This is a genomic window from Pirellulales bacterium (genome assembly GCA_019636345.1).
Lineage (GTDB): Bacteria > Planctomycetota > Planctomycetia > Pirellulales > Lacipirellulaceae.
In genome coordinates, this window is sequence record JAHBXQ010000003.1 from 518,615 (window position 1) to 633,957 (window position 115,343).

At 66.6% G+C, this 115,343-nt stretch carries 87 protein-coding genes (2 of these 87 running past the window's edge); 41 read left to right on the forward strand and 46 right to left on the reverse strand.

The genetic code is table 11. From position 1 onward, the window contains the following. The 4 genes from KF688_09930 to KF688_09945 form a co-directional block, all read right to left on the reverse strand. Window positions 1–1,100: the 5' portion of a cytochrome b N-terminal domain-containing protein gene (locus KF688_09930; protein MBX3425985.1), read on the reverse strand. The gene continues 850 nt to the left of window position 1, outside the view; only the first 1,100 of its 1,950 coding nucleotides appear in the window; the start codon lies at window positions 1,098–1,100; the stop codon falls past the left edge of the window. Between the two features lie 74 nt (window positions 1,101–1,174). Next, window positions 1,175–1,741 carry a Rieske 2Fe-2S domain-containing protein gene (locus KF688_09935; GenBank protein MBX3425986.1) on the reverse strand — a complete coding sequence of 189 codons (567 nt, stop codon included), beginning with the start codon at window positions 1,739–1,741 and terminating at the stop codon, window positions 1,175–1,177. Window positions 1,742–1,880: 139 nt separating this feature from the next. Further along, window positions 1,881–2,864 (reverse strand): bifunctional oligoribonuclease/PAP phosphatase NrnA, encoded by a 984-nt coding sequence (locus KF688_09940; GenBank protein ID MBX3425987.1) that lies wholly within the window; start codon window positions 2,862–2,864, stop codon window positions 1,881–1,883. A 136-nt stretch (window positions 2,865–3,000) separates the two neighbouring features. Next, complete coding sequence (locus KF688_09945) at window positions 3,001–4,155, reverse strand: bifunctional riboflavin kinase/FAD synthetase (protein MBX3425988.1); 1,155 nt, start codon at window positions 4,153–4,155, stop codon at window positions 3,001–3,003. 68 nt (window positions 4,156–4,223) lie between these two features. On the opposite strand from KF688_09945, the gene KF688_09950 reads away from it, so the two are divergent. Beyond that, entirely contained in the window at window positions 4,224–5,804 is a 1,581-nt protein-coding gene (locus KF688_09950; GenBank protein MBX3425989.1) for a Ppx/GppA family phosphatase, read from the forward strand. Window positions 5,805–5,833: 29 nt separating this feature from the next. On the opposite strand, the gene KF688_09955 is transcribed toward KF688_09950, so the two are convergent. From KF688_09955 to KF688_09975, 5 genes are all read right to left on the reverse strand, one after another. Then, a complete protein-coding gene (locus tag KF688_09955; GenBank protein ID MBX3425990.1) occupies window positions 5,834–6,721 on the reverse strand; it encodes an NAD(P)H-hydrate dehydratase in 888 nt (295 codons plus the stop codon). Between the two features lie 16 nt (window positions 6,722–6,737). Next, window positions 6,738–7,514 carry a nickel pincer cofactor biosynthesis protein LarB gene (gene larB, locus KF688_09960; GenBank protein ID MBX3425991.1) on the reverse strand — a complete coding sequence of 259 codons (777 nt, stop codon included), beginning with the start codon at window positions 7,512–7,514 and terminating at the stop codon, window positions 6,738–6,740. A gap of 135 nt (window positions 7,515–7,649) precedes the next feature. Continuing rightward, a complete protein-coding gene (locus tag KF688_09965; GenBank protein MBX3425992.1) occupies window positions 7,650–8,474 on the reverse strand; it encodes an AAA family ATPase in 825 nt (274 codons plus the stop codon). Window positions 8,475–8,549: 75 nt separating this feature from the next. Next, window positions 8,550–9,500, reverse strand: a complete 951-nt coding sequence (locus KF688_09970) for a hypothetical protein (protein MBX3425993.1) — start codon at window positions 9,498–9,500, stop codon at window positions 8,550–8,552. A gap of 51 nt (window positions 9,501–9,551) precedes the next feature. Continuing rightward, a complete protein-coding gene (locus KF688_09975) occupies window positions 9,552–10,577 on the reverse strand; it encodes a hypothetical protein (GenBank protein MBX3425994.1) in 1,026 nt (341 codons plus the stop codon). A gap of 518 nt (window positions 10,578–11,095) precedes the next feature. Between KF688_09975 and KF688_09980 the strand changes: the two genes are divergently transcribed. Continuing rightward, window positions 11,096–11,905, forward strand: a complete 810-nt coding sequence (locus KF688_09980; GenBank protein ID MBX3425995.1) for an AAA family ATPase — start codon at window positions 11,096–11,098, stop codon at window positions 11,903–11,905. 102 nt (window positions 11,906–12,007) lie between these two features. Here the strand turns inward: KF688_09980 and KF688_09985 are convergent, their stop codons facing one another. Next, window positions 12,008–13,651: a hypothetical protein gene (locus KF688_09985; GenBank protein MBX3425996.1), complete on the reverse strand. Its 1,644-nt coding sequence runs from the start codon at window positions 13,649–13,651 to the stop codon at window positions 12,008–12,010. A 130-nt stretch (window positions 13,652–13,781) separates the two neighbouring features. Beyond that, the gene (locus KF688_09990; GenBank protein MBX3425997.1) at window positions 13,782–15,248 is read right to left on the reverse strand and encodes a phosphodiester glycosidase family protein; all 1,467 of its coding nucleotides are present in this window, start codon (window positions 15,246–15,248) and stop codon (window positions 13,782–13,784) included. A 306-nt stretch (window positions 15,249–15,554) separates the two neighbouring features. Between KF688_09990 and KF688_09995 the strand changes: the two genes are divergently transcribed. Continuing rightward, window positions 15,555–15,992: a DoxX family protein gene (locus KF688_09995; GenBank protein MBX3425998.1), complete on the forward strand. Its 438-nt coding sequence runs from the start codon at window positions 15,555–15,557 to the stop codon at window positions 15,990–15,992. Window positions 15,993–16,255: 263 nt separating this feature from the next. Here KF688_09995 and KF688_10000 read toward each other — a convergent pair whose 3' ends face one another. Beyond that, on the reverse strand, window positions 16,256–20,263 hold the full coding sequence (locus KF688_10000) for a hypothetical protein (protein MBX3425999.1): 4,008 nt from the start codon (window positions 20,261–20,263) through the stop codon (window positions 16,256–16,258). Window positions 20,264–20,754: 491 nt separating this feature from the next. On the opposite strand from KF688_10000, the gene KF688_10005 reads away from it, so the two are divergent. The 3 genes from KF688_10005 to KF688_10015 all read left to right on the forward strand — a co-directional run bounded on the left by KF688_10005 (window position 20,755) and on the right by KF688_10015 (window position 24,677). Beyond that, the gene (locus KF688_10005; GenBank protein ID MBX3426000.1) at window positions 20,755–21,768 is read left to right on the forward strand and encodes an NAD-dependent epimerase/dehydratase family protein; all 1,014 of its coding nucleotides are present in this window, start codon (window positions 20,755–20,757) and stop codon (window positions 21,766–21,768) included. A gap of 156 nt (window positions 21,769–21,924) precedes the next feature. Next, window positions 21,925–23,241 (forward strand): ATP-dependent 6-phosphofructokinase, encoded by a 1,317-nt coding sequence (locus KF688_10010; GenBank protein ID MBX3426001.1) that lies wholly within the window; start codon window positions 21,925–21,927, stop codon window positions 23,239–23,241. A gap of 158 nt (window positions 23,242–23,399) precedes the next feature. After that, window positions 23,400–24,677, forward strand: coding sequence for an MFS transporter (locus tag KF688_10015; GenBank protein MBX3426002.1), 1,278 nt, complete (start codon window positions 23,400–23,402; stop codon window positions 24,675–24,677). Window positions 24,678–24,710: 33 nt separating this feature from the next. On the opposite strand, the gene KF688_10020 is transcribed toward KF688_10015, so the two are convergent. Further along, entirely contained in the window at window positions 24,711–24,989 is a 279-nt protein-coding gene (locus KF688_10020; protein MBX3426003.1) for a hypothetical protein, read from the reverse strand. A 239-nt stretch (window positions 24,990–25,228) separates the two neighbouring features. Between KF688_10020 and KF688_10025 the strand changes: the two genes are divergently transcribed. Beyond that, window positions 25,229–26,224, forward strand: coding sequence for a DUF1559 domain-containing protein (locus tag KF688_10025; protein MBX3426004.1), 996 nt, complete (start codon window positions 25,229–25,231; stop codon window positions 26,222–26,224). Window positions 26,225–26,262: 38 nt separating this feature from the next. Beyond that, a complete protein-coding gene (locus KF688_10030) occupies window positions 26,263–26,655 on the forward strand; it encodes a hypothetical protein (protein ID MBX3426005.1) in 393 nt (130 codons plus the stop codon). Window positions 26,656–26,690: 35 nt separating this feature from the next. Here the strand turns inward: KF688_10030 and KF688_10035 are convergent, their stop codons facing one another. Both KF688_10035 and KF688_10040 read right to left on the reverse strand, forming a co-directional pair. Continuing rightward, complete coding sequence (locus KF688_10035) at window positions 26,691–27,413, reverse strand: glycosyltransferase family 2 protein (protein MBX3426006.1); 723 nt, start codon at window positions 27,411–27,413, stop codon at window positions 26,691–26,693. Window positions 27,414–27,618: 205 nt separating this feature from the next. Then, window positions 27,619–29,400: a hypothetical protein gene (locus KF688_10040; protein ID MBX3426007.1), complete on the reverse strand. Its 1,782-nt coding sequence runs from the start codon at window positions 29,398–29,400 to the stop codon at window positions 27,619–27,621. A 627-nt stretch (window positions 29,401–30,027) separates the two neighbouring features. On the opposite strand from KF688_10040, the gene rimI reads away from it, so the two are divergent. The 4 genes from rimI (at window position 30,028) to KF688_10060 (ending at window position 35,630) form a co-directional block, all read left to right on the forward strand. Next, window positions 30,028–30,504 (forward strand): ribosomal protein S18-alanine N-acetyltransferase, encoded by a 477-nt coding sequence (gene rimI, locus KF688_10045; protein MBX3426008.1) that lies wholly within the window; start codon window positions 30,028–30,030, stop codon window positions 30,502–30,504. Window positions 30,505–30,715: 211 nt separating this feature from the next. Continuing rightward, the gene (locus KF688_10050) at window positions 30,716–32,329 is read left to right on the forward strand and encodes a serine/threonine protein kinase (protein MBX3426009.1); all 1,614 of its coding nucleotides are present in this window, start codon (window positions 30,716–30,718) and stop codon (window positions 32,327–32,329) included. A gap of 163 nt (window positions 32,330–32,492) precedes the next feature. Next, window positions 32,493–34,487, forward strand: a complete 1,995-nt coding sequence (locus KF688_10055; protein MBX3426010.1) for an ABC transporter ATP-binding protein — start codon at window positions 32,493–32,495, stop codon at window positions 34,485–34,487. A gap of 276 nt (window positions 34,488–34,763) precedes the next feature. Next, window positions 34,764–35,630, forward strand: coding sequence for a radical SAM protein (locus tag KF688_10060; protein ID MBX3426011.1), 867 nt, complete (start codon window positions 34,764–34,766; stop codon window positions 35,628–35,630). A gap of 135 nt (window positions 35,631–35,765) precedes the next feature. On the opposite strand, the gene KF688_10065 is transcribed toward KF688_10060, so the two are convergent. The 4 genes from KF688_10065 to KF688_10080 form a co-directional block, all read right to left on the reverse strand. Continuing rightward, entirely contained in the window at window positions 35,766–36,884 is a 1,119-nt protein-coding gene (locus KF688_10065; GenBank protein ID MBX3426012.1) for a terpene cyclase/mutase family protein, read from the reverse strand. 435 nt (window positions 36,885–37,319) lie between these two features. Then, on the reverse strand, window positions 37,320–39,707 hold the full coding sequence (locus tag KF688_10070; protein MBX3426013.1) for a serine/threonine protein kinase: 2,388 nt from the start codon (window positions 39,705–39,707) through the stop codon (window positions 37,320–37,322). A gap of 202 nt (window positions 39,708–39,909) precedes the next feature. Then, entirely contained in the window at window positions 39,910–40,854 is a 945-nt protein-coding gene (locus tag KF688_10075) for an alpha/beta hydrolase (GenBank protein ID MBX3426014.1), read from the reverse strand. Window positions 40,855–40,933: 79 nt separating this feature from the next. Beyond that, the gene (locus tag KF688_10080; GenBank protein MBX3426015.1) at window positions 40,934–41,629 is read right to left on the reverse strand and encodes an RsmD family RNA methyltransferase; all 696 of its coding nucleotides are present in this window, start codon (window positions 41,627–41,629) and stop codon (window positions 40,934–40,936) included. A 548-nt stretch (window positions 41,630–42,177) separates the two neighbouring features. On the opposite strand from KF688_10080, the gene KF688_10085 reads away from it, so the two are divergent. The 4 genes from KF688_10085 (at window position 42,178) to KF688_10100 (ending at window position 49,642) form a co-directional block, all read left to right on the forward strand. After that, complete coding sequence (locus tag KF688_10085; protein ID MBX3426016.1) at window positions 42,178–43,017, forward strand: peptidylprolyl isomerase; 840 nt, start codon at window positions 42,178–42,180, stop codon at window positions 43,015–43,017. Between the two features lie 463 nt (window positions 43,018–43,480). Beyond that, the gene (locus KF688_10090) at window positions 43,481–44,446 is read left to right on the forward strand and encodes a LysR family transcriptional regulator (protein ID MBX3426017.1); all 966 of its coding nucleotides are present in this window, start codon (window positions 43,481–43,483) and stop codon (window positions 44,444–44,446) included. A 147-nt stretch (window positions 44,447–44,593) separates the two neighbouring features. Further along, window positions 44,594–49,273, forward strand: coding sequence for a glutamate synthase subunit alpha (locus tag KF688_10095; GenBank protein MBX3426018.1), 4,680 nt, complete (start codon window positions 44,594–44,596; stop codon window positions 49,271–49,273). A 42-nt stretch (window positions 49,274–49,315) separates the two neighbouring features. Beyond that, window positions 49,316–49,642: a four helix bundle protein gene (locus KF688_10100; GenBank protein ID MBX3426019.1), complete on the forward strand. Its 327-nt coding sequence runs from the start codon at window positions 49,316–49,318 to the stop codon at window positions 49,640–49,642. Between the two features lie 19 nt (window positions 49,643–49,661). Here KF688_10100 and KF688_10105 read toward each other — a convergent pair whose 3' ends face one another. After that, entirely contained in the window at window positions 49,662–49,871 is a 210-nt protein-coding gene (locus tag KF688_10105) for a hypothetical protein (protein MBX3426020.1), read from the reverse strand. Window positions 49,872–50,135: 264 nt separating this feature from the next. Here KF688_10105 and KF688_10110 point away from each other — a divergent pair, with 264 nt between their 5' ends. After that, window positions 50,136–51,710, forward strand: coding sequence for a glutamate synthase subunit beta (locus KF688_10110; protein ID MBX3426021.1), 1,575 nt, complete (start codon window positions 50,136–50,138; stop codon window positions 51,708–51,710). Window positions 51,711–51,726: 16 nt separating this feature from the next. Here the strand turns inward: KF688_10110 and rlmN are convergent, their stop codons facing one another. From rlmN to sppA, 5 genes are read right to left on the reverse strand one after another with little or no spacing between them, the layout of a single operon-like run. After that, the gene (gene rlmN, locus KF688_10115; protein ID MBX3426022.1) at window positions 51,727–52,815 is read right to left on the reverse strand and encodes a 23S rRNA (adenine(2503)-C(2))-methyltransferase RlmN; all 1,089 of its coding nucleotides are present in this window, start codon (window positions 52,813–52,815) and stop codon (window positions 51,727–51,729) included. Further along, window positions 52,796–53,014 (reverse strand): hypothetical protein, encoded by a 219-nt coding sequence (locus tag KF688_10120; protein ID MBX3426023.1) that lies wholly within the window; start codon window positions 53,012–53,014, stop codon window positions 52,796–52,798. The genes rlmN and KF688_10120 overlap by 20 nt, the downstream gene beginning before the upstream one ends. After that, window positions 53,011–53,211 carry a putative toxin-antitoxin system toxin component, PIN family gene (locus KF688_10125; GenBank protein ID MBX3426024.1) on the reverse strand — a complete coding sequence of 67 codons (201 nt, stop codon included), beginning with the start codon at window positions 53,209–53,211 and terminating at the stop codon, window positions 53,011–53,013. The genes KF688_10120 and KF688_10125 overlap by 4 nt, the downstream gene beginning before the upstream one ends. 5 nt (window positions 53,212–53,216) lie before the next feature. Beyond that, window positions 53,217–53,444 (reverse strand): hypothetical protein, encoded by a 228-nt coding sequence (locus KF688_10130; protein MBX3426025.1) that lies wholly within the window; start codon window positions 53,442–53,444, stop codon window positions 53,217–53,219. A 60-nt stretch (window positions 53,445–53,504) separates the two neighbouring features. Then, window positions 53,505–54,569, reverse strand: a complete 1,065-nt coding sequence (gene sppA / locus KF688_10135) for a signal peptide peptidase SppA (protein ID MBX3426026.1) — start codon at window positions 54,567–54,569, stop codon at window positions 53,505–53,507. A 343-nt stretch (window positions 54,570–54,912) separates the two neighbouring features. Between sppA and KF688_10140 the strand changes: the two genes are divergently transcribed. From KF688_10140 to KF688_10150, 3 genes are all read left to right on the forward strand, one after another. Beyond that, window positions 54,913–55,665, forward strand: coding sequence for a sugar phosphate isomerase/epimerase (locus KF688_10140; protein MBX3426027.1), 753 nt, complete (start codon window positions 54,913–54,915; stop codon window positions 55,663–55,665). 199 nt (window positions 55,666–55,864) lie between these two features. Then, window positions 55,865–56,527 (forward strand): sigma-70 family RNA polymerase sigma factor, encoded by a 663-nt coding sequence (locus tag KF688_10145; GenBank protein ID MBX3426028.1) that lies wholly within the window; start codon window positions 55,865–55,867, stop codon window positions 56,525–56,527. Next, window positions 56,514–58,097, forward strand: a complete 1,584-nt coding sequence (locus tag KF688_10150) for a hypothetical protein (protein ID MBX3426029.1) — start codon at window positions 56,514–56,516, stop codon at window positions 58,095–58,097. Before KF688_10145 ends, KF688_10150 begins: the two co-directional genes overlap by 14 nt. A gap of 48 nt (window positions 58,098–58,145) precedes the next feature. Here the strand turns inward: KF688_10150 and KF688_10155 are convergent, their stop codons facing one another. Both KF688_10155 and KF688_10160 read right to left on the reverse strand, forming a co-directional pair. Continuing rightward, window positions 58,146–59,315, reverse strand: coding sequence for a hypothetical protein (locus KF688_10155; GenBank protein ID MBX3426030.1), 1,170 nt, complete (start codon window positions 59,313–59,315; stop codon window positions 58,146–58,148). Window positions 59,316–59,526: 211 nt separating this feature from the next. Continuing rightward, window positions 59,527–60,885, reverse strand: coding sequence for a Gfo/Idh/MocA family oxidoreductase (locus tag KF688_10160; protein ID MBX3426031.1), 1,359 nt, complete (start codon window positions 60,883–60,885; stop codon window positions 59,527–59,529). A gap of 600 nt (window positions 60,886–61,485) precedes the next feature. Here KF688_10160 and KF688_10165 point away from each other — a divergent pair. Both KF688_10165 and KF688_10170 read left to right on the forward strand, forming a co-directional pair. Next, window positions 61,486–62,079 carry a hypothetical protein gene (locus tag KF688_10165; protein ID MBX3426032.1) on the forward strand — a complete coding sequence of 198 codons (594 nt, stop codon included), beginning with the start codon at window positions 61,486–61,488 and terminating at the stop codon, window positions 62,077–62,079. Window positions 62,080–62,158: 79 nt separating this feature from the next. Then, entirely contained in the window at window positions 62,159–63,085 is a 927-nt protein-coding gene (locus tag KF688_10170) for a DMT family transporter (GenBank protein MBX3426033.1), read from the forward strand. 211 nt (window positions 63,086–63,296) lie between these two features. On the opposite strand, the gene KF688_10175 is transcribed toward KF688_10170, so the two are convergent. The 5 genes from KF688_10175 to KF688_10195 all read right to left on the reverse strand — a co-directional run bounded on the left by KF688_10175 (window position 63,297) and on the right by KF688_10195 (window position 72,688). Next, window positions 63,297–63,977, reverse strand: coding sequence for an O-methyltransferase (locus KF688_10175; GenBank protein ID MBX3426034.1), 681 nt, complete (start codon window positions 63,975–63,977; stop codon window positions 63,297–63,299). Window positions 63,978–64,220: 243 nt separating this feature from the next. Beyond that, a complete protein-coding gene (locus tag KF688_10180) occupies window positions 64,221–67,316 on the reverse strand; it encodes a vitamin B12-dependent ribonucleotide reductase (GenBank protein ID MBX3426035.1) in 3,096 nt (1,031 codons plus the stop codon). A 678-nt stretch (window positions 67,317–67,994) separates the two neighbouring features. Continuing rightward, complete coding sequence (locus KF688_10185) at window positions 67,995–69,002, reverse strand: hypothetical protein (GenBank protein ID MBX3426036.1); 1,008 nt, start codon at window positions 69,000–69,002, stop codon at window positions 67,995–67,997. A gap of 235 nt (window positions 69,003–69,237) precedes the next feature. After that, entirely contained in the window at window positions 69,238–70,917 is a 1,680-nt protein-coding gene (locus tag KF688_10190) for a family 10 glycosylhydrolase (GenBank protein MBX3426037.1), read from the reverse strand. A 268-nt stretch (window positions 70,918–71,185) separates the two neighbouring features. Next, the gene (locus KF688_10195) at window positions 71,186–72,688 is read right to left on the reverse strand and encodes a nitronate monooxygenase (GenBank protein MBX3426038.1); all 1,503 of its coding nucleotides are present in this window, start codon (window positions 72,686–72,688) and stop codon (window positions 71,186–71,188) included. 411 nt (window positions 72,689–73,099) lie between these two features. Here KF688_10195 and KF688_10200 point away from each other — a divergent pair, with 411 nt between their 5' ends. Then, complete coding sequence (locus KF688_10200; protein ID MBX3426039.1) at window positions 73,100–74,494, forward strand: B12-binding domain-containing radical SAM protein; 1,395 nt, start codon at window positions 73,100–73,102, stop codon at window positions 74,492–74,494. On the opposite strand, the gene KF688_10205 is transcribed toward KF688_10200, so the two are convergent. Next, window positions 74,472–75,302 carry a DUF480 domain-containing protein gene (locus tag KF688_10205; protein ID MBX3426040.1) on the reverse strand — a complete coding sequence of 277 codons (831 nt, stop codon included), beginning with the start codon at window positions 75,300–75,302 and terminating at the stop codon, window positions 74,472–74,474. The genes KF688_10200 and KF688_10205 overlap by 23 nt on opposite strands. A gap of 248 nt (window positions 75,303–75,550) precedes the next feature. Between KF688_10205 and KF688_10210 the strand changes: the two genes are divergently transcribed. From KF688_10210 to KF688_10235, 6 genes are all read left to right on the forward strand, one after another. Continuing rightward, entirely contained in the window at window positions 75,551–76,237 is a 687-nt protein-coding gene (locus tag KF688_10210; GenBank protein MBX3426041.1) for a response regulator transcription factor, read from the forward strand. A gap of 116 nt (window positions 76,238–76,353) precedes the next feature. Next, the gene (locus KF688_10215) at window positions 76,354–78,351 is read left to right on the forward strand and encodes a HAMP domain-containing histidine kinase (GenBank protein MBX3426042.1); all 1,998 of its coding nucleotides are present in this window, start codon (window positions 76,354–76,356) and stop codon (window positions 78,349–78,351) included. Window positions 78,352–78,542: 191 nt separating this feature from the next. After that, on the forward strand, window positions 78,543–78,980 hold the full coding sequence (locus tag KF688_10220; protein ID MBX3426043.1) for a Uma2 family endonuclease: 438 nt from the start codon (window positions 78,543–78,545) through the stop codon (window positions 78,978–78,980). Between the two features lie 74 nt (window positions 78,981–79,054). Beyond that, complete coding sequence (locus KF688_10225; protein ID MBX3426044.1) at window positions 79,055–79,324, forward strand: hypothetical protein; 270 nt, start codon at window positions 79,055–79,057, stop codon at window positions 79,322–79,324. Window positions 79,325–79,494: 170 nt separating this feature from the next. Then, window positions 79,495–82,314, forward strand: coding sequence for an alanine--tRNA ligase (gene alaS / locus KF688_10230; GenBank protein MBX3426045.1), 2,820 nt, complete (start codon window positions 79,495–79,497; stop codon window positions 82,312–82,314). Window positions 82,315–82,601: 287 nt separating this feature from the next. Further along, window positions 82,602–83,006, forward strand: coding sequence for a hypothetical protein (locus tag KF688_10235; protein MBX3426046.1), 405 nt, complete (start codon window positions 82,602–82,604; stop codon window positions 83,004–83,006). A 143-nt stretch (window positions 83,007–83,149) separates the two neighbouring features. Here KF688_10235 and KF688_10240 read toward each other — a convergent pair whose 3' ends face one another. Continuing rightward, window positions 83,150–83,695, reverse strand: a complete 546-nt coding sequence (locus KF688_10240) for a pyridoxamine 5'-phosphate oxidase family protein (protein ID MBX3426047.1) — start codon at window positions 83,693–83,695, stop codon at window positions 83,150–83,152. A 74-nt stretch (window positions 83,696–83,769) separates the two neighbouring features. Continuing rightward, window positions 83,770–85,263 carry an endo-1,4-beta-xylanase gene (locus KF688_10245; GenBank protein MBX3426048.1) on the reverse strand — a complete coding sequence of 498 codons (1,494 nt, stop codon included), beginning with the start codon at window positions 85,261–85,263 and terminating at the stop codon, window positions 83,770–83,772. A gap of 515 nt (window positions 85,264–85,778) precedes the next feature. On the opposite strand from KF688_10245, the gene KF688_10250 reads away from it, so the two are divergent. Further along, the gene (locus KF688_10250; GenBank protein ID MBX3426049.1) at window positions 85,779–86,714 is read left to right on the forward strand and encodes a phosphoribosylaminoimidazolesuccinocarboxamide synthase; all 936 of its coding nucleotides are present in this window, start codon (window positions 85,779–85,781) and stop codon (window positions 86,712–86,714) included. Window positions 86,715–86,886: 172 nt separating this feature from the next. On the opposite strand, the gene KF688_10255 is transcribed toward KF688_10250, so the two are convergent. Both KF688_10255 and KF688_10260 read right to left on the reverse strand, forming a co-directional pair. Continuing rightward, window positions 86,887–87,051, reverse strand: a complete 165-nt coding sequence (locus tag KF688_10255) for a hypothetical protein (protein ID MBX3426050.1) — start codon at window positions 87,049–87,051, stop codon at window positions 86,887–86,889. After that, the gene (locus KF688_10260; GenBank protein MBX3426051.1) at window positions 87,048–87,323 is read right to left on the reverse strand and encodes a hypothetical protein; all 276 of its coding nucleotides are present in this window, start codon (window positions 87,321–87,323) and stop codon (window positions 87,048–87,050) included. Before KF688_10260 ends, KF688_10255 begins: the two co-directional genes overlap by 4 nt. A 263-nt stretch (window positions 87,324–87,586) precedes the next feature. Here KF688_10260 and aroC point away from each other — a divergent pair, with 263 nt between their 5' ends. Together aroC and KF688_10270 are read left to right on the forward strand one after the other, a co-directional pair. Next, window positions 87,587–88,726, forward strand: coding sequence for a chorismate synthase (gene aroC, locus KF688_10265; GenBank protein ID MBX3426052.1), 1,140 nt, complete (start codon window positions 87,587–87,589; stop codon window positions 88,724–88,726). A gap of 167 nt (window positions 88,727–88,893) precedes the next feature. Then, on the forward strand, window positions 88,894–90,261 hold the full coding sequence (locus tag KF688_10270) for a hypothetical protein (protein MBX3426053.1): 1,368 nt from the start codon (window positions 88,894–88,896) through the stop codon (window positions 90,259–90,261). Window positions 90,262–90,353: 92 nt separating this feature from the next. Here KF688_10270 and KF688_10275 read toward each other — a convergent pair whose 3' ends face one another. Beyond that, window positions 90,354–91,283 (reverse strand): adenylate/guanylate cyclase domain-containing protein, encoded by a 930-nt coding sequence (locus tag KF688_10275; protein ID MBX3426054.1) that lies wholly within the window; start codon window positions 91,281–91,283, stop codon window positions 90,354–90,356. Window positions 91,284–91,617: 334 nt separating this feature from the next. Between KF688_10275 and KF688_10280 the strand changes: the two genes are divergently transcribed. The 6 genes from KF688_10280 (at window position 91,618) to KF688_10305 (ending at window position 99,101) form a co-directional block, all read left to right on the forward strand. Then, window positions 91,618–92,877: a 2Fe-2S iron-sulfur cluster binding domain-containing protein gene (locus KF688_10280; protein ID MBX3426055.1), complete on the forward strand. Its 1,260-nt coding sequence runs from the start codon at window positions 91,618–91,620 to the stop codon at window positions 92,875–92,877. A 115-nt stretch (window positions 92,878–92,992) separates the two neighbouring features. Next, complete coding sequence (locus tag KF688_10285) at window positions 92,993–94,021, forward strand: cytochrome c family protein (protein ID MBX3426056.1); 1,029 nt, start codon at window positions 92,993–92,995, stop codon at window positions 94,019–94,021. A gap of 126 nt (window positions 94,022–94,147) precedes the next feature. Further along, window positions 94,148–95,866, forward strand: coding sequence for a cyclic nucleotide-binding domain-containing protein (locus tag KF688_10290; GenBank protein ID MBX3426057.1), 1,719 nt, complete (start codon window positions 94,148–94,150; stop codon window positions 95,864–95,866). 158 nt (window positions 95,867–96,024) lie between these two features. Then, entirely contained in the window at window positions 96,025–96,849 is an 825-nt protein-coding gene (locus KF688_10295; GenBank protein MBX3426058.1) for a hypothetical protein, read from the forward strand. Further along, window positions 96,846–98,774, forward strand: a complete 1,929-nt coding sequence (locus tag KF688_10300) for a hypothetical protein (GenBank protein ID MBX3426059.1) — start codon at window positions 96,846–96,848, stop codon at window positions 98,772–98,774. The genes KF688_10295 and KF688_10300 overlap by 4 nt, the downstream gene beginning before the upstream one ends. A gap of 114 nt (window positions 98,775–98,888) precedes the next feature. Then, complete coding sequence (locus tag KF688_10305; protein MBX3426060.1) at window positions 98,889–99,101, forward strand: hypothetical protein; 213 nt, start codon at window positions 98,889–98,891, stop codon at window positions 99,099–99,101. Window positions 99,102–99,502: 401 nt separating this feature from the next. Here the strand turns inward: KF688_10305 and KF688_10310 are convergent, their stop codons facing one another. Next, window positions 99,503–100,060 (reverse strand): hypothetical protein, encoded by a 558-nt coding sequence (locus KF688_10310; protein ID MBX3426061.1) that lies wholly within the window; start codon window positions 100,058–100,060, stop codon window positions 99,503–99,505. Window positions 100,061–100,092: 32 nt separating this feature from the next. Between KF688_10310 and KF688_10315 the strand changes: the two genes are divergently transcribed. Next, window positions 100,093–100,593: a hypothetical protein gene (locus KF688_10315; protein MBX3426062.1), complete on the forward strand. Its 501-nt coding sequence runs from the start codon at window positions 100,093–100,095 to the stop codon at window positions 100,591–100,593. On the opposite strand, the gene KF688_10320 is transcribed toward KF688_10315, so the two are convergent. Then, the gene (locus KF688_10320) at window positions 100,565–100,912 is read right to left on the reverse strand and encodes a hypothetical protein (protein MBX3426063.1); all 348 of its coding nucleotides are present in this window, start codon (window positions 100,910–100,912) and stop codon (window positions 100,565–100,567) included. The genes KF688_10315 and KF688_10320 overlap by 29 nt on opposite strands. A gap of 774 nt (window positions 100,913–101,686) precedes the next feature. Between KF688_10320 and KF688_10325 the strand changes: the two genes are divergently transcribed. Together KF688_10325 and KF688_10330 are read left to right on the forward strand one after the other, a co-directional pair. Next, window positions 101,687–102,286 (forward strand): hypothetical protein, encoded by a 600-nt coding sequence (locus KF688_10325; protein MBX3426064.1) that lies wholly within the window; start codon window positions 101,687–101,689, stop codon window positions 102,284–102,286. A gap of 12 nt (window positions 102,287–102,298) precedes the next feature. Then, window positions 102,299–104,113, forward strand: a complete 1,815-nt coding sequence (locus tag KF688_10330; protein ID MBX3426065.1) for a S8 family serine peptidase — start codon at window positions 102,299–102,301, stop codon at window positions 104,111–104,113. A 592-nt stretch (window positions 104,114–104,705) separates the two neighbouring features. Here the strand turns inward: KF688_10330 and KF688_10335 are convergent. From KF688_10335 to KF688_10360, 6 genes are all read right to left on the reverse strand, one after another. Continuing rightward, window positions 104,706–106,433, reverse strand: coding sequence for a hypothetical protein (locus tag KF688_10335; GenBank protein MBX3426066.1), 1,728 nt, complete (start codon window positions 106,431–106,433; stop codon window positions 104,706–104,708). 52 nt (window positions 106,434–106,485) lie between these two features. Further along, window positions 106,486–109,116 (reverse strand): cytochrome C, encoded by a 2,631-nt coding sequence (locus tag KF688_10340; GenBank protein MBX3426067.1) that lies wholly within the window; start codon window positions 109,114–109,116, stop codon window positions 106,486–106,488. Window positions 109,117–109,259: 143 nt separating this feature from the next. Next, the gene (locus tag KF688_10345) at window positions 109,260–110,669 is read right to left on the reverse strand and encodes a hypothetical protein (protein MBX3426068.1); all 1,410 of its coding nucleotides are present in this window, start codon (window positions 110,667–110,669) and stop codon (window positions 109,260–109,262) included. After that, window positions 110,666–113,833, reverse strand: coding sequence for a PEP-CTERM sorting domain-containing protein (locus tag KF688_10350; GenBank protein ID MBX3426069.1), 3,168 nt, complete (start codon window positions 113,831–113,833; stop codon window positions 110,666–110,668). Before KF688_10350 ends, KF688_10345 begins: the two co-directional genes overlap by 4 nt. A 1-nt stretch (window position 113,834) precedes the next feature. Next, complete coding sequence (gene ugpC, locus KF688_10355; protein ID MBX3426070.1) at window positions 113,835–114,893, reverse strand: sn-glycerol-3-phosphate ABC transporter ATP-binding protein UgpC; 1,059 nt, start codon at window positions 114,891–114,893, stop codon at window positions 113,835–113,837. A 79-nt stretch (window positions 114,894–114,972) separates the two neighbouring features. Beyond that, window positions 114,973–115,343: the end of a sugar ABC transporter permease gene (locus KF688_10360; protein ID MBX3426071.1), read on the reverse strand. Its footprint extends 481 nt past the window's final position; 371 of the gene's 852 nt are visible here — the last part of the coding sequence; the start codon falls outside the window, past its right edge; it ends in the stop codon at window positions 114,973–114,975.

Here is a 115,343-nt window from a genome sequence, read left to right on the forward strand (position 1 = left end):
TCCCATCGCGCAGCGGCGGCGGGATCGTTCATGGCGACGACCTCGTCTTGCGTAGTCCCCTGCGCGAAGTAGTCCTCGCGGATCGCCTGAGCGGTCAAGAGCGCCGCTCCTCCCAGCAGGACGCACAGCAGGGCGACGTTGAACACATGCCCGCGGCGGGTGCGGCCGATCCACGGCATGGCCAGCAGCACCGCGGTGACGACGCCGGGGATGATGAAGGCGCCCCACACCTCGGTTTCGCCGGGGAACCACTTGAGGAACTGAAACAGGAACAGGAAGTACCACTCGGGCCGGGCGGCGTCGTACGGGTTGGCCGGGTCGGCGGGGGCGGTCAGTTCGGCCCCGCCGTAGTAGACGGTCAGCCCCAGCACGGCCGCGAGCACCCCCAGCGCCGCAACCGCGTCTTTGAGGACCTGGTCGGGCCAGAACATGGCCGTCGGCGATTTGAGCGGCTGCTTGGCGTGGATGCCGTGCCGTCGGAACAACGCGATGTGGAGCGCCAGAAACGCCGCCATCGCCCCAGGGAGCACCCCTGCGTGGAGCGCAAAGAACCGCGTGAGCGTCTGGTGTCCGTAGTCGCTGCCGCCGATGGCGAGCTTGCGCAGCTCGGGTCCGACCACCGGCGCTTGGCTGGCGAGGTTCGTGCCGACAGTGGTCGCCCAGTAGCCCTTCTGGTCCCAGGGGAGCAGGTATCCCGTGAGCGCCAATCCCAACACGATCAGCATCAGCACGACGCCCAGCACGAAGTTGAGTTCGCGCGGCGCGCGATACGCCCCGTCCCACACGACCTGGACGAAGTGGAGCGCCAGCAGCACGACCATCGCCGAGGCCATGAAATGGTGCACCCCGCGCAGCAGCCAACCGCCGGTCGCTTCGTATTGGATGTAGTAGACGCTCTCCCAGGCGGTCGTCGTACTGGGGCTGTAGAACATCCACAGGAATACGCCGGTGACGATCTGCGTGACCAGCGCCATCACCAGGGCGCTCCCCCAGACGTAGCGCCAACGGGCGCCGCCGGGGATCGGCTCGAACAAGGCTTCGTGGATCAGCTTGCGGGCGCCGGTGCGGTTGTCGAACCAGTCGGCGAGGGACTTGAGCATGGCTTAACGGTCGTGGGCTGGGAACGATTGAGAGGGAGCGGCCGGGGCGGTTCATCGTCCCGACTTTCGCCGCGTCATGCCGTGCGAATTTGCTCTTTGTGACCGGTTTGGAAGTCGATGAACTCGACCCAGACTTCAAAGTGGACAAGATCGCCGGGTCCGTCGATTTCACGGACTTCGACGGGCAGCCGGTCCATGTCGCGGGGCGAGACCTCGGCGTCGCCGCGGGCCCGGGCGCCGTCGAGCTTGAACGAGCTGGTGTGGCACGGGCAGTTGAAGTGGTCGGCCCCGGGGGCGAACCCGACGAAGCACCCCGCGTGGGGGCACTTGGCGCTCAGCGCGATCGGCGTTTTCTCGCCCGGGTTGCGGACGAGATAGACGGCGCCGATCCGTTGCGCGGGGGAGCGGTTCCAGGCGTCGACCCGGCTGGCGGTGACAGGGAACGAGCGCGGGACGCCGTCGTCGGGGACCTGCTCCAACAGGGCGACGCGCACGAGCGGCGACTCGCGGCGGCGGAACAGCGGAGTGAGAAAGGCGACGATTCCGATCGCCAGCGGCGTGAGCGTAGCGATCGCCCCGGCGACGACCGCCACGACCGCGGCGAGGAACGACCGCCGGGGGGGATGTGAATTATTGGACATGCAATTGCGATCGATCGAAGGGGACCAGCGAGTCGCGGAGGAGACGAAGCATTCGGGGGGAGAGGCGAATCCTGGACGTGCTCCGTGGTCTCCGCGCCTGCGTGGCGAAGTTGAGATTCATGCCATGTCGGCGCCGCGATTATCCAAGGCCCGCGCGCAGGGCGTCAAGGATCGCTTCCTGGGCGGCGGGGCGGGGTCCGCGGTAGGAGATGCCTGCGGCGGCGCGGTGACCGCCGCCGCCGAATTGCTCGGCGACCGCGCGAACGTCGAAGTCGTTGCGGCTGCGGAGGCTCGCTTTGGTGACTTCCGGTTCGAGTTCGACGAACAGCGCCGCGACCTCCGCCCCGGCGACGGTCAACAGCGCATTGATCGCGTCCTCGGTGTCGGTCTTGCTTGCGCCGGTGACGGCGAAGTCCTCGGCCGTGACGTAGGTCCACATCAACCGGCCGTTGCACTCGCTGCGGACGTGGTCGAGGATCCGCCCGCGGAGGTGAAGCCGCGCCAAGCTGTGCTGCTCGAACAGCAGCGAAAACAGTCGCGGGGGGCTCGCCCCGGCGGCGGTCAATTTCGCCAGCGCCAGGAACGTCGCGTCCGTGACCGACGAAAAGCGGAACCAGCCGGTGTCGGTGGCGATCGCCGCGAACAGGGGCGCGGCGATTTCGGGAGTGATTGCGACGCCCAGCGCTTCGCACAGTTCGAGGATCAGGCGGCCGGTCGCCTCGGCGGTCGCGTCCTTGAACACGAGAGCGCCGAGGTCGTCGGCGCTGACATGGTGATCGACGACCGCCCGCGGGCCGGAGAACGCGCGGACGACGTCGGCCATGGGGCCGAGCTGCCCCCATGCGCTGGTGTCGACCACGATGAGCGCTTCGCACTGGCGGAGCGTCTCCAGCGGCGCGCCGACCCCCAGCTCCAGCACGCGGCCTTGCGGGTCGATGAACGCGATGTGCTCGGGGAGGGGGTCGCCGTTGACGACGAGCGCGCGTTTGCCGAGCGACTCCAAGGCCAGGGCCAAGGCGATCTCGCTTCCCGCCGCGTCGCAGTCGGCGCGGCAGTGGCTGGTGATCAGGAACGATTCGTGCCGATCGATCAACTCGACCAGCGGCTGCCAGGAGATGCTCATGCGGGGCGCACTGTCGAGGGCGGGGCGGGGGAGAGCCGGACAGGATACCAGGATCGCGGCCGTCCCCCCAGTGCGGTCATGGGAAGGGCGGCTGGGGTCGTCGCGTCGCGAAGGCCCTCAGGCATTCCGTCCGCCGTTATGGCGCGGCCGCCGCGCGGGCCGCGGCGACGTCGGCCTCGAGTTGGGCCAGCAGTTCGTCCTGCGAGGCGAAGGTCTGCACGCCCCGCAGCCGGCGGGCGAACTCGACCTCCAGCGGCTGGCTGTACAAGGTCTCGCTGCGGTCGATCAGGTGAATCTCGACCTTGCGGACATGATCGCCGAAGGTGGGGTTGGGTCCCAGGTGGATCGCTGCCGCGGCGCTGTCGCCGTCGAAGTACGCTCGGCCGGCGTACACCCCGTCGGCGGGCAGCAGCGTGTCGATCGCCTCGAGGTTGGCCGTGGGAAAGCCGAGCTTCGCTCCGCGGCCGGCGCCGTGGGTCACCATGCCGCGGATGCGGTACGGGCGCTGGAGCAGTTCAGCGGCCAGGGCCACGTCCCCCGCAGCGACAAGCGCGCGGATGCGGCTGCTGGAGACGAGCTCGCCCCCGACGGCGACCGGCTGCACGACGTCGAGCGTCATCCCCGCCGTGGCGGCGAACCGGCCGAGCACCTCGACGTTCCCCGCGCGATCGTGGCCGAAGTAGAAGTTGGGACCCTCGACGAGCGCTCGCGCCCCGAGGGCGTCGACGACGATGCGGTCGAAGAACTCCCGAGCCGAGAGCGCCAGCAGCGCCTCGTCGGTGGGATAGGCGACGACTCGATCGACGCCGATTTCGGCCAGCAGTTGGGCTTTGCGGCGGGTCCAAGTGAGCGGCGGGGGGCAGCTCTCCGGGCGCAAGAGTCGCACCGGGTGCGGGTCGAAGGTGAACACGAGGGCGGGGCCGCGCAGCTCGCGCGCCCGCAGGAGCAATTGAGCGACGATGCGGCGATGCCCGGCGTGGACCCCGTCGAAGTTGCCGATCGCCACGGCGCCGCCGCGCAGCTTGGCGGGGAAGTCGGCAAGTTGACGAATGACCGGCACGCGAGCGATTCCGAAGTCGGCAACGGCGACGAAACCGCGATTATCCCGCCCGGGCGCCGCAGGGTCAACGAGGCGTGACAAACGGTCGTGATACCATTTGCAGCCTTTGGAAGGGCGGCTGGGGTCGCAGAGCAGCGGAGCCCAGGGGATCCGCTGGGGGCTCACTTCGTTCGACCCCAGCCACCCATCAATTTGGCAAATGGCATCACGACCTGACAAACGCGCGACCATCGGCAAGCCGTCACCCGCACGGTATGATTGAGCGAGCGAACAGGCCGGTTCACCGCGGAGGGCATGGGATGCCGCAGCAGCAGACGTATCTGAGTCCGGATCTTGCGCCCCGGTTGGCGGCGATTGACGTCGGCAGCAACAGCATTCGGCTGGTCGTCGCCGAGGCTCAGCCGGGGGGGCGCTACCGGGTGCTCGACGAGGATCGCGAGACGACCCGGCTCGCCCGGGCGCTGGCCAACGGCGGCGAACTCGACGAGGAGTCGATCAACCTGTCGGTCGCGGCGCTGCGGCGGTTCAAGGCCATCGCCGAGGGGCTGCACGCCGGGCGGATACGGGCGATCGCCACGTGCGCGGTTCGCGAGGCGACCAACGGCGCCGAGTTTTGCCGGCGCGTCGAGGAGGAGGTCGGCCTGCCGATCGAGGTGATCAGCTCGCACAAAGAGGCCGACCTGGCGTTCGCCAGCGTGCGGCGGCGGGTCGATCTCGCGGGCAAGAACACGCTGCTGGCCGACATCGGCGGGGGGAGCACCGAGCTGATCGTCGCCTCGGGCGAGGTCGTCGAGTCGGTCTACGCGACCCGACTGGGCGCCGTGCGGCTGGCCGAGCGGTTTGGCGCCGGGCAGGCGCTGGCCGGGGACGACTACGTGGCGATGCAGCGGTGGATCGACCGCGAGTTGAAGCAAATCACGGGGGGGAAAACCACGCCGCTCCATGGGCTGATCGGCTCGGGAGGGACTTTCACCAGCGCGGCGAGCATCGTGATGGCGGGGCGCGGATTGGCGGCGCTTCCGGCCGGCGGGTCCCAAATGTCGCGGGCCGAGGTGCGACACCTCGTCGACCGGTTGCGGAAGATGACCCCCAAAGAGCGTCGCGACGTTCCGGGCCTCAATCCCGATCGGGCCGACATCATCGTCCCCGGGCTGGCGATCATCGACCGAATCATGAAGCGGTTTCGCGTGAACAAGCTGCATGTGCACGCGTACGGAGTGCGCGACGGGCTGCTGTTGTCGATGATCGACGAGATGCAGGGCGCCCGAGACGCCGGGCCTCCGTCGCCCGACGAGCAGATCGACCGCTTCGCCGCGACCTGCGGGGTGGAGCTGCGGCACGCGAGGCACATCTCGCGGTTGGCGGTGGAGATCTATCGGGGCCTGCGCAAGTTGTTCGAGCTCCCCGCGGGGGACGAGCGGTTGCTCGCCGCGGCGGCGCGGCTGCAGGACGCGGGATACCTCATCAGTTACGAAGGGCATCACAAGCATTCGTATCACCTGATCCTCCATTCGCGGCTCGACATGTTTCGGCCGGAGGAACTCGAGATCGTCGCGAACGTGGCGCGGTACCATCGCGGGTCGGAGCCGAAGGGGAAGCACCTCAATTGGCGGGCCCTCGCGCCGGCGGCTCAGTTGCGCGTGGCGCAGATGGCCGCTGTGTTGCGGATCGCGGGAGGGCTCGATCGGAGCCACAATCAGACGGTTCACCGCGTGCGGGTGGAAGGGACCCCCGACCAAGTCGAACTGGCGATCGAGGCGGACGAGTACCCCGAGACCGACCTGTGGGCGGCGCGGCGACGGGCCGGGTTGTTCGAGAAGGTGTTCGCCGCGACGCTCACGATGGAGTGGGCGGGGGTGCGCGCGGCGGCGCCGGGGTGAGCGCCGGCCCGCGGCCGAACGTTCGCGGCTTAACGCGGCAATTCCATGAATGCCGCGGGAAGCGCATCGACCAGATCGCGGGCCGTCATCGACTGCTGTCCTAATCGCTCGGCGGCGACGTCTCCGGCGGCGCCGTGGAGGTGAGCGCCAAGTCGGGCCGCGTCCCACGCCGACAGTTCTTGCGCCGCCAGCGCCGCGATCACCCCAGTGAGACAATCCCCCGTGCCTCCCGTGGCCATGCCGGGATTGCCGGTTCGGTTCACCGCGATTTGAGTCGCGTCGGCGACGACCGATCCGCGCCCCTTGAGCACGACGACCGTGGCGCCGCTCGGGTCACGAGCGACGAAATCGAGCGCAGCGTCGATCCGCTCGGCCGGCGTCGTGGGGCGAGCGCCGACGAGGCGCTCGAACTCGCCCGGGTGGGGAGTCAGCACTCGCGGCCCCGGCGGGTTCTCCCACAGGCGCGGGTTGCGCTCGCTCGCCGCGGCCAGCGCGTTCAGCCCGTCGGCGTCGACGACCATCGTCCCGGGAATCGTGCGGTAGAGTTGCGCGACCAGTTCGGTGAGTCCGGCCGAGCGTCCCAGCCCCGGGCCGACGGCCCACACGTCGTACTGCCGGGCGGCCGCGGCGAAGTCGACGATGTTGGCGAAGTCGATGCATCCGTCGGCGTCTTCGACCAGCGGCACGGTCATCGTGCAGGGGTCGAACGCGGCGACGGTCGGCTGCACGGACCGCGGGGTCGCGACCGTGACGAGTCCCGCGCCGCTGCGGTGGGCGGCCATGGCTGCGAGCGCCGGGGCGCCGGCCATGCCCAGCGACCCGCCAACGACCAGCACGCGCCCGTAGTCGCCTTTGTGGCCGTCGGGCGCGCGGCGCGGCAACACGGGGAGCGGGTCTTGCGTGCGATCGACGGCCATGCTGCTTGCTCCGCGCTCACTCCGTGGCGCGCGAGGCGACCAGCCCCGCGAGATAACCGGCCTTGAACCCCGCGTCGATGTTGACCACCGCGACGTTGCTTGCGCAACTGTTGAGCATCGCCAACAGCGCGGCGATTCCGCCCAGGCTGGCGCCGTAGCCGACGCTCGTGGGGACGGCGAACACGGGGCACGCGACGTAACCGCCGACGACGCTGGGGAGCGCCCCCTCCATCCCCGCGACGACGACGATCGCCGCGGCGGATTGGAACTCGGCGAGCCGCTCGGGGAGCCGGTGGGGCCCCGCGACCCCCACGTCGAACACCATCGTCGCGTCGATTCCCATCCAGGCAAGCGTCTCGCGGGCTTCCTCGGCGACGGGGAGGTCGCTCGTTCCTGCGGCGATCACCGCGACGCGCCCCGGGCGGGCGCCCTCGGCGAGCGCCGCGGCCTCGCGGGGATCGATCCGCAGCGTGCGAGCCGTCGGATTGTAGGCGATCCCGGGGAGCAGCGCCGCGACGGCTGCGGCCTTGGCGGCGTCGATGCGCGTGGCGAGGACCCGTTGGTCGGCGGCGAGCAACCGCTCGGCGATTGCGGCGATCGTCTCGGGCGTTTTGCCTTCGCCGTAGATCACCTCGGGGAATCCGCAGCGGCGGCGGCGATCGAGATCCACCGTCGCGTGAGTCAGCCCGGCGGGACGCTCCGACGCGGCGACGATCCGCTCGTGCATCTCGCCGGGCGACAGGTCGCCGGCGAGCATGCGTCGAGCAAGTTGCGTGAGCTCTTCGGCGGTCATGACTGTAGTCTACTCCGCCGGGACGAGACGACGCCAGCGCGTGGCGTCGCCGCAAGGTTCGGAACAAACTCGAAGGCCGGTTTCCGGAAGGAACCGCTCAGGACGGCATTGCCGTCATTGGCGCCGGCGCGGCGATCACGCGGCCATGGCGACGTTGACCAGCTCGTCGCTGACCGCCTGGACGTCGGCCCCGTCGAGCGTGTGTTGCGAATTGGCGAATCCCACGAGCAGCGCCAGGTCGCACAGCCGATTGATCCGCCGGGGGACGCCGTGAGCGAGTTTGTGGGCGGTCGCCAGGGCGTCGGGCGAGAAGATGGTGCGCGTCGCCCCGGCTGCGGCGAGGCGGTGCTGGACGTAGGCGGCGGTCTGCTCGGCTGAGAGCGCGGCGAGCGTCACCTTCAAGTCGATCCGGTCGTCGAGCGCGCCGAACCGGGCGAGAATCGGCAACAGCGTCGGCTGCCCGCACAACACGAGCGTGAAGGCGGTCTCTCCGCCGGGGCGCAGGTTCAACAGCAGCCGCAGCGGTTCGAGCAAGCCCGAGTCCTCGAGCAGATGGGCTTCGTCGATCGCGAGCACGGCGTGCCGGCCGCTCGTGCGGTTCTGTTGGAACAGGTACTCCAAGCGGCGCAGACTCTCCTCGACCGTGTGTCGCGGCTGGGCCGTCGGCGGGGCGCCGAAGCGCTCGGCTAGGTAGACCAACAGGTCGCGCTCGCTCATTTGCGGGAACACGACATGGACCAACGGCCCGACGTTCGACGGCAGTTGCCCGGCCAGCGATTCGAGCAGCAGCGTCTTGCCGACCCCCGCCGGCCCCGCAAACGCCACGGCCGGCAGGCGGCTGTCGAGCGCGTAACGCAGCTTGTGCTCGGCGGCCTGAAACGCCTCGCCACGGAAGCAAAACGCCTCGCCGGGGTGTGATTCAAACGGCTTGCCGTTGAGTTGCCAATAGTCGAGGTACATGGGGGGAGGCGAGTGGTGATTTGGGGACTGGGGAGGACTGGTGATGTTCTTGAGTTCGCCATTCACCAATTGCCGTCAGCGGTGCTCCACGACGCCCAGCATGGCGGCGGCCAACTCGGGGCAGAGATCAAGGGCCGTCCGCGGCGCCGGGCCGCGAGCGGCGAGGACCACGGCGTCGAGTCGGCATTGGCGGGCGATTCTCCGGGCGATCGGCGCCTGGACGGGATCGGCGACGGAACCCAAGTCGACGAGCACCAGATCGTGATGGTAGCGCAGTACCCCGGCGGCCACCGAGGCGTGGATTGCGTCGAGCTTCTCCGCCGCGGGGACGCCCCCCTGCACAAGCGGCAACAGCGTAGCGTTGTCGGCCAGCGACAGGACCGAGCTCTCGGCGAGCGGCACGCGCCCGGCCAACACGTCCTCCCAGCCGAGATCGACTTCGAGTCCCAGTTCGCGGGCCAGCCCCGCGGTGACGAAGTCGCCGTCGACCAGCGCGACTCGCTTCCCCTGGCGGGCGGCGAGCCGTGCCAGACAGACGACCGTGGTCGTGCATCCCGCGCCGGCGCCCAGGCCTGCGACGCCGACGACCGTGCGGCCCTCCTCGCCCGCGGCCAGCACCGCGGCGATCGCCCCCTGCCAGTCGGCGACGCAACGATCGGCGAGCATCTCGACGGTCGGCGAAACGCGAAACGCGTCCACTTCGAGCGCGGGTCGAAACGCGGCGTCGACCAGCGGCGCCGATTGTTTGAGTTCCGACAGCGGTCGTCGTCCGCGAGCGGCCGGTTCGGCTTGGGGAGCGACGGCCGGCGCCGGCGAGGCGTACGAAGGCGCCCGCTCGGTCGCTGGGGCGACGCGCGGGAAGTGCGGACTCGGCGGCCCGATCACGGCCCCGGGATCGATGCGCGGCTCGATCGGCGCCATGCCGCGGGCGATTGCAGCCGGCGAAGGACCGACAAACGAGGTCCCGTCCGGCGGGTCGGAGGTCGCTTGGTAAGCGCGGAGAAAAGCTTGATCGATCGCGCTCATGCGTGGCTCGACGGTTGGATTCAGATGCAGGAGGCGGGCGAAGCCGCGAGGTTACCGCAACGCTGCGGCCCCGGACTCGACCGGACGTCGGGCGACGTCGACCTGGTCGGTACGCGACGGCAGGCGCGCGGCGTCGAACGGCGCCCGCCCGGTCGTCGGATAGGCCGCTGGCGCCGGCGCGGTCGCGACGGCGGACTGACTTGGGGACTCCGTCTCGCTCGGCGGCGGAAGCGGAGCGACGGCCAAGGCCGGACTCTCTGCGGCGGGCGCGGCGAACGAGGTTACAGGTTTCGCCGGGCCGGCCTGTCGCGCGACGACCGACGGTTCGGCGAGCGCGGTCGCAGACGCCGCGGACCGTGCGGCGATCTGATCGGCTGCCTCGTCCAGACTAACGCAGGTCAGATGATGCGCGGGGAGCGGCGCGTCGGTCTGGCCCGTGACGTTGACGGCTTCGGGCAGGCGGGCCGTTTGATCGGCGTTGACGCGCGACCACTCGCGGCGGAGCGGTTCGACGCCGCTGATACCCGGCGCGGTCGTCGGTCCGAGCATCAGCCAATACAACAGTCCGGCCGCCGCCACGAGCGCCGCGGTCACGATGAGGCTGGCGTACTGCGCCACGGTCGAGTGGGCGTCGAACGCTTGGCTCGACAGGGCGCGGGCGAGACGACTGCCGGCGGAGGTCGCTTCGCCCCGGTCGATCCGGCGTCGCAACGGGGCCGGCGGAGCGATCGGTGCGGGCGCGCCTCGCCGCTCCGGCTGGCGATAGGTTTCCAAGGGGGGCGCTGACGGCGCGACGGGAGCGAACTCCCTTTGTCGCAGATCGTCGTGTCGCCCGTCGAGGTACTGCCGCGCCGCAAGCGACGGTTCGTCGAGCGTTGTTCGCCTTTCGTCGCCGAAGCTGACATGATGCGGTTCGTCGACAGTCAGCGGCAGGTCGTCGGCTGCGGGGGAATCGAACGTCGGCAGCCGCGCGCCGTCCCCCTCGGCCAAGCGCGGCAGCCGCGCCAGCACCGGCCAAGCCGAGGCGCCAAGCGCCGCGGGCGAAGCCGACAAGTCGGGGCGGTGCGAAGCGGCCACGGCGTAGCATCCTGCTGAGCATTTCAATCGCCGGACGCCAAGGCGAATCATGCGATCCGCCGACGGCCGCGATTGTCGGCGCGCTGCCTCCATGCAGCGCGCAGGGACGACCCCAGAAGTCGCTATCGGCTGCGACTCGGCGGGTCTTGAGGATTGTTCCGATTGCGCGTGCCGTCGCGGCGGGTGCTAGCGGAGACTTGCCGGACAGCGAGCGGACACTGAGCTCGCGACACGGCCGGTTTCCGTCGTCAGTTGCTAGCAGATTGCTCGGCGTCTGTCGCCGGCGGATTCCGCCGCGAGCTGATTGGCCGACATTCCAGCTTGATCGCCATGATCGTACAAGTTTGCCCGCTCTTCCGACCGATTCAACGATCGGGCGATCGTGCGCTAGTGCCGCATCCCCGCTAGCATGTCTGTTGAAAAAGGGGACTGGTTCGCGGACCATCGCCCATCCTCTGGAAGCAGCAGTTCGTGAGCGTGCCAGTCCTCTTGTTCAACACGCCTTGCGACGACTGACCATGTATCACGCCCATTGGGGACTCGAGCGCACGCCGTTCGCCGCGGGGATCGACCCGACGGCGTACTACGAGGGTGCGCCGCAAGCCGAGGCGTTGGCCCGGCTGCGATTCTTCGTCCACGAGCGGCGCCATGCGGGGATCCTGCTGGGAGATCGCGGGGCGGGCAAGTCGCTGCTGTTGGCGATGTTCGCCCGCGAACGACGCGCCGCGGGCCAGACGCCCATCGAGTTGAATCTCGCCGGACTCTCGACCGGCGAACTCTTGTGGCAGTTGGCCAGTCAGTTGGCGATCGGGCCGCGGGCCGGCGAAGACGCGCCGCGGCTGTATCGTCGCATCGCCGACTGGGTCGCCGCGCGCCCGGTCGACGAACCGCCGATCGTACTGTTAGCCGACGACGCCGACCAAGCGGGGCCCGATGCGCTGGCACAACTCGTGCGGCTGGGGCGATTGGCTCCGCGAGCCGGGAGGCCGTGGTTGGCCGTCGTGTTCGCCGCGGCGCGGGCGCGTGCGGGCCGGCTGGGCGAGGCGCTCTTGGAAGCGATCGATCTGCGAATCGACCTCGAGCCATGGGACGACGACGACGCGGCGGGTTACGTGCAGTTCGCCCTGCTGGAAGCGGGATGCGAGCGGCCCCTGTTCGACGACGAAGCGTTGTCGGTGCTCCATGCCCTCAGCGGCGGCAATCCGCGCCGGCTTAACCGGTTGGCCGATTACGCCCTCTTGGGCGCCGCGGCGACGGGGCTCGACCAAGTCGACGCGGGGACCGTCGAGGCCGCTCACGACGCGCTCGGCTGGTCGACCGCGGCGTAGTCGGCGCAGCCCGAATTTCTGCGACAGAATCGCCGGCGAGGCGGGGCCTCGCGGCTGGAGCGGTGACGGCTACGGCTCAAGACAAACCAGAGGCGGAAAAGTTCACTCGGAAGGCTCGGGAGCTTCGCCCAAGACGCGGCGGACCGTCGCCATGGCGTCGCGCAAGACGGCCACTTGCTTCTCGAGCGCAGTTTGGTCTTTCCGCACGCGCTCGAGGATGGTCTCGCTGGACGACTTGATCGTCTCGGCGCTCTTGCGGACCTGATCGAGGTTCTGAACTCGCTTCTCGATGTCGAGCACGGCCCGGTCGATGGGCTCAAAGTCGATCTGCTCGCGCTGGGCGTTCTGCCCTTGGCGGACGCACAGGGCGCGGGCGATTTCGAGCGCCGCTTGCAAGTAGGCGTCGGTCGACGGGTCCTCGGCGTCCCAAACCACGACCACGTCCGTGCCGTAGCGGGCCAGCGGGGCGAGCCCCGCCGGAGCCGTGGCGCGGCTGAAGACGAACACGCCGTGGGCGGCGCCGCGGTTCTTGCGGGCCAGTTCAATTTCCTCGCGGGCCCCGGCGAGCGTCTTGCTCGTTTCCTCTTTCGCCTCGACGACGATCCGCGCTCCCGCGGCGGCGCAGTCGGGGCCAAGCTCGACGACCGCGTCGCCCACCTTGCGGTTCTTGATGAGCCCCGTCGTAGCGCCGGTCGCCTCGCAAATGTCGCCGCGGCGGTAGGCATCCTGAGCGACGAACTCGACGACCGCCGCCTCGAACGTCGCCCCGTGCTGCGTGCCGCGGGCCTCGGCCTCGCGCCGGGCGTCCATCCGAGCGAGCGACTCGCGGACGTCGCGCTGGAAGTCGGCGTTCGTCTTGACGTGAGCCTCGAGGATCGTGGTCAGCTCGGTCTTGAGCCGCCGCAGGGCCGACTGCTCATTGTCGAGCGAGAACTCGCTCGTGATGATGCGCTGGGCCCGGTCGACGTTCTGCACCAGCCGACTGAGGGCCGAGTTCTCCTCGTCGAGCGAGAATTCCTTGACGACCTCGTCAATCTTGTCTTGCAAGTTTTTCGACAGATCGCCGTGTTTGGCGGTCAGTTCGCGCACCAAGCGGGCCAGGGCCCCCTCGGAGTTGTCGAGCGAGAATTCCTTGAGCAGCCGCTCGCGCTGCTGCTGCAACTGCGCCTCGACGTTCGACCGCAGCATAGCCAGCAGACCTTGCGACTGGTCGGGGCTGAGCACCTTCATCAGGGGGCTTGTCTCGCCGATGTGGGCGAGCAACGTGCGGGCAAGCTTCGAGTCGTCGCCGTCGAGCAGCCCGCGCAGCAGCCGGGCCAACTCGCCGTCGTCGGCCGTGAGTCGCTGGACGCGCTCGGTGAAGCGTCCTTCCTTGGGGTCGAAGTACTCCTTGAGCGATCCGGCCAGCCGGTCGTGGGCCTTGGCGGAGTGCTCGCCAAGCTGCCGGGTCATCGCCTCCAGCATCCCTTTCATCTCGCGTTGCAGCAGGTCGGCGTCGAGCTGCGTGCTCGCCCGGCGGAGGGCCAGCACGCCGATCTTGAGGGCTTCGAGGGCGAATTCCTGCCGCGCGGGCCCCGGGGCGTGTTTGACAAGCTCCGCGACGACGTCGCGATCGACGACCCGGAGCGACAGTTCAATCGCCCGCTGGGCGCCGACCGATTCGAAGCCTTCCAGCTGCGTGTCGTCCGTCCCGTCGTCGGGCGAACTCTGCGCGTCCAGGTCGAGTCCCTTGAGCAGTCGCGACATCGGTCATCCTCCTCCGCACGCACGAACGAGGCCGCAGGGCCCCATGAACAGCCGTATATCAGTATGCCGCGTTGCGCCGCCCGAGGCAATGGCCGCACCGGCGGCTCGAACATTCGCCTCGTTGAGTGGTTCACTCCGGCACGAACTCGATCGTGTCGAGCGACAGTCGCAACGTGCGGCCGGACGTTTGGCGGTCCGACTCGAGGAGAAGCGAGTCGACGTACACGTTCGGGCCGTCGAGGCGGCCGTTGCCGCCGCTGAAGTTCGACCACTGGTCGGGGTCGGCGAGGTCCCACTCGTAACGACGCCACCGGCCGTCGGCGACGATTGGCCGCGGGGCGCTGCGTTCCAGCCCTGTCGCGCCGGGGGCGCCGTCGTCGAGGGCGATCGCGACGGACAGCCCGGGGTCGCTCGTCTTGATCCGGCAGGCGATCCGGCCGCGGGGCGGCAAGGCGTGGGGGATGTGCTCGATCTCGACCCGATTGCGCGACGGTTCGCCCCCAGCGGAGACGAGCCGCACCAAGGCCGCGGGCGTCGCGGTGCGGACGAGCGTCAGTTGCAGGCACCCCGGTGCCGGGCGGCCGTCGGCGGGATCGTGCACGAGCGTGCTCGAAGGGGCGATCCCGCGGGTCGAGCCGCTCGACGTCGGCGTGCCGTCGAACCGCCCGGGGCCTGCGGCAAAGCTCTCCAGCACGGTTCGCGCAGCGAGCGTCGGCTCGGGGGGCGCCGCGGCGGGGCGCAGCGGCGCCGACAGCGGCTTGTAGGCGGGGTTCGGCTTGGCGAACGCACCGAAGTGATTGGCAACCAGCCGTTCATGCCCCGGGGCGTAGCTCGACGAACCGTCGCTGGGGCTGTTGACGGTGCGCGGGGCGCCCGCGGGGCCGTCGGCGAAGACCAGCGTGCTCGAGCCGCCGCCATCGAGGTTGATCGCATCCTCGACGCCAAACTCGAGGAGCAACTCGGCCATTTCGCCGGTGAGCATCCCCTCGCTGTACCCCGCTTGGCGACCGTCGACGACCAGGAAGTACAGCCGCCCGGCGTCCGCGTCGACGCCGACCGCCGTATGCGGGTTGAGCGTGCGCGAATAGGGATCGTCGGAGCGGAGGACCTGCCCGTCGCGCAGCAGGCGGATGTTGCCGCTGACCGCGTGCCAAGCGTCCGCCGGGACGTCGGATCCCGAGACCACCAATGCCCGGTCGTCCTTCGTAGCGATTAGCGCGTGGCGGAACGCCGGGTTGTCGGCCAGGGGCGAATCGATTCGCCCCGCGCTCATCCCCAGCCCCAGCACGTCGGCGACGAGTCCCGTATCGGTCGAGTAGAAGTCGCCGTTGATCGCAACGGCCAGCTTGTGGGCGGCCACGAAGTCGCTCGTCGTGCGGCGGGCGTACTCGTGCGGCTCGTCGCCGTTGCCGGGCGCGGCGAACAGCGTCACCCCCGGCGCCGCGGGATCGATCTCGACGAGGTGAATCGCCAGCGGCCGCGGCAGAATCGCCCGCTGCGGAGGATCGGGCCCTTGGACGATCTGGTAGTACGTCACCCCGACGAACGGCTCGGCGGTGCGGGTGATCGGCGCCAGCCGGGCGGGGACCTCGGCCATCGCCGGGATCGACGCAGTCCAACAAGATAACAAGCTGAGAGCGGTTTGAAGGCGAAACCGTCGGCCGCCGCGCCGTTGCGCAGAGCCATCGTGGACACGGCAAACCATGAGTGCACGCCCTGGGAGCGACGACGCAAAACGACGACACGCTTCAAAGTACGTTGCCGCGACGGCGGACGCCACCGCGATCAGGGCGAGTTTCGCGCCGTGGAGCAGCGGAATCTGTTTGGACGATCTTGGGGCGACATGCGAGAATGTGTCCCCAGACGCGAGATCGACAAACCGTCAACCGGCAGCGGGGCGAACATGACTCGACGAGGAACGATCAATCCGGCGACGGCCGTCGTGCTCATTCGGCTGATGGTCGGAGCCGTGTTCGTCTCGGAGGGGACTCAGAAGTTTCTCTTCCCCGCGGAGGTCGGCTCCGGGCGATTCGCGAAGATCGGGATCCCGTTTCCCGAGATCGTCGCGCCGCTCGTGGGCGGCGTTGAAATTGGCTGCGGTCTGCTCGTGCTGCTCGGCGCCTGGACCCGGCTGGCCGCGATCCCGCTGATCGTGATCATGCTGACCGCGCTGGCGACGACCAAGTTGCCGATACTGCAGGAGCAGGGGTTCTGGAAAGCGGCCCACGAATCCCGTACCGACTGGTCGATGCTGCTCGGCTCGATCTTCCTGCTGTTGGTCGGCGGAGGCACGCGGTCGGTCGACGAGCGGCGCAGCGTCAGATCGATCGCCGACGAGTGACGCGTTGCAGCGTCCTGAGGTTCTCTAGAGGAAAATCAGGCGCCTTGTCGCCGCTGGGCCGTAGCTGACGGGAACCTTGGCGCCGAGCAGTCGCAAGGAGACTCCCAATTCGCCTCAATGAGGACGCCAATGATTCAGGAGAATCGACCGCAAGACCACGTCCCGCGGCATGGCGAGCAGTCCTTGCTTGCCGTTGAGCAAGCGCAATCCGGCGAGAGAATAGAGAATTCAGCGAGCGTTTGACTGAGGCAGGACATTTTCAGCTACTCCCCCAATTGCCGCACAATGTCGTCCCAGGCGAGTTTCACCTGGCCGATGCGGCGGGCCAGGCGGTCGGCGCTGCTGACGTGGCTCAGCCGCGAGCGGGCTTCGGTCACTTCGTCCTCAAGCGCCGAGAGCCAGTCGGGGACGTCGAGACCGGCGCCGTGGGGTTCGCTGGCCAGTTCGGTGATCTCTTGTTCGAGCTCCAGGAACGCTTCATTGCTGCCCGGGACGCCGCGGTCCATGGCGGGGCCGACCATCGCTCGCACCCGGTCGATGATCGCCGGGCGGATGAATCGCTCGCTCAGGCGGTCGGCCACCGTGGCCAGTTGCATGCCGTGCTCGGCACAGAGTTCGGCGAGTCGGTTGAGGTGTTCGTCAGCGACCTCCGCGGTTCGCTCGGCGAACGCGCGGCGCCACATCTCGGCGGCCAGATCGCGATGCTGACGGACGAGGATTTCATGGGCCCAGACGACCGGTTTAAGATTCCAGGCGACCCGATCGTACTCGGCCCGCAGCCGCAGGAAGTCGACCAGGGCGTGCAGCATCTCGCCGTGATCGCTTTGGGTGGTCGTCGTGTTGTAGTCGCGGTAGGCTCGGTAGTTTTCGACGACCGTCTCGATGGCGATCGACAGCAGGTCGACGGCCGTCTTCTTGTCGAGCCCGCGGCCGATGGCGGCGAGGAACTTGTGAGCGTCGACCGCTTCGTCGTCGTGCAGCAGGCGATCGATCCAGGCCTCGACACCCTGGTGCAAAATGCCGCGCAGGTTGCCGAGACTGAGGAATTTTTGCGTGAACAGATCGGCGCCGTAGTCGGCGATGAACTGCGAGAACCGCCGCCACTCGACCTCTTCGGCCAGCTTTTCGACGATGCTTAGCCGCAGGGTGCGGCTGTGGCCGAGCCAGCGTTCGAGCTGCCGTTCGGTGAGCAGTTGCAGCGAATCGACGAGCATGTGATCGGACTGCCCGGCGGGTCCGCTTGCGTCCCAGGCCTCGGCCGAGGCGACCAGGGCTCCGACGACCGCTTGGTAGCCGGTTTCGAACAGCCGGTCGAACTCGGTGACGGCTCCCTGGCCGACGGGGTTCTCGGTTTCCAAGTCTTGGGCCAGGTCGAGCAGTTCGCACGTTTCACGGAGCAGGCCCAATTTGGGGAGCCAGGCGAGCAAGTCGTGCAGCAGCCGCTGAAACCCGCGGGCGATGACGATTTTGCGCGGTTCGCCGCCGCGGGCGTAGGGGATGTAGAGCAGCTGCCGGGGTTTGAGCGAGTCGAGGAATTGCGGCCACACCTCGCGAACTCCGTCCGCATCGCCGGCCAGTAGGGCCCGCATGAGTTGCACGCTGACCGCGTCGATCGGTTCGCCGAACTCTTTGGCCGCTTCGGCGGGGTCAGGGCGAGTCGTCATCAGCAGCCGCGCGGCGGCGGCCGTCTCGACGCAGGTGGCGATGATCCGCTGGACGATCGCTTCCTTGAGCGTCCGCAGCCGATCGAATTCGACGAGGGATTCGTGCGATCCCGAGGGCGGAGCGAATTTGTGCCGCCGCACATCTTCGAGCAGCTCGATCAGTCCGCGGTGATTCGCGGCGGCTTGACGGAGCCACTGGTCGAGCAGTTCGCGCCGCTCGGGGCTCTCGGCCTCTCCGCCCCAGGTGATCGCCGTGTGTTTCCATAATCGGGCGACCGTATTCAGAAACCCGAGTCGTTGTTCGAGACGCTCCGATTCGTATTCCCACTCGCTGAACAGCGGGTCTTCGCCGTCGTCGGCGAGGTCCCCCTCGACGCCGTCGTCGGTCGTGTCGCGGTAGACCATCTCCTCGTATGCGGCGCCGAACAGCTCGTCCGGCCCCTCGTCTTCGTCGGCTTCGTCCTCGCCTTCGAATTCGAGTTCCTCCGACTCGCCGTCGTAGTCTTCGTACTCGTAGTCGCCGTACTGCTCCTCGTCGGGGTCGTACTCGTCTTCGTCGTCGGCGTCGCCGAAGGGGATGTCGTCGTCGTCGTACGGGGGCGAGTCGTCGGCGAACAGTTCCGTCGGCGCCCGCCAGAACTCCTCGGCGTTCGCTTCCAGGAAGGCGAAGAACTTGGCCACTTCGTCCCACTGGTCGTCGCCGCGCGAGCGCTGTTGTTGTTCGAGCACCGCCAGCCAACGGAGGGCGAGGGGGTGCCAGGAGATTTCTCCTTCGTCGAGCGGGGTGCGCATCCGCTGATTGACCCACTGCATCATCAGAGCCCGCGAGGCGACGACGTCGCCGTGGTCGAGCAGCGCCTCGACGACCAGTTGGAAGGCCTTCGAGGAGTCGAACTGCTCGACGAACAAGGCCCAGAAGCCGACGTCCCCGGCCGCGGCGCCCGATTTGTGCCAGGCGTTGAGCGCCCCGGCCACCAGGTTCGCGGAGATCTCGATCTCTTTGCCGACCAGTCGTTTGACGCCTTCGACGGTGGCGGTGGCGTACTGGTCCCACCACTCGGCGAGCCGCTTCAGCAGCGTCTCGAAATGGCGTTCGTGTTCGGCGTCGTCGACCGCGGCGGCCTCGCTCCAGGAGCGGGCGCCCAGGTCGAGCACCTGCTCGACCAGCTCGATCAGCTCGTCGACGCGCCAATCGTGGACCGTGTTTTCCAGCGCGGGAAAGAGGCTGAAGTTCGCGGCGAAGCCGACGACGTTCCAGGGGTCGACCATGGCGCCGCACTCGATCCCTCGGCGGAGCAACTCCTCGACGGCGGCAAGCGCTTCGGCCGCGGCGGCTAGGTCGTTGCGGTCGAGCGCGTCGTGGCCGGCGGTCAGCCGGCAGTAGATGGCCGTCAGCATCCGGGCCGAGGCGACGCGGACCGCGGCGGCTTGGCGCAAGGCGCTCTCGGTGCGGCCCATCCGGGCAAATAACAGGGCCAGATGGACCCGCTGCAATTGCAGAGCCCGTCGCCGCGCGAGCTCGTGATTGAGGTGCTGCCGAGCGCCGCCGAACGGCTGCCGCAGTTTGAGCGCCTCGGCTTGGAGTCGCTTGCCCAACTCGCCGGGGGTCTTGGCGAGTTGCTGGGCGTAGAAGTCGTCGCGATACGCGGCGATGTGGGGCAGCAGCGTCGAGAGGGTCGTCGTCGAGTCGTGCCGTCCGGGGCCGTCGCCGCTGGTTCCCGAGGCCATGAGCATGGTCCCCGCAAGCACGGCGGCCGCTTCCTCGAGATGCTTGCTCCCGTCCGACTCGCTGCGCGACAGCAGGGCGTCCAGGGTGAGTTGCTGAATGACGAACCGCGAGTAGTAGCCGCTTTCGGAGATTTGGAACGGATCCCACATCCCGAAGTGATGATTGGGGCGGCGATTGGCCGGGTGATCGAAGTCGTACGCCCGGGGGTCGAGGGCGATCTCTTCCAGCCGATCGAGGTCGAACCACGCCCGGGCGAGGATCTCGGGGTCGGCCTCACGGAGGATCTCCAGGGCGCGCGAAAGGAGCGCCTCGTACCGCCCCGTGGCCACCCCGGCGCCGGCGACGAACAGCGGGATCGGTCGCACGTACTCGTGCGGATAGGGCTCGGCGCGATGGGACCCGCTCAACTGCGGCGTCGGGCGGTAGCCGACATAGTCGTTCAGCCGGTGGAGCGCCCCTTCGACAATTCGCTGCGATTGGTCCCACGGGGGGCCTTCCTGCAGGATCGCCTCGAAGCAGCGACCGATAAAGAACGGTCGCCATAGGTCGCCGGTCGGCTGGTGGTGGAGCAGGTCGCGATGGAACTCGCGATAGTCCGACAACAGTTCGGGAAGCAGGCCGACGACCGCGCGGGCTTGGCTGACGTCGGCGAACGCCCCTCCCGACGCCTGCAGTCGCTCGGCCGCGGCCGTGAGCCAAGCGACGATCCCCCCGGCCGGGTCCTCGGGGGCCGCCTCGTCCTCGAGGGGGCGCCACAGGTCGCTCAACCGGACGAGAAACCGCGGATCGCTTGCCCCGGCCGAGAAGTTGAGATACCCGACCGCCTCGTCCAGCAGCTTGGCTTCGCGCGGATCGGGCTGTCGGCAGGAATCGTTCACAGGGGCAACACGCGGGCGACTTCGCAACAGGGCCCAGGAGGCGCAGCGGGCGAATCGGGAGAAAGCAGAAGGGGTTTCATGGTACGGGACGCCCCCGCGGCTGGTCTAGGCGCCCCGGGGCCGAGCCGGGAGCGCCACTGGCAAGCCGATGGCGTCGTCCGAGGTTTTTCTCAGGCAGAGGCGCAGCGTTCGCAGGGCGACGTCGGAACGTCCCCGCAAGGGCTTGCTCGAAGCATCCGGCGGTTGGCGCCGACTCGGGCTGCTGGGAATCGGCCTTGAGCGCCGTTGGGCTGGGACGGTCTGTCGGACGACTTGATGCGACGCATTTGTCCGCGAGCTCCGCGTCGCGGCGTAAGGCGATCCCTACGTCGGTTCTGGAGGCGTGCGGGCCGGAGAAACCTGACCGGCGGTCTGTTCTGGTCTTCACAAACGGGCGAGTGGTTTGCACTATTGAGGGCCGTGTCTGCTCCGTTCGCCCTGACGATTGCCCGATGCCATCTTGCCTGATCACCGGCGCCAGCGGTTTCGTGGGGAGCAATCTTGCGCGAATTGCACGCGACGCGGGCTGGCGGGTCCGCGGGCTGATTCGTTCCGCCTCGAACGCCGACGAGCTTGAGCGATTGCACGTCGAACTCGTCTTCGGCAGTCTCGACGACGAGGCCAGTCTGGCGGCGGCGGTGCACGGGGTCGACGTCGTGTTCCACATCGCGGGGCGGACCAAGGCGCTGCGGCGCGAGGAGTTCGCGCGCGACAATGTCGAGGGGACCCGCCGCGTCGCCCAGGCGTGCGCCGCCCAGTCGCCGCCGCCGGTGCTGGTGATGACCAGCTCGCTCGCCGCGGGGGGGCCGGGGACGTTCGCCCAGCCGCGGCGCGAGACGGACGCTGCCGAGCCCGTGTCGCACTACGGGCGGAGCAAGCTCGAGGCCGAGCGCGAACTGGCCGCTGTCGCCGATCGCGTCCCCGCGTCGGTCGTTCGCCCTCCGATCGTATTCGGCCCGGGCGATCGCGCGTCGCTGCAGATGTTCCGGGGGATGAAGTTCCTGCCGCTCCACCCGACGCCGGGGTTTCGCCGGTGGCCCGTGTCGGTGGTCTACGTCGACGACCTGTGCCGGGGGCTGATCGAGATCGCGCTGCGCGGCGAGCGGGCGCCGAAGAGCGACGCGGGCGCAGCGTCGGGGGAGGGAGTGTACTACATCGCCGCCGAGCGGAACGTCACCTACGGCGAGTTCGGGCGACTGGCCGGCGCCGCAGCAGGGTGGCTGGTCGTTCCCGTGCCGCTGTTTGTCGCCGCCTTCTGGGGAGTCGGCGCCATGGGCGAAGCGATCGGCCGCCTGCGAAGTCGACCCTGCCTGATCAATCTCGACAAGGCCCGCGAAACGTCCGCCCGGGGATGGGTGTGCGACGACGCCAAACTCCGCAACCAACTCGACTATCGTCCCACGGGTTCGCTCGAAGAGCAGCTCGCGACGACGGTCGCTTGGTATCGCGAGCGGGGGTGGTTGTAGGGACAGAGGGCCCGTGGCAGTGGGCGGCGCGGGGAGGGAAGCGGTAAGATAGCGGTCAATGCGCGGGGAGCGACTGGGGGCGCGCTGGGCACGACTCCAGCCGCCCGTCGCCGACCCCCTCTCCCCGCCGACCACCCCCAACTCCGTCTGCTTCCCATGCTCGCCCAAGAACAACTTGCGATCTCCAACCTTGGCCCTTGCACGATTCCTTCGCCGTTGGGGCTGTCGACCGCCCCAGGGGACGGCTGCAGCGACTACATGCGGAACGAAATGCGGCTTCTGTACGAGCCGCGATTCTGTCAGGGGGACGAAGTCGACCCGTTGTCGATCGAACTCGCCGGTCCGCGGGAAGCGATCTACTTTCGCCCCGAGGAGTCCAAGGCGGCGATCGTCACCTGCGGCGGATTGTGCCCTGGGATCAACAACGTGATTCGGGCGCTCGTCCAGGAGTTGCAGTTTCACTACGGCGTGAAGCAGATTCTGGGAATCCGCTACGGTTACGCGGGGCTCAACCCGGCCGTCGCCCGGCCGCCGTTGGCGCTCGACGCCGAGGCGGTCTCGTCGATTCATCACCAAGGGGGAACGATCCTCGGCACGTCGCGCGGGCCCCAGGAGCCGCGCGTCACGGTCGACTATCTCCAGAGCGAGGGGATCAACCTGCTGTTTTGCATCGGCGGCGACGGCACGCAGCGCGGCGCTCACGCCATTGCGGAGGAGGTCGCGCGCCGCGGGCTGGCGATCGCCGTGGTCGGCATCCCCAAGACGATCGACAACGACGTCAAGTTTTGCTTCAGCACGTTCGGCTACTTCACCGCGGTGGCCGAGGCGGAGCTGGCGATCGACCGCGCCCACGTCGAGGCCAAGAGCGTGCTGAACGGCGTCGGGTTGGTGAAGCTCATGGGGCGCGAGGCGGGGTTCATCGCCGCGGCGGCGACGATCGCCAGCGGCGAGGTCAACTTCTGCCTGATCCCCGAAGAGCCGTTTGCGCTCGACGGGCCCAACGGGCTGTTGGAGCGCTTGCGGCGCCGGCTGACGGCTCGCGAGCATGCCGTCCTCGTCGTCGCCGAGGGGGCGGGGCAGCACTTGCTGGCTGATCTCCCGGGCGGCGTCGACGCCTCGGGCAACGCGCGATTGGGGGACGTCGGCTACTTTCTCAAAATGCAGATCGAGAACTTCTGCCGCGATCAGAACATTCCGGTGAGCGTCAAGTACTTCGACCCCAGCTATCAGATTCGCAGCGTCCCGGCCGCGGCGGTCGACTCGCTGTTGTGCGAACGATTCGCCCGCGCGGCGGTCCATGCCGCGATGGCCGGCAAGACCGACGTGCTGATCGGCTTGTGGCACAACCAACTGATCCACGTGCCGCTGGAGGTGGCGACGGGGCAGAAGAAGCAGCTCGACCTGGAGGGGGAACTGTGGGCCAGCGTCCGGGCCGTCACAGGGCAAGGTTTCTGGAACCGATCTGGGGAGTGACGACCGCCGGCCGGGCGAGGATCGCTCGACAGGTCGCCGACAGGCGGCCCCCTGGTCCGAACGCCGCTGCGAACCTGGCTGCTTCTCGCGTGTCCTGCGCACGTGCCTCGCAGTACAATGCTCGCGCGTCGCCGCCGGCCATCCGCCCCCGCCTGTCCATGCAAGCCTTCTTCGCCCGCTATCGCGCTGCTTACTCCGGCTTGCCGCGAGACGTGTGGGTCATGGCGATCGTGCTGTTCGTCAATCGCGCCGGCACGATGGTGCTGCCGTTTCTGACGCTGTACCTGACCAGCAAGATTCAACTGACCGAGGCGCTCGCCGCGCGGATGGTCAGCGTCTACGGCCTGGGCGCCGTCGCGGGGTCGTATCTGGGGGGCCGCTGGGCTCACCGCTATGGCGCCGTGCGGGTGCAGACGGTCTGCTTGTTGCTGTCGGGGCCGGCGTGTTTGTTGATCCCGCTGGGGTCGACCTGGCCGCCGATCGCGTTGAGCCTGTTCACCTGGAGCCTGTTCTCCTCGGCGGTGCGTCCGGCGAACGCCGCGACGATCGCCAAGCTGACGACTCCCGAGAACCGGATGCGGGCCTTCGCCCTGCAACGGCTGGCGGCGAACTTCGGCTTCTCGTTCGGGCCGACCTTCGGAGGGTTGCTCGCGACCTGGAAATACGGCGCGCTGTTCGTCGTCGACGGAGCGACTTCGCTCGCCGCGTTTGCGGCACTGGCCTACTGCTTTCGTTTCCAACGGCTCGCTGACCCGGAGGACGACGGCTCGGTTCCCGAGCCGCGGTCCCCGCTGGGCGATCGGCAGTACGTGCTGTTTATGCTGTTGGTGCTCGCCGGGTCGTGCGTCTTCTTCCAGTTCGGCTCGACGTACCCGCTCTATCTGCGCGATCGCTACGGGATGCAGGAGTTTCAGGTCGGACTGATGTTCGGCGTGAACACGATGATGGTCGTCGCGTTCGAGATGCTGTTGGTCGACGCCGTGAAAGGGCTCCCCCTGATCCGCACCGTGGGGTGGGGGACCTTTTTGTCGTGCCTGGGCTTCGGGATGTTGCCGTGGGGATCGTCCGCCGGCTTCGCCGTGCTGGCGATGGTCGTGATGACGATCGGCGAGATGCTGTCGGCGTCGCTGTCGGCCGCTTACGCGAGCAACCGGGCGCCCCGGGGAAGCGAGGCGCGGTACCTGGGCGCCTACACGCTGGTGTTGTCGCTGGCGTGGATGATCGGCCCCACGATCGGCGGCGCGCTGTACCAGCGCAGTCCCGATCTCATTTGGCATCTCGGCACGGTCGTGGGGATTGCCGCGTTGGCGGGGTTTCTCGTGCTGTCGCGACGGGTCGAACGCGCCGCCGACGAACCGCCGCTGCTGGTCCGGGAAGCCCCGCTCGGTCCCGACGTCGCCTACCCGGCGGCGCTGGAACTCGAAGAGGCGGTGTGATGCGGCGCCGGCTCAGCGGTCTTGCCGGCCTGCTCACCCCTTCGGCCGCTCCTCGAACCCCGCGTCGGCGATCGTCGCGGCGTTGAGCGGGCTGGTGAACTTGAAGGTGTTGATCACGTCGAACCCGATCACGATGAACCGCCCGCCGAGCGCATCGGGGACGTTGCGCTCCAACAGCAGGGTCTCGCCGCGGATCCAGAAGTTCTTAAACGGCGTCTGTTCGTTGAGCGTCGAGACGACGATCCCCGCGCGCGGCACGTTGGCGGGCCACGTCATGAAGAAGTCGCGCCAGGGGGAGTTTGTCGCAGGCATGGGGCACTCGCTGGAGCAGGGGGCGAACGTGAATCACCGCATCCTTTGCACTGTTCACGAGTTAAGTCTAGCTTGACGCCGCCGACGCGGCAGCCGACGACGAGTTGCCGGGCTGCGCAAGGCAGCTCGCGATTCGCCGGGGCGCCCCCGTCCGCCTGGGCCCGCGCAGGTCCAATCGGTACAATCGAACCAGTCTCGCGATCGTCTCCCTCGCGCCGCCCGTCTTCCCGGGAAGTCCCATGCCCCCTGTTGCGACAACCGCTCCTTCTGCCGGCCGCGGCCGCGCTTTCACGCTCATCGAGTTGTTGGTCGTAATCGCGATCGTCTCGGTGTTGATGTCGTTGCTGTTGCCGGCCGTACAAGCGGCGCGCGAGGCGTCTCGTCGTTCCGCCTGTCAGAACAATCTCAAGCAGCTCGGGTTGGCGAGTCAAAACTACGAAGCGCAGCACAAGCGGCTGCCTCCCTCGGGCATGCGGAACATGTCGTACGCCGAGCTAGCCAAATTGGATGTCGGCGTGGGGTCGAGTTGGCTGGTGCGGATGTTGCCGATGATCGAACAACAGGCGTTGTACGATCAGTTCGACGTCCGGGGCGCCTTGTTCGAGCAACCCGCCGCGGCCCTGTCCGCCCAACCGGCGGCGTTGTTGTGCCCGAGCGACAACCCGACGGGCCTCCTGATGGACAGCATGGAGTTGGGGGCCGTGAGGACGTCTGTCAGCAAGAAGTTCGGCAAAGGAAACTACGCTGCGTTCGCCACGGCGTTCCATCTCGACTCGAACTGGCAAGGCGCCGTCAGTCACGAGGGGCGCCGCGTGGCCGAGGTGACCGACGGCCTGTCGCACTCGCTGTTCGTCGGCGAGTTGCGAGCTCGTGCTCACGACGGGGATCCGCGCGGGGCGTGGGTCGTGCCGTGGCCGGGGTCGAGCCTGGTGGCAATCGACTTTCACCACCTCAGCGCCGACGAGGCGCAGCATATTGATTTCGCGCGGACGCCCAATGCGGCTACGCCCGACGTGTTGTTTCACTGTCCCGACCCGGCCGAGGCGCAACTGACGCGGATGCCGTGCCACGACCAGTGGCAGCAGTATATTGCCGACGCCCCGCGCAGCGTTCATCCCGGCGGGGTCAACGGGGCCTATCTCGACGGGCGCGTCGAATTCATCAGCGACGACATTTCGCCCGAGGCCTTGGCGCTTCGGATTGCCGTCGACGACGGTCAAGTCATCGCCGAATAGCGCCCTCGGCGCGGCCCGCACGAAGGAAGGAGATCGGCATGAATCGAAACGCTTGGTCGGCGCTCGCGCTGGCGCTGGGGGTGCTGCTGATCGGGGCGAGCTGGCTCGCCCCCCGCGTGGCGCCGAAAGGAGCGTTGTGGAATGAAGCGAACGCCGCGGAGTTCGTTGCGGCTTCGGAGGAGTTCCACGACCATCTCGAAGGCGCCGGGCCTTCGCATCGCCACAGCGAGCTCACTCAGCACTTGGGGCACGGCCACGAGCATCACGACCATGACGAGGCGTCCGCCGCCGGCGAGCGTTATCGGACCGCGCTGGCCAAGCTCGAGTCAGCCCAGAGCCTCCACGATCGCTTGCCGACGATCCTCCGCTGGTGCGGCTTCGCCCTGTGCGCACTGGGGGCAGTCGGCCACTACGCCGGCAAGCGAGAATAGACCGCGTCTCGCGCTTCAACCGGGAGGCGAGCGACTCACCGCCCGCGGTACTTGGCGATGCAGTAGAACGCGTTCACGGCGTCGCGCCAGCCGATCTTCTTTCCTTCGTCGTAGCCGCGGCTGTTGTAGCCGATCGGCAGTTCGAGGATCCGGTAACCGAGTCGCGACACCTTGGCGGTGATCTCCGGCTCGAAGCCGAACCGTTGCTGTTCGACGTGGATTTGGTCGAGCACCTCGCGCCGGAAGACCTTGTAGCAGGTCTCCATATCGGTCAGTTGCTGTCCGGTCGCCAGGTTCGAGGCGGCCGTCAGCAACCAGTTGCCGAAGCGGTGCATCCGCGACGGGTCTTGTTCGGGATTGCCCAAGAATCGCGAACCGTAAACGACGTCGGCGTCGCCCCGTTCGATCGGCTCCAGGAGGCGCGCCAAGTCGTTGGGATCGTATTCGAGGTCGGCGTCCTGGATCATGACCACGTCGCCGATCGCCGCGGAGAACCCGGTCCGCAGGGCCGCCCCTTTGCCGCGGTTATAGCCGTGCATCAGCACCCGCACGTCGGGCTCTTCGTCCAAGAGCAACAACAGGTCGCGGGTGCCGTCGGTGCTGAAGTCGTCGACGATCACAATCTCGTGATGCACGCCGACGGCTTGCACGCGGCGGACGATTTCGACGATCGTGTCCCGTTCGTTGTAGCAGGGGATGACGACCGACACGGCCAGCTTCGTCCGCGGGCGGACTTCGACGGGGGGCGCCGTCTCCATTTCGACGGCGACGCGGGCCGTTTGCTCCGCCAGGGCGAGCCGGGCTTCGATCCGGCGCTCCGCGAGTCGGTCCGCGGCCGCAGCGGGGGTCGGCGCGCCGGCGATCGTCGGCGTTTCGTCGCTTCGAACAGCAGGTTGGGACGTCATCACAGTCGCTCCAGAGACGCGGATCGGACACGGCGAAAGCAAGGGCGCGCGAGTCGGCTCAGTTCGTCGCGCCCAGCGGCGGCGAGAACGACGCAGGCTGACGGACGACGGCCTCCTCGGCCGCGTCGAGTTCCTCGGCCAAGCTGCGATCGGGAAGTGCGGGCCACTGGAAGCGGGCTTGCAGCAGTCGCTCGTCGGGCCGACGCAATTCGGGGGGCATGTAGTCGGGGCTCGCCGGGTCGCCGTACTTCGAGGTCCGGCCGTACAGCGCTGCACGTTGGTTGCTGTACAGAAGCGTCCACGGCGGGTCGTCGCCGGAGGAGAGCTCCTCCATCAGCGGCGTGCAGGGCCGATAGGTCCGATCGACCAGCACCATGTCGGGGTTCATGTGGTCGAGCGCTCGGCGCACGTCGATCGGTCCGGAACTCGGATCGCGGTAGCGGTGTCCCATCTGGTCGCCGACCAGAAAGTCGAACGTCATGTCGTGCAGTTCCTGCGGGTAACAGGTGCGACAGCGGCCGTCGAAGCTCACTTTGACGTCGGGGGCGAGCGCGGCGAGCGCGTACTGGGCCCAGTTGAAGTTCACGACCAGGTTTCCTTTCATCCGGCGGTCGACCATGAACTGCATCACGTCGACTGGGTACCGGCTGCGATAGACGGGGAAGTCGCTCAGCCGATTGGCCAGGGCCCAGCTCTCGGCCGTGATCGCGACCAGCACCGCGGCGCCAAGCGCGCCGCGCAACCAGACCGGCGCAGCCTTGGCGCGCTCGGGGCGGCCGTCCGGCTTCGGTTCGCCCCGCAGGCGGGCCAGCGTCGACTGGACGTGCTCAGGAAGCCAGAACCCGCACATCAGCGCAAAGAATGCGACGTGTCGCAGGTGGAGCCACGACTGCCAACAGGTGAGCGCCAGGATCACGACATGCGTCCAGTCGCGCCGCCGCCGCGTGCCGACGAGGCTGACCAGCGCGACCAACTGCAGCGTAACGAACGGCGTGAAGACCGGGTTGCCCGGCACGGGCGCGGCCCACTCGGAGATTTCCGGCCTGGGGAGCGACATGTCGTAGTACAGCCAGGTCAAGAGCCCCGCTCCGTAGGGGTTCACCAGCAGCGCCGCCAAACAGCTCAGTCCTGTCAGGGCGATTCCCGCCTGCGTCGGCCAACTCGCCCGACCGCGGATCGTCAAAAGCTCGATCATCCGGCCGATCAGCAGCACGCCGGCGACTCCGACCCCCAGGGCGAACCCGCCGTGAGAGTTGACCCAGCCGATCACCAGCGCCGGCAGCGGCACGAGCCAGCCGAGCCGCACCTCCCCCGACGGGGCGCCGTCGCGCTGGTCGTGCATCCGGCAGAACGCCCGGTCGCAACACACCATGACCGCCGCGAACCAGGCGAAACTGAGGAGTTGCGGCCGCATGGGGAAGAAGGCTTGCAGCGCCTGGGCCACGAGCAACAGCAGCAACCAAGCGACGACCGGGTGGACGCCGCGCTTGGTCGCGACCCAGGCCATCGAGGCCAGGATCGCCAGACCCCACAGGCACTTCACGACCAGCATGGGATAGACCCCCAAGCGGTCGAAGCCCCAGGCGAACGCCAGTTCGGCGAGATTCTCGTGGTTGATCCACGGGTAGCCTTCGGCCGTGAACGAGTGAGTCGTCGTTCGCGGCAGCTTGCCCTCGGCGATCCACTCCTGGCCGTAGCGGACATGGCCCCACAGGTCGGGGTCGACGATGTTGATCGCCAACGGGATCGCGCAGCCGAGCACGAGCACGGCCAGAACGCCGATCTTGAGCAGCCGAGCGCCGGCGGCGCTCCCAGGCGCGAGCGAATCGGTCGAGGGCATGGCGGGGGCGACCGCCGAAGCGCCGCGAGGGCGGGGCGATCGTCAGAGGGGGGCGGGACGGGGAGTCAGGCAAATTGCGTGCTTTGGGCGCAGTCCTACAACTCTACGCGCGCCGCAGAGTCGCGCCGGCAAGAAGCTCCCCATCCCCCCGCTGAGCCGGTTTTCGCAAACCCGCATAAACGGTACGACGTGCAATACCGCTCGCCAGGGGCGTTCGTTCCTCGTCGCTCTCCGAACGCCGCGGACCTGCGGGTCGCCGGCGCTCGGTTCGCATGGGCCGAAAAACGGGGCCTGCGTTTCGCGCTTGGCACGCGCGGGGGCTTTTGGTAGTTTTCCCGGACGCCGGTCGCGGAGCGGTCCTTCGTCACGTTGCGAAGGGCCCTCTGGCGTCCGGGTGCATGGCCTCGACCGCGGCATTGCAGCGAGCACGGCGTGTCTCTTCGCGACAAACCTTGGTACGGTCGGCTCAAAGGATGGGTCGGCCGCGGCAAAAGCATTTTGGCGGCTGCGAGCGACGGTATGCGCGACGCCGCGGGACCACGAATCACGACGACTCTCAGGCCGACACGGAAGGAGGCCTCTATGACTTTGCAGCCGACGCAACAGGTGCGAGTTCACATCCGCTGGATGATTCGCCGGGATATGGAAGACGTGCTCTCGATCGAGCGGCATAGCTTCGAGTTCCCCTGGTTCGAGGAAGACTTCATCCGCTGCTTGCGTCAGCGCAATTGCATCGGCATGGTCGCCGAGCATGGCGAGCGGGTCGTGGGGTTCATGATCTACGAGCTCCATAAGACGCGGCTCCATATCCTCAACTTTGCCGTGGCCCCCGAATTCCGCCGTCGCGGCGTCGGCCGGCAAATGGTCGACAAGCTTGTCTCGAAGCTCTCCAGCCAGCGTCGCACGCGGATCACGCTCGAGGTGCGCGAGACGAATCTCCCCGCCCAGTTGTTTTTCAAGCAACTCAGCTTCCGGGCGACGATGGTCCTGCGGTCGTTCTACGAAGACTCGCCCGAGGACGCGTACCTGATGCAGTTCCGCCACGTGGCGACCGATCTGCCCGCGATCGCGTCCGAGAACCGGATCGACCGCAAGGCGGGGTAGGGCGAGGGCGACTCGAAATTCGGAAACCCGAGGCGGCGACGGCGGCACGAATCCGCCGTTGGTCCGTTTGGGCCCTTCGGGTTTCGGGTTGGTTTCGGATTTCGAGTTGCGTTCTTTCGCGTCCCCGCGTCGTAACGCGCCGCCGAATTGCCCGCTTCGTCCCGTGAATTAGAATGGCGGGCAGGGGGCGAACTTCTCGGTCGGGCGCGTCATGCAACTCTCGCGGATCGGACCCTTTGCGCTCGAAGCGCCTTTGGGCGGCTCGGCCGACAGCAACGTGCTGCGCGGCGTGCATGTCGAACGCGGCGTCTCGATGGCCGTCAAGCTGCTCCCCAGACGCGTCGTCGCCAACCCTCTGACCGCGGGAGGCGAGGAGCTTGTGGCCAGCGTCAAACGGCTCCAAAAAGCGGTCCATCCCGGGGTGGCGCGCTACTACGGCGGGGCCGTCGACAAGGGGCAGCCTTACTTGGCCCTGGAGCTTGTCGCCGGCGAGTCGCTGCGCGAGCTGCTCGATCGCCGCGGGCGGTTGCCGTGGGAGACGGTCGTCGATTTGGCAGACTCGATCTGCCGGGCTCTCGACGCGGCCCACCAAGCGGGGATCGTCCACCGCCGGCTGACCCCGCGGCGGGTGCTGCTCCCCGCGGCGGGAGGGATGAAACTGGTCGGTTTCGACTGCGTTTGGGCCGACGCCGACGACGTGGTCGGGCTGCGCTGCCCGATGGACGTAGCCCATTACCTGTCGCCGGAGCAGTTTCGCGGGCGACCCTCGGCCAATCTGCCGACGTGCGATCTCTACAGCCTGGGAGTGATTCTGTACGAGTGCCTCGCGGGCGAGCTGCCGTGGTTGGCCGACTCGCCGGCGGCGCTCAAGGCGGCGCGGCGCGAGGCCCCGGCGCCGCGGGTGTCGGCCCGGGTGCTCGACTGTCCGGTCTGGCTCGACGTGCTGGTGGCGAAACTGCTGGCTCGCAAGCGGGCGGATCGGCTCCCCTCGGCCGAGGCGGCCGTCGCAGCGATCGCCAATGCGCGGCTCAAGCTGGCCGAAGGGACCGGCGCCGCCAAGCAGGCGTACGCCGGGAAGCAGGGAGCGCTCGCGATCGAAGGGGACCGCGAGGAGCTGCGCCGTATCCGTCGCAAGCAGGTCGCTCGCAAGCAGGACGACGCCCCGTTCTACGAGCGGGCGTGGTTTTTGGCCGCGGGGCTGGCGGCCATCCTCGGGGGCGGGGCGTGGGCCCTGTGGCCCCCCGGCGAGGCGGCGTTGTTCGCCAAGGCCGAGCCGCTGATGGCCTCGGACCGGTCGGTCGATCAGCGCCGGGCCGAGGAGTATCTCGACGAGTTGCTCCAGAGGTTCCCGGAGACCCAGCATCGCGCGGCGATCGAGGCGTTCCAATTGAAACGCGAGATGCGACAGGCCGAAGAGAGGATCAAGAACCTCCGGCGACTGGCTCGAGCCCCCGCGACCGAGGCCGAGCGGTTGTTCGCCGAGGCGTGGCAGTTCGAGCAGTTCGGCGATCGGCTGAGCGCCTGGCAGCGGTACGAGGGGCTTGTCACCGTGCTGAGCGGCAGCGGCGAGTTGTCGGATCGGGCGTTCGTCGAGCTCGCCAAACAGCGGATCGCCGAGATCCGCGACGACGCCAAGTCGCAGCAAGACTTGGCCGAGTTCGTCGCCGAACAATTGGAGCGGGCCCGCGATTTAGCTGACGACGGCCAGCGGCTGGCCGCTCGCGAAGTGCTGACCAGCGTGATCTCGATGTACGACGGCAACCAGGAACTCAAGTCGTTGGTCGAAGAGGCCCGCCGCCGGAAGGCGGATCTCGACGCTCGCTGAAGCGAGGCTTCGGGACTTGGGGGATGGTTGCCGGGCTCGTCGGCCTTGGTCGGCCGGGGGCGATCTGATACAAGTTCGCGGCGCGCACGCTCCGTGCGCCGCGGCGCCAGCAATGCCGGCGCCGGCGTCGATTGTCCGCCGCGTCCGCACTCGCTCCGTTACGATGAACAACTTCGGTCGGATTCTGCGTTTGTCGCTTCAGCATCGCATGACGGTGTTCATGTCGATGTTCTGTTCGCTAGCGGTGGCGATCCTCTGGGGAGGGAACATCACGGCGATCTATCCGGTGGTCGACGTGATCATGGTCGGCAAGAGCGTGCCGCAGTGGCTTGACGAAATGGCGGCCGAGAAGCGCCAGGAGATTGCCGAACTGCAGGTCGCGATGGCCCTGGCCGAAGCCCAAGCGGCCGAAGACCCCGACGACAAAGGCCGCTCGCAACGACATCTGGCCCGCTTGACCGACAAGCAGGCTTACCTGCGGATGCGGCTGGCATTGTTCGAGCGGCTTTCTCCGCTGGCCCACAAGCACTTGCCGACGACCGCGTTTCAGACGCTGATGGTCGTCTGCGCGGGGCTGGTGGCGGGGACGCTTCTGAAGAGCGTGTTTCGCATCGTCGGCACCTACGCCTCGGCCCGGTTGGGCGCGCTCACCGCGTTCGACGTTCGCAAGGAGTTCTATCGCCGTACGCTGCGGCTCGATCTGGCGACGATCCGCGAGACCTCTCCGGGCGAACTCATGGGGCGGTTCACCAACGACGTCAACGCCGCCTCGACCGGGGTGTCCGCGGTGTTCGGCACGGTGCTGCGCGAGCCGCTGAAGATGCTCGTTTGCCTGGGAATCGCCGCGTGGATCAGTTGGCGGCTGTTTCTGATCACGGCGCTGATCGCACCGTTGGCCGGATATACGATTCACTGGCTCGCCAAGAGCTTGAAGCGGGCCAACCGGCGCGCCCTGCAGGGGATGGCAGACGTGTACGATCGGCTCGACGAGACCTTCACCGGCATCAAGGTCATCAAGGCGTTCACCGGCGAGTCGCGGGAGCGGAGCCGGTTTCACCACGACTCGAAGCAGCTCTATCGCCGCACGATGCGGATCGCGTTCTACGACTCGCTGACCAGCCCCATGACCGAGCTGCTGGGCATCGTGATGATCATCGCCGTGGTGCTCGCCGGCGGATTTCTGGTGCTGAACCAACAGACGCACTTGTTCGGGCTGCGGATCAGCGAAGAGCCGCTGTCGCACGGGGCGCTGACGCTGTTCTACATGTCGCTGGCCGGGGCGAGCGATCCCCTCCGCCGCATGACCAGCGTGTTCAACAACGTCCAGCAGGGCGCCGCCGCGGCCGATCGGCTGTACGAACTGATGGACCGCGAGTCGAAGATCGTCGAGCCGGCCGACCCGGTCCGTCTGCCGCGACCGGCGGGACGGATCGAATTCCTCGATGTGTCGTTCGCCTACAAGCCGAATGAGCCGGTGTTGCAGCACGTGAAACTGGCGATCGAACCGGGCGAGACCGTGGCGATCGTCGGCCCCAACGGCTGCGGCAAGAGCACGCTGATGAACCTCGTGCCCCGGTTTTACGACCCGACTCGCGGCACGGTCGCGATCAGCGGCGTCGACCTGCGGGACGTCCGGCGCCGCGATCTGCGCGAGCGGATCGGCATGGTCACGCAGGAGACGGTGCTGTTCGACGATACGGTCGAGGCGAACATCCGCTACGGCCGGCCCGAGGCCATGTTCGCGGAGATCGAGGAGGCAGCCCGCCGCGCCCACGCCGAACGATTCATCCTCGACAAACTGGCCGACGGCTACGCCACGAAGTGCGGCCCCGGCGGCAACCGGCTCAGCGGCGGCCAGCGTCAGCGAATCGCCCTGGCCCGCGCGATCCTCCGCGATCCCGAGATTCTCATCCTCGACGAGGCCACCAGCCAGATCGACGTCGAGAGCGAGCGGCTGATTCACGAGGTCCTGAAGGAGTTCGTCAAGCCGCGGACTGCGCTGATGATCACCCATCGTCCTAGTACGCTGGAACTGGCCGACCGGATCGTCGTGATGGACCACGGCCAGATCGTCGACTCGGGGAGCTTCGCGGACTTGGCGGCCCGGTGCGTGCTGTTCCGCCGGTTGGCGCACTTGGAACTGCGCGAGAGCGCGTGACGAAGGTCAGGGTTTCTATCCTGATACGGCGTCTGCGAGGGACCTGCCAGGCTCGAGGAACTGACGTATTCCGCTCAACCCGAAATCGAGCCTGCATCAAAGCACTAGGGCGAGTGGCCCCGCAAGCGCCGCTCGCCGGGGAGGGCTCCAGGCGCTATGATGGACTTTGAATCACGGTCCGCAGGCGAGGAGGCTGCAGTTCGCGGCGCGCGACTCCTTCTCGCTGTCATCGCTCCGCTGCCGCGTCGCGGTTAAGTGTCTTCCTCCCCCTTCGTTATGCTCGATCTTCACGCCCAGCACGAGCGGTCGTTTGAGGCCAATCGTTTCGTCTACCCGGTGCTGAGCCGACGGTCGCGGGGGATTTCGATTGGGGTGAATCTTAATCCCGACAAGGTCTGCAACTTCGACTGCATTTACTGCCAGGTCGATCGCACGCGGCAGAGCGAGACGCGGTTCGTCGAGACCGACGCCCTGTTGGCCGAGTTGGGGGAGATGCTCGACGCGGTCGCCTCGGGCGAGATCTTCGCCGTCGAGAAGTTTCGCGACACGCCCCCCGAATTGCGGCGATTGAACGACATGGCGTTCTCGGGAGACGGCGAGCCGACGACTTATCGCAACTTCGACGAGTTGATCGAAGCGTGCGCCCGGCTCAAGCGCCAGCGCGGTCTCGACGACGTGAAGATGGTCCTCATCACCAACGCCAGCATGTTCCATCGTCCGCACGTGCGGCGGGGACTCGATATCCTCGACGCGAACAACGGCGAGATCTGGGCCAAGCTGGAGGCGGGGACCGAGGCCTACTTTCAGCTCGTCGACCGCACGCCGATTAAGCTCGCCCAGGTCGTGGAGAATATTGCGACCGCGGCCCGCGCGCGGCCCCTGGTGATTCAGTCGCTGTTCATGCGGGTGGCCGGCCAGGCGCCCCCGGCGGAGGAACTGGCCGCGTTCTGCGACCGACTGTCGGAGATTACGGCCGCGGGGGGGCGGATCAAGTTGGTGCAGGTCTACACCGTGGCCCGGCGCCCTGCGGAGGAGTACGTCGCCCCGCTCGCTGACGCCGAGGTCGACGCGATCGTCGCGTTGGTCCGCGCTCGCACGGGGCTGGCGGCCGAACCGTTCTACGGCGGCTCGACGGGGGATTGAGCGGCGCGTGTCGGCAGGGATCCGCCGGACGCGGGGTGGCGGGGTGGCTGGGGTCGCAGCGCAGCCCCCAGTTGCGTCTCTGGGGGCTCGCTGCGCTCGACCCCAGCTGCCGCCCGTCGTCGTTCTCACTCGCGATCACTCCCGGCAGTGAGCGAGCGCCATCAGGGCGTACCCCGTGACGAGGTTCGGGTCCCCTTCGAGCCAACGATCGGCGTCGTTGAACCAACTGCCGTCGGGGTGCTGCCGCTCGGCGAGGGCGGCGGTAAGATCGGATCGCCAGTCGTGCACCGTCCCGGCGTCATCGACGAAGGTCGGCTCGCCGTACGCGGCCAGCGCCTTGGCGAGGGTGTGGTAGTAGTAGTACAGCCCCTGCAGCCCCATGCCGGGGTTTTCCTCGAGCGTATAGTGCTTGGCCAGCCACGCGACGGCCGCCCTGACCCGCGGGTCGTTGCGATCGACGCCGGCGTAGAGCATGCTCTTGAGCCCCTGATAGGTCATCGAGCCGTAGCTGCGCAGCCCGCCGTTGGGGAGCGAACCCGCTTGGCTCGACCCGCCGGCGGCGATGGTGTAGTAAAACCCCCCGTCGGGGTTCAGCGCCGGGAACTGCGACGTGTTGTGTTCGCTTTCCAGGTTCTGGCACTTCGAGACGAAGGCCAGGAGCCGCTGCATCGATTCTTCGTCGTCGTCCGTCTGGAGCACCTTGAGCGCCTCGGCTGCGAACGCGGTGTTCGACAGGTCGGGCCGTTTGTGGCTGCCGTAGCCGAAGCCGCCGTAGCTGTCGCTCGACGGGTCGTGCCCCTCGCCATCGTCCCATTGCAGGTCCTTGAGAAACTGCTTGGCGGCGTCGAGTTGCTTGGCGAATCGGCCGTCCTTGTTCGCCGCCGCCAGGGCCATGATCGACAAGCACGTTTCATAGTTGCGGTGGTTCGAGTCGCGCTGGTAAATGCCGCCGTCGGGCTGCACCGACTTCAGCACGAAGGCGAGCGCCTTGGCGACCGTCGGGTCGTCGGGGCTACGGCCGTTCTCCAGCATCCCCGCCGCGACGAGCGCAGTGACGGCGGGGCCGGTTTGGGGGGTGAACGAACCGTCGGGTTGCTGGGCGCCGCGGAGAAAGGCGACGGCCTTGTCGACCATCTCGCCCCGGGTCGCGACGGAAGGTGCGCTCGGCGTCGTTTCGGCCGCGTCCGCCCAAGCGATCGAGATCAAGGACAGCCCAAAAACGGAAGCGACCGAGAGTCGCGACATACGGAACATGACGTGCACCCTTCCGGGGCGAGCAAGGGGGGCGAAACGGCCGACTGCCGAATGCGTGCCAGGAGCAAACGATGCGCCGATGCGGACAAGACCGACTTCTCCATTGTCGCGACCCCAGCCGCCCCCGGCAATGCGGCGGGAGCGGTTCGCCGCGAAGGCGCTTGAGTTCCTGAGGGAAGTGTCGCCGCAAGCGACAATCGAGTCGCGCGGCGCGACACCCGAGACAAACCGGAGCCGAGATTGCCGAATCTTGCAGCGAGCTATCGCGCGATGTTGCAAGGGCATGAACGCAAGGCGTCCTGAACTTGCCGCTGCGACGCGCTCCAAACCAACACGCTCAGCAGGGAATCGTCGGGAGCGACGTCGCACCTTTGCACGCCAATGTCGAGGTGGATGCGGCGCCTGCCGATCGTACGGCACGGTCGAGTTCGCCGATCACTCCGACTTGGGCAAGCGCGCGAACAGGATCACGCCGCTCGAGCGGGGCTGCTCGCGGAAGCGCTGGCCGAAGTAGCTCGTTCCGTCGGTGTCGCGAAATTGATCGCGATCAGTCTCGACGAGTTTCTTCGCCTCGGGACAGACCTCCGCCAGCAACGTGCCGTCGGCCGCCGGCGTGGGGGGTTGGCGAGGTCTGACGTCGATCCACACGCGTCCTTGGCCGTCGGCGACGTACACTTCCCCGACGACCTCGCCTAGTCCTGCGAGCGATTCAGCGAGCATGGCGTTCATGTCGGTCTCGATCATGACCATGCCGAACGGATCGCCCGTGGTTTCATCGAACACTCGGACTGCGGCGATCATGCGCCGGACGACAGCTGAACTGGAAGACAAAGCCGCTTGGTGCGAGCGGGGGTTCATCGAGAAGACGACTCCTCCCAGTTCGGCCGCGAATACGTCGGCCAACAACGTGTCGTCGTCTGTCGCAGCCTTTCGGCTGCGCGGCACAGTTCGCACGTAGGATCGGTCGATGGCGTTGCGCTCGACGCGCATGACGTCGACTGAAGCGATCTTCCTGCGAACCGCACCCTCCGAATTCGTCGAGGAGTCTTGATTCGCCTCGGCAGGCGACTCGGCCGCGACGAGAGTGACAGCTAGGAAATCAGGGTTCGCGCGCATCAAGCCGTGGTAGATCGTCTCCAGCCGCCCGAGCCATTCGGCCTCGGCGTCGCCGACGTCGCGGGCGCGGACGATCTCTTGGATCTCGGGCAACGTTGCCATAAACCGCGATTGTTTGCCGAGGTCGTGGGCTATGCTGCGAATGCGGAGCGACACTTCGCGGACGTCGCCCACGAGGGCTTGGTACTGGGTCTGCCTGCCGACGACGCGATTGTGATTGAGCGTCACCCCCACCGTGGCGATCGCGGCCAAAGCGAGCCCCGCCATGCCGGCGATCAATTGCGAGAGTCGCTGATGGTGGCGAATCCATCGCCGGGCGCGGCGCCCCGGCGGCTCGGCGTAGGCCGAGACCGGTTCGCCCGCCATCCAGCGTTCCACGTCCTCGGCCAGAGCCGAAGCTTGCTGATAGCGGGCGTACCGCTTGCGGGCCATTGCCTTGGCGCAGATCGCCGCCAGCACCGGGTCGACGTCGGGATTGATCTCGGCGGCCTGCGGCGTCGGGCCGCTCGAGATGGCCGTGAACAACTCTCGGGCGGTCCCTTTGCCGTGGCTGGCGCCGGCGGTGCTGCGGGCGTGCGTCGCCTCGTGCGGCGGACGACCCGTGCAGATTGCAAACAGGATCGCTCCCAGGCCGTACACGTCGGTGCGAGCGTCGAGTTCGTCGAGCCGTCCGGACGCTTGTTCGGGGGCCATGAACAGCGGCGTGCCGAGCACTTGGCCTTCGCTGGTTCGGCCGACGTCGCCCGAGGGCGAGCCTTTCCCCAAGGTTTCGAGTTCCGCGTCGTCGAGCAGTTTGGCGAGCCCCCAGTCGATGACGATGACCTGCCCGAAGCTGTCGATGACGACGTTCTCCGGCTTGAGATCGCGGTGAATCACCTTGCGCGAGTGCGCGTGGCCGATCGCGTGGCAGACGCGGACGAACGCCGACAGGAGGTGCCGCAGCAGCATCGGGTCCTCGTCCCCGTCGGCGCGGCGTTCGTGGTATTCGGCGATCGAGTCCTGGAGGGTCCCCTTGCCGAGGAACCGCATCGTGTAAAACGTTCGACCCGACTCGGCGTCGCTGGCCAGTTGATACACGGGGACGATCCCCGGGTGTTCCAGCCGGCCGGTGATCTCCGCTTCGTTCCGCAGGCGTTGGACGCTGGCGGCGTTCTCGCGCGTGGCGGAGATCTCCTTGAGGGCCACGAGCCGCTGCAGATCCCAATCGCGGGCGAGCCACACGCGGCCCAAGCCTCCTTGACCGAGCAGACGGATGAGCCGGTAGCGCGTCAAGCCCGTGCGGCCTTCACCCTGCAGTTCAGCGCCGACGGCCGTGCTGACCCCCAGCAATCGCGCGACGCGACCCGTCGTGTCGAAGCGGGCGATCGTGCTGGCGACCGGGTTGTCGGACTCGCCGCGCGGTTCCGGCAGCGGCGTTTGGGCAATTGTTTGCGCGACCTGTGCGTCGATTTCCTGAAGCTGCTGCGGGGACAGCAGCCCCGTGTTCTGCAGGTGCTGCCGCAGCGAGACGCTGCCGTACAGCGACCAATTGGCGAGCGTCTCGGCGACTTGCCGCTCGGTGAGCGCACCGCACGACAGCAATTCAGTGGCCAGGGCGACGTCGTTTGCCAGTCGTCGCCCCGAATCGTCGTCGCTGGGCAGGAAGACCGTCTCCGCGACGGACTGGGGCGTCGTCGGCTGCAACGGCTGAAACGAGGAGTCCGCCATAGCGAGCGCAGCGGGGGAAAGCGCGGCATGACCGGCGCTGAGAGCCCGGTCCGGCGGGAAGCCGCAGGCCCTTCCGCCTCCTCTATCTTGGTTGGCCGGCGGTCAAAAGCAAGAACGCTCGGCCTGAGCGGTCTGGAAGTCAGCAAGACCTCGCCAGTCGTATTGCGCCGCGGCGCGAGACGTCCGGGCTCGGGGCGTACAGTTACCGGTCGAGGACCCCCCGCTCGCGGAGCCAGGGTTCCAAGAGCGTCGGCCACCGGTCCGCGGGGCGGTCGCCGCGGAGCATGCCGAAGCCATGACCGCCGCGTTCGTAGAGGTGCAGCTCCGCGGGGATCTTATGCGCCACGAGCGCCCTGTAGAACAACAGCGAGTTCTCGGGAACGACCGCCCCGTCATCGCTGGCGTGGACGAGGAACGTCGGCGGGGTTCGCTCGTTCACTTGCCCGTCGGCCGACCACTTGGCGACGAGCTCGTCCGACGGGTCGGGCCCCAGCAGGTTAGCGAGCGACCCGCCGTGGGTCGTCCCGGGCTTCATCGAGACGACCGGATAGATGAGCACGAGAAAGTCGGGCCGGCTGCTCTGCCGATCGATCGAGTCGGCGGCAGTCGGATCGCCGCCGTCGTTGAACACGCCAGCGGTCGCGGCGAGATGTCCCCCGGCGGAGAAGCCCCAAATGCCGACGCGTTCGGGGTCGACGTCCCAATCCTTCGCGTGAGCTCGTACGGTGCGAATCGCGCGCTGGGCATCCTCAAGCGGCACGGGTTGCTTGTTCTTGCCGCCGCCGCACCGGTAGCGCAGCACGAACGCGACGACTCCCCGCTCGTTGAGCCAGCGGGCGGGCTCGACCCCTTCCTTGTCCATCGAGAGCCCTCCGTAGCCGCCGCCGGGACAGAGAACGCATGCGGGGCGGCCTTTGCTCTGCGAGGCGGACGGCTCGAGCAGATACGGCAACATCGACGGTCGCGCCACGACGCGCGTCATCCACTCGGGGGTCTCCCCCTCGGGCTGCGGAGCGGCGGCATTGGCCGGGTGGTCGGCGGGGTAGAGGAGGACCTCGGGATTGTCGGTCGCTGCAGCTCGGGGCGCCGGCAGGGCGAGGATCATCGCAGTCGTGGCGAGGGTCAGTCGCAGGGTCATCGAGGACATGGCGAGCAACTCGGAAGAAAGGAGAAGGGATGACTCGTTGGAAAGCGAACGTGCGTCAGGCGTGCAGCGAGCCGAGCCGTTATGTCCGCAGCACGCCGACGACCGCCGGCATGTAGGTGCGCATCTGCCAGCCTTCGGCGCGACGATCGACGGCGACGCCCCCCGGGAGTTGGGTGAAGTCGAAGCGATCGTCCGCTTCAACGATCACGATGCTCCCCGCGGGCGCATGGTGGATGACGGCGCCGATCAGTTCAAGCATCTCGTCGCGACGATCGACGAAGAACGCATAGGGGGGACTGCAGAAGACGAGCCAGGGCAAGCCGGCAGGGGGAACGAGCGGATCAGGTGCTCCGCATTCCCCCTTCTCCCAGCTCCCATCCCCTTTCGGCAAGTCTCGCTTGCCCCACAAAAACGCGCTCGTGGCGAGCAGTTCGGACCGGTCCTCGACCCCCAGGTCGGCGATGTTGGCTTGAATGACGCGGGCCGTCGGGACGTGCTTTTCGATGAACGTCGCCCGCAGGGCGCCGCGGCTGAGCGCTTCGAGCCCCAGCGCCCCGGTCCCGGCGAACAGGTCGAAGGCATGGCGTCCCGCGCACTCGGTGCTGACGAGGTTGAAGATCGCCTCGCGGACCCGATGTTTCATCGGCCGGGTGACCGGATCGGCGCCGTCCATGAACGGCTCGTACCGCAGTTTGCGCCCGCGCATCGACCCGCCGATGATCCGCAGTTCCGTAGCTTCGGGGAGATCGGCTTGGCGGCGCTTGGGACGAGGCATGAACCGGAGGTGCTAGCTGGGGGAAGAAGCAGTCGGGCGCGGGCTCCGCGATGAAGCTGCTCCTCGAACGGGCGTCGTGACGGCCCCGCGGGGCGTGTGTTATCCTGATCCTTTTGCCCGCCGATCACCAGACCCGCCGAGGGAGTTTTCGCATGGTTCGCCGAGAATGGTTGCTTGTCGCCTGCGGTTTGTTTGTCCTGCCGACCGGAGCAGGGCGCACGTTCGCCCAGGAGACTGCGCCGGGCGATGCCCAGGAAGCCGCCGCCGAACCGGCAGCGCCCGCCGCGACGGAGTCGCCCGAGGCGGTCGCCGCCAAGCAGGCGTTCGACGTCGTCTATCAGCAGTACTCCGGGGTGCTCCAGGAGATCAACGCGACCCGCCAGCAGCGCGATGCCGCCGGCGGGCCGGACAAGTTGAAGGTCAACGAGCAACTGCTCAAGCTCCGCGCTCAAGCCGAGAAGATTGTCGACAAGATCGTCGACGCGGGCGTGGCGGTTTACAGAGCGTCCCCCGACGGGTATCCCGAGATCAACAGCACGCTGCTGGCGATGGGACAGTTTTATCTGATCGGCGACCCCAACACGGGGGACGGCGGCGACCAGTACGAGAAGGCGTTGCCGCTGGCGAAGTCGCTCATCGACGCCGGCGCCGGCCAAACTTGGCCGCAGTTGTACCTGTGGGGCGCGGTGGCGGCCTACAGCGTCAACGACTTCCCGCTCGCCAAGGAGTATTTCGCCAAGGCCGACGAGACGCGCGCCGCGAACGTTTCGGGGACCAGTCCGCGGTTGTTGGACCTCGTCGAGCAGGCCCGCCGCAATCTGCCGCAGTTGGAGCGGAATTGGACGAAGGAGCAGGAGATCCGCGCCGCCGAGGAGAAAGCGGACGACTTGCCGCGGGTCAAGCTCGCGACCACGCGCGGCGACGTGGTGATCGAACTGTTCGAGAACGAGGCGCCCGAGGCGGTCGCGAGCTTCCTGTCGCTGGTCAAGCAGGGGTTCTACGACAACGTCGTTTTCCACCGGGTGCTGCCGGGCTTCATGGCCCAGGGGGGCGATCCGACGGGCACGGGCACAGGGGGGCCGGGCTACTGCATCAAGTGCGAGTGCTACACGCCCAACTACCGGCGCCACTTCCGCGGCAGCCTGAGCATGGCCCACGCTGGGCGCGACACGGGGGGTTCGCAGTTCTTCCTGACGTTTGTCCCTACGTCATTTCTCGACGGCAAGCACACCGTGTTCGGCCGGGTGATCGAGGGGATGGACGTGGCGGCGTCGCTACGGCGGCGCGACCCGGACGACCCCTCGACGACCCCCGACATGATCGTGAAGGCCGAGATCGTCCGCGACCGGGGGCATGCTTACAAGTTTACGAAGCTCCCCGGGCGTTGAGCCGGGCGCTTTCGTGAGGAAATTGCGCCTTCGGGCGAGACTTCGTAGACAGCCGGGGGCCGGGGGGGCAGGTCGGGCGGATTGGGGCCCTAATCCGCCTGCTTGACGGAACGGCGAGGCGTGGATAGTCTAATATCGCGATTTTGAATGGTGTCGACACTCTCTATTTGGAATGTCGATTGAGCACGGAGCGCTCCCCCAGGCGGATCTTCTTGCGGGCCGGGACATAGTCTGGCCACGAGCCGATTCGCGTCGGCAACTTCTTATCGCCGCAGTGGTTACGTGTTGCCACGCCGAGGTCGCGCTCGGCGTCGGCTTCGCGGTGCGCGCGACGTTTCTGCCGACGCTTTCGCGCACGGCTCAAGCGGTTTTGCGTGGACGCTGTGCCTCGGCCGTTTGCTGTCGAACCATCGTCCCGTGATTGACCAAGTCCCGCGCTCGCCGGTCCGGCGTTGAATCGCAGATGCAAATTCGCACCTTGAAGATCTTCTGTGACGTGGTCGAGCGGCGCAGCATTTCGCGCGCGGCGGAGGAGAACCGCATTTCGCAGGGGAACGCCAGCCATTTGGTGCAGTCCCTCGAGCAACACCTCGGAGTGCAACTGCTCGATCGCTCGACCCGTCCGTTCGAACTGACCCACGAGGGCCAGCGGTACTACGACGGGGTCCGGCCGCTGGTGCGGCGGTACTTCGAGGTCGAAGAGGAGGTCAAGACGCTGCACGACGCCGAGGCCCGCCGGTTGGTGGTCGCGTCGATCTACTCGGTGGGAATTCCCCACATGAGCGCGTTCCTGCAGCGATTCTCCACGGCTCACCCGCGGGCCGAGGTGCGACTTGAGTATCTCCACCCCCACCGCGTGTACGAGCAGGTCGAACGGGGCGACGCCGATCTGGGGATCGTGAGCTTTCCCAAGGAGAGCGGCACGCTCGCGGCGATCCCCTGGCGAAACGAACCGATGGCGATCGTTTGTCATCCGGCGCATCGGTTGGCGGCCGAGTCGACGGCGCCGTTGGCGGCCCTGGAGGGTGAGGCATTCGTCGCGTTCGAGGAGGGGTTGGCGATTCGCGAGGCGATCGACGAGTCGCTTGAGGCCGCGGGCGCCGACGTGCATGCGACCCTGGCGTTCGACAACATCGAGACGATCAAACGAGCGGTCGAAGCGAACTCGGGGGTGAGCATTCTCCCCGAGCCGAGCGTGCGACGCGAGACGGCCGCGGGGGACCTGACGAAGGTGGCGATCGAAGGGGCGCGCTTGGTGCGGCCGCTGGCGATCATCTATCGCCGCGAACGCCCTCCCAGCGAGTTGGCCCGGCACTTCGTCAGCGAGCTGCAGGCCGACGCTGAGTTCGCTGAGGAGACGATCGGCACGACCAACGGCTTCGGATCCGGGTCGGCTCGCGGCGAGGTCCCGCGGCCGAACGCCCGGTAGGACAGGATTCGGCCGATCGCTACGCGAACCCGGTCGACGCGTTGAACATCCACGACATCGCGGCCTCGCGCTTCGTCGCCGGGGCCCCGCGACGAGATCAAGCAGAATCACTCCCGGCGCTTGGCGCCCTCCGTCAGACTTACGGATATGACTATGGAACCCCGCACGCCGCTCTTGCACTTGCCCGAGGCGCACGGTCTTTACGATCCTCAGAACGAGCACGACGCTTGCGGCGTGGGTTTCGTCGCCCACATCAAGGGAGAGCGCAGCCACCAGATTCTGCTCGACGCCGAGGAAGTGCTGCGCACGATGGACCACCGCGGCGCTTGCGGGTGCGAGGCGAACACGGGGGACGGGTCAGGGATTCTGACCGCGCTGCCGCACGAGTTTCTGGCCAAGGTCGCCAAGGCCGACTTGGGGATCGAACTTCCCCCGCCGGGCGCATACGCCGCGGGGAACGTGTTTTTGCCGAAGGACGCTGCCGAGCGCACCAAGTGCAAGGCGACGGTCGAGGAGATCGTCGCGGCGCAGGGGCAACGGCTCTTGGGTTGGCGACCGATGCCGACCGATCTGGCCGGCGCCGACCTCGGTCCCACCGCCGCCGCGGCCGAGCCGGTGCACGAGCAACTGTTCATCGCCGCGGCCCCGGGCTGTACGGGAGACGCGTTCGAGCGGCAGGTGTACCTGATCCGCAAGCAGGCGAGCAACCGGCTGAGAACCGACGAATCGCTCGAGCAGGCAAAGCTGTTTTACGTCTGCTCGCTGTCGACCAAGGTGATCATCTACAAAGGGATGCTCACGACCGAACAACTCTTCAAGTACTTCCTCGACCTCAACGACGAGTCGTACACGAGCCATCTAGCAATGGTTCACTCGCGGTTCGCGACGAACACGTTCCCGTCGTGGGACCGTGCCCAGCCGCTGCGGTTCATGAGCCATAACGGCGAGATCAACACCGTACGCGGGAACAAGAACTGGATGAAAGCCCGGCAAGGCGTCGCGGCAAGCGAGCTGTTCGGCGACGAGCTGCCGAAGCTGTTTCCCGTGGCTGAGCCGGATTGCAGCGACTCGGGGACGTTCGACAACGTGCTCGAGTTCCTGCTGATGAACGGCCGCACGCTGCAAGAGGCGATCATGATGATGATCCCCGAGGCGTGGCAGAACCATTTGACGATGGACGAGGCGAAGCGGGCGTTCTACGAATATCACTCGGCGCTTATGGAGCCGTGGGACGGTCCGGCGAGCGTCGCGTTCACCGACGGTCGGTACATCGGCGCCACGCTTGATCGCAACGGGCTGCGCCCCTCGCGGTACTACATCACCCACGACGATCGGGTCATTATGGCCAGCGAGGTGGGGGTGCTGCGCTCCATCAAGCCGGAAAACGTGAAGGCCAAGGGTCGGTTGCAGCCGGGTCGGATGTTCCTGGTCGATTTTGAACAAGGGCGACTCATTCCCGACGAGGAACTGAAGTCCGACTTCGCCCGTCGACGACCGTACTCCCAGTGGTTGCGCGAGCAGCGGATCGATCTCAAAGAGCTTCACCCCGAGAAGGAGCCGCACGGGTTCGATCGCAAGACGCTGCTGGAGCGGATGCAGGCGTTCGGGTTCACCGTCGAGACGATGAACTTCATGCTGCTGCCGTTGATCAAGGCGGAGAAGGACCCGATCGGCTCGATGGGCAACGACAGCGCGCTGGCGTGCCTGAGCGACAAGCCGCGGATGCTGTACGACTACTTCAAGCAATTGTTCGCCCAAGTCACCAACCCCGCGATCGACTCGATCCGCGAGGAGGTGATCATGTCGCTGGAGTGCTACATCGGCCCTGAACAGAACCTGCTGGAAACGGGCCCCGAGAACGCCCACCGATTGCGGCTGCCGCATCCGATCCTGTCGAACGAGCAGATGGCGGCCCTGGCGCATCTGAATCATCGCGACTGGCGGTCGAAGGTGATCGACGTCACCTGGGATCGGGCCGAAGGCAAGACCGGCATGGTTGCGGCGCTCGACCGGATCTGCCGCGAGGCCGAGGCGGCGGTCGACGAGGGTTGTCAGATCGTGATCCTTTCGGATCGCGGCATCAGCGCCGAGCGCGTGCCGGTCAGCGCCCTGCTGGCGACCGGGGCGGTCCACCATCACTTGGTGCGATCGTCGAAGCGGACCCGCATCGGGATCGTCGTCGAGACGGGCGAGGCCCGCGAGGTGCATCACCACTGCCTGCTCGTGGGCTACGGGGCCGACGCGATCAATCCCTATTTGGCGTTCGAGGCCCTGTGGCAGGCTCGCCGCGACGGAGTGCTCGACTCGGGCGATCCGGCGCTTGATCCCGACGAGTCGGGCGAAGGAAAGCTCCATCCCACGATCGACGCGTCGAGCGACCACGAGGACTACGATCCCGTCACGGCCGAGGATCACGACCTGGTGGCCAAGTACCGCAAGGGGGTCGCCAAGGGGATGCTCAAGGTGATGGCCAAGATCGGCATCTCGACGCTGCAAAGCTACAAGGGCGCACAAATCTTCGAAGCCCTGGGGCTGAAGGACGACGTCATCGAACGCTGCTTCGCCGGCACGGCCAGCCGCATCCAGGGGGTGAGCTTCGACGTGATCGCCGAGGAAGCCCTGCGGCGTCACGCGCTGGGGTATCCCGAGCATCGCGGACGCAAGATGTCGGTGTTGCCCAACCCGGGCGAGTTCCATTGGCGGGCCGAAGGGGAACGCCACATGTGGGACCCGCAGGCGATCGCCGATTTGCAAGTCGCCGCACGCACCGACAGCCGCGACGCTTACTGGCGGTTCTCGAAGCACGTGAACGACTCGACCCATCGCAACTGCACGCTGCGCGGGCTGCTGCAGTTCAGGGAGGGGGTCAACGGCGGCCCCGTACCGCTTGAAGAGGTCGAAGCGGCCGCTGAGATCGTCAAGCGGTTTTGCACCGGCGCCATGTCGTTCGGATCGATCTCGGCCGAGGCGCACGAGTCGCTGGCCATCGCCATGAATCGCCTCGGAGGCAAGAGCAACACGGGCGAGGGGGGCGAGGATCCCGACCGGTTCAAGCCGCTCGACAACGGCGATTCGAAGCGGTCGGCGATCAAGCAGGTCGCCTCAGGGCGGTTCGGCGTCACGATCAACTATCTGGCGAACGCCGACGAACTGCAGATCAAGATCGCCCAGGGCGCCAAGCCGGGCGAAGGGGGCGAGCTGCCCGGCCGCAAAGTCGACGACACGATCGCGCGGATCCGGTACTCGACCCCCGGCGTGGGGCTCATCAGCCCGCCGCCGCACCACGACATTTACTCGATCGAGGACCTCAAACAGCTCATCCACGACCTGAAGAACTCGAACCCCTCGGCCCGGGTCAGCGTGAAGCTGGTCTCGGAAGTGGGGGTCGGCACGATCGCCTCGGGGGTGACCAAGGGGTTCGCCGACCACATCGTCATCGCCGGCGACGGCGGCGGGACGGGCGCGTCGCCGCTCACCAGCATCAAGCACGCGGGCCTGCCCTGGGAACTGGGGATCGCCGAGACTCACCAGACCCTGGTGCTGAACGACCTGCGGAGCCGGGTCGTGCTGCAGACCGATGGAGGACTCAAGACGGGCCGCGACGTTGTGATCGCCGCGCTGCTGGGCGCCGAGGAGTTCGGCTTCGCCACGGCGCCCCTGGTGACGCTGGGGTGCATCATGATGCGCAAGTGCCATCTGAATACCTGCCCGGTGGGAGTCGCGACGCAGGATCCCGAGCTTCGGAAGAAGTTCGCCGGCAAGCCGGAGTACGTGGCCAATTACCTGTTCATGGTCGCCGAGGAAGCGCGGCAGATCATGGCTCAGCTCGGTTTCCGGACGCTCAACGAGATGGTGGGCCGAGTCGATTGTCTCGACGCTTCGGCTGCAATTCGCCACTGGAAGGCGGACGGGCTCGATCTCTCGAAGATGCTCGCCCCGGCCAAGAAGCCTTACCCCGAGGCGGGGACCTACTGCACTCAGAGCCAGAACCACGGGCTTGAGCAGTCGCTCGACATGACCAAGCTGTTGGCGCTGGCCAAGCCCGCCTTGGAGAAGGGGGAGCGGGTCCGGGCGGAACTTGGCATCGTCAACACGGACCGCACCGTGGGGACGATTCTCAGCCACGAGGTCGCCAAGCGGTGGGGCCTGGGGCTGCTCCCCAACGACACGATTCACTTCAAGCTCAACGGCTCAGCCGGGCAAAGCTTCGGCGCCTTCCTCGCCAAGGGGATCACGCTTGAGCTGGAAGGGGACGCCAACGATTACGTCGGCAAGGGGCTCAGCGGCGGCAAGATCGTCATCTATCCCCCCCAGGCCAGCACGTTCGTCGCCGAGGAGAACATCATCGTCGGCAACGTCTGCCTGTACGGGGCGACCGGCGGCGAAGCGTATCTCCGCGGCCGGGCGGCCGAGCGGTTCGCGGTTCGCAACAGCGGCGCCCGCACGGTCATCGAGGGGGTCGGCGACCACGGCCTGGAGTACATGACCGGCGGCCGAGTCGTCATTCTGGGCCCGACAGGCCGCAACCTGGCCGCGGGGATGAGCGGCGGGGTCGCCTACGTTTGGGCTCCCGACCGCAACCGTCTGCGGATCAACGTGAACCTGGGGATGGTCGAGCTTGAGGACGTGGTCGACGAGTCCGACGTCGAGGAGCTCAAGACGATGATCGAGCTTCACCATAACTCCACCGACAGCGCCGTGGCGGCCGACGTTCTCGACCGCTGGGACGAAACGCTGCCGCAATTCGTCAAGATCATGCCGACCGATTACAAACGAGTGCTGATGCAGCACAAGGCCGCTAAAGCAATCGAACCGGCGGCGGTGTAGGGACTGAGCGAATAACCAATGACCAAATCCCAATGACCAATGATGCGAGACGAGGAACCTCTGCGACGCGCCTACGATCTCGCTGAACGCACGGCCGCGTTTGGCGAAAGAGTCGTCAGGTTCGCTCGTCACGTTCCGCGGGACGATGTGACGGGTCCCCTTATTCGCCAACTTGTACGATCTGCGACCAGCATTGGCGCAAATTACGCTGAGGCCGACGAAGCGGGATCGCCAAAGGAGTTTTGTACCGAATTAGCGTCTGCTGTCGCGAAGCGAGAGAAACGCAATATTGGCTGCGCATGCTCGCTGCCGCTTCGGAGCGAGAACAGGACGAAGCACGATTGCTCTGGCAAGAAGCCAATGAATTGACGCGGATTTTCGGCGCGATTCACCGCAAATCGAAGGCGCACTTGAAATAGCGGAGTCGTCGATCAATGAACTGATTGTGGAGCCAGATCTTTCCTGACGTGGTATGCGGATGAAGATGATTGTGGCGGAACTGGAGTTGGGCCAAGCTGTAATCGGCGGAATCATTGATTTCGGCAGCGGGACGCTGCTTGGGCGGCTGCAAATGCTTCAGGCGAAGAGAAGAGAGCATGTAACGCGAGTCCGCTCGAACCTTGATCGACTCAAGCTGAAAGTGCCGCCAATGTCGATCGCGAGCGCGAATTGACCGCGGCGTTGCAACGCCTTTGCAGCCCCTCGGTAAGTCGCAACTCGCCGGACTAACAACATCCTAGTCCTCGGACCTCCACGGAAAAACGGTTGGCTTGGGAAGCCTCATTCCCATTGGTCATTGGGACTTGGTCATTGGTCATTCCAAGAACACAGAGCTTAGTCATCGCATAAGATTAGGAATGTTATGGGCAAACCGACCGGATTTAAAGAGTACCCGCGCGAGGCTGTGCCGTATCGCGATCCGCTTGAGCGGGCCGGGGACTTTCTCGAGATTTTCACCCAAGCCCCCGTCGAGCAACTCATGACGCAGGGCGCCCGGTGCATGGATTGCGGGATCCCGTTCTGCCAGTCGAACACCGGCTGCCCGATCGACAACCTGATCCCCGAGTGGAACGACCTGGTCTACCAGGGCCGGTGGCGCGATGCGCTCGAGCGGCTTCACAAGACCAACAACTTTCCCGAGTTCACCGGCCGGGCCTGCCCCGCGCCGTGCGAAGGGTCGTGCGTGCTGGGGATCACCAATCCCCCGGTGACGATCAAGAACATCGAGAACGCGATCATCGACCGCGGTTGGGAAGAAGAGTGGATCGCCCCGCAGCCCCCCGAGTTCGAGACGGGTAAGAAAGCGGCGATCGTCGGCAGCGGGCCCGCGGGGTTGGCCGCGGCCCAGCAGTTGCGCCGCGCCGGGCACGACGTCACCGTCTATGAGCGGGCCGATCGCATCGGCGGATTGTTGATGTACGGCATCCCCTGGATGAAGCTCGGCAAAGACGTCGTCGAGCGCCGGCTCGACCAAATGCGGGCCGAGGGGGTCAAGTTCGTCACCTGCGCCCATGTTGGCCGCAAGGAAGACTTCCCCGCGGGCCACATGACGCAGATCATGCAGGAGCGCGGCTGCGCGGTGAAGTTCATCGACCCGCAGCATTTGGTCGACGAGTTCGACGCGGTGCTGCTGGCGACCGGCGCGACGAAGTCGTTCGACCCGACCGGCCGCTGCCCGGGGCGCGATTTGGCCGGGATCCACTTGGCGATGGATTTCCTCACCCGCAACACGAAGAGCCTGCTCGATTCGAAACTGGCTGACGAGGCGTACCTGTCGGCCAAGGGGAAGCACGTGGTCGTCATCGGCGGCGGCGACACGGGCGCCGACTGCATCGGCACGAGCCTGCGGCACGGGGCGGCCAGCATCGTCAACTTCGAATTGCTGGATCGCCCGCCGACGGAGCGCGCCCCGAACAACCCCTGGCCCGAGTGGCCGCGGATTTACCGGGTCGACTACTCGCACGCCGAGGTCCAGGCTCGCACCGGCGACGACCCGCGCAAATACAACATCCTCACCAAGGAGTTCATCGGCGAAAACGGTCGCGTGACCGGCGTAAAGACCGTGGCGGTCGACTGGAGCAAGCCGATCGCCGGCGGGGCGCCGTTCACCGAGGTTGAAGGGAGCGAGCACGTCTGGCCCGCCGACTTGGTCTTGCTGGCCACCGGGTTCGTCGGCCCGGAACTGGCCGTCGGCGAAATGCTGGGGATCGAGACGCACGAACCGCGGCGCGGCTGGCTGACCTTCAAGGCCGAGCATGGTCAGTTCGCCACCAGCGTCCCTGGCGTGTTCGCCGCAGGAGATTGCCGCCGCGGGCAAAGCCTGGTCGTCTGGGCGATCAACGAAGGCCGCGGCGCGGCCCGCGCGATCGACGAATACCTGATGGGCTTCACGACCCTCTCGGCGCCCGGACTGAACCTGCCGCAGCAGGTGGTGTGAACCATTTAGCCCCCGGTCATTGACCGGGGGCCAGCTCAAGCGGCTGCTGCGACCTGCGCAATTGCCCGCACGCGGCGTCGATGCGGTTGCCTTTGCGGTGGCGGAATTTCACCGTCACGCCGGCTCGCTCCAAGATCGCGCGGAACGCGTGCTGCCGCTCGGGGGTCGGCGTGCCGTACGGCAATCCCGCCACGGGGTTGTAGGGGATGACGTTTAGCATCGCCTCGCGCCCTGCGAGCAGTCGGGCGAGTTGGCCGGCGTGTTCAGGACGGTCGTTCAGGTCGGCCAGCAGGACGTACTCGTAGGTGATCCGCCGGCCGCTCACCGCGAAATACCGATCCGCGGCCGCCAGAATCGCGTCGATGCCGATGTTCTTGTTGACCGGCACGAGCTGGTTTCGCAGTTCGTCGTTGGGGGCGTGCAGCGAAACGGCCAAGCGGTAATTCGCCTCGTGTCGGGCGAGCCGATCCATCGCAGGGGGGAGGCCGACGGTCGAGATCGTGATCCGCCGAGCGCTGATCCCCAATCCGTCGGGTCGGCGGGCCTCGTCGAGCGCGGGGAGGAGCCGATCGAGATTCGCCAGCGGCTCGCCCATGCCCATCACCACGATGTGGCTGAGCCGTTCTTCAGGGGCGAGCAACCGCTGCAGTTGCAGCATCTCTTCGACGATCTCGCCGGTGGCGAGATTGCGATCGACCCCGTCGAGCCCGCTGGCGCAAAAGACGCACCCCATGCCGCAGCCGACTTGGGTGCTAATGCAAATCGTGCGGCGCACCTCGTCGCGCAACAGGACGCACTCGATTTGTCCCCCGTCGGCCAGCCCCAAGAGCAGCTTCTCGGTGCCGTCGTCGGCGGTCGTGTGCTTGGCGATCGTCGCGGTCCAAAGCCGGAATGCGTCGGCCAATTGCTCGCGGGCCCCCTTGGGAAGATCGGACATCGCGTCCCAATCGCCGGCCCGCTTTTCAAACAACCAGCGGCGAATTTGCTTCGCGCGAAACGAGGGCAGGCCGTGGGCCGCGGTCCACTCGGCGAGAGTCCGATCCAGCGAGTCGAGCAAGCGAGGGCGCTCCGCCGGAGCGACGAGTCTATTTGACATCAAACACATCCAGCATTTGTCGAACGGTGACGATTGCGCATGCTTGCCCGCTCGGCAAAGCAAGCAAGTGACGTTTGTCGCCCGTGACGAGATATTCCGCCCCGCCGGCGACGGCAGTCGCCAGGATCACGTTGTCAGCAGGGTCGCTCGCCACGTTCATTGTCGGCAATTGCTCGGCAAATACAGCGAAATCGCGGATCTGGATCAACAGGTCTGCGGCAGCTCCGGGCGGCAGATAGCGTGCAGCTTGGGATACTGGAGCACGCGCTCCAGTTCTTCCAACTGCTGAAGCGATGTCACCAGTTCATAATCGCCTGCGGCGCAGCGCTCCCAAAGCTGGTGAGATGCGCCGCTCGGGACGATCAAGGCCGACACCAGCACGTTCGTGTCAAGGACGATCCGCACGGCGGTTATTCTCGGCGGTCGGCCCGAACGTCGTCGACGACTTCGTCGATCGCTTGCTCGATGACCGCGGGATCAATCGTCGCGTTGTGCTGTTTGATGCGGCGCGCCGTCTCCAGGAACAGCGTTCGCCGCATGGTTTGGTTGACGAACGTTCCGACGTCGACAGCGGCGCCTTGTGCAGCGAGCAGCGCCTGCAACTCACGGTACGTATTGTCTGAGAGTTCTATCTGCATCGCGGACTCCTGGACCGACTGCTTCCCATTATCGCACGAACTCGGCGCTTGGCCAACTGCTCACCGCCCCTCCCCCAACAGCGACGGCAGCCACGTGCACAGGTAGAACGCCCGGGGAGCGGTCAGGTCCAAGAGTTGCGCCAGATCGAACCGCGCCGCGGGTCGCAGCGACCCGCCGTCGGCCGACAGCAGCGAACTGAGCGTGGTCGGCGGCTGATCGTACTTGATCGCGCGGACCGATTTCACGTCGCGGCCGGCGAGTTCGGCGGCTCGAGCGATTGCCTCGTCGAGGAAGCCGATTCGATCGACTAGCCCCAACGCCTTCGCCTGATCGGCCGAAAAGATTTGCCCCGTGGTCGCTTGTTCAAGCCTCGCGTCGTCCTTGGCCAGCTTCGGTCGGCCGGACCGGACGATGTTCTTGAACCGCTCAAAGCTTTCGTCGACCAACGTCTGCAGCAACTCGCGTTCGGCGGCTCGTTCTTCGGGTTTCAGTTCGCGGGTGGGGCTCCCCATGAGCTTGTTCGGGTGGCTGGCGACCGAGTCGTCGCGGACGTTGTACTGGGCCAACAGGCCCGACAGGTCGTAATGCGGGATCACGACGCCGATCGAACCGGTCCAGGTGCTCGGCTCGGCGAAGACGACGTCGGGGGCGTCTCCCGCGGCCATGGCCAAGTAGTAGCCGCCGCTGGCGCAGATGCTGCCCATGCTGACGACCAGCGGCAGTTCGCGCTCGTCGGCGAGCTTGCGGAGCGCGTGGTAGAGGTAGTCGCTGGCCGTCACGGTGCCGCCGGGGGAGTCGATTCGCAGGACGACCGCCTTGACCGCGTCGTCCTCGCGGATGCGGTCGATCTGCTGCTTGACGAATCCGTCGGAGTCGAGGATCGCCCCCTCGATCCGCAGTACGGCGATTTTGTCCTTCGCCTCGCGGTCGAGCGAGTGGTACTTTTCCTGGGGCCCGCCGGGGGGGCTGAAGTAGCTGCGATAACTCGCCGCCTGCCCCAGAATGATCATCACGGCCGCGCCCAGTGCTAGCAGCAGGTATCGGCCGTACTTGCCCAACGCAGGGGTCGGGGCCTGCTGCACGACGATCTGCGGGTTGCCGGCGGGGCTGTTCTCGGACGACATGACGGGGGCGCTCCTGAAGGCGACGCGGCGGATCGGGCGAACCAAGCCATTCTACCCGCTCGCCGCGATTGTTTCACCACGGGGAACGGGGAACGCGGAAGGCGCGACACGGCATACGCGAGCCGTAAGGAGGCTGAGGTCGAAGCACGGCCCACGCCGCCTCTTGCACTCGTCCGCGAGATCAGTATTCCGACTCCCCCCGTGTTCCATGCCTCCGTGGTGAAACCTGCCGAAAGCCCCGGCCCCGGCGGGTGTTGCCCCTGGGGCCCGGACCCGGCTAAAGTACCCCTTGCGGCGGCCGGTACGGCGCGCCGGCGTCGGTTCGAGGCAAAGGAGTTTGGTTGTGTTTGTTTGCGCCGCTGCAGAGTGTTTTCCCAATCTGCCCACAGACGAGGTGCTGCCCACGCTGGTCGATTTGCAGTTCACGGCGATCGAACTGCGGCTTGGCGAGGACTCGGCCGCGTGGTGCCGCCCGTCGCTGGCACTGGAGGATCTGGACCGGGCGATCGACATGTTTCGCGACACGCATCGGCTGACGATCGCGGCGCTTTCGTTCGATCTGCCGCCAAGCGATCCCCAATACCAGCAGAAGTTCGCCGCATGCTGCAAGCTGGCCAAGGCGCTGCGCGTCGTGCCGTTGGCGGTCCCCGCCGCCGAACTGGGCACCCCCTTCAACGAGGAGATCGAGCGCCTGCGCGGGATGGTCAAGTCGGCCTCGCTCGAAGGGTGTCAGGTCGCCATGAAGACGACCATCGGCTGCATGACCGAGGACCCCGATACGGCGGTCGTGCTGTGCGACACGGTCAAGGGGCTGGGGCTCACCCTCGACCCCAGCCATTACGTCGCCGGACCGCGGCAAGGGCGCGACTTCTCGAAGGTCCTTCCCTACGTATACCACGTCCATCTGCGCGACTCGACCAAGAGCAAGCTTTACGTCCGCGTCGGCCAAGGGGAAATCGACTACGGCAAGCTGATCGGCCAGTTGGAAAAAGTCGGCTACAACCGCGCACTGACCATCGACATGACCCCGCTTGAGGGGTTCGAGCACAAAGCAGAAATGCGCAAGATGCGGCTGCTGCTCGACAGTTTGCTGTAAGCGACGTTCCGGCTCGGCGGGGCCTCGCACTCCCGTCTCAGGGCGAGGGCCGAAAGCTCGGCGACGTTTTCCGCAAAGCTCCGCCGTGGCGCCAAGCGAAACTTCGCCCTCCGCTCGGGGTTTGTATACTGACAGCCGGGGCTCGGGCCGGGACCGTCGGCCGACGCGCCCTGGCAGCAACCTCGCGAGGCCCGCTGGAGTGTCGATCACCGATTCCACCGCGCTGCGTTACACGGCTCAGGATCCTGACGTCCGGCTCATGCTGCGCGTGCGGGACGGCGATGCGCAGGCGTTCGAGGAGTTGATGTTGCGGTACCAGGGACGGGTGGCGTCGCTGATGACCCACCTCGTCGGCCGGCGCGACTTGGCCGAGGACCTGACCCAGGACGTGTTTCTGCGGGTCTACCGAGCTCGCGGTCGGTATGTGCCGGGGTCGAAGTTTTCGACCTGGTTGTTCACGATCGCTCACAACGTGGCGGCCAACTCGCGGCGGTCGGCGGCTCGACGGCGCGAGATCAATCTCGCCCCGGCCCCCGGCGGCGACTCGGCGGCCAACTCGCTGGAAGCCCACGCCCTCGACGCCAGCGGCATGATGCCGACCCGACTGGCCGACAAAGCCGAACTGCGGCAGATTGTCGAACTGGCCGTCGGCACGCTCAACGAGCGACAGCGCGAGGCGATGTTGCTCAACAAATTCGAACACCTCAGCTACGAAGAGATTGCCGAGGTTATGCAATTGACCCCCTCGGCCGTCAAGTCGCTGCTGTCCCGCGCGCGGGTCAATCTGCGCGACGTCCTGGAACCGTACCTGCAACAAGGCGTCCGTGTCGACGGGTTGGGAGGACTCGATGACCGCTCCTGAATCCAACGCCGATCGCGAGCGGATGCTCGAACAGATTGTGGCCTATCTCGACGGCGAGCTTTCGCCCTCCGAGAGCGCCGAGATCGAGCGCCGGCTCGCGCGCGACGAAGAGTTCCGGCAGGAGATGCAGGGGATTGAGCGCGCATGGGCGGCGCTCGACGATCTGCCGCGGACGACGCTCGACGATCGGTTCGCCCGGACGACGATGGAGATGGTCGTGTCGGAGGCCGCCAACGAAGTGGCGGCGCTCACCGCGGCGCTGCCGGTGGTACGGCGCAAGCGGCAGTGGTCGCGGTTGCTGGCCGGGGCGGCGGCGGGGCTGTTGGCGTTTCTGGCCGTGCGGATCGTCCGCGACGCGCCCAATCGGGCCTTGCTCGCCGATCTGCCGGTCGTTCGCAACGTCGACAGTTACTCGCAGCTCCCTGGCGTCGACGGATCGGCCGCTGTGAAGTTCTTGACGTTGCTGGGAACCGATTACGGCGCCGAGTTGCGTGCAGCCACGGTCAGCGGCGGCGATCTGAGCGAGGAAGCCGCCGAACTCGCACGGCTGGGCCAACCGACCGAGCGCCGGGCTTGGCTCGCGGGGCTCTCCCCCGAGGCGTCGGCGACGTTGGCTGCACAGGCCGACCGTTTTGCCGCGCTGGCGCCCAAGGAGCAACAGCGGCTGCGAGCGATCAACGACGCCGTGTTCGCCCCTGAGGCGCCGACCGAGGAGCTGTTCGAGACGCTGGTCCTTTACCGCCGCTGGCTGTCGCTGCTGCCGGCGAGCAAGCAGTTCGAGCTGCGCAAGCTGCCGGACGACGAGCGGCTGGCGGAGATCGGGATCGAGCTGGCGCAGCGCACAATCGACGAAGCGCTAGAACTGAACGAGGAGGAGCTTCGGCGCCTCAACGACGCTCTGCGAAGAGCGTTCGCCGACTTGGGCCCCGGCCGAGGAGGACCGAACAACCGTTCCTCGCAGCGCTGGCAACGGTCGATTCTCAGCATTGACGATCGCAACGGCGACTTGGCGAAGGAACTTGTGGCCAAGTACGCGCAGGTCAAGGATGCGCTTCCTGAACGAACAAAGGAAGTCTTCGAGAATCTTGAACCGTGGGAGCAGCGCAACCAACTGGCCAAGTGGGCCCGGCAGTGGATTTCGATGCAGGGGGAGGTCAGCCGACAAGACCTCGAGGAGTTTTTCGTCGAGCATCTCGACGACGCCGAGCGGACGCGGTTGTTGGCCCTGCCGGCGGACGAGATGGAGACGCAACTCGAGCAGTTGTATCGCGGGACGACCCAGCGTCGCGGGTTCGGTCCCGGACCGCAGGGGGGGCCCGGCGATCCGCGCGGCGGGCGTCGCGGGGGGCCGCCGTGGCGCCCCGGCGAGGGATTTGGCGACGGCCCGGATCGCCCCGGCGGTCCCGGCGGCCCTCCGCCTCCCGAGGACTTCGAGGAGTGGGCCGGAAGAGGCTTCGGCCGCGGCCCTGGGTCGGGTCCAGGACCAGGTCGGCGCAGCAGGTCCGACGAGCTGGATCGTGATCCTCGCGAATCGCGCCCCGCGCCTCCTCCTCCTCCTCCGACGGATTGAGTTCGGCTGGCGGACCGGCGCTGATCGCCCGGGCGGGACGACGTTGTTTCAGTCCAGAATGCCGCCCCGAGTCGGCGCATGCGAGCACTGGCGGATGATGCGCCCCGCCGCGAGCGCGACGACGTCGCTGCGGGTCCGGCAGATCGTCTCGAATTGCTCCCACGCGCCGCTCCGCGAGGCCAGTTCCACGAGCGTCGGCGCCAGCGGCGACAACACGGCGTCGGTCGGCACGAGCTCGGCGTACGCCTCGAGCGCCGCCCCCGCGTCGCCGATTCGATCGAGCAGCATGACGTACGCCTCGACCGGCGCGAGATCGCCCGGCGTCGTCGACAATCGGCGCGCCTGCTCGGCAAAGTACTCCCGCGCTGCGTCGACTTGTTCGCCGAGCGTCGCGGCAAGGAACAGCCCGTGGGCCCGATACGTCTCCTCGAACGGCGGATCGCCGGGGTACTGCAAGTCGGCCGGCAATCGGCTGCCGTATGCGGCCATCTCCAGCGCCTTGCGCACAATTTCCGGATCGGCGGCGACGCGGGCGTGGCGCACGGCGCTGGCCAGATGCGAGGCGTCCAGGTGGTAGTCGCCCGCCGCGGTGAGCTGCGGGAACTGCTCGACAAGCTCGCCGACCGACAGGTCCGGCGGCGCTTGTCCCGTGAGCCGCTGCAGGTGCCCGCGCAAGTTGCCGCGGAGCTCGCCGTAGACGTGCCGTACCAGCACCGCGACGCATGCTCGCAGTTCCGCCGGGCCAAGCTGCCCCTGCATGCCGTCGAGGGTCGTGATCGCGCTGCAGGTTCCCTGTCGCCCGGCGAGCCAGGCGAAGCCGCGCTCGGGATCGACTCCCTCGAACAGCGCCACCTCAATCAGTTCGTCGACGGCATCCTCGTCCGGAGTCGTGCGGGCGAGCCGATCGCGGAGAAGTCGCTTTTCGCCGGTGGGACGCAGATACAACCACGCCTCGCGGACGCGTCCCGCCTCTGCCAACAGGGCGCCGACCTCGCGGCAGGCGTCCAGATAGCTCGCTTCGAGCTGCGCGCGGAGCGACTCGTCGACCTCGTCGAAACCCGTGCGCCGTCCGATCGGCAGTCCCAAGGCGTGCTGCCGCTCGACGAGCCGTAGATCGAACAGCCGGTGAAAGTTCCCCGCCGCGACGAGCTCTCGCGCCGCTTGGGCGAAGATCTCCGCCGCGGCGGCCGTTGTCGAGGATGCGGGGTCAAGCGTCATGGGGGCGGCACAAGGCGGCGGGACGATGGGGAGTTGTCAGGAGTTGATTCAGGGCTGGCCGCCGCTCGGTCGTCGTGACGTCAGATGGTCATCGGGTCCCATGGTCTCCTGGTCCCCCCCAAATGTCCGAGCCCCGAGGCGTTCGCCCCGGGGCTCGTGGTGCTAAGATCGAATCAAGCGACGACAACGCCGCAGCGCTCGATCGCTGCGCTTACAGTTCGTAACCGTAGCGGTACTCGGTCTTGACGATCTTCATCAACTCGGGGTCGGGGGTGGTCAGCGCCTTGGCGTCCCACGCGACCTTGCCCGGCTTCCACACGGCCAGATTGCCCAGCAAGATCGTTTCGGTGAGCGGCCCGCCGTAGTCGACGATGTTCGACACGGGTTTCTTCGAGCGGTCGTGGATCGCCTCGTAGAACTCCTGGACATGGCCCAACTCGGGCTCGCCCGGGGGCTTCGGGTAGTCGACGTCGAGCCACGGGTCGTCCGTGCTCAACTCGATCCCCGCTTCGGCGTAGTCCCCTCCGGCGTACATCGTCCCCTTGTCCCCCACCAGAAGACAACCGCTCGCGTTGAGCGTCTTGGGCTGCCCTTCGCTGGTGGTCCCTTCGATGAATTTGGCGTACAACTCAGCGGGCGGCTTTTTCGTGCCGTCGTACCAGTAGAGATTGAACGCCGCGCGGCCGTCGAGTTCGGGGAATTCGAATTTGATCGACGACCACTCGGGATAACTGTCTTGGTTATGGCCCGAGGTCTCGGCCTCGACGCTTAACGGGTCGCGCATGTTGAGAGCCATGAACGGCAAATTGCATGTGTGGCACGCCATGTCGCCCAGGGCGCCGGTGCCGAAATCCCACCAGCCGCGCCACTTGAACGTGTGGTACCCCTCGCCGTAGGGCCGATAAGGCGCCGGGCCGAGCCAGGCTTCCCAGTTCAGTTCGTTGGGGATCGGCTTCGGCTCAGGCCGCGCCTCGCCTTGCGGCCAGACCGGGCGATTGGTCCAAACGTGCACTTCCTTGACCGTTCCAATTTGCCCCGCCTTGATCTGATAGGCCGCCTTGCGCATCGGCTCGAACGCGGTGTACTGGTTGCCCATCTGGGTCGTCACGCCCGTCTCCTTGGCGATCCGCTGCAACTCGCGGGCTTCCCAGATCGTCTTGGTCAGCGGCTTCTGGCAGTAGACGTGCTTGCCCATCTTCATCGCCTTGGAGGCGATGACGGCGTGCGTGTGGTCGGGGGTGCTGATCGTTACGACGTCGATCTTGTCCCCCAGCCGGTCGAGCATCTCGCGATAGTCGGTGAACTTGTTCTCGGTCTTGTAGACTTTGGCCGACTGGTCGAGGAAGGTCCGATCGGCGTCGCAAACGGCGAAGATCTTGCCGAACCGCGACGCGTTCTTCACGTCGCCGCGCCCCTTGCCGTTGACGCCGCAGGAGGCGATCTGCAGTTGTTCGTTGGGCGACGTGCTCGCCCGGGCGGCGATTCCTCCCGCCACCCAGAACCCGACGCCGGCGGCGGCCGTCGTCTTCAGAAAATCGCGCCGCGAAGCGCCGTGGTCTTGTGAACCCATCGTGGTTGCCCCTGTGAAAATCGGTGATTGGCTGTCGGCCGCGGGTTGCACGGCGGCGTGCCGGACGCCGCCGGCCGCAGCGGCCGAACGCTGCGATGTCGAACTCGCCAAGCGGTCCTCGGCGTGCACAAACGCTCCGTGCAGACGGCGATGCAACCGCTTGACCGGACAAGGGGCTGCGCCGCCGCCCCCCATTGAAGCGACAGCCGAGAGCAAAGCGCAAGGATTCGGGGAAGGTACGACCGGCACGTCGCCGGACGCGAGACCGCCGGTCGCAGAACGCCGGGGCTTTCGCCCGAGCTTAACAATGTAGCCCGACGGGCGCGGGGGGGCAAGAAACGCATGCCCCCGCCAAATTCCCGCAAAGCGGCCAGATTCACCCCGAAACGGGCCCAGCGACGCTCCTCCGGCTGAACAGCGCGACGCGCGGCCAGCCGGCTGTTCCCTTTGTCCCGGCGCCGGGTCCAGAATCCTCTCAGGGGGTACGGCGTCGTGGATTTCAACTACAATACACCGACCTGCGAAACCCCGCCGATCCGGCGTCGGGCGGGTTCCGTCTCTTGCCCGTCTCTCATCCTTCCTTGGAGCAGAAGAAGCCGAATGTTGCGCAACACCCTGAGACACATCGCTTGGACCCTTCTTGTCACGTTCGCCGCAACCGCCCAAGTGCGCGCCGCCACGTACGACGAAGCGATCGACGGCGACCTGTCGGGCAATCCGGCGGCCCCGACGCCCTTCGTCCTGGAACCCGGCTCGAACCGGCTCTTCGGCGCCGCAGGGCAGACCGATTACGACCTCCTCGCGGTGACGATCCCGGCCGGGCATGTGCTCGATTCCTTGGTGCTCGACGCATTCGTTCTCGATTTCACGTTTTCGTCGTTCATCGCCGTCGCCAACGGTCCTACCTGGCCGACCGGGCTGGGAGGGAGCGTCTCCCCGGCTCAACTGATCGGCTGGGAACTGTTCGACGACTCGCAGATCGGACTCGATCTTCTGCCGGGCATTGCGTCGAACATCGGAGCGTTCACGCCTCCGCTCGCCAGCGGCGTGTATTCGATCTTGCTGCAGGACACATCCAGCCCGTTCACGTACGCATTCACCTTCAACGTGACGGCCGTGCCGGAGCCGGCGGCGGCGGGATTAGCGCTTGTCGGATTGTTCGCGCTGGGGCGCCGACGGTTCCGGGTCGCGTAACGCCGGCCGACCGAACGTCGAACGATTCAAGCAGCATGCGCCGCTGCGTAGCCACGACGGGGCGCCAGGGTACGCCGCCGTGACTGCGCGCAATCCAGCATTGATCCAAGGAATCGCCGCGGTGCTGCTGTTCGGCAGCGTGCCGGCCTGCATCCGCGCCGTCGGGCTCGACGCCGTCGCCCTGGGAATCGCTCGGCTGGCGCTGGGGGCGCTCGGCATGGCGGCGATCATGGCATTGCGCGGTCGGCCCCCGCTGGCGACCCCGGCTGGTCGCTCGGCCGAACGACTTGCGCCGTTGGCGGCCATCGGCGGCTGCTTCGGGCTCCATTGGCTGCTGTATTTTCTCAGCATCAAGCTGGCGAGCGCCTCGATCGGCGCCATCGGCTTCTCGACCTACGGCGTGCAGTTGTCGCTGATGGGCTGGGCCGCAGGGCATCCCCGCCCCGGGCTGCGGGCAATCCTTGGGGTCGCCCTGGCCATGCTGGGGAGCTGGCTCTGTCTGCCCCCGATTGGCGTCGGGACTGCGGGCGACGGCCTGCTCCTGGGTATGATTGTCGGCGTCGCCAGCGGCACGGCTTACGCCGTGTTGCCGCTCTTGCACCAGCGTTACGCGACGATCGAGCACGATGAACGGACCTGGGGGCAGTTCGCCTTCGGGTTGTGCGTGTTCTTGGCGTGCGCCCCGGCGGCTCGCGAGTGGGGCGGCCGGCCCGCCGACGTGTGGCTGGCCGTCCACCTGGGGATCGTGGTGACGCTGGTCGGCCACTTGCTGTGGGTCCGCGCCTCGACGGACTTGCCGATCCGCATCACCGCGGTGCTGGCGTATCTGCAGTTGCCGACGGCGCTGGCCGTGAATCACTTGGTCCTCGGCGAGCATCTGACGCCAAGAATGCTCGTCGGTGCGGGGTGCATCGTCGCTGCGAACGCGCTCGCGCTGGGGGGACGCCGCTCTGCGACCGCCGACGCCAATTCCACAAGCAGCGTCGAACCGGCGCCGGAGCTTTGAATGAGCCGTTCGCGTCCCCGGTTGGCTCGCTGCCGTTCACGTCGGCGACGATCTTGCACCACGCTCCGATTCGCGGATCGCGCTCGCCAATGAGATTCGACGAGCTGCGTTTCAATCCACGACCGACCGAGCGAGCGCCGCTCCCTGCGTTCGAAGAAGACCTTCAACGTCAGCAAGGTCCTTGCGACGAAACAACTGCGATCGCCCAGGGCTATCGGACCACGGCGATCGCGAAGCCGTCGTAACCCTTGCTGCCGACGGTTTGCAACGCCGTGGCGTCGACGCGCGGCTCGGCGGCGAGCAGCTCGTTGAGGCGGCGCACCCCGTGGACGCTCGCATCGTCGCCGTCGGCGTCGATCACCGCCCCTTCGCGCACGACGTTGTCGACGACGATCATGCTCCCCGGGCGGCTTAGCCGCAGCGCCCACATGAAGTAGTCCGGGTTGCGCGGCTTGTCGGCGTCGATGAACACGAGGTCGAATGGTCCGCGACCTTCCGCGGCAAGCCGGGGCAAGACGTCAAGCGCGGGGCCGCGTCGCAATTCAATCGCTTCGGCCATGCCGGCGCGAACGAAATTCGCCTCCGCGACCTCGGCGTGCTTGGCGTCGATCTCCAGGGTCGTCACCCGGCCTCCGGGCGCTAGGCCGCGGGCGAGCCAAATCGTGCTGTACCCGCCGAGCGTGCCGACTTCCAGAATCGACCGGGCGCCGATTGCACGCGCCATGAGCATCAGGAACTTCCCCTGATTCGGCGACACGCTGATCGGCGGCAAGCCCGCCTCGTGACACGCGGCCAGCGCCGCGTCCAGCACGGGATCCGACGCCCCCAGCGCCGCGACGAGGTAATCCTCGACGGCCGTCCAACGCTCTTGCGAGTCGGCAAAGTCGCTCATCGCTTGTCCGTCCCGAAACGGGCCTCGCTCATCGACCGACCACGCCAAAAAAACGCCGCCGAGATCGCCTTTCGGCGAACCCGGCGACGATTGTCCGTTGGCGTTCGAATGGAAAAAAACAGCTGCTCGCGGGCGTCAATGCCCTGGGCGTCCTGCGACGAGCAGCCATGGAAGGAATTGAGTCCCCCGGTCAATGATCGGAGGCTCAATGACCGGGGGCTAAGCGGCCCGTGGTCGAATGCGTCATGAACACCCCATGCTGTTGCCGCAATTGTGGCACAGATAGCAGTTGCCGTTGCGAACGGTGATCGCCCCGCAGTTGTCGCACGCGGGGGCGTCGGTCTGGAAGCCGGCGAACTGCTCGCTGCGAGCGTTGCCGCCGGCGCCATCGGTCTTCACCATCACGCCGGCCCGTTCGAGCAGCTTGCTGGAATAGATCGACTTGACCTCGGCCAGCTTGGCATGGGCGCCGTTGCCGTTCGAGCCATGACCGTTTGAGCCGTTGCCGTTGGTTCCATGACCGTTCTTGGCGTGGGCGCCGTTGGTCGGGGCGGACGCCTTGGCCGCGGATTGGGGCCCTTCCGACTTCTGACCGCTGACTTCTTGTCCCTTCACAGGCCCGCCGTCCTTCTTGGCGACGGGCTTCGACTCAGAGAGGCCGGAGTCCTCCGTGGTCGGGCTCGGGGACGAGCCGGAGCCCTCGGGGTCGATCCCCAGGCTCGCCTCCTTGTAGCCGGGGAGGAACTGCATCCCCAGCCACCGAAAGATGTAATCGATCAGGCTCTTGGCGATGCGGATGTCCGGGTTCTTGGTGAAGCCCTGCGGCTCGAACCGCATGTGGCTGAACTTGCGGACGTAATCCTGCAGCGGCACGCCGTACTGCAGACTCATCGACACGGCTGTGCCGAAGGCGTCCATCAGCCCGCCTACGGTCGAGCCTTCCTTGGCCATCGTGATGAACAACTCGCCGGGACGTCCGTCGGGGTACAGACCCACGGTGACGTATCCCTCGTGGCCGGCCACGTTGAACTTGTGGGTGAGCGACGAGCGGGTGTCGGGGAGTCGTTCACGGCGCGGCTTGGCGGCGGCGGCCTCTTTGTCTTTGGCCTTGTCTCCCTCGGTGCTCGTGGACAGCGGTTGGCTTTCCTTCGAGCCGTCGCGGTAGATCGCCAAGGCCTTGAGCCCCAGCTTCCAACCGTCCGTGTACGCCTCGGCGATCTCCTCGGGGGTCGTGTCCCGCGGCATGTTGACCGTCTTCGAGATGGCGCCCGACAGGAACGGCTGGGCGGCGGCCATCATCGTGACGTGGGCCTTCCACGGGATGCTGCGCGTGCCGTTGCGCGGCTGGAACGCACAGTCGAACACGTTGAGATGCTCGGGCTTGAGATCCGCGGCGCCTTCGATCGTGTCTTCCTTCTCGATGTCGTCGAGAATTCCCTCGATCTGCGGCTGATCGTAGCCCAGATTCTTCAGCGCCGCGGGCACGGTGCGGTTGACGATCTTCAGCATGCCGCCGCCGGCGAGCTGCTTGTACTTCACCAGGGCGATGTCCGGCTCAATGCCGGTCGTGTCGCAATCCATCATGAAGCTGATCGTGCCGGTCGGGGCGAGCACAGTCGCCTGGGCGTTGCGGAAGCCGTGCACGGCGCCGGCGGCCAGCACCTCGTCCCACAGGCCGCGGGCCGCGTCGACCAGATACGCCGGGCACTCGGGCTTGATCGCCTCGACGGCATCGCGATGCATCTTCATCACCCGCAGCATCGGGTCGCGGTTCTCCTGATACCGAGCAAACGGGCCGACCGCCTCGGCCAGTTCGGCGCTGGTCAGATTGGCGGCGCCGTGGAGCAAGGCGGTGATCGCCCCGCACATGCCGCGGCCGGCGTCGCTGTCGTAGGCGACGCCGTTGGACATCAGCAGGCTGCCCAGGTTCGAGTAGCCCAGCCCCAGCGGGCGGAACAGGTGGCTGTTCCGCGCGATGTCGGGGGTCGGGTAGCTGGCGTGATCGACCAGAATTTCCTGGGCGATGAAGAACACCCGGCAGGCGGCCGTAAATCTCTTGGAGTCGAACGCGCCGTCCCCTTTGCGGAACTTCATCAAGTTGATGCTCGACAAGTTGCACGCCGTGTCGTCGAGGAACATGTACTCGCTGCACGGGTTGCTGGCGTTGATCCGGCCGCTGTTGGGGCAGGTGTGCCAGTTGTTGATCGTCGTGTCGTACTGCACGCCGGGGTCGCCGCAGTGCCATGCGCAGTCGGCCATCCGGCTGAGCACCTCGCGGGCCGGGTAGGTCGGCCCTTCGCGGTTCGGGTCGGTCACCCAGCGGGTCGTCCAGTTTTCGTCCCGCTGGACCGCCTGCATGAAGTCGTCGGTGACGCGAACCGAGAGATTCGCGTTTTGGAACATGATCGAGCTGTAGGCTTCGCCGTTGAAGTTGGCCTCGTAGCCCCCTTTTTCAATCAGCACGCGGGCCTTTTGCTCTTCCTTCCACTTGCACTCGATGAATTCCATGACGTCGGGGTGCCAGACCTTGATCGACTGCATCTTGGCGGCGCGGCGAGTCTTGCCCCCCGACTTCACCACCGCGGCGATCTGGTCGTAGACCCGCATAAACGACAACGGGCCGCTGGGCCGTCCGCCGCCCGAAAGCTTCTCGCGATGCGACCGCAGCGTCGACAGGTCGGTTCCCGTGCCGCTGCCGAACTTGAACAGCATCGCCTCGGCCCGGGCCAACTCCATGATGTCTTCCATGTTGTCATCCACGTGTTGGATGAAACAGGCCGACCCCTGGGGATATTCATACGGGTTCTCGGGCTGCACGACCTCCTGCTGCCGCTCGTCCCACCGCCAGTTGCACTTGTCGCCGCTGACGCCGTACTGGTGATACAAGCCCACGTTGAACCACACGGGCGAGTTGAACGCCCCGTGCTGGTGGAGGCACAGCCACGCCAGATCGCGGTAGAACCGCTCGCCGTCCTCGGCGCTGGCGAAGTAGCCGTCCTCGAGCCCCCAGTCGGCGATCGTCCGCGCGACGCGGTGGACCAGTTGCCGTACGCTGTGTTCGCGTTCCGGCGAGCCGACTTCGCCGTAGAAGTACTTGCTGCAGATGACGTTCGTGGCGAGCTGCGACCAGAACGAAGGGACCTCGCAGTTGGTCTGCTCGAACAGCACCTCGCCGTTCTCCCCCTTGATGGCGGAGGTGCGAGTCTCCCACTCGACCGTCGAGAAGGGATCGGCGACCCCCTCGGGACAGAAGGTGCGGTCGATCTTCACCCGGCCGTGGAACTTCTTGGGGCCAGGGGCGGCTTGACGCTCAATCGAAGTCTCGGCAACAGCGGCCATGACAGAACCTCCTGTCGAAAAGGACGGGCATCCTTACCAATGTACACACGTACACATCTAACGCAATCACGATCGGCTTCGTCGCCAGGTCGTCTGAAGTCAGTCTCCAGGGGCGCTTGGGCCTTTCCTGTCAAACAGAAAGCGGCCCAGGCACTAGATTTTGTTGGCGTTATCTGAAAACCCCGGGATCGGCGGAGTCGGGAAGCGATAAAACCACTAGATATTGTGTTCGATGCCCATCAAAACAACTATATCCGGTGACTCGCGGGGTGTGATGATACCCTGATCGGTTCGGCCGTCAAACCAAGTTTTGTGTTTTTTATAAGTCGCTAGCACACAACAGGTTGTGGAGAGTGTTAACTGCTAGCGTGGAGGGCGCGAAGGAATTATGAAGACACGTAACTTCTTCGCCAGAAATGGTTTGGGGAAATCAATCGCGTCTGATGCGGGATTGTCCTCAAAGAAGTCAAGAAGTCTCCGTTGAAGGCAACATGCAGCCCCCTATGTGATGCAGACTGCGTAGACTCGCGCAGGGTGAGGCGCCGGCGGCCGCATCAGGGGGCCGTTTGCACGAGCAGGGCTGGCATGCCCCCCCAAAAAAACTCCGCAGGGAATGCGCGCTGGCATTCCCTGCGGAGCAGGTGCATCGAGGCATAAAAATTCTACGGCGAAAACTGACTAGGCGCAGCGTCCGCGGCGTCGGACGCTCCAAAGGCTGGCAAGGACGAGCCCCGCCAGGACCGCCGACGTCGGCTCGGGGACCGGGGCCGTGAAGCTGAAGTCATCGAAGTAGTTCTTGCCGCCCGTGCCCGCGAACAGGCCGTCTTCGAGCTGCCAACGAAGGATCGTCAGATCGTTCAGGGGCGAACCGAGCGAAGTGCCCGTCGGGACGAGGTTGTTCCACGTATTCGCCGAGACGTCGAAATAGTCGAGCGAGAACGTGTCGTTGGTCAAGTCAATCGTCGTCCGTACGCCGTCCCAGTCGGCGGCATCGGCGATGAAGGGAGTCGCGTTCCAGGGGTCGGTGGGGTTTTTGCGCCAAGTGACCGCGTTGTCGCGGGCATAGCCCCACTCGAAGCCGACGTTCCCCAGGCTGTCCTTGAACGACAACGTGAATTTGTCCTTCGAGGGGGCGCCCGACGGATCAGGCGTATCGCCCGGGTTGGGGCAGAAGTAGAACTCGACGTCGACCGTACCCGCGACGACCGACGCCGGGGCGATGCCGCCAAAGTCGTACGAGTCAATCGAGTACTCGTAGATCATTGGCCCGGTCCCCAGCGGGGTGTCGTTGCGGATGGCCAAGTTCTGCCCGTCGCCGTTGCGTCCGGGGAAGTGGCCGCCGAGCAGATAGGCGCCGACGCCGTTGGCGCCGCTGGAAAGCGGATAGGGGGGGCCGCCGGAAAGATAGGCGGCGCGGTCTACAGGATTGGTGAACGTGGCGCCGACGGGACTGATCAGCTTCCACAGCCCGGTGTCGGCGGGAAGTTGAGTGAACGAGCCGCCGCCCGCGTTAGCGCCGTACTGACCGGCGTTGTGGTGCGAGACCTCGCCCCAGGCGGATCCGTAAAAAGCTTGATAGCCGTCGTTCGCGGTGAAGCTGCCCAAGTAAGCCTGCGCAGCGGGAGCAGCGCCGACGCCGACGACAAACGCCGTCAGCGCGCACCTAGCCAAGTTGTGTCGTTTCATGAGCCGCGACCTCGAAGAAGTTGGAGCACCGCTTGGGGATAAGCCGAGAGTGAACGGCAGAGGAGTTCTCCGAACCGCGGCGATGCGAGCGCGTTTCGGTTCGTACGTCAGACTAAATCCCCTGTCGCCGAACGCAAGCGTTGGCCGCGCAATTCTCCTTCGAATCAACGCAGGTTGCCGCCAAGAGTCGATTGCCGTCGTGTACAGCTTCTGGACATCGGCGCCTGGGAAGGAATTACCGCCCCAAACGCAGTCGTGCGAACAAGATCGAAAGCGCGATTCCAAGCAACGAGATCGCCGTCGGTTCAGGCGCGGCGAACGACGTCGTACTCTCAAGGGACGGGGGCTGCGAAAGGTCGAGACTGAAATTGAACTGCCATGCTGGCAGATCGAACCGGTCGACCTTTCCGTCGCGGTTGGCGTCGCCGACGGGAGTCGAGGTGAAGCTGAACGTGCCGAACTCGCGCTGCCAAGCGAGGAAGTCGCCGCCATCGACGCGGAGGTCGCCGTCGACGTCGCCGAGGAAAGAGGTCGCCGTGCGGCGATCGACTAGCAGTTCGACCTCGCTCGCTCCGGGAACGGCGAACTCCTGGCGTCCGGCAGCAAGCTCGACAGCGGCGATCTCGGTCCACTGCGGGGCCGTCCCCAGTCGGGCCACGACCCGATACCGCCCGGGGTTCGTCACCTCGACTTCCCAGGCGCCTGGGTTCCCGGCGACTGCGGCGGCAACCGTCGGCAGGGGGCGATGATCGGCCGCGAAGTAGGGATTCGCCGCGTGCCCCGTCGTTGCTACGTCGTAGAAGGCCGTCAGTTGCGGTCCGTACAAGTCGCGGACTCCCGCGCTGTACCACAGGCTGTGTCCTGCAGCCCCCTCGGTCCGCGAGCGCTCGATCATTTGCTGCAGATCGGCGTACGGGGTGGCGGACGAGGACGGGTTGATCCGCAGTCCGAATACCAACTTGTCGAGACCGTCAGGTTTGAACGGGTTTACCTGAGCATTGGCGATCGAATTGAACGCCGAAATCGTCTCGCGATACATCTGCACGGCGAACTCGTCGAAGACGCCTTGCGTCTCCCACGCCGGCCAATCGGCGTTGTAGTTGGTCGTCGAGAACGTCGTGATCGACGGCGAGATCGAAACCATCAACTCCGGTCGGGCGGTTTTCACGGCTTGGTACAACTCGGCCGCGAACGAGGTCACTTGCTGGCGTCGCCACTGATTGAACTGGGAGTTCGACGAGGTCGGCGCAGGGTTCCCGGTTTGCGCCGTGTAGAGCCCGATCGTCGTCGCGTCGAACCCGAAGTTCGCCGGCCATGCCATGTGATCGTCGAACTGAATGCCGTCGAAGTCGTATCGCCGGACGGCTTCAAGCGTCATGTCGATGACGAACTGCCGCACCTCGGGGATCGCAACGTTCATGTAGGCGAACCCGCCGTTCGTGCCGTCGGCGTATTGGCCCGACTGGTTCTGCAACAGCCAGCCGCGCTCCTTCATGTAGCTTGAGAGCGGGTTGTTGGGATTGCCCCCCGTGCCGATGAATTGGGTCATCACGCCGTACTCGAACCAACCGTAGTACGCCATCCCGTTGCGATGGGCCTGAATGAGCGTCTCTTGCACCAAGTCGCGCGACGCACCGATGGTCGGGTTGCGGTCGGTCGTGCCGATCAGGTTCCGCAGCGTTTGCGAGGGGAAATTCGTATAGCCGTTTTTCCAGGTCTCGACGTACACGGTGTTGAGCCCGATGGCGCGCAGGTCGCGCATCACCGTCGCCGTGTTGACCCCGGTGCGAATGTGGTCCTCGTTGGTCGTGGTGAGCCATGTGCCGCGGACCTCCGGCGGGGACGCCGGAGCCGGGACTGTTCCCGCGAACAGCGTCGCGGTGCAGACTGCCGCGCAGAGCGTTCGACTCGTCATGGAGTGCATCGGACCGGCCGGGGGGAGAGTGCGGCGACAGGAATCGAGCGGGGCCTCGGATCAGGCGCCCGCGCCCCGCGAACAGACCAGCGGTGCGACCGAAGTCTCAGACGCGGAATGTTTCAGCCTAACACGATTCTGAGCGAAGCTTGGTCTGTCGACCGTCTGGCTGAAAAGGTTTTGCGCGAACGCTCGATCCACGTGCGCGTTCAGTGGACTGAATGCGCACGCTTGAGCGAGAACGCTAAAAGCGCAGCCTGACGCGAAGTCACTCGGCAATCACCAGCGGAGTCGACTCTGCGGAACTCCGGGGCCGAGCTCCGCGGCTAGCGGATCGTCCGGCGACCGTTTCGACGTCGCTGAGCAGATGCTCGACGACCTCTTCGGCTGAGTAGCTCCCGTCGCCGGTCGCGATGAGCGGGGCGATCGCGTCGATCCCGTCGCCGCAGGTCACTAGCGGGAGCTCCGCGCTTCCGTCGCCGCGAAGTTGCGCCAGCCCCACGTTCGCCAACAGCGCGTTGCAGATGCACTTGCGACCCGCGGTCTCTCCGGGGGCGCCTCCTTTGCGGACAAAGGCGTCGACGTCCTCGGCAGGGCAACGCCACCCGACGCCGCCGTCCTCGCGTCGGTAGGCGCGCCGCAGGTAGCCAAGGTCGCAGGTCAGTCGGCGTTGAGCGGCCAACTCGGCATCGGAAAGCGAACCTTCCAACTGCAGCACCTTGAACGGAAAGCCCGTGGGCGAGGCGAGCGGATCGGTCACCACGTCGGCGGCCCCGCGGCGGACCAACTCGATCGTCTGCCGTTTGAGTTCGTCCGTGAGCCCCGACTCGCGGCAGAACGCGAACAGGGTCCCCGCCTGAATTCCCGCGGCGCCCTCGTCGAGCGCCCGGGCGAGCCCTGCGGGGGTTCCCCAACTGCCTGCCAGCCAGAACGGGGCGCCGAGCGCGCGAAACGCCGCGAGGTCGGCGTTGTCGCGCTGGCCGTAAATCGGCTCGCCGCGGGCGTTAAGCTGCAGAGGGCCGCGCGGCGGGGCGTTGTGTCCGCCGGCCGTTGGGCCTTCGATGACGAAGCCGTCGACGCGCCCCGTCGACTTCTTGAGGAGCATCGACGCGAGCGTGGCCGAGGAGACGATCGCCAGGAATTCCGGCCGCGCAAGCGTCGGCGGTTGAGCTTCGAGAAACTCCGCCGGATCGAACGCCAGCGCGAACTCCTCTTCGGGCGTTTTGTCGGCGACGTCGAGCGCGAGCTCGGCCGCGTCGCCGCGGGCGAGCCGGTCGAGAATGCCGGGGATGGTGCGCGGAATGCCGGCGCCCATGAGCACGACGTCGACTCCGGCAAGCATCGCCCCGTACAGCGCGGGGATCGTCGGGGCTTGGACCTTTTCCAACAGATTGACGCCGACGGCGCCGCCGTGTCCTTCCTTAGCCAGCCAGACTTCGACGAAGTTGGCCGTGACGACCAGTTCCAGTTGATCGCGCTTCGGCGGGAAGCTTGCCATGGGGATGGCGCGGAACGGGACGTCGGCCGCTTTGCCGCCGGGGATGAAGTATCGCTCGAGCACGCGGCCGGCGATCGCAGGGGCGGGAAACGCGGCGAGCGCGCGGCGGAGATCGCCCGCGGGATCGCCGAGCTGCAATCGCCGCGCGAAGACGGCGTCGAGCGCCGTCCCCGACACGACCCCCAATTGGCCGGTGCGCGACACGGCCCGAGCGAGCCGCCACGACGACACGGCGACTCCCATCCCCCCTTGGATCACGAGCGGCGCCAACATGATCAGGACTTCCTTGAATCGAACGACGACGGACAGGCGACGACCTCAGGCCGTCGCCCGTGCAAGGACAAACCGACAGAGATACTCAATCCTAGCGCCGCGCGAGCCATCCAGGGAGTGAGCCTGTTCGCACTGGCAGTCGACCAAGATCGGGCGAATCCGCACACAGGCGACGCTGCTTGACCAAACTGCCAAAAACGCCAAGGCATGAACCACGACGTCACGACGGACACGACTCGAGACAGGAATTCTTCGGACGTCGTGCTCATCGGGGTTCTGCGATTTCCCCCTTGGCGATCTTGGCGTCCTTGGCGGCAGCATTTCTTTTGCAGGCACGCGGAATGCAGCACGTTGGCAAACTGCGCAACCGGTCTGCGCCCCGCCCCCATCGCTTTGTCCCGTGGTCTTGCCATGCCGCGCCCGCGACTGTTGCTGGTCAACCCCGTCAATCAGCGCCGCACCGGGTTTGCGGCGTCGATCAGTTCGCGGTTTCCGCCGCTGAACCTGGGACTCTTGGCCTCCGCCGCGACGCCCCAATGGGACGTCGAGTTGATCGACGAGAACTTCGAGACCTATGCCCCGCGGGAGGCCGATCTCGCGGCGATCACGGCGTTCACCTCAAGCGTCAACCGGGGCTACGAAATCGCCGGCGAGTTGCGTTCGCGCGGCATTCCCGTGGTGATGGGAGGAATTCACGTCTCGATGCGTCCCGACGAGGCGCGGCAATTCGCCGACGCGGTCGTCGTGGGCGAGGCCGAAGCGGTCTTTCCGCAGGTGCTCGCCGACGCCCGTGCAGGCCGATTGCAGGGGCTGTACCAGGGGACGCCGATCCCGTTCTGCGACCGCCCGGCGGCGCGGCGCGATGTGTATCATCCTGGTTACATGTTCTCGTCGATTCAGACCTCGCGGGGGTGTCCGCTCGATTGCGACTTCTGCTCGGTCACCGTCTTCAACGGTCGCCGTTATCGCCGCCGCCCCAACGCCGAGGTGCTCGACGAATTGGAAACGATTCCCCAGGAACTGCTTTTCATCGTCGACGACAATATCATCGGCTACGGGACTGCGGACCGCGAGCAGACGCTGGCGCTGTTCCGCGGGATGGTCGAGCGAGGGATGAAGAAGAAGTGGTTCTGCCAAGCGTCGGTCAACGTCGCCGACGACCCCGAGGTGCTCGACTGGGCCGCCCGCGCCGGGTGCAAAATGATCTTCCTGGGGATCGAGGCCGAGGATCCCGACGCGCTGGGGGCGGTCAACAAACGGCTCAACGCGAAACGGGGAACCGACGCCTACGCATCGATTTTTCAGCGGATCCATGCCGCGGGGATCGCCGTATTGGGGGCGTTCATCTTCGGCATCGACGGCGACACTCCCGAGAAGTTGTTGCGGCGGGCCGAGTACATCGTCCACAGCGAGGTCGACGTCGTGCAAATGACCGCGATGACCCCGCTCCCCGGGACCCGGCTATTCCATCAGTTCGAGCGCGAGGGACGCCTGCTCTACACCGACTTTCCCCGCGACTGGGATCGGTACAATCTGACCGAGGTCGTGTTTCATCCCCGCAACATGTCGGCCGGCGAGTTCACGCACGCCATGCGCGAGTGTCTCGATCGGGTGTACGATCTCAAGGTGCTCAAAGCGAAGGCGAAGCACACTCTCGCCGCAACGGGGCAGTGGGACGCAGCCGAGTTCGCCTGGACGTCGAACCTCAGCTATCGCGAGATCGGATTGTCCAAGAGCACGTTTGCGCTCGTGGAGAACGGCGCGCCCGACGACGTCGGCAAGCTCACGCCCCAAGCTGCGACTTGAGATCGTCCAGTTCGCGCTGCAGGGCGCCGGTCGTCGTCTCGAGCTCGTCGCGCAACTCCGCTAGCTCCTGCCGCAGCGTCGCGATCTGCTCGGCGAGCGCGCCCGTCGCGTCGTTCGCGGGACTGGGCGCGGCCGAGCGCGACGGCGAGACGGACGGCGCGGGCGCCGACGGGGAAGGCGCGAAGACGCTTGGCGAGGGGGAAGGCGCCGACCGCAGCGTCGCGGTTCCCCTGCCGACCGCGCGATCCTCGAACCCGCCGTGTTCGCTGCGCAGCTTGGCCAGTTCCTGCGGCTGGTACAAATTGTGGGTGACGATGCACCCGCGACCCGGCGGGGTGAGATAGACGAGCAGCCCCTTGGCGTGCAGGCCGTCGACGATCGGCTGCAGGTCGTGCTGGCCCTGGATCGGCTCCATCCGTGCGGCGCGGGCCCGCAAGTCGCCGAGCGTTTGGGCCCCCCGCAGGAGCAACTCCCCCATCACCGCGATCTCGACTTTGTCGACCCCCAGCCATTCGTACAGCAGGTGGCGATACTTCTCGGCCCGTCCGTCCCCCTGGACGATCGCCACGGCGCCCATGCGGGCGAGCGATTCGACCGCCTCGGAGACATGATCCTCCTCAAGCTCCATCTGCGGGAAGCGGTTGCTTTTTTGATTCGATCCGGTGCGGAGCGAGTTGAGCGTCAGCGGATACGCGTCGGGGGTCGTCTTGGCCTTCTCGATGAGGACCCCGGCGACGCGGCGCTCGATCTTTTCCAGCGGCCGCCACTTGCGAGCGGCGGAGGAGTCGGCGACGGGGGAGTCGGTCATGGGTGCGGTCTCGCGGCGTGATTCGCAGCCGTACCAGCGGCCGCGCGAGCAGGTTTCGGGCCCCTGAGTCTATCGCGAGGGCCCGACCCGTTACATCCCCGTTGCGCACCGCGGCCCCGCTGCGGCTAGAATCGACAGGGACGCCGCTGCGATCGAAATTGCCGCGAACTGGGACGTGGTCGCGATGAGGATCGCCTCTCCTGACCCCTGACCTCCGACATCTTCCACGGGACAACTTCCCCCCCGCCATGCCCATCGTGCTTACGATCGAAGACGACGCGGCGATTCGACGGGGGATCGCCGACGCGCTCATCTACGCCGGCCACGAGGTCGTCGAGGCGGCCGACGGCGACGCCGGGTGTGCGGCTGCGGTGCGCCGGCAGGTCGACTTGGTGCTCTTGGACATGGTGCTCCCCGGGAAGACCGGGCTGGAGATCCTCCGCGAGATCCGCAACGCCCGGCCCACGTTGCCGGTGATCATCCTCAGCGCCCGGGGCGAGGAGCAGGACCGCGTCGCGGGGCTGCGACTCGGCGCGGACGATTACGTCGTGAAGCCGTTCAGCGTCAGCGAGCTCTTGGCGCGGGTCGACGCGGTGCTGCGCCGCTCGCCGAGCCGCCCCAGCGACGTCGCCGAGTGGCCGCTTCCCGCGGGACAAGTCGACTTCCAGCGGTGCGAGGCGGCGTTCGCCGACGGGTCGCGGGTCGAGCTCTCGCAGCGCGAGTTGGAACTGCTTCGCTACTTGGCCCGCCACGTCGGCCGCACCGTGCCGCGCGAGGAACTGCTGGAAAACGTCTGGCAGATCGACGCCCGCGGCGTCAGCACGCGCACGATCGACATGCACGTCGCCCGGCTGCGCGAAAAACTGCGCGACGACGCCCACGAGCCGCAGGTGCTGGTCACGGTCCGCGGGCGAGGATACATGCTGCGCAAGTGACTGATGGTTGACGCCGGATTTGTGATGTTCGAGCGGCACTGACCGTGACCGACGGTATTCCCCATTTCTGCGCACTGCTTGCGATCACCAAGCCCAATCGCAAATCACCCTCCCTCATGCATCGCCCCTGGCAAATCTGGCTCGCACTGGCGATCGTCGCGACGCTTGGCGTCGCGGCGATGGCGCGGCTCACTCGCGAGGCGATCCGCGCGGACCTGGCACGGACCGAGGCGACCCGGCGCGAGGAGCTGGCCCAGCGAATCAGCCTCGCCCTGTGGCGGATGGACACCAAGCTCGCCCCGCTCGTGGCCGAGGAGATCGCCCGGCCGGCCGAGGCGTTTTCGTCGTTCACGGGGGGCTCGACGAGCGACGGCACACAGCCAAACGGCGTTGCGACCCCTTCGCCATTGCTCGCCGGATCGCAGGCTCAAGTGATGCTCAACTTCACCTGCAGTCCGGCGAGCGGCGCCTGGACTTCGCCGCAGGTCCCCGAGGACCAGTGGGGCGAGTTGGCGGCCTTCAACGGCCTCGCGCCGAACGAACAACACCGCAACAGAGAATTGCTGGCCGAGCTGTCGCAGCGCGTCGACCCACGGCTCCTGCTCGATGAGTTGCCGGTGCAGCAATTGCCGCAATCGCGACGGTCGAGTTCGTTGCGGTCGACGGAGCACGCGGGCTCGTCGGAATCAAGCCGCGAGGATGCAGGCGGCATCCCCTTTTACGGCAATTATTCGGCGCTCGAGGGGGCGGCGGAGATCAACGAATCCTCGCCATCGCGGCGGTCTGGGGTCGAAACGTCCTCAGCGTCCGGCGCCAAGGGGCAAGCGGCGCCGGTTCAGCAGCCGTCCACGTTCAATCGCGCCGCGAACGATTTACAGCACCGGTCGAATCGTTACCAAGCGATCGCCCAGCAGGAATTCGTCAAGCAACGCGGCGGCGCGGAAACGCTGGAGCGAGCGGCCCGGATGCCTCAGATTGCGCTTCAGGGACGACTGCCGGTTGCGACCGTCGAGAGCGTCAGCCGGCCGCTGTGGATCGGCGGCGAACTGTTGCTCGCCCGCCGCGTCGAACGGAACGGCGAGGTGCTCGTGCAAGGGAGCTGGCTCGATTGGCCGGCGATTCGCGACGACTTGCTCGGCGAAGTGCGCGACCTGCTCCCTTCGGCCCAACTCGTGCCGGCGACCAATCTGGCCGACGCCGACCCCTCGCGACTGCTGGCCGGACTGCCGGTGATGCTCGAACCGCGGGAGAAGATGCTGGTTCTCGAAATCTCGCCCGCGATGACGTGGGCCTTGTCGATCGGTTGGGGGGCGCTTGCGGTGGCGCTGGCCGCGGTGACGGTCTTGCTGGCCGGGGTGCTTGCGCTCTCCGAACGCCGAGCCGCGTTTGTCTCGGCCGTGACTCACGAGCTGCGCACCCCGCTGACTACGTTTCGGATGTACGCCGAGATGCTCGCCGGCGACATGGTCCCCAGCGACCAGCGGCGACGCGAGTATCTGGCGACGCTCAAGACCGAGGCGGAGCGGCTGACGCGGCTCGTGGAGAACGTGCTCAGCTATGCCCGACTCGAACGGGGACGCGGACCGCGACGGACGGATCGTACGACGCTGGGCGAGCTTGTCGACCGCTTCGCCCCGCGGTTGCGCGAACGGGCCGAGCAAGCGGGCATGGAACTGACGCTGGAGCTCGACGACGCGGCGGCCGAGACCAAGCTGCTGACCGACGCGGGCGTGTGCGAGCAGATCATTTTCAACCTTGTCGACAACGCCGCGAAGTACGCGGCCCGGGCGACTGATCGACGGATCCTGTTGCATGCGAAGGTCGCGGCCGATACGGCGATCCTCAGCGTCCGCGACTTCGGTCCGGGGTTCTCGCCGGCGGCGCTTGCCCGCGGGAGCCGGCCGTTCCGCAAGAGCGCCCAGGAGGCGGCCGAATCGGCCCCCGGCGTGGGGCTAGGGCTGTCGCTGTGCAAGCGGCTGGCCGGCGAGTTGGGGGGGCGATTGGAAGTCGCGTCCGACGCCGGGGGGACGACGGCGACGCTCGCATTACCGCGAGAAAAGAAGTCCTTTCCCGGCAGTTGCGATCGTTTGGCGACGAGAGTCCGGCTAGAATGAGTGAGGTCCGATTCTTCGATCCGTCGATCCGTTCCCGCCCGCTCAACTGGCATGTCAGCAATCCCCGACTCGAATTGGATAAGCCCCGAGAACTATCTCGACCGCGAGCGATCATCACGCGTGCGTCACGAGTATTATCGCGGCGAGGCGTTCGCAATGGGGGCGCCTCGCGCGAACAGAATCTCATCTCGGTGAATACGACGGCGGGATTGCATCAGGCGCTCGCGGCCACCGCCTGCGAAGTCTACTCTGCCGACATGCGCGTGAAGGTTTCGGCAACCGGGCTCTACACTTACCCGGACGTGGTCGTCACCTGCGAGCAGCCGCGATTTGAGGACGACAAGCTCGACACGTTGGTGAATCCGCAGTTGATCGTCGAGGTGCTCTCCGAGTCTACCGAACAATACGATCGCGGTAAGAAATTCGAGCAGTACCGGCACATCGACTCGCTGCGGGAATACGTGCTGGTAGCACAGGATCGCCCGTACGTCGAGCGATATCTCAAAAATGCCGAAGGGCAATGGGTGTTATCCGACGCGACAGGGCTGGACGCGATGATTGAATTGTCGTCCGTCGGCTGTGCTCTGGCGTTGCGAGAAGTGTATGCGAAGGTCCTGCTGACTGAGTGATGCGCATGATGGTGACGTGCAATCCATGCCGAACCGTGAGGTTGTTCGGCATTTCAATATCCCTGCTTGACTTCATGGCAGCCAATTCCATTTTGGCGCTGATGATCGCCCTCTCGCTGCCAGGATGGGTTGATCCTCGCGAAGGATTATTGCCAACTTGGCCGGGCGGTCCTGCAACGTCCTGCCCTGAAAATCAATCAGGCGCCATGGGGGTGATGTTGACTGCCCATCGGTATGGGTGGACGGCATGTTTTGTCATCGCGATTGTCGTGGGATGCGGATTGGGAGTGGCCGAGTACGCCATGCTCAGATTTCTGCTCGGATCGCCCCCCAATTGCGAATGAGACCCCAGCCGAATCGCCGGCAAGCCGTTCTCTCTGCAATTCCGCAGGCTTGCCGACTGCGGTATATTGCCGGGTTCTGGCGACTTTGCGGGGGCCGCTCGGGGACGAGCAGGCTCGCTAGCGCGAATCGCCCCTGACCTCCGACCTCTCCCCCTTTGCCCTCTGCGCCGATGCAAACCAACGAACTCCGCGAAAAGTACCTCGCTTTCTTCGAGTCCAAGGGGCATCGCCGCGTGGCGAGCGACGTGCTCGTGCCCACGTGGGACCCCAGCGTGTTGTTCACCCCCGCCGGGATGAACCAGTTCAAGGATCACTTTCTGGGGAAAGTGAAGCTCGAGTTCACCCGGGCGACGACCTGCCAGAAGTGTCTCCGCACGGGCGACATCGACAACGTGGGCCGTACGGCGTACCACCACACCTTCTTCGAGATGCTGGGGAACTTCAGCTTCGGCGACTACTTCAAGCGCGAAGCGATCAACTGGGCCTGGGAATTCCTCACCGACAAGAAGTGGCTGGGAATCGATCCCGCGCGGCTCACCGTGACCGTCTACAAGGACGACGACGAGGCGGCGGGGATCTGGGCCAAGGACGTCGGGCTGCGCGTCGATCGGATCGAGCGGTGCGAGGAGGACGAAAATTTCTGGCCCGCCAGCGCCCCCAGCCAGGGGCCCGACGGCGTGTGCGGGCCGTGCAGCGAGATCTATTTCCATCCCGACCAAGGCAAGAGTGTCGAGATCTGGAACCTGGTCTTCACGCAGTTCAATCGGGTGGGGGACCCGCCGGACAACCTGCGGCCGCTGCCGTCGAAGAACATCGACACGGGGATGGGACTTGAGCGGACCGCCGCCACCTTGCAGGGCGTGCCGACGAACTACCACATCGACAGCCTGTTTCCCATCGTCCAGGCCGCGGCCGACGTGTGCGGCGTGAAGTACGCGCTGGAGAGCGAAGACGGCCGGCGCCTACGGCGAATCACCGACCACGTGCGGGCCTGCACCTTCGCGGTGCACGAGAACGTTTATCCCGGGGCCAACAAGGAGAAGTACGTCGTCAAACGGCTCCTGCGCCGGGCGGTGCTCGACGGCCACCAGATGGGGCTCCGCGAGCCGTTCCTCTGCAAGTTGGTTCCCGCGGTCGTCGCGGCGATGAAAGGCCCGTACCCCGAGCTGACCGAAACCGCCAAACGCGTGGCCGACGTCATTGCCAAGGAGGAAGCCAACTTCTTCGGCACGATCGACGCGGGGCTCAACCGCATCGATCGCGTGTTCGACGACATGCGCACCGGGAACCGCACCAAGGTCGACGGCGGCGTCGCGGCTGAGCTCTACCAAACGTTCGGCGTCCCCCCCGAGCTGTTTGAAAACCTCGCGGCCGAGCACGGGTTGGCGTTCGATTGGGACGGCTACTTCCAGGCGATGGAGGAGCACGGCGAGGTCTCGGGCAAGGTGCAGCACACGGTGATGGGCGCTCGCGGCCCGATCGACTCGCTCAAGCATGCCCTCCACAGCACCGAATTCGTCGGGTACGAACAGACCGACGTCGCCGCAGTCGTCAAGGGAATCGTCGTCGGCCAAGCGCCCGACGACAAGCTGGTCGAAAGCTTCGACGGCGTCGGCTCGAAGTCCGCGGTCCGAATCGTGCTCGATCGCACCCCGTTTTACGGCGAGAGCGGCGGCCAAGTGGGAGATACGGGCCGACTGATCGGCAAGGACTTCGAGTTCGAGGTGACTGACGCCCAGAAGGACGGCGCGCTGGTGATCCATCACGGCCGGCTGCTCAAGGGGACGATCCACGAAGGCGCGCCCGTCAAGGCGGTCGTCGACGAGGGTCGCCGCGGCGGCATCCGCCGGGCCCACTCGGCGACCCACATTCTCCACTACGCATTGCAGAAGAACCTCGGCTCGCACGCCCAGCAGCAGGGGTCGAAGGTCGACGACGACTGGTTGCGGTTCGATTTCACGAACCTTAGCCCCGTCGAGGCTGGACAATTGGCCGCGATCACGGCCGACGTCGAGGCGAAGGTCGCCGCCGGCGATCCGGTGACATGGGAGACCGTCCCCTTGGCCGACGCCCGCAAGGCCGGGGCGATGATGCTGTTCGGCGAGAAGTACCCCGACCCGGTGCGGATGGTCTCGATGGGCGCTTTCAGCAAGGAGTTGTGCGGCGGCACGCACCTGACCAACACGCAGGACGTCGGCGAGTTCGAACTGCTGGGCGAGGAGGGGGTCTCGGCAGGCACGCGACGCATCACGGCCCTCACCGGCAAACGGGCCGCCGATCACCGCGCCGCGCTCGAGGCCGCCTTAGCGACGACGGCCAAGTCGCTCCACACCAAGGACTCGGGCGTCGTCGACGCCGTCGCGGCGCTGCTTGCCAAGCAGAAGTCGCTCAAGAAGCAACTCGCCGGCGCAGGGGGGGGCGGCGCCGAGACGGCGACTCTCGCGACCAAGACTGCCGGGGCGCTCTCCGGATACGCGGCCCAGAAGGCTGCGCTGGCCGAGGCGGGACGGTTGTTGTCGCTCGCCCCGCTGGCGGTCCCCGAGCGGGTTGCGGCGCTCGTGGCCGAGGTCGCTCAGCTTGAGAAGCAGCTCGCCGAGCGCGCCGCGGCCGGGCCGCTCACCGGCGAAGCCCTCCTCGAGAAGTCGGCCAAGGTGGGGGACGTGACGGTCCTGTGCCTTGAGCTTCCCGGAGTCGATCCCAATCTCATGCGGCAATTGATCGACCAGGTGCGTCAGAAGGCCTCTCCCGCGGCGGTGTTGTTGGCTTCGCGGCAGGGAGAGGACAAGGTGACCCTCGTGGCGGGCATTTCCAAGGACCTGCAAGAGCGCGGCCTGAGCGCCGGCAAGTGGATCGGCCCGGTCGCTCAAGCGGTCGGCGGCGGCGGGGGAGGGCGGCCCGATCTGGCCCAAGCCGGCGGCAAGGAGCCGGCCAAGTTGCCCGCAGCCCTCGAGATCGCTCGCACCACGATCGCCGCGATGCTGGCCGGGTGAGCCTCCAGGGACTGCTAGCACTGATGGGTTGACGCCAGTCCGGCGTCACGTCGGGGTTCACGCGCGGCAAACCGGGAGGTTCACGCCGAGTTGAACGCCGCGCAATTCATTCGGTTCGAATTGCGGCTTTCCCAACAGAGCTTGGCGAGGGACGCCCCGAGGCGTTACAGTGAAGTCACGGAACTTCTCCTCGCGGAACGGAATATTCACCTTGCGGCAAGGCGCGCCCCTTTGGTCCGCGCGTCGTGGCCATTGTCCTGGCCTTGCCCTCACGGAGTGACGTGGTCATGGCTGACGTCAAGAAGAAGGCGGCAGAGGATTGGGGCGTCGAAGTCGATCGCGGCCCCGATTGGTTGTTCGTGAAGCTGCATCCTGGCAAGAAAGATCCGGGGGAGGTGGCCGACAAGCTCTGGTCGCTCGCCGACCGGCATTTCATCTATCGCATGGTGCTGGAACTCGACGAGCTCGAAGTGATTCCCAGTCGATTGATCGGCCAGTTGGTGATGCTCCAGAAGCGGGTTCTGCAGCGCAATGGCGCCCTGCGGCTCTGCCACCTCAAAGACCAGTGCGCCGAGGCGATTCACCAGTGCCGGCTCGACGGAGCGCTCCCCAACTACGGCTCGCGCGAAGACGCCGTGCTGGGTCGCGCGGTCCGCGTGCTGAGCGACGCCGGGGTTGGGCTGCGGGCGTAAGCGGCCCTAGCCTGCGAAGCTCGAACTGCGAAGCAGATCCGAATCTCGAAGGACTGAAATCGGGCAGCGGCTTCCGCCGGCGCCGTTTCGAGTTTGGCGATTCGAGTCTGTTTCGGATTTCGTAATTCGAGGATCGAGTTTTCCTAGACGTCCAGCGCCGGCAAGCCGTCGATGCTCACGCGGTTGTTCTTGCGCTGATATTCGGCCAGTCCCGCGGGCCCTTTCTGCTCGGCCCAGGCCGTGAGTTGCCTGCGGTTCTCGACGTACTCGTACCGCGGCACGCCAAAGCCGCACGAGAAGCTGATCCGCTGGCAGTGCACGCGAATGATCGCGCGAATCCCGGGCAGCGCCGGCAATCGCTCGGCCAACGCCGCGTACTCCGTCGAACCGGGGAAGATTGCTTCGCCGGTCCCCTGCATCCGCAAGATGTTCGGCGGGCCCTCGAACGCGCAGAACATGAGCGTGATCCGCCCGTTTTCGCGCAGGTGGGCGATCGTCTCGGCCCCGCTGCCGTTGAGATCGAGATACGCGACGGTCAGTTCGTCGAGCACTCGCAACGAATCGAGCCCCTTGGGCGACAAATTCACCCGCCCCGCAGCCGCCAGCGGCGCGGTTGCTACGAAAAACACGTTCTGCCGCTCGATGAATCGAGCGACGTCGTCGGTGATGCATTCGCAAGCGTCGCCCATCGGTCGGCCTCGCTGTCGCTGGCGTTAAACTCGCGACGTTGCGCGAGGTTCGTGAATCGTTCCGTCCGCGCCCGTCACGCCGAGCAGTTCTTGCGAAGTTCCCGCAGCAAGGCGAGCGTCGGTTTCTCCTTGCCGTGCGAGTCGACGATCCCGCCGTGGGCGAACTCGTGCGGTTCGGCGTCGGAGAGTTGGTTCCACAACACGACTTGCACGCTGTTGCGGGCCAACAGCAACGGCAGTACGGCCGATGCCCAGGCGTATTGCGGGTCGATATGCCCCGCCTTGTCCGGACCTTCGGTGAGCCCCAAGGGTTCGGCTCGAATCTTGGGCGAGGCCCGCTTGTCGGGCCCGCCGGCGCTGGGGGCCGACAGCATCATCATCAGCGGCAGCCCCAGCAGACTCCATTGGTCGATCAGCCGGCCGTACTCGAACGCGGGCCGGTGGGTGCAGCCGCCGGGCCAGTAGCCGGCGTTCACCTCGAGCCCGATCCCGGCGATCCCCAGGTCGGCCCGCACGAGCGCGTCGGCGTAGTGCCAGGGCGCCAAATCTTCGTCCCCGCCGGCGAGATACTCGCCCCAGGGCTGGTCGAACGACACGACGGTCGGCGTCCGCGGATCGAGTTGCCGCACCGTTTGCACCGCCTGAGCGACGAGGTTGAGCTTTCGCTCCTCGTCGAGCGACAGCACCCGGCCGCTGCTCACTCGCGAGGCGACGTGCCACAAGTGCACTCGCCCCACGTACCGCGACACGACCGCCCGCACGTGATCCAAGAGGACTCGATCGAGCGTTTCGTCGTTCCCCTCCCACAGCACCATCCAGTCGGGGATGCCGCGGTCGTCCATCTGCAGGAGCGGTCCCGCGGCCACCTTGAGCCCCGCGGTCTGGCACCATGAGAGTTGTTCGTCGGTGACGCGCCAGTCGCGGCGCCCCTCGGCCAGTTCGATTTGCCGCCACGCGACCGGCAGTTGAGCGATTGTGCAGGCGTCGACGACCTGCCGGCGCGTCTTCACGCTGGGAGTCGTCGTGCCGAGCGTCACCCCCAGCAAGGTCCCCGCGGGGGTTTGCCGTTGGCGGGCTGCGAGGGTTTGCTCGGCGTAGCTCTTGACCAGTTCGACCGACACGGCGAGCGCTTCGGCAATTGCGGCGTTGGCGGCCAGGCTGGCGGCGGGGTCGCGCTGATTGGTGGCGGCAAGGCCGAATTGCCGCGTCGCGGACCGCAGCCGCTGCAGCATGTCGGGCGGGGGGACCAGCCCCATGAACTCCCAGATGAACAGCCGACTGCGGAGCCGGTGGATGAGCCCGCGGGCGAGTTCGACCTCGAGCAGGTACGGCTCGCTCCGTTCCATGAGCGTGCTGGTCGACAGCAACCGGCGTCCCGCGCCGGTCACTTCCCAGGGGACGTACACGTAGCCCGACTCGTCGACCGCTCGCTCGACGACCAGTACGTCCCCCTCGAACCGGGCGTGGGTGGCCCAGGGGATGTCGTCCCCCCCCGCGACGAAGATGCGCGCCAGCGATTCCGGCGCAAGACGGTTCCGGTCGTGCAGACGAAACCGCAATTGTCCCATCGGGGCGCCTCGCCGAAGATCGGGGTCGCAGCCGGGCGTCAGCGCCCCACTGTCGCCCGCCGCCGCAAAAACCTCTGGCCCTGAGGCGATTTTAGCGGCCTCAAGGACCGCTCACAAGCGCGCCGCCGGGCCGGTAGTGATACACCTTTTGCGGTCTTGGAAGGGTGCCTGGGGTCGCAGCGCAGCGGAGCCCCCAGGGGATCCCCTGGGGGCTCACTTCGTTCGACCCCAGCCACCCATCAATTTGGCGAATGGTATCACTACCGCCGGGCCCCTGCGTACGGGACTCCAAAGCGAGCGGGGCGCAAGCCCCTGCTTGAGGAGCCGGAGACTCCACACCGTCGAACGGATTTCCTGAGCGAACTGTTCTGCTGAACGGGAGGCTCGCTCCCCCCGCTCGCCGGGTGCGTTGCGCAGGGCCTGCTGGCGACGGCCGGGGTGCGGTATATTCGGCCCCCAGAGGCGCGCCGCCTCGATTGCTTCTGTGAACCAGTGACTGCCGACGACGCCTGCTCATGCTTGTCTCCACGACCAACCTGCCGAATCTCCCCTGTCGTCGCGGCAAGGTGCGCGACGTGTACGACCTGGGGAACGAGCTGCTCTTGGTGAGCACCGACCGCATCAGCGCGTTCGATTGGGTGCTCCCCACCCCCATTCCCGACAAGGGGCGGGTCCTGACCACGCTGAGCAACTGGTGGTTTACGCACTTGGGCGTGCCGCACCATCTGGTGGAGACCGACGTCGCCCGCATGCGGCTTCCCGCGGAGGGGGATCGCGAGGTCCTCGCCGGGCGGAGCGTGTTGGTCAAGAAGACCCGCGTCGTGCCGATCGAGTGCGTTGCGCGCGGCTATCTCGCCGGCAGCGGATGGAAGGAGTACCAGCAGTCGGGCACGGTGTGCGGCGTCGCGTTGCCCCCGGGGTTGCGCGAGTGCGAGAGGCTGCCCGAGCCGATCTTCACCCCGGCCACGAAGGCGGAGCAGGGCGAGCACGACGAGAACATCTCGTTCGATCGCATGTGCGAGATCGTCGGCGGGTCGCTGGCCGAGGAGCTGCGCAGCCGCACGCTCGATCTCTACCGTCGCGGCGCCGCGCACGCCGAGAGCGTGGGGATCTTGCTGGCGGACACGAAGTTCGAGTTCGGCTTGCTTTCCGACCCCGAGCACGAACCGGCGGAGCGAGCCGGCTCGTCCCCGAGCACGGCGGACTTCGCCAATCTCATCCTGATCGACGAGGCGATGACCCCCGACAGCTCGCGATTCTGGCCCGCCGCCGGCTACGCCCCGGGTCGCAGCCAACCGTCGTTCGACAAGCAGTTCGTCCGCGACTGGCTCAGCACGTGCGGCTGGGACAAGAACAGCCCTCCGCCCGAGCTTCCCGCGGAGATCGTCGCCGGGACGCGGGCCAAGTACGTCGAAGCATGCGAGCGGATCACGGGGCTGCCGTTCGCATGAACATCAGGTCCATGATCGCGTGGAATCGCGAAACTCGCCTTCGGCGATTTGTTTTCTTGCTGCTGGGATACTGCGGGTTCTTGCTCTCGAGCAATTCCGCATGGTTATTCGCCTTGAATTGGAGACTCTAGGCAATAGCAAAACAATCAACGTGGCTTTCGCGGCGTCTCACCTAACGCCAGCCGAAGTTGTCGAGCGAGTCGCCGCCGCCATGTTTGCACGTGATGATGCGCTCAATTTGCAATCGAGCCACCAGCGAGTCAGCCTCGGCGAGTTGGCAATACTCGCATCGCAAGCCGGCCCGTTCGCGCACGATCCGGCGCGTCGCTTCGTTCATGGCGAAGGCGAAGCTGGATCGGAGAGCCTGCGAACGCCTGCTTTAAGCACGGCCAGGAAGCGATTCGCTTGGGCGTAGCCTTCGTACTCGGCCTGCTCTTCGGGCGTCAGATCGCCGTTGTTCGCCTTCACAGCCAATTCGGCAATCCGAGCTTGAAGCCGAGTATCGCCGTGGAAGTTGGCGATCTGGTCGGCCTGCTCGGGACTGAGCAGGCTGAGGATGGGATCGACGGTGCGATGAAAGGCATCGGCGGCGACGAGGGATGCGTCCATGGCCGAATTCTAGGGCGTCTCGAACGGCTGCGGCAAGGTTATCAGACCGGCGAAGCAAGGCTTTGCCTATTCCGCCTCGGCCTCCTAGAGTAAACTCAAGGTTTGCTCGCCTTGCGGCGGCCGGGAGGGGGGCGTACTCTTCCGGCCCGTTGTCGATTCGGCCGCTTGCGCGCCCATTTAGCCCTGGGTCCAATGACCCGGGGCTAGGTGACCCTTCGTCGTTTCATCCGCCATTCCCCCCTCCGCCTTCCCCCTTTGCGTTGATGCTTCGTTACTGGACCGCCGGCGAATCCCACGGCAAGACACTGCTGGCCCTCATCGATGGCTTCCCCGCTGGGGTGACTGTCGACGAGGCGCCGATCAACGTCGAGCTGCGCCGACGCCAGGGGGGGTACGGTCGCGGCGGGCGGCAGCGGATCGAAACCGACACGGTCGACGTGCGGACCGGCGTCTGGCACGGCGTGACCCTCGGCAGCCCGATCGCGCTGGAGGTCGTTAATCGCGACTACAAGCTTGAGCGACTGGAGGACCTCCCGCGCCCCCGCCCTGGGCACGGCGATCTCACCGGCGCGGTGAAGTACCTCGGCAGCATCCGCGGCATTCTCGAACGAGCCAGCGCCCGCGAGACGGCCGTGCGCGTCGCCGCAGGGGCGCTCGCCAAGCAGTTGCTCGCGCCGTTTGGGATCGAGGTGTTCGGCTTCGTTGCCGAAGTGGGGCCCGAGAAGATCGAGCCGATCGCCGGCACGCTGGCCGAGTGGCGCGCGATCCGCGACGCCAGTTCCGTCTACGGCCTCAACCCGGCGCGCGACAAGCCGATCGAACAGCTCATCGACCAAGTCGGCAAGGAGGGGGACACCCTCGGCGGGGTCGTCGAGGTGCAGGTCCACGGCTTGCCGTTCGGCCTGGGGACCCACGCCCAGTGGGATCGCAAGCTCGACGGCAGGCTCGCCCAGGCGGTCATGGCGGTGCAGGCGATCAAGGGGGTCGAGATCGGGCTGGGGTTCGAGGCGGCCCGCCGCCGCGGCTCGCAGGTGCACGACCCCATTCACTACGACGAGTCGAAAAAGCACACCCCTACGCTTGGCTACCAGCGGCCCACCAACAACGCCGGCGGGCTGGAAGCGGGCATGACCAACGGCCAGCCGCTGGTGATCCGCGCCGCGAAAAAGCCGATCAGCACGCTCCGCAAGCCGCTCGCGTCGATCAATCTCGATACGAAGGAAAGCGAAGAGGCGAGTTACGAGCGAAGCGACGTCTGCGCGATCTCCGCGGCGAGCGTGATCGTCGAGAACGTCGTGGCGTTTGAGATCGCCGTCGCGCTGGTCGACAAGTTCGGCGGCGACAGCCTCGCAGAGATGCAAGCGCGGTACAAGCTGTTCCTGGAAATGGCGGCGGAGCGATGAGGAAATGACCAATGATCAATTCCCAATGACCAATGCAGAAGAGTTTATCTTCAAATCCTTGGTCATTGGGATTTGGTCATTGGTCATTCCCGATCGACTTTGAAAAAAGTTTGACTTTGAAACGTTCGCAAGACGCGGACGAGTAATTCGTATCACGCGAAACACGGATGTTCTCGCTTCACGAAACCGACCGCAAACGGATTTGCCGCGGCGCGTTCTTCGCGCTCTGCGTGGCGCCGACGTGCGTCGTCGCGGCGTGGATCGGGGCCAAGCTGCGGCCCGGCGGCGACGGGCGCACGGCGGCGATGGTCGAAGCGCGGCTGCTCACTCCGACGGTTGTTGACGCCGCCGACGAGCCGCGGCCGGGTGTGACCCGCTGCGGCTCGCTCGCGCTGTCCGACGGGACGACCGGTGCGACGCTCGCCTCCCTGGAGCGGCTCCTCACGCAGCGTCTTGCGGGGCGGCAGTCGCTCCATGTCGCGCGGCTCGAACTTCCCGTCCCTGGCTTGGCCGCTTTGGCAACGGCCGCGGAACGCTGGTTGGCCGACGAAACGCTCGTCGGCGACGCGGCGATCGACGAACTGACGATCGTCGGCGGGGGCGAACCCGTCGCCAACCCGGACTCGATCCGGCGTCCAAGCACGAGCGCTGAGCGGCCTTCAGAGCGGGCGGCGTCGCATGCGCTTGCGTGGTCCTTGCAGGACGTGCGAGTGCGGTTGGATTGCAGCGAGAGCGACGGCGCGCCGCAGCGGCGGCTGACCATCCTCGGCCGCGTCGCCGACGACGGTCGCGTCGCCGCCGACGCGGCCATCGTGAAGCTCACGGTCGTGCGACGCATCGATGTGGCAGGCCAAGCTGCGATTGTGCTGGCCCTCGACGCCCCGGCGGGCGAACTCCCCGGGTGGGTCGTGGCCGACGTGCGCTGGCCGCTGGCAAGCTGGCCGGCGGCCCGGCTGAGCGGCGTGTGGAACTGGAACGTCGTCGATGGACGGTTGCAGTCGGGCACGTTTGCCGGATCGGCGGGTCCGCTCGACGTGCGGCGCATCGTGCCGGCGACTTCGGTTCATCGCTGTTCGGGAACGGTTCGGCTCTCCGATGCGACGTTGCGATGGAGCGCCGCCGGGGTCGAATCGCTCGCCGGCGCCGTCGAATCGGACGATCTTGCGGCAAGCGTCTCGATTCTCCGCGCGGCGCTTCAATCGCTCTCGTGCACTTTGGCAGCGGGAGCGACGATTGGCGACGCGGGCGACGACGACGGCGCGTTGATCGAGTTCGATCGCTTCGAGTGCATCTTTCAGTTCGACGAGACGGGGCTCACTGCGTGGGGCGGGCGGTCTCCGGACGCGACGCGCAGCCGGGCCCTCGCCACGCGCGACGGCCGGCCTTGGCTCATGGAGCCGATGTACGAGCAGGTCTTCGCCGGCTCGTGGGTGCAGTTTCTGTTGCCGCCAGGGGGGAGTTGGCTCCCCGCGACTCGCGAGGCGATCGACGCGGCCGCCCGCTTGCCGCTCCCAGCCGCGGCGGAACCACGGTGACGTTCGGAGCGTGTCGTTTGGTCGCGAGCTGATGTGCGTCAGAGCGACGGCGCTGGACGTCGGCAATCAAACGGCCGACTTCTCGCAGCGCTCTACTTCGACAGGATCTCGACGACCCCGTCGCCGGGGCGAAAGGTGTCGCCGGCGCGGCGGCCGAGTTGGTTGCCGCGGACGGCGGCGGCTTGGGCGGCCAGAAATCTCGCGGCGGGCGAAGCGCCGCGGGCGATCAGGTCGGCAAGTCCGCGCTCGGCCGCGTCGAGATCGCCTCGCTCGAACGCAGCCAGCGCCGCGGCGTAGCGTTCGATGTCGTCACGCACCCGCTGCTCGTCGGCGGCCCGTTGCACCGCGATCAGCTCCAGCGGTTGTTCCAGCCCGGGGAGCCGCGCCGTGCAGAGGCGGTGGGTGGTGAACTCCCCCGTGAGTCGCTGTCGCACGGCCGCGGTCGCCACCAGCGGAACGTCGAGCTGCTTGCTGGCCGACTGCACACGGCTGGCGATGTTCATCGCGCTGCCGCGGGGGCCGTACTTGAAGCGGCGTCGCGTCCCGGCGTTGCCGACCTGAACGACTCCGGTGTGGATCCCCACGCTCAGTTCCAACGGCAGGCCGATCCGCTCAGTCCAGGTGGCGGCGATCGCCGGCATCTCTTCGAGCATGGCCAGCCCGGCGCCGCAGGCGAGATCGGCGTGGTGCGGCTGTTCGAGGGGCGCATTCCACATCGCGGCCAGACCGTCGCCGTAGTAGTCGACGACCACCCCCTCGTGCCGCAGTACCGCGTCGGAGAGGAGTTCCATAACGTCCCCCAACAGCGCAAAGGCGGTTTCGGGGGGGAGGCCCTCGGCGATTGCCGTGAACCCGCGCAAGTCGGCGAACAGCATCGTCGCCTCGCACGACCGGCCGGCCAGCAGCTCGGGCTCGCGCAGCAGCCGCTCGACCGTCGCGGGAGCGAAGGTTTGCTCCAGCAGCACGCGCCAATCGTCGTCGGCGCTACGCAGAACGCGGTTGCGGATGGTCGCGGCGGACATAGTGCGTGGCAATTCCAGGGAGCGATTCCAGGAATACCGGCGAGCCCAGGCGTCCTCGTCCGGGGCGACTCGACCGTTTCCAACCAAGTATCCGTCGCCCCTGTCGGCCACGGGGGCGGAACCCGACGGCCGGCGCCCAGAAGCCCGGCGCGGCGCCGGCAACGTCGACGCGACCCGCACCATCGGAACAGGGCGAGCGAGACCGGGGCCAAGGGGCCGGCGCGGTCGATGGGGGCGAGAGACGGACGGTGCGGCCGCCGTTGCGAGCATTGCGCTGCTGCGATCCTTTCGCCGTCTCCTTGGCGCCCACAATCAAACGACCCCCGTCCCTGCGATGTCCCTCGACGCCTCGACTGTGAGCATGCTGACCGGCGCCGCGATGCTCGGCGGGGCGACGCTTCGCGTCGCCGGCGAGGCGACGAAGCTCTGGCTCCGCGAACGGAGCGCCGCGGCGTCGACCGAACAGCGGCGCGATCGGTTCGCCGACCGACTGGATGCCGCGCTGGCCGTCGCTCGGGCGGGCAACCCCGCGTTCAAGGCGTGGGTCGGCACGCGCAGCTTTCGCGTCTCGGCGGTCGTCGAGGAGACCCGCGACTGTCGCAGCTACTACCTGATTCCTGAGGACGGTCGGTCCTTGCCGCGGTTCGCCCCGGGACAGTACCTGACGTTCCATCTGCCGACGTCGCCGCACGAGCCGCCGACGGTGCGGTGTTACTCGCTCTCCGAGCGGCCGCGGGACGACTACTACCGCGTAACGGTGCGACGCGTGCCGGCGCCCGCCGACCGGCCGGATCTGTCGCCGGGGCGGGCGAGTTGTTATTTTCACCGCGAGGTCCACGCCGGCTCGCGGCTTGAGGTCGAGGCCCCGCAGGGCGCGTTCTTTCTCGACCCCGCCGACGAGGCGCCGGTGGTGCTCGTCGGCGCGGGAATCGGCGTGACGCCGGTGCTCAGCATGGCCGCGGCGCTGGCGTACGCGCAGGACCCGCGGGAGGCGTATGTTTTCGCCGGCTTTCGCAACAGCCGCGAGCATCCGTTTCGCACGCGGCTGGCCGACTTGGCTCGGCAGTCCCCCCGATTGCGGCTCCACACGGTCTACTCGCGCCCGCTGCCGGTCGATCGTCGCGGACAAGACTTCGACGCCCTGGGGCGGATCGATTTGGCCTGCCTGCAGCGGAATCTGCCGTCGAACAACTTTCGCTATTACCTGTGCGGCCCCGGGCCGTTGATGGAGGAGCTCGTCCCCGCGCTCGTCGCCTGGGGCGTGCCGATCGAGCACATCCGCTACGAGGCGTTCGGCCCGGCGAGCATCCGCGGCTTGGGTTCCGCCACGGCGACCGATCCTTGCACCGTCGAGTTCGTGCGGAGCGGCCGAACTCTGCGGTGGCAGGGCGCCGAGCCGTCGCTCCTTGCGCTCGCGGAGCAGGGGGGGGTGCGGCTTGAGTCCGGGTGCCGTGCGGGGAGCTGCGGGCAGTGCCGCGTCGCGCTGTTGGCGGGGCGGGTCGAACATGCCAAACCGCCGGGCGTCGAACTGCTCGACGGCGAATGCCTCGCCTGCATCGCCCGCCCGGCCGGGGACGTCACGATCGACGCGTGAGCGGACGCCGCCCGAGCGCGCACCGTGACCTAAGCTTGCAAAACTCTCTGCGCGCTGGTTCGTCGGAGCGACCCCTATGACCCGCAAGATCAAACCGTTTCGCGTGATCGGGGCGATGGCCGCGATTGCGCTGTTGGCGCTGGTGTGCGCGGTCGCCTCCCACGGGGCCGAAGGGGCCTTTCAGGACGAGCAAGGATTCGTCCGTTGCGACCCGGCGAAGACCGTGGGCGCCGAGGCCTGTGCGAAGTGCCATCAGAACGAAGTGAACGTGTGGCAGACGACGCCCCACTTCGCCACGTTCGATTCGCTCCATCGCAAGCCCGAAGCGAAGGCGATCGCCGACAAACTGGGGCTTCGCAGCGTCAAACGCAACGACGTCTGCACGAAGTGCCATTACACATGCCAAGAGGAAGACGGCCGGCAGCGGATCGTCGCGGGGGTCTCGTGCGAGTCGTGCCACGGCGGGGCCCGTGATTGGATCGACCTCCACGCCGACTACGGCGGACCGAACGTGACCAAAGCGATGGAATCGACCGAGCATCGCCAGCAGCGGCTCGCGGCCAGCGTCGCCGCGGGGATGAACAACCCGGCGAATCTGTACCTCGTCGCCCGGCAGTGCCTGGCGTGCCACACATCGCCGGACGAGAAGCTGGTGAACGTTGGGGGCCACGCCGCGGGGACCAAAGACTTCGAACTGGTCGCGTGGTCGCAGGGGATGATCCACCACAACTTCCTGGCGAGCGACGGAAAGTCGCTCGTGCCATCGACTCCCGAGCGATTGCGGGTGATGTTCGTCGTCGGCGTGTTGGCGGACTTGGAAGCGAGTCTGCGCGCCACCGCCGCGGCCACCGAGAAGGCGACCTACGGCGTGACCGCCGCCCAGCGAGCCGCTGCGCAAAAAAAACGCCTGTACCAAATTGCCGAATTGACCGACAATCCGCAGATCGAGGCGGCCTTGGCGGCGGCCTTGGAGGTGCAGTTGAAGTTGAACAACGGCCCCGCGCTCGTCGCCGCGGCCGAGACGATCTCGCAAGCTGCGCTCCAGTTCGCCGCGACCGCCGACGGCACGACGCTCGCCGCGCTCGACCCGCTGCTGCCCCCGCCGGCGGCGTACAAGCGGCAGGCCACGACCGGGAGCCGATGAGCGGACCGCGCGAGCCGCCGGCGCCGCACGCGACGGGCCTCAAGCAATCAACCTTCCTTGCTCGCCGGGATTGAGTGCGCCGCCAAGCGCTCGCTGCCCGTCGCCGCACACTCCTCCCTCCCGGCCATGGAAGTCGCCGTCGCTCGCCCGCAGCGTTGGGATCAGCCGTTCGGAGCCGGGCTGCGCGAGACGGACGTCGAGCACCTGCTCGAGGTCGAGCCGTTCCGTCGGATCGACCCGACCGCATTTCCCCCGTCGTTGCCGCTCAGCGAGATCCTGCGCAACGACTGCCGGCTCGTTCGCTGCCAGCCGGGGGACGTCGTCGTTCGCGAGGGGGACTACGGCCACAGCGCCTTCGCCGTGCTTCGCGGCCAGGTTCGGGTGATCGTCGCGGGGCTGGGGAAAGCGCTGCTCGAACGCACGCCGCCTCCTGCGCCGAATTGGCGTTCGTTGCTCGCCGCGGCGTGGCGCCGACCGCGGCTGCCTGAGATGCGCGACTCGCCCGGGATTTCCCCCAACGACGTCCGCTTGCGGCGCTCCGCGGACGACGCCTCTGCGCCTCTCCGCGTGTTCGTGCAGGACTTGCCGCGAATCCTCCAGGGAACCAACTCGGTCGTTTTGGGCGTCGGCGAGATGTTCGGCGAGCTCGCCGCCTTGACCCGCAGCCAGCGGACCGCCACGGTGATCGCCGAGGACGACGCGGTTCTGTTGGAGATTCGCTGGCAAGGGCTCCGCGACCTCATGCGGCGGACCGACGAACTGCGGCGGCACGTCGAGCGGCTGTACCGCGAGAACAGCCTGCGGGTCCACCTGCGCGAAACGCCGCTGTTGGCCGATCTCTCTCCCGAGCAACTCGAGCGCGTCGCCGACGCGACGGCGTTCGAGACGCACGGCGAGTTCGACTGGCAGAGCACGTACCAAGCGACCGTCGCCCGCCGATTCGGCGACGCGATTGTCGACGAGCCGTTGATCGCCGAGGAGGGGTTGCCGTGCGACGGGCTCATCCTGATCCGCAACGGTTTCGCTCGGCAGAGCCGCAGCTACGGGGCCGGACACCGCACGACGGCGTACCTGGGGCGCGGGCAAGCGTTCGGCCTGGGCGAAGCACTCGAAACCGCCGCCGGCCTGCCGACTGCGTGGGACTCCTCGCTTCGGGCGTTGGGCTACGTCGACGTGCTGCGGATCCCGGCGTCGGCGCTTGCGCAACTGGTGCTTCCGTTCGTCTCCTCGGCAAGGGTCGAGACGCTGCTGGCCGAGGCCCAGCAGAATCGCCGCGCCGCCAGTTGGACCGCGACCCCGGCCGAGCGAGTCGATCAGGGGCTGTTGGAACTGCTCGTCGATCGGCGACTCGTGAACGGTCAGCACGCCATGCTGATCGATCTCGACCGCTGCACGCGATGCGACGATTGCGTCCGAGCCTGTGCGGCGACCCACGACAACAACCCGCGATTCGTGCGGCAGGGGGTTCGCCAGGGTCCGTTCATGGCGGCCAACGCGTGCATGCATTGCGTCGACCCGGTCTGCATGATCGGCTGCCCCACCGCGGCCATCCATCGGGATCCGGCGACCGGCGTGGTGCGGATCGACGACCCGACCTGCATCGGCTGCGCGACGTGCGCCAACAGTTGCCCCTACGAGAACATCCGCATGGTCGAGATCCGCGACCGCCGCGGGGCGCTGTACACCGACGAGCAAACGGGCCAGCCGCTCGCCAAAGCGACCAAGTGCGATCTCTGCACGGGTCTGCCCGGCGGCCCGGCGTGCCAGCGCGCTTGCCCGCACGATGCGCTCCTGCGGTTGGATTTGGGCAACCTGGGCGAACTGTCGCGGTGGGCCTCGCGCTGAAGTTCGCCGTGCGGCCTGCGCACCGCGACTCGCTGCCGCCCTCGCCTTCGCCGCGGCGGCAAAAACCGGTACGCTAGCGACCCGCGGTTCGGGCGGGTCGCGCGGTGACGACCACGGCGCTCGAACCTTGTCGCGCCTGCGCCCCGCCGTTGCCCCCGATGCGCTACTTCGTTCGCCGCCGATTGACCAACGCCGCCGTGACGCTGGCGGCGCTGGGGCTCGTGACGTGGCAAACCCGCCGGCTGGAATTGGCGCTGCGCCCCTCGGCGTTCTTCACGGGTTGGATCCTGCTGGCGATCGTGGCGTTCTGTGCGCTCTACAACATACGCAAACGGTTCCCTGCGCTTCCGATCGGCTCGAGCGCCGCGTGGTTGCAGGGGCACGTCTATGCGGCGCTGGCGTCGGCCGGCGTGCTGGCGCTGCACGCCCCGCTGCGTTGGCCGAACGGCTGGCTCGAGGGGACGCTGTTCGCCCTCTACGCGGCGACCATGCTCAGCGGCGCGGTCGGCCTGTACTGGACCCGCACGTTGCCCCGCCGCTTGAGCCGCGTCAGCGAGGAAGTGATCTACGAACGCATCCCGATGCTTCGCGGGCAACTGCGCGACCGCGCCCACAACGCGGTTCTTACGGCCGTAAAGACCGCCGGGGCGACGACCCTGGGCGAGTTCTACCGCGATCGGCTGCACGACTTTTTCGAGCGCCGCCGCGGGTGGGGATACCGGCTCTATCCCACGATGACCCGCCGCAAGCTGCTGTTGGCCGAGCTGACCGAGGCGACCCGCTACTTCACCGACGCCGAGCGCGAGATCGCCGAGCACCTGTTCTCGCTGGTGCGGCGGCGCGACGAACTCGACTTTCACGAATCGCTGCAGTGGCGCCTGCGAGCGTGGTTGTTCGTCCACATCGGCCTGACGTTGCCGCTGCTGCTGACCGCGGCGCTGCATGCCTGGCTGGCCCACGCGTACGACGGGAGCGGCGCGTGAGGTTCACGCTCAACAACCTCGAAGACTCGCCGTACGATCGGCCGCATCAGCCGTGGCGGTGCGGGCTGTCGCACGAAGGAGAGCCGTGCCCGGCGGGCCCGACGGACCGCGGGGCGTGCCCCGGCGCCTCGGCCTGCCGGCCCGTGCGCGACGGCGATCGGTGGCTCTGCAATCGCAGCCCCCTGCGCGGCGGGCCGTGTTCCGAGGGCCCCGGCCCGCAGGGGGAGTGCGCGATCGCGTATCGCTGCACCCCGTTTCGCTCGCTCCGTTCGCGACGAGGGCAGCTCGTCTCCGCGGCGGCCGTGGCGGCGCTGGGGGCGCTCTTGATCCTGCTGGCGGCCGACTGGCGGCGCGAGGCGATCGCCCCCGGGCCGTTGTCGGTTCATCACGCCCAGTTGCTCACAGGCGCGCGTGCGGCCGAGCGGTGCGCGGCATGCCACGCTGCCGGCGGGGGGCTGATCGTGCCGGCGTCGGCCGCGGCGGGGATCGCCGGAGCGGCCGCCGCGCCGACGCAAACCGCGCTCTGCATGGCGTGTCACGACAAGCGCCTCGCCCCGCAGCACGCAACCGCGGCCCATACGCTCGACCCGGTCTCGCTGCCGCGGGCTGTCGGCGGCGCCCCGCGCCGCGATCCCGACGAGCCGATCGCCTGCAGCGCATGCCACCGCGAACACCAAGGGCGCGATCACGACCTGAGGGCGATCGCCGGCGCCGCCTGCCAAGCATGTCATGCCGTGCGCTACGACAGCTTCGCCGGCGCCCACCCCGAGTTCGCCGATTGGCCCTACAGGCGTCGCACGCGGATCGCGTTCGACCACGGCTCGCACCACGCGAAGCACTATCCCGAACAGCGGCGCGAGTTCGCCTGCGCCGCCTGCCACCAGCTCGACTCCGCCGGCGGTCGGATGACGACTCACGGTTACGACGCTGCCTGCCGCGAGTGCCACGACGCGGGGATCGCCACGAGCCTGGCGCCGGGGATCGCCGTGTTCGCCCTGCCGACGCTCGACGTCGACGCCTTGGCCGAAGCGGGGCACGACGTCGGCGATTGGCCCGACGACGCCCAGGGCGATTTCGACGGCCCGCTCTCCCCGGCGGCCAAGCTGCTCGTCGCGGCCGACCCCCAAGGGGCGGCCGGGTTGGCCGTGTTGGGGCCGCGGTTCGATTTCTACGACCTCGATCCCGAGGACGACAAGCAACTCGCCGCGGCGGCGCAGGTCGTCGGGGCGTACAAGCGAGCGCTCGGCCAGATGGCGGCAGGCGGCACGGTCGAAGCCCTCGTCCCCGGCTTGGCGCCCGCAGCCGCGCGGGCTTGGCTCGCGCGACTTCTTCCTGACGCCGTCGCGCCCGACTCCGTCCCTGCGGCCGCGACCTCTGCGACCGACCTCCCGGCCGCGCGCGCCCTCGGCCCGCTCGGCGCCTGGGAGTTCGACGACGCGGCGCTCGTCATCCGCTACCGCGCGAGCGGCCATGCCGACGCCGCGCTCGTCGCGTGGTTCGAGGCCCTCGCGGCCGCCGCCAGCGACGACCGCGCTGCGCTGGCCGACCCGCTTCTCCGTGATCTCGTCAAGCCGACCGCCCCGGGCCAATGCGGCAGTTGCCATAGTCTGGAGCGCGACCCCGCGGGCAGGCTGGCGGTGCAGTGGCGAGCCGACCAGGGCCAGCGCACCGGCGCCGCGTCCCTCACCCGCTTCTCGCACGCTCCCCACATGACCCAACCCGAGCTGCGCGATTGCCAAGCCTGCCATCAACTCGCCGCCGGCGTCGCGACGACCAGCTACGCCCACGACGACCCGACGGCCTTCACCCCCGGCTTCGCCCCGCTCGCCAAGGCCGACTGCGCCGCCTGCCATCGCCCCCAAGCCGCAGGCAGCAGTTGCACGCAGTGCCATCGATATCACGGCAGCGCGAGTCGGTCACCGTGAGCGGTGCGCCAGCAGTGAGCGGCCGAGGGACGGGGAGCGTGTCGTCATTTTGCCGGCGAGCAAAACTCCATCATTATCTCGTGCAAAACTCCGGGCAGCGGGGCGGGGGAGACTTTGCCGAACGTGTTGGGGGCCAACGTCTTGCGCGCCGGGACGCCGATCGCGGGGCGGCTGATTTTGCTGGCAAAACTCGCGGCGGGCGAGCAAAACTCGCGCCCCGTCGCGGGTCGTCGCGGGTCGTTTTCCACGCGCGACGGCGTCGTGGGCGACGGCGAATCGCGCGGCTGGCAGGATCTGTTCTACGCGATGCGGCGGCCCATTTTCTAGCGGAATCCTGCGGGGAATTGAGGGGACGATTCCGGCCTTGTCGCGCCCCCCAGGGTAGCACCGGTTGTCCTCAACCGGTGCGCAACCAAGAAGCATCCCTCACCCCCGGCCGGTTCCAACATCACGCGACTGGCCGGTTTTGAAATGCTCGGTGACATCCAAGGAATCCCCTTCAAAGACGGAATCCAACTCGAACAAGACGCCGCCTGATTCACGAGCCGTCCACAACTATTGACGCGGCGGCAAAAAGTCCTCTGCGCAGAGGCTAGGCATATGATCTTGTGGTGTGCTCGAACAGTATGACTCAACATCAAGTGGTGATCGATCGTTGCAACTACTTTTTGCCGCCGCGTCAACTATTGACAATATCTCTGGAAAATTGTGGAGACAGTAATCCACATTCAAGGAATCACGGCCTCGTTGAGCACTTGTGGAATTATCGTCCGCTGATGCCTTGCCTCACTTTCAGCCTCGATGTGCGTCCACAGCTCAATCAGGCAACGACATTCCGAGACGGCAATTCTCTCAATTCGGTTCAATAGCCGATTATCTGCGGTGTGGCCGTAAATGAGATAGATGGCCCGCTGGTATCTAACGTCGACTACGAACCGTGACAGTGTCCTAATATCCTTCCGAATATGCTTGGCCTTAAGCCCCTTGGAGACCTTTACTTCAATGATTGCGGCATTGCCCCGCATGTCGCCGGGGGTATGCACCAACAAATCGGGTATGCATCTGTCGGCCTCAAGGTCCTTAAGTATCGGGTGGTTCCGCTTGTCTACTTCACCGCCTAGGCTGTAGTCACACCCCTCCGGCCATCGCAGCCGCAATTGGTGATATAGCTCATAGCAGTAAACCCGTTCGCGGGACACCGCTGGCCCGCCATCAATGGGGAGTAGAAAATAATCAGCGTGGATTGCCTCCGTGGCCGCCGCCAGAATGTCATTTAACTCCCTCATGACCACAGTCCTGCAATTCAAGGAGCGGTAACTTGCCTATCGAAGCCAACGTGCATGCGTACTTCCGCTCGATTTCCTCTGAATTGGCAAGCAAGGCCGACAGAATCCGCCAGTTGATAGGAGATTCTCATTTTCTATCTGACGGGCACCACAAGGAATACCTACTTCAAAGCGTCTTTGAGCGGTTTCTTCCGGCTGGCTACCTATGCTCCAGAGGGTTCGTCGTTCGTGACAGCCAATTGAAGATGCGGAGCAAAGAACAGGACTTGCTAATTGTCGATACCAGGAGGCACGCACCGCTGTTCAGAGAATCGGGTGTGATCGTAACCTTCCCGGAAAACGTCCGGGCGGTAGTCTCTGTGAAGAGCACCCTTACTTCAGCCGCAGTCGACGACGCACTACAGGGCTTGGCGTCGATCCCAAACATTCCTTCGGCAACTCCCTTCTGGCGTGGCGTATTCGGATTCCGATTGGATTCAGCGTGGGAAGCCAAGCCATACATCTTTATTGCACCACGCGCATCCACGCTATAGTGACGAATACAAGATTGATGCCAAACGCGATGGAAATCCAAACTGCCGCCAGCTCGACATGCCGGAATGCCTGAGCCCCTAAGAAATCTGGAATCTGCGTCCATTCTCCGGCAAATCTGCCATTGTCAAACTGATCGACTGCTTCGCGATTGATCAATCCGTTCAAGTCGAACTCTCGGTAATGGCTTAGAATGGCGAGTTTTCCTAGGCCGGTGGCAAAAGAACAAAGTGGATACGTACCAAGCATCCCGCATAGATTTGATACGAACAGCAAAGCCAACAGGAAATCTAATCTGGACGGACGTTGTGATTGATTCACTGTTTGCATCCTTCACGCATGGCCTTGCGATCGCGCATGACTTTCGGACAGCGGCGGGGCTTGAGTTTACGCGGCAAAGGGGACAATCGACGATGTTGATTGACTCCGCCCAGTCGGGTGGCGCCGACGTGACGCCCGTGCGACTTGCCACGTGCCTCGGTCTTGGTCTATCGCCACCCGACCGGCGCCTCCGCATTGTACCACTCGCCTCCGCGGGATTCTGCCGAAAACGTGGGCCGCGGCATCGTCGAGAATGAACGCAAGGGGCGGCGCGGCGCCATGAGCGGACGGCGCTAGCCGCCGGTGGACGGTTGGCGCGGCTTGGTGCTTTGACGCGGTCCAGAATGCTTGAGTTGACGTAGCGCGTGATTGCGCTTCATCGGGGGCTAGCGCCCAATGCCACTCACGTTGGGCTTTGGGACTGCGCGGGGGGGCGGGCTCCGTGCACTCTGCGATTCACAGCCCGTGAGTCCTCAACCGGTGCGCAAGCAAGAAGCATCCCCCCACCGTCGCCCCAACCTGGAGCGCCGCGTGGCAACGGGATGCCTCTTGCGGCTGCGCCGTGGGAGGTTGAGGACAACCTGGGCTACCCCTGGATCGCCTGGCGCAACGCCTCGGCGACCAGCGTTGCCCATATGTTGCGTAGGGGATTGCCCCCTGAAATTATCAATTCCCTTGCTTCAACGGGGCTAGCTCTCTCAAAATACGGGGATTGCTTTACGGCCGCAGCGATTGTCGGGTAGGTTCACGCACGGAACACTTGGAGGGCTTCTCATGCGATGGTTACTGGTTGTGTTCGCTATAGCAGCAGGTTGGTCACAAGTTAACGCCGAGGAGACAGAGTCGGTAACGATCCCATTGGAGAAGGTTTGGGGATTACGCATTCCGAACACTCGCGACTTGACCAGCCTCAATGAGGCAAAAAACAACACGCCCATAATGCTGCCGCTCCTGAAGCACATCCGCGATTCATGGCAGGATGATCCCGGAGTCGCCGTCAACGGAGTTGACACCGTAGCGTTTCATCAATTCAACAAACACGAATTGGGCAACGAGAAACAGCCCGAACTAACCAGCGACGCTCCGGTTTCTCTTGTCGTCTTCACTCGTTTTCTTGGTGGTAGCTTGGAACTGGTGGAAATCAATCAACAAGGGCGCACATTCGTAGTCAAGTACCGCTTCACTCCGCACGAAGCGGCGGAATCAACTCAACACATCGCGATCATTCCCGTGGGCAAGCTGGGCAAAGGAGAATATTTGGTATGTATCGAACGGTTGCCAATCGAACGTAAGCTGCGCGAAGCTGGATTCCGAGAACCACCTAAGGAATGGGATAAGCGGATTAGCCGCTCTTTTCGATTCACGGTCAAATGACGGAGCGTAGTAATGAGAACCTTGGTTTGCGTGCTTGCATTGCTGATCGGCGCACAAAATCACGCAGAAGCAAGCTCAGAAAGCGTTGGCCCCAATGGTATCAAATCGATCGGGCTCATGCGGCCCGACGGCGAAGTATTGACGGGTGCGGGGGTCAATATCGGCCAAGTTGAACCTGATCGGGTGCCGTTGCGGGGTACCGATGACGATGACGAGTCAAATCAATTTGTAGCCCCAACAACGACCGTCACGAAGGCGGGTATCGCGCCAACGCCGAACCTCGATATTTCCACGCTTATGTACCATTCGCTTTCTGTGGCGGGGGTAATGATCGGGAAAGACGACGCACCGAAAAGCGTGTCGTCAAATGCCGGCTTGCATTCCTCTGGTTTTGTGGATCCAGGAATCTCGCCTGGGTATAGCGAAGTGATTATCACTACGCAATACCTAGCCAAACTGTTTCCACAAGGAACGCAGCAACAGATTCGAGCCATTAACCATAGTTGGGGGAAATTACCCCTCAACGCAAACGTTGCACCTGATGGCAATTCGTTGGTGACTCTCGGACTAGATTGGATTGCTCAAAGATTCGATGTTCTTAATGTTGTCGCAGGCGTTCAGGACTCTACCGGGCAACGACTCCCCTCTGATAATTTCAATGGCGTTACAGTCGCCCGCTCGGAACAAGTGAACGGCGTATTTCTTCAGGTCGAATCCGGAAACGACAACGAGGGGTATGATGACGCCGAAGGCAGTAGAGTGTCGGTGGACCTCCTGGCGCCTGGGGTTGACATTGCTGTGCCAAGCAACGGCGCGACAAACCCCAACACTACCAGAACTGGCACTAGTTTTGCTGCTCCGCACGTTACCGGCGTTGTCGCACTGCTTCACGAATTTGCTAATTTCCAAATCGACGATGCTCCCCGCTGGGATTCTTCAAATGCTCGACGACACGAAGTGATTAAGGCTGTTTTGCTAAACTCTGCGGACAAACTTGCGGGCGTTCATGGATCAGCCAGGACAGTTCTGGACAATCTGGGAAGAAACTGGACAGAGACTGATGCGTTCTCGAATGATCAGATGTCGCTGGACAGTCAGATGGGAGCGGGCCATCTCAATGCCGCTAGAGCATTGCGGCAATACCGGAGCGGTGAGTGGAATTCGCTGGAATCCATTCCCAGCATAGGCTGGGATTTCGGAGAGTCAGGCGGCCTGTCTTCGGAATATAGGTATCCTCTAAGCGTGACAACTTCTGGATACATCGCGGTGACTTTGGCATGGGACAGACCGACTGACAAGATCAATGTCGCCGGAACTCCCAACAACTATGCTTTTACGGATGACTTCCTCTCAAGCTCGATAGCCGCAGACGATCTTGACTTGTTTGTCGTTCTGGCGGGCGAGCCCGACCCCTATGGTTTTGTTGCCCTTCGTTCTTACAGCGTAGATGACAACGTGGAACATATATTCGGCATGCTCGACCCTGGGGAATATGAGATCGTTGTTCATCACAAGGCTGGCGGTGCGAGGGATTATGGTCTCGCTTGGTGGGTCGGCTCAAATATGCCGGGCGACTTCGACGACGACGGCAACGTTGATGGCACAGATCTCAATAGTTGGCAGGGCGATTACGGCGGTTTCGACGGGCTGTCAGACGCGGACTTCAACGGTGCTACTGACGGTTCCGACTTCCTTGCTTGGCAGCGCAATTTCGGAATTGCGGCTGCCTCTGCCACAACTACAGCAGTCCCGGAACCGAAGCCGCTGATGCTTCTAGCAGTCGCGGCGGTGCTCGTGGCGCATCGTTCTTCGAATGGTCGGCGTTGAGGCACGGCACCCGTACTGTCATCGATATCACCTAGCGACGAGGTGCGACGTTTCAGTTCACGGTGGAGCCGCTCCAATAGGTTGGCGGTTCGCAGCCGTCGGCGGATCGCGGCGGATCAGGCGAGGACGGCGAGCGCTTCGTGGACGATCCGCTCGATCGACTCGGCTAGTCGCGGCGCCGTACTTCTTGACGGGCAAGGCGCCGAGTCGGTTCGCCTCGGCGCGATTGGGGCGTTGAATACGTCGCGCAGTCTGCCGTTACCGCGAGGCTGCTTCTCTGCGGCGGCTCGTATTGTACAACTCTCGCCTCCGCGGGATTCTGCCGGAATTTGGCCGCCGCATCGCGTACAACGAACGCAAGGGGCGGCGCGGCGCCATGAGCGGACGGCGCTAGCCGCCGGTGGACGGTTGGCGCGGCTTGGTGCTTTGACGTGGGCCAAGATGATCGAGTTGACGTAGCGCGTGATTGCGCTTCATCGGGGGCTAGCGCCCAATGCCACTCACGTTGGGCTTTGGGACTGCGCGGGGGGGCGGGCTCCGTGCACTCTGCGATTCACAGCCCGTGATTCTACGGCTGACTGCCGGCTCTTCCTCAGAACTTCTTCCGCACCTCGATTCGCGCTCCGTTGACGTCGTTGGCGTTTTCCAGCCAGCCGTGCATTGCGTCGGCGCGGAGGATCACGGAGTTCGACAGCGGGCGCTGCCAGCGGACTCCCACGGCGTACTGGTCGCCGGGGGCGCGGCGGAAGGTCGGGTCGCCGTGGGCCTGGACGAACGCCCCTTCGAGGATGAGTTGCCGATCGAACGCCCGGCCCAGCAGGTCGACCCCGACGGCCCCGCCGAACGTGTTGTTGCCCGAGTCGTCGAGGATCGGGTACCCCGTGAGAAGGTCCGACTCGAAGTTGATGCCCGTGTTTTTCAGCGGGCCCTGCAACCGCCCCAGCGGCTGCGGCTGGCGGAAGCCGGCGAACAGGTTCACATAGGGGATGACGTTGTACGGGTTGGAGGTGAGAAAGCTGTTTTCCATGAGCACGAGGAACCCGTCCGCGGTCCGCTGGTCGCGCACGCCCCCTTGCCCCGTGTTGGCGATGAGCCGCAGCGAGTTGCTGACGAGGTTCAAATACCGCCGCGTGTAGCTGATCCCCACGTTATGGTAGGTGCGGCCCTGATCGCGGGGGTCGTCGACCAGCGCGTAGCCGAGCTCGATGTAGCCGCCGCGGCGTTCGATAAACGTGGTCGCTCCGACGAACGTCGCGTCGGCCGAATCGGCGCCGAAGGCCTGCGAGGTGAGCTGGTCGAACCCGACGAACAAGGTCGTGTCGAAATTGGCCCAGTCCCACACCGGGTTGTTGCGCGCGGGGATCGTGGCCGCGGCGCCGACGAACGCGTCCTCGAGCCAGATGCCGTTTTGCAGCACCAGCGGGATCAACCCGGCGGCGAACGGCAGATCGAACGGGGGCCCCGTGCCGTTGGCTCCGCCGAGGATCCACCCGAGGTCCCCCTCGATGAACATCGTGTCGGTCACGGGGTCCCAGACGTCGAAGAACTCCTGGACCTCGCTGTCGCCGTCGTCGAACACGATGCCGCTGAAGTTCTGCCCCTTGTCCAAGGGGCCCCAGAACATGTGGAACCGCTCGGTCGCGGTGAGCCAGAAATCGATGTCGAGATTGAGCCGGTTGGCCCACACGGTTTGGCCGTTGCCGACGTTTCGGTTGTAAGCCGCGGCGGTGCGGAAGTCGCCGTAGACGTAGAACTTGGGGTGCGTCGGGTTGGTGACGCCCAGGCAGGTCCCGGAGGGATCCCAGGGGCCCGTGTCGTACAGCGGGGTGAACAGCTCGACCCAGGGGCGCTGGTTGGGGTTGAGGCGCTTGTCGCCGTAGACGCCCAGCTCGCCGCAGGCGTCCCAGTAGAATTGCCCCAGGAGCGGATCAGGGGTGAAGTCGCCCCCTTGGTACTCGCGCTCACAGGCGCGGGGGTCGTGCCGATGGGGCTGCGGGACGATCAGCGGCGGGTGAGCGCCGGACGTGTTGGGGGCAGGGTTCGGCGCCGGGTGCATGTCCCACGCCGGGGCGTGCATCGAGACCTCGCCCGGGGCGTACGGGGCCAGCGGGCTGGAGCGCCCGAGCGACCGCTGGAACCCCGGCCCCGCGACGCCCGGATGCGGTCCATAGGGAGCGCACGGCTCGCCGAACGGCTGCGCCTCGGCCCGCACGGCGAGCGGCCCGACGAGCGCGGCCAGCGCCAATGCGACTGCCGGCGGCAATCGGCGGGCGATCGCGCTTCGAGGCGTCGGCGGGCGTCGGCGGGAGCAGGTCGTCATGCGGGCTTGCGAAAGCGTTCTGGCGGGCGCGGGGGGCGGCTTGCTGTTGGACTCACGGCACGAAGAATTCCATGCTCGACTCGTGGAAGTCGAGGATTCCTTCGGTCATCGCGCGTTGCATCTCGGGGGTCGCGTCGCAGAACCGCATGAAGTACAGCGGTTCCAGTCGGCTGCGCATCCGGAAACTGAGCCGGTAATGGCCGGGCTCGCCCATCAGTTCGGCGGGGACCTTGTACGGCACGCGCCGCGACCCCAGCGGCGGCAGCGAGCGGGCTTCCATCCGAATGAACGGCGGATGGTTGATTACCGAAATCGGTTGCGCCCCCGGGCGGATGAACGGCAGTTGGTCGATGTCGACGTTCACCGGCAGGAAGAACTCGCGATCGGTCCCCTTGGCGCCGGTGATGAGGAACATTGTCTGCAGGTTGAACAACTGGGCGTCGAAGGCGAGCCGTTTGCGGCGGACGTCGACCGAGTGGATGTCGGCCAGGTCGCCCAGGCTGTCGAGGTAGCCGGTCTCCCACAGTCGATTGCCGCGCGGACCGATCAGCACGACGTTGGCCCACAGTTGCGGCTGGGCGCCAAGCGACGCGGTCGGCAGGTTATGCCCCTCGTTGGTGTTGGCGACGATGAACTCGAACTCCAGCGGCTGCCCGCGCACAGGTTGGCGCTTGAAGAACGGCCCGTCGACGTGCGAGCCGTTCTCCATGACCGCCAGCCGTAGCTGATCCTTCTTGGCCCGCCGCTTGAGGTTGTCCTCGATGATCTCGCGGGCGTCGCAGCGGTCGTCCGATTCCTTCCACTCCGCGGGGAACACGACGTGGATGCGGCCGGCGTCGACCGCGTCCTCGAACTCCTCGGTCCCCCAGCCGGCGCGCCAGTCGAACAGCAGCCATTCGCGCATCGTCCAGCGGTACGCCTTCGGGTTGAAGGGAAATATGCCGGGGTGCGCGATCGAGTACCCGGGGCCGTAGAAGACGTGGTTCGAGTGCTTGCGGTTCTCGCCGACGTTTTTCTTGTTGACCACCGCGGCGGGGCCGACCTCGAACCCGCTCGGCACGCCCGGGATGCGTCCCATGTGGCAGTCCTGGCAGCGGATTCCCTTCTGGCACGCGGGACTGGCGCGGTATTGCTCCCACACCACCTCGAGCTTGATCCCCGGGAAGACCGCCACTTGGTGGCACGTGATGCAGAAGTCGCTCGTGGCGAGTTGCGGATTGTAAAAGCCGGCGGTGTGGATCGGCTGCCCCGGGCCCTTTTCGTCGGGCGAGGTTTTGAGTTTGAGATCGTCCTTGCGCGAGATCGCCTCCGCGACGCCGTGCCCGCCGATCGTGCCGTAGACCGGGTCGTAGACGTCGCCGGGAACGATTCGCCGCTCGCCGTTCGTGCGGCCGTAGAATTCGTTGACGCGATGGCAGGCGACGCAGGTGACCCCCTCGCGGGCCACCTGGGGGAGTTCCCACAACGGCGCCGCGCGCGAGATCCCCAGTTCCGTCCCCGCCGGCGAGTGGCAGCGGTAGCAGAAGTAGCCGATCGTCCCCTGGGCGACGTCGTTGATCTTCTGCTCGAACTTGTGGAACATCGGCGAGACGAACGCGTAGGCGTGGCTCGACATGGCCCACTCGTCGTAGATCTGTTCATGGCACGCGCGGCACTCGGTCGCCGCGGGGTAGCGACTTTGGGCGACGAACTCGCACCGCTCGAGCGGCGTTTGCGGCGCGGCCGGCTTCGAGCCGGCGTGCGGATTCGGGACGTTGGCCGGCGGGTGCGCGAAGGCGGAACCGGTCGGGGGCCCCGGGGGCGTCGGCGCGACCGGAACGCCGCGATTCTCCGGCGGCGGTTGCGTGGGAGTCGGCGAGGCTTGCGGTTGCCGCTGTTCGGCGACCGGAGGCAACGGGACCGGAGGCGTCAGGAGATCGTCCTCGTCGGTCAGCAAGTCGTCGTCGCTGGATTCCGCGGCGCTCTTGGGCGGAGCCGGCGTCGACGGTTGTTGATTGGATGTTGCAGCCGCCGGCCGCTCGTTCGGCGTCGACAGGAGCAAGTCCTCGTCCGGCGTCAGGAGTTCGTCGGCGTCCTCGGAGAGCGCGGCTGGAGAATCGACCGGCGATTCAGGGCGGGGCGCCGGCGGGTCGTCGACCGGCGGCAAGGGGACCAGATCGTCGGCTCCGTCGAGCAGATCGTCTTCCTCGGCGAGCAAGTCCTCGCCCGCGGCGAGCAGTTCGTCGTCCTCGCCGGCAATCTCGGCCGAAGGCCGCGCGGCGAGGCGCAGCGGGACAGGGTGCTTCACCCGCGGGACGGCGTCGCTGCGGCGCTCCGACGCGAGGCGCACGGCGCCGGGCGGGACGAGATTTGCAGGAGGCGCCGCGTCGCCGTGCTCGGCGTCGTCGGTCGTCGGTTCGAGCCATTCGGGGTGATTCGCCACCGCGATCCACCCGGGGCAGCCTCCTTCGGCGAGGAGGGACTGCACCTTCGTCGACATCGTCGCGCGGTCGTCGACGACAGGCGTCGCGACGACGGAGCGCCGGGTCGACGAGGCATCAGCAGCGGTCCAAGCCTGCGCGTCGACGCTCGGCAGCGGCGAGGCGTCGGGGACAAGCAGATACGCCGCTGCTGCGCCGACCACGGCCAAGGCCGCGGCGCGCAACGCGATCTGATCGGGGAGGAGTCGCGCTCGAGGCCGCACGGGGAGCATCCTTGCTCAAACGGCGCTCGTTACGACGGGCGCCGGCAATGCTAGCGATGTCGGCCGTCCCTGGCCGTACTCCGCCATCATCGAACGGTCGCCGCCGGCAAGTCGAGCAATCTCCCGCCAGTCCGCACAGCTTATCACCGCGCTCGAACGCGGCGCAAGGGGCGGGCCGGTTTGCATGAATCGGGGTCGGCGAAGCCGCCGCGACGACAGGCCGCGAGTCGACGCCCGCAGGCGAGCGACGCCATCGCGGCCCCGGCGAGCCCTGCCGTCGCCGGTTCGGGAATCGCGGCCGCGGGACCGACCAAATGCACGAGCATGTCGTCGAGCAACCCGCGCCACTGCCCCCAGGAGTGCCCTTCGTTGGACTCCACGAAAGCGAAGTCGTAGCCCCGCTCCGCGAGCACCGCGGCGAACTGGCGCCCGCCTGCGCCGTCGTTGATCGTGCCGGCGGAAACGAACAGCCGCAGTCGATCTGCGAGCGGCTGCGTGCGATAGGCGTCGAGCAGCCCCGGGGCGAAGCTGCCGAAGCTGGCGGGCGACTGCACGGCGATGTTGCCGAACACGTCGGGCCGCTGGGCGCCGAAGTAGGCCGAGTTGAGCCCCCCGAGCGAGGTTCCCAGGATCGTCCGCGCCGCGGCCGCGGGATCGGTGCGATACTCGCCGTCGATCGCCGGCACGAGCGCGTCGGCCACGAACGCGGCGAAGCGCGAGTTCTGCACGTAGTGTTCGGCGCGGCGGTTCTGGCCGGTGGTCGGGTCGCGGGGGTCGATGAAGACGGCGATCGTCGGACGAATGCGTCCGTCGGCGATCAGGTTGTCGAGCACCGCGGTCATGCTTCCCATGTGATCGGCCGCGTACTCGTGCCCGTCGGTGACATAGACGACCGGCAGGTTCGCAAGCTCGCCGCCCGCGTATCCGGCGGGGGTGTAGACGCGGTAGTTGATCGAGGCGCCGAGCTGCGGACTCGGGAGCGTGACGTTCGGCGACAGCGCACCGCGAGCCAGTCCGGCGGCGCGCACCGTGTCGCGCGGGTACTGGTAGTCGGGCATCCGCAGTTCGGAGTTCGGGCCGAAGCCGCTCCACATCTGCAGCGGATTCGCGGGATCGAGGATCCAGTTCGACCCCCCCAGCACGATCTTGTAATCGAGCCGCGCGTCGGGGGGGAGGGTCGTTTCCCACATCCACAGGTTCGTTCCCGCGACTTGCGTGGCGCGCACGGCGCTGGACGATGCGTTCCAGCCGTTGACGTCTCCCGGAAACGAGACGGAACTGGCGGCGCCCCGATAGAGAAACGCCGCGCGGTTCCCCTGGGCGTAGGGGACCTGCCCCGCGGCCCGCAGTTGCGACCACAGGGCGTCGAGCTGCGCAGTCCGCGCCATAGGATCGGCGACGCCGGCGATGCGGTCGATCTCGCCGCGGAACTCCGCGTACGAGCCAAACAGCGGCTGCCGAACGTAGTTCGGATCGGGGGGAGCCTGCGCACGGGCGGCGCCGGCCAGCCCCGCGACGAGTGCGCCGATCGCCGCGAGTCGACGGATGATCATGGTTGGTCTGCTTGCTGAGGGATGAGCATCGTCGCAGTTTGTCGACGCCGTGCGACCGCCCCGATCGCCGCAGCGAGACCGGCCAGCATGAATGCGGCGGGCTCGGGAATCGCTGTCGAAGCCGCCTTTGCGGCGCTCGCGCCGAACTTGCGCTGCCAGGCCAGGAAGTCGGCCCCATCGCTGCGGCCGTCGCCGTCGGCGTCGGCGCCCGCGCTCGGGCCGTAGGAGGCTTGCCAGGTCGCCAGGTCGGCGGCGTCGACGATGCCGTCGCGGTTGAAGTCCTCCGGTTCCGGCGCGAGCAGCGCAAAGGCGACGAACTCGTTCGCGTCAAGATTGCCGTTGGCGTCAAGCGACGCGGGGATCTGCAGCGCGGAGACGAGCGCCCCGCCGTTCGCCGTGGCGTAGTGGGCCACCGCCAGATAGATCTGGGTCGGCAGACTGCCGAACTCGGCGGCCAGGTCGATCGTTCCCTCGAGGACGCCGCCGTTGGCGCCGGTTGCGGCCTGGGAACCGGCCGGGGCGTCGAACCATCCTTCGTAGTCGTTGTCGTTCTCGTCGGCGAGAAATGCGCTCCACCCGGCGACCTGCCCCGACTTGGCCCACGGGGCGGCTTGCAGGGCGCCTGGTTGCTCGGCGAGGAAGATGAACACGTCGTTCCCCTGGCCGGCGTCTTCGGTGGCGACGTACAGGGTCGTCCCCTGGAGCGCGACGTACAACTGCCGACCGCCGTTGCCGGCGATCGCCACGGCCGACGCGTCGAGCACGCCGTCCATCGTGAAACCCGGTTGCACGGCGCCCTGGACGGCGAAGTGCCAGTCCTGGCCGCCGTTGTTGTCCCATGTTCCGGCGCCGTTGTTGAACACCGCGTCGAACTGGGTCGCGTGGGAACTGACCGGCACGGCGACGGTCCATCGCTGGACGTCGGCGTCCCAGGTCATCGCGACGTCGGTTGGATGGACGGTCTGCCAGTCGTTGAAGCCGTAGTGCATGTTCACCGTCGAGGCGCCGGCCAGGGGGCCTCCCAGCGGATCGTAGGAGACCGTGACCGATTGTCCGGCGATCGCGGGGTCGGGGCTGAGCGTCACGGCGTCGCCGCCGGGGCCGCTCGCCCCCGTGCCGACGTAGACGTGCTGAATCTCGGACCGGGCGACGTTCCCCAGGTTGTCGATCGCCTCGACGTAGTAGTCGACCAGTGCGTCCTCGACGCCGGTCACCATGGCGCCGTAGCGAAGGGCCCGATAGGTGGGCGTGAGGATGCCCGCCGGGGGCGCCACGTCGCTGGAGGACATCGTGACGCTCGTCCAGGGGCCGACTTCCGGGCCGCCGGCGTAGGTCTCGTTTTGGGTCGACGAGATCGGGTTCACGCCATCGGCGTCGATGCGGTAGTTGAGCGTGACGCTTTGCAGACCGCTGACGTCGTAGGCGTAGGTCCACACCTCGAAGTCGCTCGGCAGGCGATTGGGCGACCACTCGAACCCGCCGGGGTTGTAGTGTTCGCGCTGCGGCTGAAACACGCTTGGCGGCGTGGCGTCCTGGGCGAGTCGTGGCGCCAGATAGGGATCGACTTGCTGCACCGCCAAGTTGCTGCCGCGGGTGACGTCGGAGTCCCAGATCTCCGTGCCGTCCCAGTACCAGTAGTCCGACGCCTGGGCTTGCAGCAAATAGCTCCAGCCGCGCTCGACCGCGTTGCCGCTGGAGGTCATCACGTTCTGCATGTTCGGAAACGCGTCGGGCCCGCCGTACATGATGTCGTGGGCCGTGTAGACGCGATTCTTGGCGGCGGTGAGGACCGCCCACGAGTTGCGATCGGGACTCCAGCCGTTGGGGCCGGGGTCGCCGAGCCATTTCTTGAACTCGGGGTCGCCGTTGTCGGCGCCGGCCCAGGAACCGGGCTCGACGTGCACCACGTCGCCGGCCGGCACGGGATAGCGATCGAGATAGTCCTGCACGGTCGATACGTCGTAGTTCGGATTGCCGGCGGCCCAGGACACCATGTTTTGGAAGTTGCCGTGGTAGTACGACTCGCTGCCGCCGCCGAAGTTGTCGCCGTCGTGGTGCAGCAGCACGAACATCGGCCGGGCAGGATCGGTGTTGAGCTGCCGATATTGCTCCATGACCTGTTCGTACTGCAGGGCGCCGAACCCGCCGCGGCCGTCTTCGTTTCCTTCGTACCGCGCGGCGGGGACGCCGACGATCGTCTGGATCTGGCCGGTGTTCGGATCGACGTACTGGACGTTGTGGGGCCGATAGGCCAGCGGCGCCGCGACCTTGCTCGGCGCCCACAAGTTGTTGAGCTGCACCCACTGGTTCGCGGGCAACGCCGGGTTGATCTGGTCCGCTGGGTTCGGCGGGTACAAGTTCGACGAGTTCGTGTGGGGGTAGCCGCTCGTCGCTCGCTCGAGATGGATGCTGTCGAAGATCGTCCACTCGATCCCCTCGGCGACGAGCGCGGGGATCATCTTCGTAGAGAACGCCGTTTCGGCCGGGAAGAATCCCTTGGAGTAGGGGACGTTCGGCCCCCAAGTCTGCTCGTGGACGTGCTTGTGGAGCCGGATCTGCATCCGCATGTCGCGTTCGTCCAACAGCGGCATGAGCGGGTGGTAGTAGCCGAACCCCACCAGATCGAGCCGCGGGTTCCCCAGCGACGTATCCCACTGAGCGGCCTGTTTGTACGCCCCCTCCCAGTTGTTCCACTGGCCGCCGTTCACTCCGGTCGCTTCCAACTGATTGAGGTTCGCGATCAGCGAGCCGGAAAACGACACTTGCGCCCCGAGATGCGGGAGCGACAGGCCCGATTGGATCGCGTTGCGCGGCCACGTGGTGTACGGCCCGAGCCGTTGGTTGTGGACGTCGGTTACGCTGAACGAGAACCGACCCGCGGCGTCGGTCTGCGTGATGTTCTCGCCGGGGTAATAAATCGGCTGGTGCATATGCCACAGAAAGCCGACGTGGATCGGCGCCTGTGCGCAGGCCGGCGCGGCGACCAGCGCCAACCCGCCCAGGCATGCCGTCAGGGCCCTGAGCAGCGTCGCCGCGAACCGCAACGACGTACTGCCAGCGACGTACGATCGCCATGCGAAGGTCGTGCTCGTCGTGTCCGTCGCACTGCAGAGTTTTCCTTCATCCCGCGAAGAGCGGATCCGTAGGGCGTCAGGCAAGTTCATCTCAGTTCATCCGCTTTCCGTGTTCGTTGTTCTCGAACAAATGCCACTGGCCGGGCCGCAGCCGCGGGGCGACGCGGTCGCCGGGGCGATGGGGGTGATCGGCCGCCAACCGCATCGCAAAGGGGGCTTTCGCGAGTTGGAAGTACGCCATCGATTCGTGCCCCATTTGCTCGACCGCATCGATGACGACCTCCGGCAGGGCGGGTCCGTCGCCGTGGGGCGACAAGTCCTCGGCGCGAACCCCCAACTCGACGGGGCCGTTTGCGCGGCGATCCCCCAACGCGAGTCCCCCCCCGGCGAATCGAAACTCGCCGTCGTGAAGGTCGCCCTTGAGGAAGTTCATCGGGGGGCTGCCGATGAATCCCGCGACGAACCGATTCGCGGGGCGGCGATAGAGCTCCAGCGGGGCGTCGGCTTGCTGCACGACGCCGTGATTCATGATCACGATCCGCTCGCCCAGGGTCATTGCTTCGACCTGATCGTGGGTCACGTAGATCATCGTCGTCTTGAGCCGGCGGTGGAGCGCCGCGATCTCGGCCCGCATCTGCACGCGCAGCTTCGCGTCGAGATTGGAGAGGGGTTCGTCGAACAGGAAGACCTGCGGATCGCGGACGATCGCCCGGCCCAAGGCGACGCGCTGCCGCTGGCCGCCGGACATGTCCCGCGGACGGCGATCGAGCATCGAGGTGATCCCCAACGTCTCGGCGACCGTGGCGACCCGTTGGGAGATTTCGGCCTTGGGGGTGCGGCGCATCTTCAGGCCGAAGCCCAGGTTTTGTCGCACGGTCATGTGGGGGTAGAGAGCGTAGTTTTGAAACACCATGGCGATGTCACGCCGCCCCGGTTCGACGTCGTTGACGCGGCGGTCGCCGATGAGCACATCGCCGGAGGAAACCTCCTCGAGACCGGCCAGCATTCGCAGCGTCGTGCTCTTGCCGCACCCCGACGGGCCGACCAGCACCACGAACTCCCCGTCGCGGATCTCCAAATTGAGATCGTGCACGGCGTGAAAGCCGTCGGGGTAGTATTTTTCGATGTGACGAAATGCGACAGAGGCCATGGGGAGCAGGTGATTGGAGATTGGTGAATTGTGTGAATAGACGTGACATCCTGCCTTGCCGGCGGCGGGCTCGCGTTCGTCACTCCTTGACCGACCCCAGCGTCAGGCCGCTGACGAGGTACTTGCTCAGTACGACGAAGACGACCACGACCGGCACGCTCACCAGCAGCGACGCGGCGGCGTACAAGCCCCACTGCGTCGACATGCTCGCCTGAAAGCTTTTCAGCCCCAAGGGGAGCGTGAACATCTCTTTTTCCTGCAGGATCTGCGCGGCGACCAGGTACTCGCTCCACGCGCTCATAAAGCTGAACAGCGCCGTGATCACCAGCCCCGGCACGGCCAAGGGGAGGATGACCTTGGTGAACGCCTGCCAGCGCGAACAGCCGTCGATGCGAGCCGCCTCTTCGAGCGAGGCGGGAATCGTATCGTAGAATCCCTTCATTTGCCACA

What these genes read in the sequence shown, in the direction of transcription:
- KF688_09935 (MBX3425986.1), bottom strand. Translation starts at nt 1,741, where the DNA reads ATGTCCAATAATTCACATCCCCCCCGGCGGTCGTTCCTCGCCGCGGTC.
- KF688_09940 (MBX3425987.1), bottom strand. Translation starts at nt 2,864, where the DNA reads ATGAGCATCTCCTGGCAGCCGCTGGTCGAGTTGATCGATCGGCACGAA.
- KF688_09945 (MBX3425988.1), bottom strand. Translation starts at nt 4,155, where the DNA reads ATGGTCGCGCGTTTGTCAGGTCGTGATGCCATTTGCCAAATTGATGGG.
- KF688_09950 (MBX3425989.1), top strand. Translation starts at nt 4,224, where the DNA reads ATGCCGCAGCAGCAGACGTATCTGAGTCCGGATCTTGCGCCCCGGTTG.
- KF688_09955 (MBX3425990.1), bottom strand. Translation starts at nt 6,721, where the DNA reads ATGGCCGTCGATCGCACGCAAGACCCGCTCCCCGTGTTGCCGCGCCGC.
- larB (MBX3425991.1), bottom strand. Translation starts at nt 7,514, where the DNA reads ATGACCGCCGAAGAGCTCACGCAACTTGCTCGACGCATGCTCGCCGGC.
- KF688_09965 (MBX3425992.1), bottom strand. Translation starts at nt 8,474, where the DNA reads ATGTACCTCGACTATTGGCAACTCAACGGCAAGCCGTTTGAATCACAC.
- KF688_09970 (MBX3425993.1), bottom strand. Translation starts at nt 9,500, where the DNA reads ATGAGCGCGATCGATCAAGCTTTTCTCCGCGCTTACCAAGCGACCTCC.
- KF688_09980 (MBX3425995.1), top strand. Translation starts at nt 11,096, where the DNA reads ATGTATCACGCCCATTGGGGACTCGAGCGCACGCCGTTCGCCGCGGGG.
- KF688_09985 (MBX3425996.1), bottom strand. Translation starts at nt 13,651, where the DNA reads ATGTCGCGACTGCTCAAGGGACTCGACCTGGACGCGCAGAGTTCGCCC.
- KF688_09990 (MBX3425997.1), bottom strand. Translation starts at nt 15,248, where the DNA reads ATGGCCGAGGTCCCCGCCCGGCTGGCGCCGATCACCCGCACCGCCGAG.
- KF688_09995 (MBX3425998.1), top strand. Translation starts at nt 15,555, where the DNA reads ATGACTCGACGAGGAACGATCAATCCGGCGACGGCCGTCGTGCTCATT.
- KF688_10005 (MBX3426000.1), top strand. Translation starts at nt 20,755, where the DNA reads ATGCCATCTTGCCTGATCACCGGCGCCAGCGGTTTCGTGGGGAGCAAT.
- KF688_10010 (MBX3426001.1), top strand. Translation starts at nt 21,925, where the DNA reads ATGCTCGCCCAAGAACAACTTGCGATCTCCAACCTTGGCCCTTGCACG.
- KF688_10015 (MBX3426002.1), top strand. Translation starts at nt 23,400, where the DNA reads ATGCAAGCCTTCTTCGCCCGCTATCGCGCTGCTTACTCCGGCTTGCCG.
- KF688_10020 (MBX3426003.1), bottom strand. Translation starts at nt 24,989, where the DNA reads ATGCCTGCGACAAACTCCCCCTGGCGCGACTTCTTCATGACGTGGCCC.
- KF688_10025 (MBX3426004.1), top strand. Translation starts at nt 25,229, where the DNA reads ATGCCCCCTGTTGCGACAACCGCTCCTTCTGCCGGCCGCGGCCGCGCT.
- KF688_10030 (MBX3426005.1), top strand. Translation starts at nt 26,263, where the DNA reads ATGAATCGAAACGCTTGGTCGGCGCTCGCGCTGGCGCTGGGGGTGCTG.
- KF688_10035 (MBX3426006.1), bottom strand. Translation starts at nt 27,413, where the DNA reads ATGGAGACGGCGCCCCCCGTCGAAGTCCGCCCGCGGACGAAGCTGGCC.
- KF688_10040 (MBX3426007.1), bottom strand. Translation starts at nt 29,400, where the DNA reads ATGCCCTCGACCGATTCGCTCGCGCCTGGGAGCGCCGCCGGCGCTCGG.
- rimI (MBX3426008.1), top strand. Translation starts at nt 30,028, where the DNA reads ATGATTCGCCGGGATATGGAAGACGTGCTCTCGATCGAGCGGCATAGC.
- KF688_10050 (MBX3426009.1), top strand. Translation starts at nt 30,716, where the DNA reads ATGCAACTCTCGCGGATCGGACCCTTTGCGCTCGAAGCGCCTTTGGGC.
- KF688_10055 (MBX3426010.1), top strand. Translation starts at nt 32,493, where the DNA reads ATGAACAACTTCGGTCGGATTCTGCGTTTGTCGCTTCAGCATCGCATG.
- KF688_10060 (MBX3426011.1), top strand. Translation starts at nt 34,764, where the DNA reads ATGCTCGATCTTCACGCCCAGCACGAGCGGTCGTTTGAGGCCAATCGT.
- KF688_10065 (MBX3426012.1), bottom strand. Translation starts at nt 36,884, where the DNA reads ATGTTCCGTATGTCGCGACTCTCGGTCGCTTCCGTTTTTGGGCTGTCC.
- KF688_10070 (MBX3426013.1), bottom strand. Translation starts at nt 39,707, where the DNA reads ATGGCGGACTCCTCGTTTCAGCCGTTGCAGCCGACGACGCCCCAGTCC.
- KF688_10075 (MBX3426014.1), bottom strand. Translation starts at nt 40,854, where the DNA reads ATGTCCTCGATGACCCTGCGACTGACCCTCGCCACGACTGCGATGATC.
- KF688_10080 (MBX3426015.1), bottom strand. Translation starts at nt 41,629, where the DNA reads ATGCCTCGTCCCAAGCGCCGCCAAGCCGATCTCCCCGAAGCTACGGAA.
- KF688_10085 (MBX3426016.1), top strand. Translation starts at nt 42,178, where the DNA reads ATGGGACAGTTTTATCTGATCGGCGACCCCAACACGGGGGACGGCGGC.
- KF688_10090 (MBX3426017.1), top strand. Translation starts at nt 43,481, where the DNA reads ATGCAAATTCGCACCTTGAAGATCTTCTGTGACGTGGTCGAGCGGCGC.
- KF688_10095 (MBX3426018.1), top strand. Translation starts at nt 44,594, where the DNA reads ATGACTATGGAACCCCGCACGCCGCTCTTGCACTTGCCCGAGGCGCAC.
- KF688_10100 (MBX3426019.1), top strand. Translation starts at nt 49,316, where the DNA reads ATGCGAGACGAGGAACCTCTGCGACGCGCCTACGATCTCGCTGAACGC.
- KF688_10105 (MBX3426020.1), bottom strand. Translation starts at nt 49,871, where the DNA reads ATGCTCTCTTCTCTTCGCCTGAAGCATTTGCAGCCGCCCAAGCAGCGT.
- KF688_10110 (MBX3426021.1), top strand. Translation starts at nt 50,136, where the DNA reads ATGGGCAAACCGACCGGATTTAAAGAGTACCCGCGCGAGGCTGTGCCG.
- rlmN (MBX3426022.1), bottom strand. Translation starts at nt 52,815, where the DNA reads ATGTGTTTGATGTCAAATAGACTCGTCGCTCCGGCGGAGCGCCCTCGC.
- KF688_10130 (MBX3426025.1), bottom strand. Translation starts at nt 53,444, where the DNA reads ATGCAGATAGAACTCTCAGACAATACGTACCGTGAGTTGCAGGCGCTG.
- sppA (MBX3426026.1), bottom strand. Translation starts at nt 54,569, where the DNA reads ATGTCGTCCGAGAACAGCCCCGCCGGCAACCCGCAGATCGTCGTGCAG.
- KF688_10150 (MBX3426029.1), top strand. Translation starts at nt 56,514, where the DNA reads ATGACCGCTCCTGAATCCAACGCCGATCGCGAGCGGATGCTCGAACAG.
- KF688_10155 (MBX3426030.1), bottom strand. Translation starts at nt 59,315, where the DNA reads ATGACGCTTGACCCCGCATCCTCGACAACGGCCGCCGCGGCGGAGATC.
- KF688_10160 (MBX3426031.1), bottom strand. Translation starts at nt 60,885, where the DNA reads ATGGGTTCACAAGACCACGGCGCTTCGCGGCGCGATTTTCTGAAGACG.
- KF688_10165 (MBX3426032.1), top strand. Translation starts at nt 61,486, where the DNA reads ATGTTGCGCAACACCCTGAGACACATCGCTTGGACCCTTCTTGTCACG.
- KF688_10175 (MBX3426034.1), bottom strand. Translation starts at nt 63,977, where the DNA reads ATGAGCGACTTTGCCGACTCGCAAGAGCGTTGGACGGCCGTCGAGGAT.
- KF688_10180 (MBX3426035.1), bottom strand. Translation starts at nt 67,316, where the DNA reads ATGGCCGCTGTTGCCGAGACTTCGATTGAGCGTCAAGCCGCCCCTGGC.
- KF688_10185 (MBX3426036.1), bottom strand. Translation starts at nt 69,002, where the DNA reads ATGAAACGACACAACTTGGCTAGGTGCGCGCTGACGGCGTTTGTCGTC.
- KF688_10190 (MBX3426037.1), bottom strand. Translation starts at nt 70,917, where the DNA reads ATGACGAGTCGAACGCTCTGCGCGGCAGTCTGCACCGCGACGCTGTTC.
- KF688_10195 (MBX3426038.1), bottom strand. Translation starts at nt 72,688, where the DNA reads ATGTTGGCGCCGCTCGTGATCCAAGGGGGGATGGGAGTCGCCGTGTCG.
- KF688_10200 (MBX3426039.1), top strand. Translation starts at nt 73,100, where the DNA reads ATGCCGCGCCCGCGACTGTTGCTGGTCAACCCCGTCAATCAGCGCCGC.
- KF688_10205 (MBX3426040.1), bottom strand. Translation starts at nt 75,302, where the DNA reads ATGACCGACTCCCCCGTCGCCGACTCCTCCGCCGCTCGCAAGTGGCGG.
- KF688_10210 (MBX3426041.1), top strand. Translation starts at nt 75,551, where the DNA reads ATGCCCATCGTGCTTACGATCGAAGACGACGCGGCGATTCGACGGGGG.
- KF688_10215 (MBX3426042.1), top strand. Translation starts at nt 76,354, where the DNA reads ATGCATCGCCCCTGGCAAATCTGGCTCGCACTGGCGATCGTCGCGACG.
- KF688_10225 (MBX3426044.1), top strand. Translation starts at nt 79,055, where the DNA reads ATGGCAGCCAATTCCATTTTGGCGCTGATGATCGCCCTCTCGCTGCCA.
- alaS (MBX3426045.1), top strand. Translation starts at nt 79,495, where the DNA reads ATGCAAACCAACGAACTCCGCGAAAAGTACCTCGCTTTCTTCGAGTCC.
- KF688_10235 (MBX3426046.1), top strand. Translation starts at nt 82,602, where the DNA reads ATGGCTGACGTCAAGAAGAAGGCGGCAGAGGATTGGGGCGTCGAAGTC.
- KF688_10240 (MBX3426047.1), bottom strand. Translation starts at nt 83,695, where the DNA reads ATGGGCGACGCTTGCGAATGCATCACCGACGACGTCGCTCGATTCATC.
- KF688_10245 (MBX3426048.1), bottom strand. Translation starts at nt 85,263, where the DNA reads ATGGGACAATTGCGGTTTCGTCTGCACGACCGGAACCGTCTTGCGCCG.
- KF688_10250 (MBX3426049.1), top strand. Translation starts at nt 85,779, where the DNA reads ATGCTTGTCTCCACGACCAACCTGCCGAATCTCCCCTGTCGTCGCGGC.
- KF688_10255 (MBX3426050.1), bottom strand. Translation starts at nt 87,051, where the DNA reads ATGAACGAAGCGACGCGCCGGATCGTGCGCGAACGGGCCGGCTTGCGA.
- KF688_10260 (MBX3426051.1), bottom strand. Translation starts at nt 87,323, where the DNA reads ATGGACGCATCCCTCGTCGCCGCCGATGCCTTTCATCGCACCGTCGAT.
- aroC (MBX3426052.1), top strand. Translation starts at nt 87,587, where the DNA reads ATGCTTCGTTACTGGACCGCCGGCGAATCCCACGGCAAGACACTGCTG.
- KF688_10270 (MBX3426053.1), top strand. Translation starts at nt 88,894, where the DNA reads ATGTTCTCGCTTCACGAAACCGACCGCAAACGGATTTGCCGCGGCGCG.
- KF688_10275 (MBX3426054.1), bottom strand. Translation starts at nt 91,283, where the DNA reads ATGTCCGCCGCGACCATCCGCAACCGCGTTCTGCGTAGCGCCGACGAC.
- KF688_10280 (MBX3426055.1), top strand. Translation starts at nt 91,618, where the DNA reads ATGTCCCTCGACGCCTCGACTGTGAGCATGCTGACCGGCGCCGCGATG.
- KF688_10285 (MBX3426056.1), top strand. Translation starts at nt 92,993, where the DNA reads ATGGCCGCGATTGCGCTGTTGGCGCTGGTGTGCGCGGTCGCCTCCCAC.
- KF688_10290 (MBX3426057.1), top strand. Translation starts at nt 94,148, where the DNA reads ATGGAAGTCGCCGTCGCTCGCCCGCAGCGTTGGGATCAGCCGTTCGGA.
- KF688_10295 (MBX3426058.1), top strand. Translation starts at nt 96,025, where the DNA reads ATGCGCTACTTCGTTCGCCGCCGATTGACCAACGCCGCCGTGACGCTG.
- KF688_10310 (MBX3426061.1), bottom strand. Translation starts at nt 100,060, where the DNA reads ATGAGGGAGTTAAATGACATTCTGGCGGCGGCCACGGAGGCAATCCAC.
- KF688_10325 (MBX3426064.1), top strand. Translation starts at nt 101,687, where the DNA reads ATGCGATGGTTACTGGTTGTGTTCGCTATAGCAGCAGGTTGGTCACAA.
- KF688_10330 (MBX3426065.1), top strand. Translation starts at nt 102,299, where the DNA reads ATGAGAACCTTGGTTTGCGTGCTTGCATTGCTGATCGGCGCACAAAAT.
- KF688_10335 (MBX3426066.1), bottom strand. Translation starts at nt 106,433, where the DNA reads ATGACGACCTGCTCCCGCCGACGCCCGCCGACGCCTCGAAGCGCGATC.
- KF688_10345 (MBX3426068.1), bottom strand. Translation starts at nt 110,669, where the DNA reads ATGATCATCCGTCGACTCGCGGCGATCGGCGCACTCGTCGCGGGGCTG.
- KF688_10350 (MBX3426069.1), bottom strand. Translation starts at nt 113,833, where the DNA reads ATGAACTTGCCTGACGCCCTACGGATCCGCTCTTCGCGGGATGAAGGA.
- ugpC (MBX3426070.1), bottom strand. Translation starts at nt 114,893, where the DNA reads ATGGCCTCTGTCGCATTTCGTCACATCGAAAAATACTACCCCGACGGC.